Source organism: Pseudomonas sp. G2-4, from assembly GCF_030064125.1.
GTDB lineage: Bacteria > Pseudomonadota > Gammaproteobacteria > Pseudomonadales > Pseudomonadaceae > Aquipseudomonas.
In genome coordinates, this window is record NZ_CP125957.1 from 5090799 (window position 1) to 5205378 (window position 114580).

The window sequence follows — 114580 nt, forward strand, 5'->3', positions numbered from 1 at the left end:
GATAACGCTGGCGCACGGGAGGCTCCACTGGCTTTTATACAAAGATCGACACACGCTGAAGGTATGACGCCTGTCCGGGGCACTGCACGGATTCGTGGCACACCTGTAGGAGCTATCGGTAAGTTGCGGCAGAACTTGATAGCGGGTGCCTGAATCGGTCTTTTCCGGTAGCATTCCCCAGAGTTTGACCCGCCTGGAAGCCCCCCAATGTCCGACCGCCTGACCCTGCTGCGTCCCGACGACTGGCATATTCATCTTCGCGATGGTGCTGTGTTGACCCATACCGTCGCCGATGTCGCGCGCACCTTTGGGCGCGCAATCATCATGCCTAACCTGGTTCCGCCAGTGCGTAACGCCGCCGAAGCCGAAGGCTATCGCCAGCGCATCCTGGCCGCACGCCCGGCCGGCAGCCGCTTCGAGCCGCTGATGGTGCTGTACCTCACCGACCGCACCCAACCTGAAGAAATACGCGACGCCAAGGCCTGCGGCTTTGTCCATGCCGCCAAGCTGTACCCCGCTGGCGCGACTACCAACTCCGATTCCGGCGTCACCAGCATCGACAAGATCTTCCCGGCACTGGAGGCCATGGCCGAAGTCGGCATGCCTTTGTTGATCCACGGTGAAGTCACCCGGGGCGACGTCGACGTGTTCGACCGCGAGAAAATCTTCATCGACGAGCACATGCGCCGCGTCGTGGAGCGCTTCCCGACGCTCAAGGTGGTGTTCGAACACATCACCACCGGCGATGCCGTGCAGTTCGTCAACGAGGCTGCGGCCAACGTCGGCGCGACCATCACCGCGCATCACCTGCTGTACAACCGCAACCACATGCTGGTGGGCGGGATCCGGCCGCACTTCTATTGCCTGCCGATCCTCAAGCGCAACACCCATCAAGAGGCCCTGCTCGACGCCGCCACCAGTGGCAGCGCCAAGTTTTTCCTCGGCACGGACTCGGCGCCCCATGCCCGGCATGCCAAGGAAGCGGCCTGCGGTTGCGCCGGCTGCTACACCGCCTATGCCGCCATCGAGATGTATGCCGAGGCGTTCGAACAGCGCAACTCGCTGGACAAGCTCGAAGGTTTCGCCAGCCTGCACGGCCCGCGTTTCTATGGCCTGCCGGCGAACACCGATCGTATTACCCTGGTCCGCGACGAGTGGACCGCCCCCGCCAGCCTGCCCTTCGGCGAGCTGACTGTCATCCCGCTGCGCGCCGGTGAAAAACTGCGCTGGCGCCTGCTGGAGGAACACGTGTGAGTGAAGATCATTTCGACGACGAACAGGACGGCAATGGTGGTTCGGGCGGCGCCCGTCACCCGATGGCAGCCCGGTTTCGCGGCTACCTGCCGGTCGTCGTCGACGTCGAGACCGGCGGTTTCAACTCGGCTACCGATGCGCTGCTGGAAATCGCCGCGACCACCATCGGCATGGACGAAAAAGGCTTTGTGTTTCCTGACCACACCTACTTTTTCCGCGTCGAGCCGTTCGAAGGCGCCAACATCGAAGCGGCGGCCCTGGAGTTCACCGGGATCAAGCTCGATCACCCACTGCGCATGGCGGTGAGTGAAGAGACAGCCCTGACCGACATCTTCCGGGGCGTGCGCAAGGCGCTGAAGGCCAACGGTTGCAAGCGCGCGATCCTGGTGGGGCACAACAGCAGCTTCGACCTGGGCTTCCTCAACGCCGCCGTAGCGCGCATGGACATGAAGCGTAACCCGTTTCATCCGTTCTCCAGCTTCGACACGGCAACCCTGGCTGGCCTGGCGTATGGCCAGACCGTCCTGGCCAAAGCCTGCCAGGCGGCCGACATCGATTTTGATGGCCGTGAAGCCCACTCGGCCCGCTACGACACCGAGAAGACCGCCGAGCTGTTCTGCGGCATCGTCAATCGGTGGAAGCAGATGGGGGGTTGGCAGGATTTCGACGATTGACATCGGCCTCGCTTTTTGTGTGGCGAGGGAGCTTGCTCCCGCTTGAGTGCGCAGCGCTCACAAGATCTTGGGGCGGCTGCGCCACCCAGCGGGAGCAAGCTCCCTCGCCACAGGACTGTGTCCTGCTTTAGAACCCCATAAAAAAACCGGCCCTATCGAGGGCCGGTTTTTTTATGCCTGTTGCGCTTACAGCTTGTCGCTGTGCTCGCCCAGGTAAGCGGCAACGCCTTCAGGGGATGCAGTCATACCCTTGTCGCCTTTCTTCCAGTTGGCCGGGCAGACTTCGCCGTGCTCTTCGTGGAATTGCAGTGCGTCGACCAGACGGATCAGCTCTTCCATGTTACGGCCCAGCGGCAGGTCGTTGATGATCTGCGAACGGACAACGCCTTTGTCGTCGATCAGGAACGCGCCACGGAAGGCCACGCCGCCTTCGGACTCAACGTCATAGGCCTTGGCGATTTCGTGCTTCATGTCGGCAGCCATGGTGTATTTCACCTGGCCGATACCGCCATTGTTGATGGGGGTGTTGCGCCAGGCGTTGTGGGTGAAGTGCGAGTCGATCGAAACGGCAACCACTTCAACGTTACGGGCCTTGAAGTCGTCCATGCGGTGATCCAGTGCGATCAGCTCGGATGGGCAGACGAAGGTGAAGTCCAACGGATAGAAGAACACCAGGCCGTATTTGCCTTTGATGGCCGAGGACAGGGTGAAGCTGTCGACGATTTCGCCGTTGCCGAGGACGGCGGGTACGGTGAAGTCTGGGGCTTGTTTGCCTACGAGTACGCTCATTGGATATCTCCTGGTGTAGTAACGTGAAAAACAAGGTCCATGCCAGCCTGCCACCTCCAGGCGACAGCCCTGTGACACGAACCCGCTTCGCAAGGACCGACCATCATACACTGCGGGTTTGGACTGTCTTCAACGGTTTTTCGACGTCACTGAAAAATCGCCGCTTGCCTCTGTCGTGACAGATAAAAACCGTTCGTCAGCCAGACGACGCTCTGGCGCAAGGGTTGTAGAAACCACTTTGACAATCATTCTCGCTAACATTAAGATCCGTCTCAATTGAGTCACAACCAGCGACGGTTCTCACTTATGTATGTATGCCTCTGCACTGGCGTCACCGACGGGCAAATCCGCGAAGCGATCTATGAAGGTTGCTGCAGCTACCGCGAAGTCCGCCAGGCCACCGGCGTAGCCAGCCAATGCGGCAAATGTGCGTGCCTGGCCAAGGAAGTGGTTCGTGAAACCCTCGCCAAAGTGCAAACGGCCCAGGCCTCTATTCCCTATCCGGTAGAATTTACTGCCGCTTAAAACCAGATTTTTGAAGAACCGGACCTAATGTCCGGTTTTTTTATGCCTGTAAATCAAACGCTTAGCTTCCAGACGCGGAACACAAACATTCTTATTCCGATTAATTTTCATTTATTATTCAATAACTTAGGTTTGACACTCGGAATTACGCGGCTCAGACTCTGCCTTATACACAGCTATTACAGGGCAGGCCTCACCATGAAAGGCGACATTACAGTCATCCAGCATCTCAACAAGATCCTTGCCAATGAGCTGGTCGCGATCAATCAATACTTCCTGCATGCGCGCATGTACGAGGATTGGGGCCTGAACAAGCTGGGCAAGCACGAGTACCACGAATCCATCGACGAGATGAAGCACGCGGACAAGCTGATCAAGCGCATCCTGTTTCTCGAAGGCCTGCCGAACGTCCAGGACCTGGGCAAGCTGCACATCGGCGAACACACCCGGGAAATGCTCGAGTGTGACCTGCGTATCGAACGCACCGGCCATGCCGACCTGAAAGCCGCCATCGCCCATTGCGAGACCGTTGGCGACTTTGGCAGCCGTGAACTGCTGGAAGACATTCTCGAATCCGAAGAAGAGCACATCGACTGGCTGGAAACTCAATTGGGCCTGATCGACAAAGTGGGTCTTGAGAACTACCTGCAATCGCAGATGGGTGAAGAGTAACCTTCCCCGAAGGTGAGCCACTAAAAAGCCCCGCCCTCTTACGAGAGGCGGGGCTTTTTAATGCCTGTGTTCCAGGCATACCGCAATCCAGTGGGAGCGAGCTTGCTCGCGATAGCGGTGGGTCAGGTAAAGAAATGCTGACTGACACATCGCTATCGCGAGCAAGCTCGCTCCCACATGGGTTTGGGGTGAATCAGGCTTCAGCCTTGTTCGCCGCAGCTTTCTCGGCGGCATCCTTGATCAGCGCCTGCAAAGAACCGTCGGCAGACATCTCGGTCATGATGTCGCTACCGCCGACCAGCTCACCGGCCACCCACAGCTGCGGGAAAGTCGGCCAGTTGGCGTACTTGGGCAGGTTGGCGCGGATTTCCGGGTTCTGCAGGATGTCCACGTAGGCAAACTTCTCGCCACACGCCATCACAGCCTGAGCAGCCTTGGCCGAGAAGCCGCACTGTGGCGCGTTCGGCGAGCCTTTCATGTAAAGCAGGATGGTGTTGCTGGCAATCTGGTCTTTAATCGTTTCGATGATATCCATGGAGCACCTCGGCTTAAACTTTCGCGACTTAGTTTGTCGACACGGTGGCGCATTGTAACGGAAAGCCAAGCACGCTGCTCGGTCTGGCCGAGAGACAAATTCACGCAGCCGCCACCTTCACCGGTACGCCGTTAAGCGCCGCATTGCCGGACAACTCATCGAGCTGACAATCATCGGTCAGGTCATTGGCGCTGGAGCCAGGCTGGCCACTGGCAATGCTCATCTGCACACCTGGCCGGGCATGACCCCAACCGTGGGGCAAGCTGACCACGCCTTTCATCATGTCCAGACTGCCCTGCACCTCGACTTCGATCATGCCAACCCGCGAACTGACCTTCACCCGTTGTCCGTCGATAAGGCCGCGATTGGCGAGGTCATCCGGGTGCATCAGCAACTGATGACGCGGCTTGCCCTTCACCAGCCGATGGAAGTTGTGCATCCAGGAATTATTGCTGCGCACATGGCGCCGGCCAATCATCAGCAACTCATCGGGTGCTGGAGCCTGCAACGCGGCAAAACGCTCCAGGTCGGCGAGTATCACGGCCGGCGCGGCCTGTACCCGTTGGTTTTCGGTTTTCAAGCGCGGGGCCAGGTTGGGCTTCAGGGCGCCCAGGTCAATGCCGTGGGGATGGTCGAACAAGGTCGCCAGGGACAGTTTGTGGGGCGAGGCATCGCCGTAGGCCCCGTTGCGCAGGCCAAAATCGATCATTTGCGCTGGCGGCATGGTCGGCTTGAGTTCTTTGCCGGTTCGCGCCGCGAAGGCCTTGGCCAGACCGACAAAAATTTCCCAGTCGTGCAACGCCCCTTCGGGCTTGGGCAGGATCGCCCGGTTGAAACGGGTCACGTTGCGCACCGCGAACAGGTTGAACGTGGTGTCGTAGTGGTCGTTTTCCAGCGCCGAGGTCGAGGGCAGGATCAGGTCGGCGTAGCGCGTGGTTTCGTTGATGTACAAATCGATGCTGACCATGAACTCCAGCCCGTCCAGCGCCTGCTCCAGCTGTCGGCCGTTGGGTGTAGACAGCGCCGGGTTACCCGCCACGGTGACCAACGCACGAATCTGGCCCTCGCCTTCGGTGAGCATTTCTTCGGCCAGGGCCGACACCGGTAACTCCCCGGCGTACTCGGGACGCCCGGACACCCGGCTTTGCCAACGGTTGAAATGCCCGCCCGAGGTGGTGGCCACCAGATCCACCGCCGGTTCGGTGCACAGCGCCCCGCCCACCCGGTCGAGATTGCCGGTCACCAGGTTGATCACTTGGATCAGCCAGTGGCACAGCGTGCCAAACGCCTGGGTCGAGACGCCCATGCGTCCATAGCAAACGGCTGATGGCGCAGCGGCGAAGTCCCGGGCCAATTGACGGATCTGCGCTGCCGGCACCGCGCAGAGCGGGCTCATCGCTTCCGCCGTGAAGGATGCGACAGCCTCGCGCACCTTCTCCAGACCGTCCACCGGCAGGTGACTGTCACGGGTCAGGCCTTCGCTGAACAACGTATTGAGCAAGCCGAACAGCAGCGCGGCATCGCCACCGGGGCGCACGAAGACATGTTGGTCGGCAATGGCGGCCGTTTCGCTGCGACGCGGATCGACCACCACCACTTTGCCGCCACGGGCCTGGATTGCCTTGAGGCGTTTTTCCACATCCGGCACGGTCATGATGCTGCCATTGGACGCCAGCGGGTTACCGCCCAGGATTAGCATGAAGTCGGTGTGGTCGATGTCCGGAATCGGCAGCAGCAGGCCGTGGCCGTACATCAGGTGGCTGGTCAGGTGATGGGGCAGTTGATCCACCGAGGTTGCCGAGAAGCGGCTACGGGTTTTCAACAGACCCAGGAAATAGTTGCTGTGGGTCATCAACCCGTAATTATGCACGCTGGGGTTGCCTTGGTAGACCGCCACCGCGTTCTGACCGTGACGCGCCTGGATGTCCGCCAGGCGCTCGGCCACCAGTGCAAAGGCATCGCTCCAAGCGATGGGCTGCCACTCGTTGCCAATCCGCTGCATGGGCTGGCGCAGGCGGTCCGGATCGTTCTGGATATCTTGCAGGGCCACCGCTTTGGGGCAGATATGCCCCCGGCTGAAACTGTCCAGCGCATCGCCCTTGATTGAGGTGATCGCCAGGCCTTGGCCGTCGGTTTCGGTGGTTTCGAGGGTCAAGCCGCAGATGGCTTCACACAGATGGCACGCACGGTGGTGGAGAGTCTTGGTCATGGCCAGTCTCTGTTTTATTCGTAGCGGGCGCTTTCGGCCGCGGGAACAAAACTATGGCGCGTGACCGGCCCCTTTGCCAGCGACGTTCGTCCTGTGAATTGCCGGGCATCAGGCCCGCCGATGAAGTGGCGTCAAGGCTCCTCGGAAGGCGGCGCCAACAGCTGGATTTCTTCGACGGTTTCCACCTGTTCCTGGGCGATGGGCACGCCCGTCAGCTCACCGATCAGCCGCCAATGCTCGTCGAGCCCATTGCTGATCGTGGCCATGCGATCGATCATCCGGCGGCCGGCGGCCTTGGTCACCTCGTCGTCGCTGCGCAACAACTCGAATGACATGGACGTCACCGATGCGGTCAGATGAGTCAGGGAACGTGCCGTCAGCCCCAGTAGTTCCATCAATTGCTGCTCTTTCGAATCCATTTCGGGGGCTCCTGCGTCTGGAGGCTCATTTATAACCCAGGCCCTGGCAATAGGAAATGTTTCACACCTGGCAAGAGACAGTCGAAGCCCGGAATATCAGCTCACAAATGACCTTCAACCACGCCGCGCCCGCCTTGTTTGATTGCCAACCTGAGCAACGCCAGTGTACAAATGGGACGCTGCTGTCAGGAAACCGGCTTCATAAACGTCATCACAGACCTGTGATGACCTCGCTGAAATCCCCAAAAACCGTAGCCCTATTGGTAAGACGCGACATTTCCTTATAAGATCGCGCCTTCCCCTATTTCGTCGCCCCGTGCGGCTTTTGCCGCAGGTCTCGCCCGTTTTTTGAATAAACAAGGCTTTGAGTATCTGCGGTCAGTTACAAAAAGGTAGTCAATCATGAGCGCAAGGCACTTTCTCTCCCTGATGGATTTCACGCCCGATGAGTTGCTCGCCGTGATCCGTCGTGGCGTGGAGCTCAAGGACCTGCGTAACCGCGGCGTACTGTACGAGCCCTTGAAAAACCGTGTGCTGGGGATGATTTTCGAGAAGTCATCGACCCGCACCCGCATCTCTTTCGAAGCCGGCATGATCCAGTTGGGCGGCCAGGCGATCTTCCTGTCGCCGCGCGACACCCAACTGGGCCGCGGCGAACCCATCAGCGACTGCGCCATCGTCACGTCGAGCATGCTCGACGCCGTGATGATCCGTACCTTTGCCCACAGCACCCTGACCGAGTTCGCGGCCCATTCCCGCGTGCCGGTGATCAACGGCCTGTCCGATGACCTGCACCCGTGCCAACTGCTGGCCGACATGCAGACCTTCCTCGAACACCGTGGCTCGATCCAGGGCAAGACCGTGACCTGGATCGGTGATGGCAACAACATGTGCAATAGCTATATAGAAGCCTCGATGCAATTCGACTTCCACCTGCGCATCGCCTGCCCCGAAGGTTACGACCCAAACGCCGAATTGGTCGCCAGGGCTGGGGATCGGGTGACCATCGTGCGCGACCCGAAACAGGCCATGGCCGGCGCGCACCTGGTGAGCACCGACGTCTGGACCTCCATGGGCCAGGAAGAAGAAACCGCCAAGCGCCTCAAGCTGTTCGCGCCGTTCCAGGTCAATCGGGCCCTGCTCGACCTGGCGGATGCCGAAGTGCTGTTCATGCACTGCCTGCCGGCCCACCGTGGCGAGGAAATCAGCTTCGATTTGCTGGATGACCCGCGTTCGGTGGCATGGGACCAGGCAGAAAATCGTCTGCATGCCCAAAAGGCCCTGCTCGAGTTCCTGGTCGAGCCGGCGTACCGCCACGCATGAGTCATCCGCTGCTACTGAACTTGCACAACCTGGCCTGCGGTTACCAAAACCAGCGGGTCGTCCAGAACCTCAACCTGCACCTCAATGCCGGCGATATCGGCTGCCTGCTCGGTTCGTCCGGGTGCGGCAAGACCACGACGTTGCGCGCCATCGCCGGCTTCGAGCCGGTGCACGAGGGTGAGATCCAACTGGCCGGGGAAACCATCTCCCGCCCAGGCTTCACCCTCGCCCCGGAAAAACGCCGCATCGGCATGGTGTTCCAGGACTATGCGCTGTTCCCCCACCTGAGCGTGGCCGAGAACATCGCCTTCGGCATCCGCAAACATCCGAACAAGGACCGCGTCGTCGAAGAACTGCTGGATCTGGTCAATCTGAAAAACCTGGGCAAGCGCTTTCCCCATGAACTGTCCGGCGGCCAGCAACAGCGCGTGGCACTGGCCCGTGCACTGGCGCCAGAGCCGCAGTTGCTGCTGCTCGACGAGCCGTTCTCCAACCTCGACGGCGAGCTGCGACGCAAGCTCAGCCATGAAGTGCGGGACATTCTCAAGGTCCGCGGCACCAGTGCGATCCTGGTCACCCACGATCAGGAAGAAGCCTTCGCCGTGAGTGACCACGTCGGTGTGTTCAAGGAAGGTCGGCTGGAACAGTGGGACACGCCCTACAACCTGTACCACGAACCGCTGACGCCCTTCGTCGCCAGTTTCATAGGCCAGGGTTACTTCATTCGCGGCCAGCTGGACAGCCCGGAATCGGTGCAGACCGAGCTGGGCATCCTACGGGGCAACCGGGCATACACCTGGCCAATCGGCGGCGCAGTGGACGTGCTGCTGCGGCCGGACGATATTGTCTATGCGCCGGACAGCCCGCTCACAGCTCATATCGTCGGCAAGACGTTCCTGGGTGCTTCAACCTTGTATCGCCTGCAACTGCCGACGGGCGCGCAACTGGAATCGATCTTCCCAAGCCATGCCGACCATCAGGTCGGGGCTCAGGTCGGCATCCGGGTAGCGGCCGAACACCTGGTGCTGTTCCAGGCCTCGGGCAGCACGGCAGCGCATCTACCGCCTGTGGAGAGCGGCGTGCGGCGCCATAGCACCGCCAGCTAGCGCTTGGACACCCGCTTTTGTGGCGAGGGAGCTTGCTCCCGCTGGGCTGCGAAGCAGCCCTCAAAACAGTCACCTCAGTCTAACCACCTGATCCACCGAGTTGTCAGGGTTTAGGGCTGCTGCGCAGCCCAGCGGGAGCAAGCTCCCTCGCCACAGGGTACATACAGTGCATAGGGAGTGGTGTCATGTCAGCCCAGCATCAACGTCCCACTGGCCACCAACGTCGCATCCCCGCCGATTTTCACCCGCTCACCTTCCAACCGACAGAACAGCGCCCCGCCCCTGGCCGAGCACTGATAAGCCGTCAGCCCGTGTTTACCCAAGCGCTTGGACCAGTACGGAATCAGGCTGCAATGGGTCGAGCCGGTCACCGGGTCTTCGTTGATGCCAATCGCCGGGGCAAAATAGCGCGAGACAAAATCATGCTTGCTCCCCGGCGCGGTCACGATAGCGCCCTGCCACGGCAGTTTCGCCAGGGCCGTCATGTCGGGTTTGCAATCGAGCACCGCCTGCTCCGACTCCAGCACCACGAACAGTACGTTTGAACTCAGTACGTCCACCGCCTCGACCCCCAAGGCACTCTGCACGGCCAGGGACGCCCCCAGCTCGCTAGGCACCAGGGCGGGGAAATCCAGCCACAACCGATCGCCTTCGCGACTGACGCTCAAAGAACCGGACCGGCAAGTGAAATCCAGGCGCTCGGCGGTCTCGTGGTAGACCTCGAACAGCACATAGGCGCTGGCCAACGTGGCATGCCCACATAACGGGACTTCAGTGGTGGGAGTGAACCAGCGGATATGCCAATACGGGCCTTCGCGCACCAGAAAGGCGGTTTCAGCCAGGTTGTGCTCGGCAGCGATCTTTTGCATCAAGTCATCGGCAAGCCAGGCGTCGAGCCGATAGACCATCGCGGGGTTTCCGCCGAACGGACGGTCACTGAACGCATCGACCTGATGAAACGCGAGTTGCATGGCACTTCTCCTTTTTATCGATGTGCGAGCATGCGGCACCAGGACACTGATTTTCCAGTGACAGATCCACCGAATTTTCACCCGACAGCCCAAGGGTGAAAAACCGGATACTCACTAAAGCTCAGGCCCTGCGCCATTGTGGCGAGGGAGCTTGCTCCCGCTTGGCTGCGAAGCAGCCACCTCCTCTTTCAAGCACGCCCGATATCAGCAAACATCGCCCCGGTATGTTCCGCCAGAACCGAAGGCGCCAGCTCGACCTCCAACCCACGGCGCCCAGCACTGACAAACATGCTGGCAAGCGGCTGTGCGGAGTTGTCTATAAAAGTGCGCAGTCGCTTCTTCTGCCCCAGCGGACTGATACCGCCGAGCAGATAGCCGGTCGAGCGCTGCGCCGCGGCCGGATCGGCCATTTCGACCTTCTTCACGCCAGCCGCATGGGCCAGGCCTTTCAAGTCCAGGCTTCCGGCCACCGGCACCACCGCCACCAACAACTCACCTTTTTCGCTGGCCGCCAGCAACGTCTTGAATACCTGCGACGGATCCAGCCCAAGCTTTTCTGCCGCTTCCAGCCCGTAGGACGCGGCCTTGGGGTCGTGTTCGTAACTGTGAATGCGATGTTCGGCGCGCACTTTCTTAAGCAGATCCAACGCGGGGGTCATGACCGCTCCTGACAAGGAAATCAAAAAGAGTGGCTGGAATTCTAAGTCATCGCCAGATAAAAGGCTTCGGACGCGGTGGCCAGTATCGGTGAAGCGCTGCCGATGAAAGGGTCATTCACAGCACGAATAGTTGAAATGTGACCAGCGGTTCACTTTCGACCTTTGACACCAGCGTTTCTTGTCTATATTTTTTCGAAACTGAAAGCCATAACGCATGTCTCAAACAGCAACCCGAGACCAGGAGGGGGATCCTGTCTCGGTGGAAATAGCGCCATCGAGCTTTTTCGAATGCGCCGCAAAACAACAAAAAACCGAGGTTTGAATGACAACTGCTTTACAACAGCCCTCCCTTTCCAGCCAATGCCTGGCCGAATTCCTGGGCACTGCCCTGTTGATTTTTTTCGGTACTGGTTGCGTTGCAGCGCTCAAGGTCGCGGGTGCGAGTTTCGGCTTGTGGGAAATCAGCATCATCTGGGGCATCGGCGTCAGCATGGCAATTTATCTGAGCGCAGGCATTTCCGGCGCCCATCTGAACCCCGCCGTCAGCATCGCCCTGTGCATGTTCACCGACTTCGAAAAACGCAAACTGCCTTTCTATATGGTTTCCCAGGTGGCCGGCGCTTTCTGCGGCGCGCTGCTGGTCTACACGCTGTATAGCAACCTATTCTTCGATTTCGAACAATCCCGCCACATGATTCGTGGCACTGAAGCCAGCCTCGAACTGGCGTCGGTGTTCTCCACCTACCCCCACGCCGCTCTGTCCACCGGACAGGCGTTCCTCGTGGAGGTGATCATCACCGCCATTCTGATGGGGGTGATCATGTCCCTGACCGATGACAACAATGGCCTGCCTCGCGGCCCACTGGCGCCGCTGCTGATCGGCTTGCTGATTGCAGTGATCGGCAGCTCCATGGGTCCACTGACCGGCTTCGCGATGAACCCGGCACGGGACTTCGGACCTAAACTGATGACTTTCTTCGCCGGCTGGGGTGAAATTTCCCTCACGGGTGGACGCGACATTCCGTACTTCCTGGTTCCGATTTTTGCCCCTATCGTGGGTGCCTGCCTCGGTGCTGCCGCCTATCGCGGGCTGATTGCCCGTCATCTACCCAGCACCATAACGACTACAAAGGACGCAACACCTTCCATTGACGGCAAGCCCAGAACGTCCTGAAACAGTCGGCGCAGGCTTCTGCCATTAGAGCCTGCGTCGTGGCTTCTTCCCTTAGTTACGTCTCCCTTTATGAAAGACCCGAGGCAATCGACATGACCGACATCCAGAACAAGAACTACATCATTGCCCTCGACCAGGGTACGACCAGCTCGCGGGCGATCATCTTCGACCGTGACGCCAACGTGGTCTGCACGGCCCAGCGCGAATTCGCCCAACATTACCCACAGGCTGGCTGGGTCGAACACGACCCGATGGAAATCTTCGCCACCCAAAGCGCGGTCATGGTCGAAGCCCTGGCCCAGGCGGGCCTGCACCATGATCAGGTCGCCGCGATCGGCATCACCAACCAGCGTGAAACCACCGTGGTCTGGGACAAGACCACGGGCCGGCCAATCTACAACGCCATCGTCTGGCAATGCCGCCGCAGCACTGAGATCTGCCAGCAGCTCAAGCGCGACGGCCACGAACAATACATCAGCGAAACCACCGGCCTGGTCACCGACCCGTACTTCTCCGGCACCAAGCTCAAGTGGATCCTGGACAACGTCGAAGGCAGCCGTGAACGTGCGCGCAACGGCGAACTGCTGTTCGGCACCGTCGACAGCTGGCTGATCTGGAAATTTACCGGCGGCAAGGTCCATGTCACCGACTACACCAACGCCTCGCGCACCATGCTCTTCAACATCCACTCGCTGGAGTGGGACGCAAAAATGCTCGACATCCTCGATATCCCCCGGGAAATGTTGCCGGAAGTGAAGTCGTCTTCGGAAATCTATGGCCGGACCAAAAGCGGTATTGCCATCGGCGGCATCGCCGGCGACCAACAAGCCGCCCTTTTCGGCCAGATGTGCGTGGAGCCGGGCCAGGCGAAGAACACCTACGGCACCGGCTGCTTCCTGTTGATGAACACCGGCGACAAGGCCGTCAAATCCAACCACGGCATGCTCACCACCATCGCCTGCGGCCCGCGTGGCGAAGTGGCCTATGCCCTGGAAGGCGCGGTGTTCAATGGCGGTTCCACCGTCCAGTGGCTGCGCGATGAACTGAAAATCATCAACGACGCTTTGGATACCGAATACTTCGCCAACAAGGTCAAGGACAGCAACGGCGTCTACCTGGTGCCCGCCTTCACCGGCCTGGGTGCCCCGTACTGGGACCCCTACGCCCGTGGCGCACTGTTTGGCCTGACCCGCGGCGTACGGGTCGATCACATCATTCGTGCAGCGCTGGAGTCGATTGCCTACCAGACCCGCGACGTACTCGACGCCATGCAGCAGGATTCGGGCGAACGCCTCAAATCTCTGCGCGTCGACGGCGGCGCGGTGGCGAACAATTTCCTGATGCAGTTCCAGGCCGACATCCTGGGCACCCAGGTCGAACGCCCGAAAATGCGTGAAACCACGGCCTTGGGTGCCGCATACCTCGCCGGCCTGGCGTGCGGTTTCTGGGGCAGCCTGGAAGAACTGCGCGGCAAAGCAGTGATCGAGCGCGAATTCGAACCGCAACTGGACGAGCAGGCGAAGGAAAAACTCTACGCTGGCTGGAAAAAAGCCGTCAGCCGCACCCGTGACTGGGAGCCCCACGAAGACGCTGAATAAGACGCTACAAGGGTCTTGAACTGGTCGGGAGCGGATTCCTGCGGCATCATGGGCAAATTTTGTATGGCAGCCCAAAGGAAGCCCCATGAATCTGCCTCCCCGTCAGCAGCAAATCCTCGAGCTGGTCCGCGAACGCGGCTATGTCAGCATCGAGGAGATGGCGCAGTTGTTCGTCGTTACCCCGCAGACCATTCGCCGTGACATCAATCAGTTGGCAGAAGTGAACCTGCTGCGCCGCTACCATGGCGGCGCCGCCTATGATTCAAGCGTGGAAAACACCGCCTACGCCATGCGCGCCGATCAGATGCGCGACGAGAAGCAACGCATCGCCGAAGCCATCGCCGCCCAGATCCCCGATCACGCCTCGCTGTTCATCAACATCGGCACCACCACCGAATCCATCGCCCGGGCGCTGCTCAATCACAACCATCTCAAGGTCATCACCAATAACCTGCACGTGGCTTCGATCCTCAGCGCCAAGGACGACTTCGAAGTCCTGATCGCTGGCGGCAACGTACGCCGTGACGGCGGCGTGGTGGGCCAGGCCAGCGTCGATTTCATCAACCAGTTCAAGGTCGACTTCGCCCTGGTGGGCATCAGCGGTATCGATGAAGACGGCAGCCTGCTGGACTTCGATTACCAGGAAGTACGCGTCTCCCAGGCGATCATCGCCAACGCCCGGCAAGTGCTGCTGGCGGCGGACTCCAGCAAATTCGGGCGCAATGCCATGGTTCGCCTGGGGCCGATCAGCCTGATCGATTGCCTGGTGACCGACCAGCAACCAGTGCCGGCCCTGGCGCAACTGCTGAGCCAGCACAAGATTCGGCTGGAAGTGGTCTGACGGCATCCCGGCACCCTGTGGTGAGGGAGCTTGCTCCCGCTGGGTGGCGAAGCCGCCCCAAATGAGCTGGCGCGATCTTTCAGGCACACCGCGCCAGCCGGTTTTACGACTGCTTCGCAGCCGAGCGGGAGCAAGCTCCCTCGCCACAAAAGCACTTCGCCCAACTCCTTTTTGTTCGAAAATTTTCCTTTCAGCTTCCTTTGATCAGTATTTTCAATCGAAGTCAGCTGGCTGTTGCCGTGTTTATGGGCTAGTATTTTCGCAAATGAACATTAATGTTCGAATTCAAATATTACGAAAAGAGCCCGAGGCCAGCCGATGCCCACTTCTACCTTGCCTACGCCCCCTCTCGCCGAGATTTACGACATCGCCGTCATCGGTGGCGGGATCAACGGCGTGGGGATTGCCGCGGACGCTGCCGGTCGCGGTCTTTCGGTGTTCCTTTGCGAAAAGGACGACCTGGCCAGCCACACATCGTCGGCCAGCAGCAAACTGATCCACGGTGGCTTGCGTTACCTCGAACATTACGAATTCCGCCTGGTGCGCGAAGCGCTGGCCGAGCGTGAAGTGCTGCTGACCAAGGCCCCGCACATCGTCAAGCAAATGCGCTTCGTGCTGCCCCACCGCCCGCACCTGCGTCCGGCCTGGATGATTCGCGCCGGTCTGTTCCTCTACGATCACTTGGGCAAACGCGAGCAGCTCGCCGGCTCCAAAAGTTTGAAGTTCGGCGCCGACAGCGCGCTGAAAAGCGAGATCACCAAGGGCTTCGAATACTCCGACTGCTGGGTCGATGACGCGCGGCTGGTGGTGCTCAACGCCATGGCTGCCCGGGAAAAAGGCGCTCACGTCCACACCCGTACGCGCTGCGTGAACGCCCGCCGCAGCAAAGGCTTGTGGCATTTGCACCTGGAACGCGCCGACGGCAGCCTGTTTTCGATCCGCGCCAAAGCGCTGGTGAACGCCGCCGGCCCGTGGGTCGCCAAGTTCATTCGCGATGACCTTAAGATGGAGTCGCCTTACGGCATCCGCCTGATCCAGGGCAGCCACCTGATCGTGCCCAAACTCTACGAAGGCGAGCACGCGCACATTCTTCAGAATGAAGACCAGCGCATTGTGTTCACCATTCCCTACCTGAACCAGTTCACCCTGATCGGCACAACCGATCGGGAATACACCGGTGACCCGGCCAAGGTGGCGATTACCGAAAGTGAAACCGATTATCTGCTGAAGGTGGTCAACGAGCACTTCAAGAAGCAGATCAGCCGTGACGACATCCTGCACAGCTATTCCGGTGTGCGTCCGCTGTGCAACGACGAATCCGACAACCCGTCGGCCGTCACCCGGGACTACACCCTGGCGCTGTCGGGCGGCGGCGAAGAAGCCCCTTTGCTATCGGTGTTCGGCGGCAAGCTGACCACTTATCGCAAATTGGCCGAATCGGCGATGGCGCAATTGGCCCCCTATTTCACTCAGATGCAGCCGAGCTGGACCGCCGTCGCCACGCTCCCCGGCGGAGAGAACATGACCACCCCGCAGGCACTCTGCTCGGCGATCCGCGACAAGTTCGACTGGTTGCCAACCGACATCGCCCGCCGCTGGGCCACCACCTACGGCAGCCGCACCTGGCGCATGCTTGAAGGCGTGCACAACCTCGGCGACCTGGGCGAACACATCGGTGCAGGCCTGTACACCCGGGAAGTCGACTACCTGTGCAGCGACGAATGGGCCATCGACGCCCAGGACGTCCTGTGGCGCCGCAGCAAGCTGGGCCTGTTCACCACCCCGGCTGAACAGGAAAAGTTGCAGCAGTACCTGAACAAGGTCGAGCACAATCGTCGCAAGATCGAAGCGGCCTGACAGATATCCCACAAAACCCCAAAGCCCCTGAATCCAGCGATTCAGGGGCTTTTTGCTATCTGGCGTCCACCGATGCCCCCCTGTGGGAGCGAGCTTGCTCGCGATGAGGCCAGCACATTCACCCTCTGTGGGGACTGACACACCGCTATCGCGAGCAAGCTCGCTCCCACAATGGCTCGGGGCAGGTTCAAGCCATTCGGTTTTCCGAACACGACCCGCCAGTCAATTCGGCTAACCGGATAATCAGATCACCAAGAACTCGGATAAAAACATTAATTATCTTTAAAAACAATCAGTTAACCAGATAGCCCTGGCCTGGCACGAGTCATGCTCTACACTCCTGGAGACGAATGCCTGGACGCCAACACACAGGAGCTGCCAGGCATTTGAAGCACTCAAGGGCCGACGAACCGGCTAAATAAGAAAAACAATGTCGAGGAAATATCGATGCGCATCGTTCCCCATCTCCTGGGCGCAGCCATTGCTGCCGCTCTGATCAGCACTCCGGTTTTCGCAGCCGAACTGACCGGCACGCTGAAAAAGATCAAAGAGTCCGGCGTTATCACGCTTGGGCATCGCGACGCTTCCATTCCGTTTTCCTATATTGCAGACGCTTCCGGCAAACCAGTTGGCTACTCCCACGACATCCAGCTGAAAGTCGTCGAAGCGATCAAAAAAGACCTGGACCTGCCGAACCTGCAGGTCAAGTACAACCTGGTCACCTCGCAAACCCGTATCCCGCTGGTGCAGAACGGCACCGTGGACCTGGAATGCGGGTCCACCACCAACAACGTCGAGCGTCAGCAGCAAGTTGACTTCTCCGTTGGCATCTTCGAGATCGGTACCCGGCTGCTGACCAAGAAAGACTCCAAGTACAAGGACTTCGACGACCTCAAGGGCAAGAACGTCGTGACCACCGCCGGCACCACGTCCGAACGCCTCCTCAAGTCCATGAACGCCGACAAGCAAATGGGCATGAACGTCATCTCCGCCAAAGACCACGGCGAATCCTTCCAGATGCTCGAAGGCGGTCGTGCCGTTGCCTTCATGATGGACGACGCCCTGCTGGCCGGCGAAGCCGCCAAGGCCAAGAAAGCCGATGATTGGGCCGTGACCGGTACGCCACAGTCCTACGAAATCTACGGCTGCATGATGCGCAAGGGCGACGAGCCGTTCAAAAAGGCCGTGGATGACGCCATCAAGGCCACCTACGCTTCGGGCGAGATCAACAAGATCTACGAAAAATGGTTCATGCAGCCAATCCCGCCAAAAGGCCTGAACCTGAACTTCCCGATGAGCGAAGAACTCAAGGCACTGATCACCAAGCCGACCGATAAAGCGGCTGACGACAAGAAATCCTGATTTCTGACTAACCTTATCCCTTGGAAGAGCCCGGCTCTTTCAGGGGATGGTCACTCCCTGCTGGCAAATTTGGAAACACTCGAACCGGTGGCAGTCGAGCCGATCGTGTGTGCCTGACCCTCAAGTCAGGCGGGAACGGAGTTTCCCCAGGCGGGCATTTGCATATCGATCGATCTGAGGGGAGACCCTAATGAATTACAACTGGGACTGGGGCGTGTTCTTCAAGTCCACCGGCGTGGGCAGCGAGACTTATCTCGACTGGTACATCGCCGGCCTGGGCTGGACCATCGCCATCGCCGTCGTGGCCTGGATCATCGCCCTGTTGCTGGGCTCGATTCTGGGTGTAATGCGCACCGTGCCGAACCGGCTGGTGTCGGGTATCGCCACATGCTATGTGGAACTCTTCCGTAATGTGCCGCTGCTGGTTCAGCTGTTCATCTGGTACTTCCTGGTGCCCGATCTACTGCCTCCAGATTTGCAGGAATGGTACAAACAGGACCTGAACCCGACCACCTCCGCTTATCTGAGCGTCGTCGTGTGCCTGGGCCTGTTCACCGCCGCCCGGGTCTGCGAGCAGGTGCGCACCGGTATCCAGGCGCTGCCACGCGGCCAGGAATCCGCCGCCCGCGCCATGGGCTTCAAGCTGCCGCAGATCTACTGGAACGTGCTGCTGCCCCAAGCCTACCGGATCATTATTCCGCCGCTTACCTCGGAATTCCTCAACGTCTTCAAGAACTCCTCCGTGGCCTCGCTGATCGGCCTGATGGAACTGCTCGCGCAGACCAAACAGACCGCCGAGTTCTCCGCCAACCTGTTCGAAGCCTTCACCCTGGCGACGCTGATTTACTTCACCCTGAACATGAGCCTGATGCTGCTGATGCGCATGGTCGAGAAGAAAGTCGCAGTGCCCGGCCTGATCTCCGTGGGGGGTAAGTAATGGAATTCGATTTCACTGGCATCATCCCGGCCATTCCCGGCTTGTGGAACGGCATGGTGATGACCCTCAAGCTGATGGTGCTGGGCGTCGTCGGCGGGATCATCCTGGGGACGATCCTGGCGCTCATGCGCCTGTCCCATAACAAGCTGATCTCCAATATCGCCGGGGCCTACGTCAACTATTTCCGCTCGATCCCGCTGCTGCTGGTCATCACCTGGTTCTACCTGGCAGTGCCGTTCGTGTTGCGCTGGATCACCGGCGAGGACACCCCCATCGGTGCCTTCGGCTCTTGCGTCGTGGCGTTCATGATGTTCGAAGCGGCGTACTTCTGCGAAATCGTGCGGGCCGGCGTGCAGTCGATTGCCAAGGGCCAGATGGGCGCCGCCCAGGCACTGGGGATGAACTATGGCCAGACCATGCGCCTGATCATCCTGCCCCAGGCGTTTCGCAAGATGACCCCGCTGCTGCTGCAACAGAGCATCATCCTGTTTCAGGACACCTCGCTGGTCTACACCGTCGGCCTGGTGGACTTTCTCAATGCTTCGCGGGCCAATGGCGACATCATCGGCCGCTCCAATGAGTTCCTGATCATCGCAGGTCTCGTGTACTTCACAATCAGCTTTGCCGCCTCGCTGCTGGTCAAGCGTCTGCAAAAAAGGTTCGCCGTATGATCTCTATCAAGAATATCAACAAGTGGTATGGGGACTTCCAGGTACTGACCAATTGCAGCACCGAGGTCAGCAAGGGTGAGGTTGTGGTGGTGTGCGGTCCGTCGGGTTCGGGCAAGTCCACGCTGATCAAGTGCGTGAACGCCCTGGAGCCGTTCCAGAAAGGCGACGTGATCGTCGATGGCACATCCATCGCCGACCCGAAGACCAACCTGCCGAAACTGCGCTCGCGCGTGGGTATGGTGTTCCAGCATTTCGAGCTGTTCCCGCACCTGACCATCACCGAAAACCTGACCATCGCGCAGATCAAGGTGTTGGGCCGCAGCAAGGAAGAAGCCACCAAGAAAGGCCTGCAACTGCTTGAGCGCGTCGGTCTCTCGGCCCATGCCCACAAGCACCCTGGCCAACTCTCCGGCGGCCAGCAACAGCGCGTGGCGATTGCCCGTGCCCTGGCGATGGACCCGGTGGTGATGCTGTTCGACGAACCGACCTCGGCCCTTGATCCGGAAATGGTCAACGAAGTGCTCGATGTGATGGTGCAACTGGCCCACGAAGGCATGACCATGATGTGCGTGACCCACGAAATGGGCTTCGCCCGCAAAGTGGCGAACCGGGTGATCTTCATGGACCAGGGCCAGATCATCGAAGACTGCAAGAAGGAAGAGTTCTTCGGCGACATCAGCGCTCGTTCCGAACGTGCGCAGCATTTCCTTGAGAAAATCCTGCAGCACTAAGCGCCACTTCCTTTGGACCGGCTCCTGTGGCGAGGGAGCTTGCTCCCGCTGGGTCGCGCAGCGACCCCAAAACCGGCGAATGCGGTGTGTCTGGCACACCGCATCAACCCTATTGCGACTGCTGCGCAGCCGAGCGGGAGCAAGCTCCCTCGCCACGGGGCCGCGCTCGAAGGATGACGGCTGCCACACTGGTTGACCCAAGGCTTCTGTGATGAAATGCGACCCCACCCTCTATCGCGCCGCGCCGCCATCACTTGCCGTGAAGCCCCGTCTGATCCGCCATCTGTTCCTGCCGCCGCTGATCATTGCCCTGATGATCGGCCTGGGTTACCTCGGCTTCTGGATCAGCGAGCACTACGGCGTTCGTGGCCTCGCCGAAAACGGTGAGCGCCAGCTGGAGCTGCACGCCCGTGCGGTCGAGAGCGAGATCAGCAAGTACACCTACCTGCCCAGCCTGCTGGAGCTTGAATCCAGCGTCTCGCAATTGCTCGACGACCCGACGCCCGAGCATCGCCGGACCGTCAACGAATACCTCGAAGGCCTGAATCGGCGCAGCCGCAGCCGGGCGATCTATGTCATGGACACCACCGGCCGGGTCATGGCCACCAGCAACTGGCGCGACGTCGACAGTTACCTGGGCGAAGACCTGTCCTTTCGCGCCTATTTCCAGAACGCCGTACGCGGCCAGCCGGGACGCTTCTACGGCATCGGCAGCACCAACGGCGAACCCGGCTACTACCTGGCCCATGGCCTGGAGCAACAGGGCAAGATCATCGGCGTCGCCGTGGTCAAGGTGCGCCTCGAAGCCATGGAAGAACGCTGGCAGCGAGCACGCCTGGAGGCCTTCGTCAGCGATGAGAACGGCATCATCATTTTGTCCAGCGACCCGGCGCGACGGCTCAAATCCGTGCGCCCCCTGAGCGACGAAACCAAGGAACGCCTGGCCCGCAGCCTGCAGTATTACTGGTTCCCGCTGAACGAACTGGTGCCTCTGGCCCGGGAACACCTGGCCGAGGGCATGGAGAAGCTGACCTTCCCGGCCAACACCGAACTGATGTCCGACGAACGCGCCATCAGCTACTTGTCACAGTCCCGCCCCTTGAGCGACACACCCTGGAATTTTACCCTGCTGACTCCGCTTGAAGACCTGCGCCGCCAAGCGATCAACCAAGGCATCCTGGTGGCCGTGGCCTTCGCCCTGGTGGCGTTCCTGCTGATCGCCTGGAATGAGCGGCGCAAGGTCATCGCCACCCGCCTCGCCGCCCGCGAAGCCTTGCAACAAGCCAACAACCAGCTCGAGCGTCGGATTACCGAACGCACCACCGACCTGCGGGCCAGCAACGAACGACTCAAGGGCCAGATCCGCGAACGACGGCAGGCCGAAGAGACCTTGCGCCGGGCCCAGGACGAACTGGTACAGGCCGGTAAACTGGCGGCCATCGGCCAGATGTCCACCAGCATCGCCCATGAACTCAACCAGCCGCTGGCGGCGCTGCGCACCTTGTCCGGTAATACCGTGCGCTTCATGGAGCGCGGCCAGCTGGATATCGCCAGCACCAACCTCAAGACCATCAACGAATTGATCGACCGCATGGGCCGGATCACCGCCAGCCTGCGCTCCTTTGCCCGACGCGGGGACGACCATGGCCAAGCCAGCCTCGGCAAGGGCGTCGAGGCCGCGCTGCAACTGCTGGGCACTCGCCTTGAAAGCCTGAAGATCCAGGTTCATACCAATTTCACCGACGTCCAGGTGCAAATCGACCAGACGCGCCTGGAGCAGATCCTGGTGAACCTGATCGGCAACGCCCTGGACGCCATGCAGAGCCAACCCGAGCCTCAGCTATGGCTCGAAGGCCAGGCCGGCGACGGCAAATATCGCCTGCGCGTGCGGGATAACGGCCACGGCATTGATCCGGAAACACGCAAGCATCTGTTCGAACCCTTCTTCACCACCAAACCCGGCGAACAGGGCCTGGGCCTGGGCCTGACGCTCTCCGCCAGCCTGGCCGCCGCCACAGGCGGATACCTGGGCGTCGAGCACCCGGTTGAGGGCGGTGGGACCACATTTGTCCTCAGTTTACCGTTGGTAAGCCTTTTACCTGCCGAGCCGCTATGAACAACGACCTGAGTGTACTGATCGTCGAAGACGACCCCCATGTCCTGCTGGGCTGCCAGCAGGCCTTGAGCCTGGAAGACATTCCCAGCATCGGCGTGGGCAGTGCCGAAGAGGCCCTGGAGCGAATCGACGATAACTTTGCCGGCATCGTCATCAGCGACATTCGCCTGCCGGGCATCGATGGCCTGGAGCTACTGACACGCCTCAAGGCACGGGACCGCAGCCTGCCGGTGGTATTGATCACCGGACATGGCGACATCTCCATGGCCGTCGGCGCCATGCAGAAAGGTGCTTACGACTTCATGGAGAAACCCTTCTCCCCCGAACGCCTGGTGGACGTCGCCCGCCGCGCCCTGGAACAGCGCAGCCTGGCCCGAGAAGTTTCATCGCTGCGCCTGCAACTGGCCGCACGCGATTCCCTGGAAGGCCGGATCATTGGCCGATCACCCGCCATGCAGCACCTGCGTGCGCTGATCGCCAACGTCGCCGACACCTCGGCCAACGTGCTGATCGAAGGTGAAACCGGCACCGGCAAGGAATTGGTCGCCCGCTGCCTGCATGACTTCAGCCGACGCCACGACAAGCAATTCGTCGCGCTGAACTGCGGCGGCCTGCCGGAGAATCTGTTCGAAAGCGAGATCTTCGGCCACGAGGCCAATGCCTTTACCGGCGCCGGCAAACGCCGGATCGGCAAGATCGAGCACGCCGATGGCGGCACGCTGTTTCTCGATGAAGTGGAAAGCATGCCCCTGCCCTTGCAGATCAAGTTGCTGCGCGTGTTGCAGGAGCGCACCCTCGAACGCCTGGGCTCGAACCAGAGCGTGGCCGTGGATTGCCGGGTGATCGCCGCCACCAAATCCGACCTGGACGAAATGGGCCGAGCCGGGCAGTTCCGCAGCGACTTGTATTACCGACTCAACGTGGTGACCCTGGAACTGCCCCCCCTACGCGAACGCCGCGAAGACATCCTGCAGTTGTTCGAGCACTTCCTCCAGCAGTCGTCCCTGCGCTTCGACCGCACGGTGCCGGAGCTGGACAACCAGACCCTGTCGAACCTGATGAGCCACGACTGGCCGGGCAACGTGCGCGAACTGCGCAACGTCGCCGAACGCTATGCCCTGGGCCTGCCGGCCTTCAAGAAGTCCGGCGCCAGCAGTGGCAGCCAGGGCCTGGCCTTCGCCGAAGCAGTGGAGGCCTTCGAGCGCAACCTGCTGGTGGACGCCCTGCAACGCAGCGGTGGCAACCTGACCCAGGCCAGCCAGGAACTGGGGATGGCCAAGACCACGCTGTTCGACAAGGTCAAGAAGTATGGCCTGAGCCATTAATCGGGGCGCGGGCTTGCGCTGGGGCGACGCGGTTCACGGCTGAACCGGCCCGGCAGGAGCCTTCGCGGGCTCCTGCACGGTGAAGGGCGGATCAATACCCGACGGTGAACCGCGCCCGCGAAAACTGCGGCGTCTCCACCTCATCGATCATCGCGATGGCGTAATCGGCAAAGCTGATCCAGCTGCGCCCGGCGTCGTCGAACAACAGGTGTTCCTCGCCGATTCGGAACTGACCGGTGCGCTCGGTTTCGACGAACTCCGCCGAGGGCGAGAGGAAGGTCCAGTCCAGATCCTGTTCCTTGCGCAGTACATCAAGAAACAGCGCACCGGCACTGGCTTCGGCGAGGTACTCCTCGGGGAAACCCTCGCTGTCGATCACACGAGAGCCGTCCGGGAGCAACAACGATCCGGCCCCGCCCACTACCAGCAAGCGCTTGACCCCGGCGGCCTTCACCGGTGCGATGACCTTGTCGGCCGGCACGGTGGCGAAGTGGGCGGCGCTGATCACCACGTCATGCCCGGTGATGGCGACGATCAACGCTTCACTGTCCAATACATCCAGCTGCTTGCTGACCACCCCGGCCCTTTCGCCGATTTTTGCGGTGTTACGGGCAATGGCTGTGACGCTGTGACCACGACGCAGGGCCTCTTCCAACAATTGGCTGCCGGCCCGACCGGTGGCGCCGATGATTGCGATTTTGCTCATGGTGTTCTCCTGTGATTACACATAAATGCTATCGAAGGTGTGCTCGAAACGGACACGACAAATCTTTGTGGCGTTACATCGTTGTGGCGAGGGAGCTTGCTCCCGCTCGGCTGCGAAGCAGTCGCAAAACGGCTTATGCGGTGCGTCAGGTACACTCCACTTAATGAAATTGGGGCCACTGCGCAGCCCAGCGGGAGCAAGCTCCCTCGCCACAAAAGCTCGTCCGCCATAACATCAGCGATTCACCACTTCATCTCACCCTTGGCCACCTTGGCACTGAGCTCCAGGGAACTGTCTTCACCCAGGTTCGGGTAGCGCTTTTTCATCGCAGCAACCAGCGCAGCGGAGTCCTTGGCCCGGGCAGTTTCCTCGTCGAAAGCCTTGATGTAGTCGGCGGTGAATTTCACCGGCGCCAGGGACCGGGCACTTTCACCCAGGTAATGGCCCGGGATCACAGTGTCCGGTTGCAGCTTTTCAATACTTGCCAGCGTCCCCAGCCAATCCTGATGGGACTGCGGCGTCTGGGTATCGGCCATCCAGACGTGAATATTCTCGGCCACCACCACACCGCCGACCACCGCCTTGATCGACGGGATCCACACGAAACTGCGATCCGGCTGCGGGCCATCAAGGCCGACGACCTGCAAGCGCTTGCCTTCCAGGGTCAGGCTGTCGCCCTTGAGGACCTGGGGCACGATGGCTTTGGCCGGTGCGTCGGTCTTCAGGATCGGCCCCCAATATTTCAGCTTGCCGTCCATGGTGTGCTTGATGTGCTCGACCGTCGGCGCGGACGCCAGGATCTTGGCTCCGGGGAACGCGGCTGTCAGGGTTTCCAGACCAAAATAGTAGTCGGGATCGCCGTGGCTGATGTAAATCGTGGTCAGTTGTTTGCCGCTGGCGCGGATTTTTTCCACGACCTGTTCGGCCTGGGCCTTGCCGAACTGGGCGTCCACCAGGATCGCCTCCTTCTCGCCGCTGACCAATACCGAGGTCACCGGAAAAATGGCCGCCGCGCCCGGATTGTAGACATCCAGCGTCAGGTCGGCGGCCCAGGTGTGGGCGGCAAAAGCCATCGATGCGGTCGCCAGCAACAGGCGCTTGAGTGGGGTGAATACGGTCATGGTGTGCTCCGTTGTCCAAAAGCCCGAGAAGGGAATGAAACGGAGCTTAATGACCTGGTTGATTTCAAAAAATGCGATGATTGAACATAGTTTGTTTCTGAAATCGAGCAAATCATGGATCGTCTACAAGCAATGCGGGTGTTCGTCACGGTGGTGGACCTGGGCAGCCAGTCGGCCACGGCTGAGCACCTGGACCTGTCGCGGCCAGTGGTGTCGCGGTATCTGGCGGAGCTGGAAGACTGGGTCGGTGCGCGGTTGATGCACCGCACCACGCGCAAACTGAGCCTGACCGCCGCCGGCACGGAGATCCTGCCGCGCTGCCGGCAAATGCTGGAGCTGTCCGGCGACATGCAAGCGGCTGTCAGCGCGCCGGACGACGCGCCACGAGGCATGCTGCGTATCAGCGCCAGCACCTCGTTCGGCCAGGCCCAACTGGCAAGCGCCATGGCCGAATACGTCAAGCGATACCCAGGGGTGAGCGTCGACCTGCAAATGCTCGACCGCACCGTGAACCTGGTGGACGAGCGCATCGACCTGGCGATCCGCATGAGCAACGACCTGGACCCGAACCTGATTGCCCGGCGCCTCACGGTTTGCCGCTCGGTGATCTGTGCCTCGCCCGGTTACTTGCGCGAACACCCGACACCGCAGCGGGTTGCAGATTTAAGCCGGCACAATTGCTTGACCCATTCCTACGTTGGCAAGAGCCTGTGGCATTTCGAGCAGGACGGTGAACAGGTTTCGGTGCCCGTACAGGGCAATATCAGCGCCAACGAAGCCAGCACGCTGCTGCGGGCCACCATGGCCGGCGCCGGCGTGGCGATGCTGCCCAGCTATCAGGCCGGCGCCCACATCAAGAACGGCGAACTGATCCGCCTGCTGGCCCACGCCGAGCCCCGCCAGATGAACATGTACGCGGTGTACGCATCACGCAAGCACATGCCCTCGGCGCTGCGCAGCATGCTGGATTTCCTGGTGCTGAAATTTCCCGAGGTTCCGGAGTGGGATGTGGGGTTGTAGAAAAATATTCACCTCACCACCGTCCCCCTGTGGGAGCGAGCTTGCTCGCGATAACGGTGTGACAGCCAGCAGAGATGTTGACTGACATTCCGCTATCGCGAGCAAGCTCGCTCCCACAGGGGCCATGGTAGTTTTCTCAAGTACCGTCCCAGGATTTCACCAATAGCCCGCCCCAAGGCATACTTGCCACCCTTCGCACTCCAGAACCCAAAACGGCCCCATGCGTATCCACGTCAGCTTCATCGACCGCGTCGGCATTACCCAGGAAGTCCTGGCGTTGCTCGGTGGGCGCAATCTCAATCTGGATGCGGTGGAGATGGTGCCCCCCAACGTCTACATCGACGCGCCGACCCTCAGCCCGCAAGTGCTGGACGAATTGCGCGAAGCGCTGTTCAGCGTACAGGGCGTGCAGGCGGTGACCGTAGTGGACATCCTGCCGGGCCAGCGTCGGCACTTACAGCTCGATGCGCTGCTGGCCGCCATGACCGACCCGGTGCTGGCCCTGGACAGCGCCGGCAAGGTCTTGCTGGCCAACCCGGCACTGATCGCCCTGTACGGTCGTGAACCGGCCGGGGAAAGCGTCGCCGAGCTGTTCGGTGACGAAGCCCTGTTGGGCGCGCTGCTGGAAAATGGTTTCCGCCTGCCGCTGCGGGAAATCACCCTCAACGGCCAGACCTTGCTGCTGGACGCCACGCCCATCACCGATGCCGGCGCCCTGCTGACGCTGTACCAACCGAACCGCATCGGCGAACGCCTGTCGGCGCTGCACCACGATCACGCCGAAGGCTTCGATGCACTGCTGGGCGAATCCCCGGCGATCCGCACCCTCAAGGCCCGGGCCCAGCGGGTCGCGACCCTGGATGCACCGCTGCTGATCCAGGGCGAAACCGGCACCGGCAAGGAACTGGTGGCCCGTGCCTGCCACGCCATCAGCACCCGCCACAGTGCGCCGTTCCTGGCCCTTAACTGCGCCGCCTTGCCGGAGAACCTGGCTGAAAGCGAGCTGTTCGGCTACGCCCCCGGTGCCTTCACCGGGGCGCAACGGGGCGGCAAGCCAGGGCTCATGGAGCTGGCGAACCAGGGCACGGTGTTTCTCGATGAAATCGGCGAAATGTCGCCGTATCTGCAAGCCAAGCTGCTGCGCTTCCTGAACGACGGCAGCTTTCGCCGGGTCGGCGGCGACCGGGAAATCAAGGTCAACGTGCGGATCCTCAGCGCCACTCACCGCAACCTGGAGAAAATGGTCAGCGAAGGCTCGTTCCGCGAAGACCTGTTCTATCGCCTGAACGTACTCAACGTCGAAGTCCCGCCATTGCGCGAGCGCGGCCAGGACATCCTGCTGCTGGCGCGCTACTTCATGCAGCAGGCCTGCGCACAGATCCAACGCCCGGTCTGCCGCCTCGCCCCTGGCACTTATCCGGCGCTGCTGGGTAATCGCTGGCCGGGCAACGTGCGGCAACTGCAAAACGTGATCTTCCGCGCCGCCGCCATTTGCGAAAGCAGCCTGGTGGACATCGGCGACCTGGACATCGCCGGCACCTCCGTCGCGCGTCAAGGCGACGTGGAAGTCGAAAGCCTCGAACAGGCCGTGGAAACCTTCGAGAAACACCTGCTCGAAAGCCTCTACGTCAATTACCCTTCCACCCGCCAGCTGGCCAGCCGCCTGCAAACCTCCCACACAGCGATTGCCCATCGGTTGCGCAAGTATGGGATTTCCGGGAAGCCGTAGGTCCCTGTGGGAGCGAGCTTGCTCGCGATTGGGGGCTGCCAATCACCTCAGTGCAAACTGAACCACCGCTATCGCGAGCAAGCTCGCTCCCACAAGGGGCCGGCGGCGTGTTCAGAATCAAGCCAAAACCGACCTCCACCTGTACTGAAAGCGCTACAGTGGAACGATATCGATACACTTACCGCTAGCCGGCACTGTACAAGGCTTTGATCCCACAACGATTTTTTCCAGGCTTACGACTGTAGCGATTTCGCTACAGTCGAATTGAATCGCGCTTTGAAAAAATCAATCAAGCCATTGATTTATAAGCACTTATAAACATTGGCCGTATTCTTGCTATGGGTATAGCCATTCGGCCGAGCCAAGCCTCGCGCCTTTCTTCGCGTCCACCAGACGAATCTGGCCCCAGGAGTTTCCATGAGCGAGTTGCGTTTCACTGAAGATCACGAATGGCTGCGCACCGAAGCCGACGGCAGCATTACAGTCGGCATCACCGCGTTTGCCCAGAATGCCTTGGGCGACGTGGTCTACGTTCAGTTACCGGAACTGCAAAGCTACGACAAGGGCGCCGAAGCCTCCACCGTGGAATCAGTGAAAGCCGCCAGCGGTGTCTACATGCCACTGGACGGTGAAGTGCTCGAAACCAACCCGGCCCTGGAAAGCAATCCGGAACTGGTGAACGAAGACCCGATGGGCGAAGGCTGGTTCTTCCGCTTTAAACCGACCGATGCCGACGCAGTGGCTAAGCTGTTGGATCAGGATGCGTACGACCGTCTGATCAAAGCCAACGCCGAAGCCTGAGGAGCGCCACATGACCGTTAATCTCGGCACCGCCAACGAATTCATCGCCCGCCATATCGGCCCGCGTTCCAGCGACGAGCACGCCATGCTCGAGCGCCTGGGCTACGACTCCCTGGAAGCATTGAGCGCCAGCGTCATCCCGGAAAGCATCAAGGGCACCAGCGTGCTGGACATGGGCGACGGCCAGAGCGAAGCCGATGCCCTGGCCTCGATCAAGGCCATCGCCGCCAAGAATCAGCTGTTCAAGACCTACATCGGCCAGGGCTACTACAACTGCCACACGCCGGCGCCGATCCTGCGCAACCTGCTGGAGAACCCGGCCTGGTACACCGCCTACACGCCGTACCAGCCAGAGATCTCCCAGGGCCGTCTCGAAGCGCTGCTGAACTTCCAGACCCTGATCAGCGACCTCACTGGCCTGCCGATCGCCAACGCATCGTTGCTCGACGAGGCCACCGCCGCCGCCGAAGCCATGACCTTCTGCAAGCGCCTGAGCAAGAACAAGGGCAGCAATGCCTTCTTCGCCTCCGTGCACAGCCACCCGCAAACCCTCGACGTGCTGCGCACCCGTGCCGAGCCCCTGGGCATCGACGTGGTGGTGGGCGATGAGCGCGAGCTGAGCGATGTCAGCCGCTTCTTCGGCGCGCTGCTGCAATACCCGGCCAGCAACGGCGACCTGTTCGACTACCGCGAGCTGACCGAACGCTTCCACGCCGCCAACGCCCTGGTGGCGGTCGCGGCCGATCTGCTGGCCTTGACCCTGCTGACCCCGCCAGGTGAATTCGGCGCCGACGTGGCCATCGGCAGCGCCCAGCGCTTTGGCGTGCCGCTGGGCTTCGGCGGTCCGCACGCGGCGTATTTCTCCACCAAGGATGCCTTCAAGCGCGACATGCCGGGCCGTCTGGTCGGTGTTTCCGTGGACCGTTTCGGCAAGCCGGCCCTGCGCCTGGCGATGCAGACCCGCGAGCAACACATCCGCCGCGAGAAAGCCACGAGCAACATCTGCACCGCCCAAGTGCTGCTGGCCAATATCGCCAGCATGTACGCCGTGTATCACGGTCCCAAGGGCCTGGTGCAAATCGCCAACCGCATCCATCACCTGACCGCGATCCTCGCCAAGGGCCTGGACGCGTTGGGCCTGAGCGTCGAACAAGACAGCTTCTTCGACACCCTGACCCTGCACACCGGCGCACAAACGGCCGCCCTGCACGACAAGGCTCGCACCCTGCGCATCAACCTGCGTGTGGTGGATGCGCAACGCCTGGGCCTGTCCCTGGACGAAACCACCAGCCAGGCAGACGTCGAAGCCTTGTGGAACCTGTTCGCCGAGGGCAAGGCCCTGCCGGACTTCGCGGCGCTGGCCGCCACCGTGCAAAGCCGCATCCCGGCCGAGCTGGTGCGCCAATCGGAGATCCTCAGCCACCCGGTGTTCAACCGCTACCATTCCGAAACCGAGCTGATGCGCTACCTGCGCAAACTCGCCGACAAGGACCTGGCCCTGGATCGCACCATGATCCCGCTGGGCTCCTGCACCATGAAACTCAACGCCGCCAGCGAAATGATCCCGGTGACCTGGGCCGAATTCGGCGCCCTGCACCCGTTCGCCCCGGCCGAGCAAAGCGCCGGCTACCAGCAACTCACCGACGAGCTGGAGGCCATGCTCTGCGCCGCCACCGGTTATGACGCGGTGTCACTGCAACCCAACGCCGGCTCCCAGGGTGAATACGCGGGCCTGCTGGCGATCCGCGCCTATCACCAGAGCCGTGGCGAAGAACGTCGCGACATCTGCCTGATCCCGTCCTCGGCCCACGGCACCAACCCGGCCACCGCGAACATGGCCGGTATGCGTGTGGTCGTGACCGCGTGCGATGCCCGCGGCAACGTCGACATCGAGGATCTGCGGGCCAAGGCCATCGAGCACCGCGAACACCTCGCCGCGCTGATGATCACCTACCCGTCCACCCACGGCGTGTTCGAAGAAGGCATCCGCGAAATCTGCGGCATCATTCATGACAACGGCGGCCAGGTGTACATCGACGGCGCCAACATGAACGCCATGGTCGGCCTCTGCGCCCCGGGCAAGTTCGGCGGCGACGTCTCGCACCTGAACCTGCACAAGACCTTCTGCATCCCCCACGGCGGTGGCGGCCCGGGTGTCGGCCCGATTGGCGTCAAGTCGCACCTGGCGCCGTTCCTCCCCGGCCATGCCAACATGGAACGCAAGGAAGGCGCAGTGTGCGCGGCGCCGTTCGGCAGCGCGAGCATCCTGCCAATCACCTGGATGTACATCCGCATGATGGGTGGCGCTGGCCTCAAGCGTGCCTCACAGCTGGCGATCCTCAACGCCAACTACATCGCCCGTCGCCTGGAAGAGCATTACCCGGTGCTCTACTCCGGCAGCAACGGCCTGGTGGCCCACGAGTGCATCCTCGACCTGCGCCCACTCAAGGACAGCAGCGGCATCAGCGTCGATGACGTGGCCAAGCGCCTGATCGACTTCGGCTTCCACGCCCCGACCATGTCGTTCCCGGTGGCCGGCACGTTGATGATCGAGCCGACCGAAAGCGAATCCAAGGAAGAACTGGACCGCTTCTGCGACGCCATGATCTGCATCCGCGAAGAAATCCGTGCAGTGGAAAACGGCAGCCTGGACAAAGACGACAACCCGCTGAAAAACGCCCCGCACACCGCCGCGGAAATCGTCGGCGAGTGGACCCACCCCTACAGCCGCGAACAGGCGGTGTACCCGGTGGCGTCGTTGATCGACGGTAAATACTGGCCGCCGGTGGGCCGAGTCGACAACGTGTTCGGCGACCGCAACCTGGTCTGCGCCTGCCCGTCGATCGAAAGCTACGCTTGATCTGTGAGGGGCGGGCTTGCTCGCCCCTCTCAACAACACCGCGAACCTTGTGGAAGGTCACCTTCTCAAGGAAACCACATCTCCCTGTGGGAGCGAGCTTGCTCGCGATAGCGGTGTGACAGCTGACAGAAATGTTGACTGACACTCCGCTATCGCGAGCAAGCTCGCTCCCACAAAGGAGCCTGTGCCCCATTTCATAACCGTCGATCCTCATAAAAAGAAACCGGAGAAACACCATGTCGTTAAGCGTGTTCGACCTGTTCAAGATCGGCATCGGCCCTTCCAGCTCCCATACGGTCGGTCCGATGCGTGCCGCTGCCCGTTTCGCTGAAGGGCTGCGTCGTGATGACCTGCTTGAAACCATCACCAGCGTCAAGGTCGAGCTCTACGGCTCGCTTGGCGCCACCGGCAAAGGCCATGGCAGCGACAAGGCCGTGCTGTTGGGCCTGGAAGGTGAACACCCCGATACCGTCGACACCGAAGCGGTCGATACCCGCCTGCAACAGATCCGCAGCAACGGTCGCCTGAACCTGCTCGGCCAACACCCCATCGAATTCAACGAAAAACTGCACCTGGCAATGATCCGCAAACCGTTGGCCTTTCACCCCAACGGCATGATTTTCCGCGCCTTCGATGCCGCGGGCCTGCAAGTGCGCAGCCGCGAGTACTACTCGGTGGGTGGTGGTTTTGTCGTCGACGAAGGCGCGGCCGGCGCTGACCGTATCGTCGAAGATGTCACGCCCCTGACCTTCCCGTTCAAAAGCGCCAAGGACCTGCTGGGCCAGTGCACCACCTATGGCTTGTCCATCAGCCAGGTCATGTTGACTAACGAAAGTGCCTGGCGCCCCGAGGCCGAGACCCGCGCCGGCCTGCTGAAGATCTGGCAGGTGATGCAGGATTGCGTGGCGGCCGGGTGCCGTAACGAAGGAATCCTGCCGGGCGGACTGAAGGTCAAGCGCCGGGCCGCAGCGCTGCACCGTCAATTGTGCAAGAACCCCGAAGCCGCCCTGCGCGATCCATTGTCGGTGCTGGACTGGGTCAACCTGTACGCCTTGGCGGTCAACGAAGAGAACGCCTACGGCGGGCGCGTCGTCACCGCTCCAACGAACGGTGCGGCGGGGATCGTCCCGGCCGTGCTGCATTACTACATGCGTTTCATCCCCGGCGCCAACGAGGATGGCGTGGTGCGGTTCCTGCTGACCGCCGCTGCCATTGGCATCCTGTACAAGGAAAACGCCTCCATCTCCGGTGCCGAGGTCGGCTGCCAGGGTGAAGTCGGCGTGGCCTGCTCCATGGCCGCCGGCGCCCTGTGCGAAGTGCTCGGCGGTACCGTGCAACAAGTGGAAAACGCCGCCGAAATCGGCATGGAACACAACCTCGGCCTGACCTGCGACCCCATCGGCGGCCTGGTCCAGGTGCCGTGCATCGAACGCAACGCCATGGGTTCGGTGAAAGCCATCAACGCGGTGCGCATGGCCATGCGCGGCGACGGGCATCACTTCGTCTCCCTCGACAAGGTCATTCGCACCATGCGCCAGACCGGCGCCGACATGAAAAGCAAATACAAGGAGACCGCCCGCGGCGGTCTGGCGGTCAACATCATCGAATGCTGATGCGCTCGCCTTACTTCCACATTTTTTCCAGGAGCTGATATGTCCACCGAACAACTGCTGAAGACCCCGCTGCACGCCCTGCACCTCGAACTCGGCGCCCGCATGGTGCCGTTCGCCAGCTACGACATGCCGGTGCAATACCCATTGGGCGTGATGAAAGAACACCAGCACACCCGCGATCAGGCCGGGTTGTTCGACGTGTCCCACATGGGCCAGATCCGCCTGAGCGGCGCAGGCGCCGCCAAGGCCCTGGAAACCCTCGTGCCGGTGGACATCATCGACCTGCCGGTGGGCATGCAGCGCTACGCCATGTTCACCAACGACAACGGCGGCATTCTCGATGACCTGATGGTCGCCAACCTGGGTAACGACGAGCTGTTCCTGGTGGTTAACGCGGCGTGCAAGGACCAGGACCTGGCCCACCTGCGTGGGCACATTGGCGACCAGTGCAGCATCGAGCCGCTGTTCGAGGCCCGCGCCCTGCTCGCCCTGCAAGGCCCGGCCGCCGTCACCGTACTCGCGCGCCTGGCGCCAACGGTGGCGAAGATGACCTTCATGCAGTTCCAGCGCGTCACGCTGCTGGGCGTGGACTGCTTTGTCAGCCGCTCGGGCTACACCGGTGAAGACGGTTTCGAAATCTCCGTGCCCGCCACCGACGCGGAAAAACTGGCCCGCGCGCTGCTGGCCGAGCCGGAAGTCGCCGCCATCGGCCTTGGCGCCCGTGACTCCCTGCGCCTGGAAGCCGGCCTGTGCCTTTACGGCCACGACATGAACACCGAGACGACACCGATAGAAGCCAGCCTGCTGTGGGCCATTTCCAAAGTACGACGTGCCGATGGCGCCCGTGCCGGTGGTTTCCCTGGCGCTGAAACGGTGTTCGCCCAACAACAGGGCGGCGTGAAGCGCAAACGCGTGGGTTTGCTGCCCCAGGAACGTACACCGGTGCGTGAAGGCGCAGAGATCGTCAACGACGCGGGCGAGACCATCGGTGCGGTATGCAGCGGCGGTTTCGGCCCGACCCTGGGCGGACCGTTGGCGATGGGTTACCTGGACACCGCCTATGTCGCGCTGGATACGCCCGTCTGGGCCATTGTTCGTGGGAAAAAGGTGCCTTTACTTGTAAGCAAATTGCCATTCGTCCCGCAGCGCTACTACCGCGGCTGATTGACTGTTTCTATAAGTAACGCAGTTGCGTTATACGTGCACTAATGTGTAACGCAACTGCCATAAAAAGGTGCATCTTTCTGCCATTGAACTGCGCTTATAACGTTCAAAACAAATTGAACTAGACTATCGAACAAGCCCAGCCCAGCCCAGCGTCTAATTGCCAGCAAGCTGAGTAAATACGGGCTCTTCAGGGGGGTTGTTTTTTCGCTCATAGTTGGCGTAGAGTTTGGTCACTGTGTTTGCATGGGTCGCTTGGAATCGTGACCTGGGCAGTAGCTTATGAAGTTCGCTACATCCCGTTCGACGTCTCTTACTTTCCTGCAACCCAGCCCCAGTACTCTTTCATGTGAAAGAGGCTGTCATCAATTTTAGCGTCAAAGGAAATAAGAAAATGTCTCAACGTCAGAGCGGTACCGTCAAGTGGTTCAATGACGAAAAGGGTTTTGGTTTTATCACCCCAGAAAGCGGTCCGGATCTATTCGTGCATTTCCGCGCCATTCAGGGCAACGGCTTCAAGAGCCTGAAAGAAGGCCAGAAAGTCACTTTCGTTGCTGTGCAGGGCCAGAAAGGCATGCAGGCTGACGAGGTTCAAGCCGAAGCCTAAGGCTTTCGCGCACTAAAAAGCCCCTGATTGATATCAGGGGCTTTTTTATGGGCGTAAATCCGTAAAATGGCTTCTTTTTCGTCCGAGGCCGTCATGCCGAAACACCTGCTCACCCCCCAGGGCGACTTCCCCCCCGTCGGCCTGGGCCGTCGCCTCGCGGCGATGTTCTATGACTTTCTTCTGTGCACGGCACTGCTGATCGTCACCAGCGGTGCCTACAAGATGATCCAGCTGGCGATCATCGGCGAAGAAAAAATGCGCGCACTCACCGAAGCCGGCGCCCTGGACGGCGATCCATTGCTGTCCACCGTGTTGCTGTTCGTCCTGTTCGGCTTCTTCGCCAAATTCTGGACCCACAACGGCCAGACCCTGGGCATGCAGGTGTGGTGCATCCGCGTACAGAACGCCGACGGCACAGCCATCAGCCTGTGGCAGGCGCTGCTGCGCTTTGTGGTATCGATTGCGTCATTGCTGCTGGTGGGGCTGGGCTTTATCTGGGCGCTGTTCGACAAGCGCAAGCGCACCTGGCATGACATCTACTCGGATACGCAGTTGGTGCGGATTCCCAAGAAGGCCAAGTAAAGCCGACTGCAAAATAGCTCTTGTGGCGAGGGAGATCCCGCCGCGTCGGCTGCGCAGCAGTCGTGGATGGCTTGTGTGGCTTATGAAGGTATCGGCGCTGGCAAGAGGGGCTGCTTCGCAGCCCAGCGGGAGCAAGCTCCCTCGCCACAGAAAGCCCCACAAGTCTCAAGACCTCAACAATCAAGCATTCCCCGCCAACTTCATCCGCGCCGCCTGGGTGAAGTCCAGCATGCGTTTGAGCGGGCGAATGGCCTGGGGGATCAACGCCGGGTCGACGAATATCTCGTTGGTGCCTTCCTGCAGGCTCTTGAGCGTACGCTCCAGGGTGTTCATCGCCATCCATGGGCAGTGTGCGCAACTGCGGCACGCCGCGCCGTTACCAGCGGTAGGGGCTTCGATGAAGACCTTGTCCGGGCACAGCTGCTGCATCTTGTAGAAAATGCCGCGGTCGGTGGCGACGATCAGGGTCTTGTTCGGCAGGCTTTGGGCCGCGGCGATCAACTGGCTGGTGGAGCCCACGGCGTCCGCCAGTTCGATGACCGAAGTCGGCGACTCCGGATGCACCAGGATTGCGGCGTCCGGGTACAGCGCCTTCATGTCCTCCAACTGCTTGGACTTGAACTCTTCGTGGACGATACAGGCACCGTCCCAGAGCAGCATGTCGGCGCCGGTCTTGCGCTGGATATAGGTCCCCAGGTGCTTGTCCGGGCCCCAGATGATGGTCTCGCCGTTGTCCATCAGGCTCTCGACGATCTCCAGCGCACAGCTGGACGTCACCACCCAGTCAGCCCGGGCTTTGACCGCCGCCGAGGTGTTGGCGTACACCACCACGGTGCGCTCTGGATGCTGGTCGCAGAACGCCGAGAACTCGTCCACCGGGCACCCCAGGTCCAGGGAACAGGTGGCTTCCAGGGTCGGCATCAACACGCGTTTTTCGGGATTGAGGATCTTGGCGGTCTCGCCCATGAACTTGACCCCGGCCACCACCACGGTCTTGGCCGGATGGGCATTGCCGAAGCGGGCCATCTCGAGGGAGTCGGATACACAGCCACCGGTCTCTTCGGCCAGGGCCTGGATGATCGGGTCGCAGTAGAAGTGCGCGACCAGCACCGCGTCCTGAGCCTTGAGCTCGGCGGCGATGGCGGCGCGGTACCAGGCTTCCTGCTCGGCGGTCAGCGGCTTGGGCTGCTTGGCGTCGAGGTGGGCCTGGACCAGAAGACGTTCGGAAATTTGCGTCATGTTCGCAAGACCTGCAAGCGCGTTTAGCGCGAAAGTCGAGTATACACCCGGCTCCGGACCACTCGGGTACCGCCGGGAAAGTGGGTATCAATCAGGCACGGGACTGCGTGAAGCCGGCAAGGCTACAGAATATCCCGCTGTTGCAAAAGATCATTCTGACCTGTGCCCTGCCCCAGCACCGAACACGGTCCACCGTGGCGAGGGAGCTTGCTCCCGCTGGGTTGCGAAGCAGCCCTCAAAAGGCTGGGTACAACGCACCTTGCACGGCAAAATGATGGATTTTGGGGCCGCTACGCGCCCCAGCGGGAGCAAGTTCCCTCGCCACAAAAGCGTGTTCACGCCAGTGGATAAGCGCCTGCCTCAAGCTGACTGAAATGTAATCACTCGTCGCCTCGGCTTATGTCATCTTCTTTTCAAAGCGACACCAGGGCCCGTCCCTGGCGTTCGCTGCGAATCGACTGACGGACTTCCATCGCATGCAAACTAAAACCTCCCGGCGAACCTTCGTCAAAGGCCTGACCGCCGCCAGTCTCCTCGGCGGGCTGGGGTTGTGGCGCCCGCCCGTCTGGGCAGTTACCAGCCCTGGCCAGCCTAACGTGCTGACGGGCACCGAGTTCGACCTGTTCATCGGCGAAAGCCCGGTCAACTTCACCGGCCATCCGCGCACGGCCCAGACCATCAACGGCGGCATCCCCGGGCCACTGTTGCGCTGGCGCGAAGGCGACACCGTGACCCTGCGGGTGCGCAATCGCTTGAAAGACAGCACCTCCATCCACTGGCACGGCATCTTGCTGCCGGCCAACATGGACGGCGTCCCGGGGTTGAGCTTCAAAGGCATCGAGCCCGATGGCATGTACGTCTACCAATTCAAGGTTCGGCAGAACGGCACCTACTGGTACCACAGCCACTCAGGCTTCCAGGAGCAATCCGGGGTCTACGGCCCGTTGGTGATCGACGCCAAGGAACCCGAGCCCTTCCAGTACGAGCGGGACTACGTGGTGATGCTCACCGACTGGACCGACGAAGACCCCGGCGACATCATCCGCAAACTCAAGAAACAGTCGGACTACTACAACTACCACAAGCGCACCGTCGGCGACTTTATCGACGATGTGAGCAAGAACGGTTGGGCCGCCACCGTGGCGGATCGCAAGATGTGGGCCGAGATGAAGATGAACCCCACGGACCTGGCCGACGTCAGCGGCGCGACCTATACCTACCTGATGAACGGCCAGGCCCCCGACATGAACTGGACCGGCCTGTTCAAGCCTGGTGAACGCCTGCGCCTGCGCTTGATCAACGGTTCGTCCATGACCTACTTCGATGTGCGCATTCCCGGTTTGAAGATGACCGTCGTCGCGGCCGACGGCCAATACGTCAGCCCCGTAAGCGTTGATGAATTGCGCATCGCCGTGGCCGAAACCTACGACGTCATCATCGAGCCCACCGCTGAGGCCTACACCGTGTTTGCCCAGTCAATGGACCGCACCGGATACGCCCGTGGCACGCTCGCGACACGGGCCGGCCTCTCGGCACCAGTGCCGCCACTGGACCCACGGCCGCTGGTGACCATGGACGACATGGGCATGGGCGGCATGGACCATGGGGCGATGCAGGGCATGGACGACGACCCGATGCCAGGCATGGATCACAGCCAAATGCAGGGTATGGACCACAGCCAAATGCAAGGCATGGGCGCCATGCAATCCCATCCAGACACCGAGAACAACAACCCCTTGGTGGACATGCAAGCCATGAGCGTCAAGCCCAAGCTCGACGACCCGGGCATGGGCCTGCGCAACAACGGGCGCAAGGTGCTGGCCTACGCCGATCTGCGCAGCACCTTCGCCGACCCTGACGGCCGCGAGCCGGGCCGTACCATTGAGCTGCACCTGACCGGGCACATGGAGAAATTCGCCTGGTCGTTCAACGGCGTGAAATTCTCCGATGCCGCGCCGCTGCTGCTCAAGTACGGCGAGCGACTGCGCATCGTGCTGATCAACGACACCATGATGACCCACCCCATTCACCTGCACGGCATGTGGAGCGACCTGGAGGACGAGAACGGCCAGTTCATGGTGCGCAAGCACACCATCGACGTGCCGCCGGGCTCCCGGCGCAGTTACCGGGTCACCGCCGATGCCCTCGGGCGTTGGGCGTATCACTGTCACCTGCTGTTCCATATGGAGATGGGGATGTTCCGTGAAGTTCGGGTGCAGGAATGAGGAGTCGGATCATGACCACTGTTTTTCAATACCCCATGGCCGTCATCGCCAGCCTTACTCTCGGCGCCACGGCTTCGGCCTGGGCGGCCGGCAACGACATGCAAGGCATGGATCACAGCCAGATGCCGGGCATGGACCACAGCCAGATGCAAGGCATGGATTCGATGCAGGGCATGGAACCCATGCAGTCGACGCCGACCGCCAGCCGCACGCCGATCCCCGAGCTGACTGCCGCCGACCGCGCCGCCGTTTACGACGATCATGGCGGACACGCGGTGCATGACAGCGCCCTTAACTCATTCTTCCTGATCGACCAACTGGAGTGGCAAGACGCCGACGACGGCAGCGCCCTGAGCTGGGACGCTTCGGGCTGGATCGGCGGCGATATCGACCGTTTGTGGTTGCGCTCCGAAGGTGAACGCCTCAACGGCAAGACCGAAGAAGCCGAAGCTCAGGCCCTATGGGGTCACGCCATCAGCCCGTGGTGGGACGTCGTGGCCGGCGTGCGCCAGGACTTCAAGCCAGGCGATTCGCAAACCTGGGCTGCCTTCGGGTTGCAAGGGATGGCGCTGTACAACTTCGAAGCCGAGGCCACCGCGTTCGTCGGTGAAGGTGGCCAAAGCGCGGTGCGCCTGGAAGGCGACTACGACATCCTGCTGACTAACCGGTTGATCCTGCAGCCCACCGCCGAAGCCAATTTCCATGGCAAGGACGATCCCGCCCGCGGCGTCGGCTCAGGACTGTCGGACACCGAACTCGGCCTGCGGCTGCGTTATGAAATCCGCCGCGAATTCGCCCCATACATCGGCGTCACCTGGAACCGGGCCTATGGCAACACCGCCGACTACGCCCGTGAAGAAGGTGAAGATCGCAGCGAAGCACGCCTGGTATTGGGCCTGCGCATGTGGTTCTGACCCGCTGAGCTGTTTCACTAAAACTAAAAACCAGAGCTGTAGGAGTCCTTGCATGTCATTCATCAAAACCGCTGTCATTACCGTCGCGCTGTCCACAGGTCTATTGATCAGTGGCCTGGCCCAGGCGCACCCGAAGCTGCTGTCCTCCACCCCCGCTGAAGGCGCGCAAGGTGCGGCACCGACGAAAATCGAGCTGCATTTTTCCGAGAACCTGATGACCAAATTCTCCGGTGCCAAGCTGATGATGACCGAGATGCCCGGCATGACGGCCCACTCGCCGATGCCCATGCCGGCCAAGGTATCGGGCAGCGACGATCCCAAGACCATGGTCATCATCCCTAATGCCCCGCTCACCGCTGGTACTTACCAGGTCCAGTGGCGCGCGGTGTCATCCGACACTCACCCGATCACCGGCAACGTCACGTTCAAGGTGAAGTGATTCGATGAGCGACTCCATCAACATCGCCCTGCGCTTTGCCCTGTACCTGGATTTGATGTTGCTGTTCGGCCTGGCAGCTTTTGGTCTCTATAGCCTGCGAGGCCAGGAACGACAGTCAGGCGTGGTGTTGAACTTCAAGGCGTTGCTGCTGAGCACGGCGTTGCTTGGCGTGCTGCTGTCCGCAGCCTCCATGCTGTGCATGGCCCGCGCCATGAGCGGTGTTTCGGACTGGGCCGAGCTGTGGCCACACATTGAAATGATGATGTTCGAGACCGATGTGGGTTTGAGCTGGGACCTGCGGATCGCCGCGCTGGGGCTGGCCGGTTTCGCCGTGATGCTCGATAAACGTTGGCCGACCGCAAGCTTGGGGCTGGTCATGCTGGGCGGCGCCGTGGCGTTGGCGACGCTGGCTTGGGCCGGGCACGGCGCCATGGACGAGGGAGAGCGGCGCAACTGGCACTTCTTCACCGATTTTTTGCATTTATGGGCCGCGGGCGGCTGGGTCGGCGCCTTGGCCGCATTTGCCCTGCTGCTACGCCAGGCCGAACCCCGGCTGCCGGTACTGGCGCGGACGCTGACCGGGTTTGAAACGGCCGGGACGGTGATGGTGCTGGTGGTCGGCGTGACAGGGGTGGTGAATTACCTGTTCATCGTCGGCCCGAGTGTCGAAGGGCTGTCCGCCAGCACCTATGGTCAGTTGCTGATGCTTAAACTGATCTTGTTCGCGGCCATGCTGGTGTTCGCCGCGCTGAATCGTTTTCATCTCAGCCCCCTGCTGGAACAAGCCCGGCAGACCGGTGAACACAGCGTTGCGGTGAATGCGCTACGACGCAGCATGGTGCTGGAGTTCTGTGTAGCGGTGGTCATTCTGGGATTGGTGGCGTGGTTGGGCACACTGAGCCCGGTGATGGAGTAAGAGGCTGTGACTACATTGTGGCGAGGGAGCTTGCTCCCGCTGGGGCGCGCAGCGGCCCCTTGCGGTGTGTCAGGCAAAACCAGGGGGCTGCTTCGCAACCCAGCGGGAGCAAGCTCCCTCGCCACAGAAGCCCTCCGAACCATCTGATGGGGCGGCGTATTTAATTATTCAATAACCCCCGCCAGTTTTCAGTTTGCCCATGACGGGTCGCCCCAGCCTAAATGACGCTTTGTTAAGCCAAGGCGCTGTTATGGAAAACGTTCGAACCTCAAGCACCCACGCCGTCTGGCTGATGGTCAGCATCGTGTTGGTGGCGCTGAACCTGCGGCCCTCGATGGCGGCGGTCGGCCCCTTGTTGTCGGCTATTCGCGGCGAGGTGCCGTTGAGCTTCAGCACCGCCTCGCTGCTGACCATGCTGCCCGTCATGGCGATGGGCCTGGCGATGTTCCTGGGCATGCGCATCGCCCTGCGCATCGGCGAACACCGCACCATTGTCCTGTCGCTGCTGATCATCGGCATCGCCACAGCCTCGCGCTTGTACTTGGACAGTGCCGTCGAGCTGATCATCAGCGCGGTGTTGGCCGGGCTTGGCATCGCGCTGATCCAGGCGGTGATGCCGGCACTGATCAAGTCGCGCTACGCCGACAACGTCTCGCTGTTCATGGGCCTGTATGTCACGTCGATCATGGGCGGGGCGGCGATTGCGGCGTCGTTTTCACCTTTCGTGCTGTCGCAGACCGGCAGCTGGCGCATCGGCCTGGCAATCTGGGCACTGTTGGCACTGGTCGCCCTGGGTTGCTGGTACGCCCAACGCTCGGCCGTTACACCATTACCCGAGGCCCCTGCCCGGCAGCAAGAGTCATTCTTTAGCAACTCACGGGCTTGGTTGCTGGCGATCTTCTTTGGCCTGGGCACCGCCTCCTACACCTGCGTGCTGGCCTGGCTGGCGCCGTACTACGTGGAAAAAGGCTGGAGTGAACAGCACGCAGGCCTGTTGCTGGGGTTCCTCACGGCAATGGAAGTGTTGTCCGGCCTCGTCACCCCGGCGATCGCCAACCGCAGCCAGGATAAACGCCTGGTTCTCGCTGTTTTGCTGGCCCTGATCATCGCCGGTTTCTGCGGCCTGATTCTCAGCCCGGAACGCTTCAGCCTGTTGTGGCCATGCCTGTTGGGGTTGGGCATCGGCGGCCTGTTCCCAATGAGCCTGATCGTGTCCCTCGACCACCTGGACAACCCACGCCGGGCCGGTGGCCTGACGGCGTTCGTGCAAGGCATTGGCTACCTGATCGCCGGGCTCTCGCCGTTGATTGCCGGGATGATTCGCGATCAGTTGGGCAGTTTCGAATGGGCCTGGTGGTCACTCGCTGCAGTCATGGCTTTGATGCTCCTGATGGTCCTGCGCTTCAATCCCAAGCAATACGCGCGGCATATCAGCTAGTCGCCGGAGACAGACCCGCAAGACCAAGGGCTGCACAAAGTGCAGCCCTTGTTTTGAAACACTCCCCATGACCGCAGACCGACTTGCCCATCACGGCGTTCCGGTATGCACACAGGAATAAAACCTTGATCAAACAAGTCGGTTTTGCAGCCGCTCACTGGGGCATGCTCATTTGGGCGATGCTGATCGCCTCATCTTTCCTGGCCGCGGCACAGGTCAGCCAGACCATCGATCCGATCTTGCTCACCGGTTTGCGACTGCTGTTTTCCGCACTGATGTTCCTGCCGCTGCTGCTCCTGAAAAACACCTCGCCCATCTCAATCAGAGGCCTTCTGGCCCATGCCGTGCTTGGCCTGCTGTTGGCGACCTACTTTGGTTCATTGTTCGAAGCGCTGCGCTACACCTCGGCCGTCAACACCGCGACGCTGTACACACTGGTGCCCTTGATGACCTTGTTTTTCGAGGTATTCCTGCTGCCCAACCCGAGCCTCAAGACCCGTTTGGTGCCCATGCTGGTCGCGGCAGTCGGCGCGATATTACTGACCCTCAAAGGCTCGGCCCCGGGACAATTGCCCGCGCTCTATCCGGTGCTGGTCTTCGGCGCCGGTTGCCTGGCGATGGCGCTGTATTCGCCCCTCAGCCAACGTTTCAAAAACTCGGTTTTGCAGGGACGGGATCCAGTGGCGATGACCTTCTGGAACATGTTGTTCGGTGCGCTGTTCCTGCTGGTGTTCTGCCTGTTCAGCGGCGGGTGGCGCAGCGGTCTGCAGCTGTCGACGCTGGACATCGGCTGGCTGGTGTACCTGGCCTTGTTCGGTACCCTCGCCACGTTCTGGCTGCTGCACCGGGCCATTGGGGTGATCGCGCCGTCCACGGTGATTTCCTACGTTTACCTCAACACCCTGTTCGTGACGGTGCTCCATTGGTTCTGGCTCGGGCAGCAACCGATGATGATCGAGATTATCGGCGCCGCGCTGGTGGGAGGCGGCATGCTGGCACTGGTGGTCAGCAGCCGTAATGCCAGGACCGTCACGGCTTGAGCCCCCTCAGTACGTCGATACCGGGCGAGGCGAAACCGGACTCCACCGCTCCAGTTCCCGTTCAAGGAAAGCCGCTACCGCCAACAACCGTTCCTCTTGCCAGTGAGGCCCGACAATCTGAATGCCGATGGGCATCCCAGTGGACGGGTCGACGCCAGCGCGGATCACCACTGCGGGCGAGCCGCTGAGACTGAACGGGAACACAAAGGCATACTGATCGCGGTCCTCCAGGGATTCCCCATGGCGGAACGCGACATCCGGGAAGACCGGACAGATGAACAGATCGTGCTGCTTGAAGAACTTCGCCAACTGATAGCGGAAGGTATCGATCATGATCCAGTCGCGCTTGACTTCATCAACGCTCAATTCCACGGCCTCGCTCATGTCCAGCAACTGAGCGATGGCCGGGGTAAAGCTGTGCTTGTTCATGGAGTCGAACAAACGTCGCCAGCCGCGTCCGGCGTCAGCACCCGTGATGAACACCCGCCACAGGACATCACAGGCTTCGTCGAGCATCGGCGGCGCGACCTCGCTCACCTGCGACACCACCGGGCTCAAGCACCGTTCGACCTGCTGCAACACCTGGCTCACCGCCGCGCTGACGGGAGTTCGGCTCGACGCCGAGAACAGCGCGATACGCAAGTCGGCCAGGGGCTCGCTGGCAGCGAACGGCACATCGACGGTGTCTGGATCATGGCCGTCGGCACCGCTGATCAGCGGACCGAGCAGCGCCAAGTCATCGACATAACGCCCCATCACGCCAAAGGCCGAGGTCAGGTGAAACAGCCCGGAACGGTCATTGGGAAACTGGCCGGTCAACGGCACCCGTCCCTGGGTCAGTTTCAGGCCGCAGATGCCATTGAAGTGCGCCGGAATCCGCACACTGCCGCAGGCATCGGACGCCAGCCCCGCTGGCGAGCACCCGGCGGCGATGGCTGCCGCTTCACCGCCACTGCTGCCTCCCGCCGAGCGAAGCAGATCGTGGGGGTTGAGGGTGCGCCCGTAGATCAGGTTCTCGGTCTCGAAGGCCATGCACAGTTCCGGCACATTGCTGATGCCCATAATGATCGCGCCGGCCTGCCGAAGTCGGGCGACAGCCGTCGCGTCCTCCTGACTGACATCCCCCATCAACTCACCCACGCCGCGGGACATCTTGAATCCGCGAACATGCAGGACGTCTTTGACAGTGATGGGGATGCCGTGCAGCGGACCGCTGATCTGGCCGAGGCGCGCCATCTCATCAGCCTCACGGGCCTGGCGGCGCAGTTCTTCGACCGGCGCCAGCTGGATCAAGGCGTTGATCTGCTGGTTACGCTCAGCGATGCGTTGCAGGTAGAACTCCAGCAAGGTAACGCTGGTCAGCGCGCCACGGCGCAGCAGACCAGCCATTTCCCGCAGGGTCAGCGTGTCAGGATTGAACATGCTCATGAGGCCCTCTTGCTGCGTAGCCATCTGTTGGGTAACTGGTACATATTGCGCACCACCAGGGAAAACGCCTTCACCGCCAGCGCCGGACGCCGGTCGATGGCCTCCAGGGCCTCTTCGATCATCGTCAGGACATGGCGCAACGCTTCAGGCGTGATGTTCAGCGGCGGATAGAAGCGCAGCACTGGGCGCGTGGCCTTTTCATTCATCGAATGCCCGGCATGCACGCCACGCTTGCCCAGCTCCATGCTCATCAAGGCCTCATAGACCGAGCCGCGCAGGCGCAAGCCCGTCATCAAGCCAACGCCCGGTACGTCCTCGACAATGTGCGGATAGCGCAGGGCCAGCCGTTGCAGGCCGTGACGCAACAACCCGCCGTTGACCCGCGACTGCTCCACCAGATTGTGTTGCTCGATGTAATCGATGGCCGCGAGCGCCGACGCGCAGGCCACCGGATGCCCGCCGTTGGTTCGGGTGTCAGGCTCGATTTCACTGAGGGGGTACTGGGTGGCCAGGCGCTGGCTGTACAGGGCGCAGGCAAACGAGGTATAGCCGCCGGTCAGGCCCTTGGAGAGGATCATGATGTCGGGAACCACTTCGTCATATTGCACGGCGAACCATTTGCCGCAACGGCCGAAACCGGTCTGGATTTCATCGGCCACCAACAGGGTGCCGGTGGCATCGCACAAGGCCCGGATGTTGGCCATGTAGCCCACTGGGGGCACCTGCAAATGAGCACCGCCCAGAATCGGTTCGACGTACACCGCACACACGCCCTCGCCCACGGCGTTTTGCAGGGCGGCGAAATCGCCGTAGGGCACGCAGGTCACTTCGGGAGGATCAATACCGTAACTGCCGTGGTTCTGTTGCTGGCCCAAAATGCTCATCGCCGCCAGGGTCTTGCCATGGTAGGAGCCGCTCATCACCACGATGCCGCGCCGTTGGGGCTGGATCCGCAGCACATAGCGCAGGCTCTGTTCGACCGCTTCGGCGCCCGAGACCATGAACTGCACATCGCCCCACTCCCCCGGCACCAATTGGCACAGCCGCTCGGACAGCGAGTCCTGAAGCGGGTGGCGCCGGCCTTCCGGCACCCAGGCCATCTGGTTCAATTGCGCCTGCACCCGCTCACGCACCGTCGGATTACGATGCCCGACGATGAACACCCCATAGCTACACGCGCAGTCAATGAAGCGCTTGCCAGTGTGATCGGTGACGTGGATGCCATCGGCCTGTTGCTCGACGCTGGTCTTGCCCAGGCGATACAACTTGGCCGCCGAGGCGCTCCAGTGCCGCTGGCAGTCATCCAGCAGTTGTTCATGCGGCCTGAGTAAGGACATGGCTTAACGTTTCCTTGATGAGTTGGGCGGCACGTTGAATGTATTCGGGACGCGCGGTGATCGGGCAGCGCAAAATCAATTCGCGGCCACGGGGTACGCTGACGTAGACACCTTGCCGGTAAAGCGCCTCGCACAGCACCGCCGGCTGCAGCCCGTCGGCCAGCGGCAGGCTGACCCAGGCGCCCACGGCCACCGCGCCGAAGCCAGCCAGGGCTTGCGCCAGGCGCTGGCCGTTTTCCTGGCATTGGCGGGGCGAGTCGTGGGCTTGCACGTAATCCAGCGCGGCCAGGGCCGCCACGCAGGCCATTGGGTTACCGGCGGTGGTGCTGCCGTGTTTGGCCGGGCTGCTGCGCCCATAGACCTGCCAGGCCATGCGCTCGCTGCAGGTATAGGTGCCGATGGGAATCGCACTGCCGCCCAGGGGGCCGCCGAGCACGACAATGTCCGGAACGGGGCGATACCGCTGGAAACCGAACAGCGAACCCAGGCTGCCGAGGCAACTGTGGGTATCGACGGCGATGACCGGTGCCGACGCCTGTGCCGCACGAGCATGCAACTGCTCGATCAAGGCCGGTTCAAGCAATTGCAGTCGGCCGTTTGCATCCGTGCGGGTGTTGCTGTGGCACACCGCAAAGCAATCGCCCCAGTCCACCGCATCCAGGTCCGCGAGATGACGAATCGCCGCGCGCTTGAACCCCAGGAAACTCTGCAGGCCGAGATCGTCTTGCGCCGCATTGAGGCAACGCCCGTAGGTCAGCGAGCCGTAATCGCCGCCTTGGACAAACACGATGGTGTTGCCCTTGGGCTTGAGCCCCTTGCACAACTTCAAGGCCCCCTCAAAAGCCTCGTCGCCGGAGCTGCAGACATAAGAGCTGGCCAGCGGCGCAGGCAGCAACTCGGCCAAGCGTCGGCACAAGGCAATCAACGGCTCGGACATCAGTACCCGATTGGACAGGCCCATGATCTCTGCCTGGCGACTGACCGCCTCGATCACGGGTGGCACCTGAAAGCCGAACCCGCCGGTCAGGTCGATGATCTGCCGACCATCGCCGTCGGAGTAGCTCTCGTACTGCCCTGCGAGAATATAGTTGTCGTGCTTCATGGGATCTCTCATCGATAGCTCAAGGCGTTGAAAATGCGCCGACGCTCATCGACGATGGTTTCCCGACCGTGCATGACCCGACGGTTGTCGATCATCACCATGTCGTGGTCGCGCCAGCCAACCGGGCAGGTGTGTTGGGCAGACACCTCGGCGATCTCAGCCAGATACTCGGCGGGAATCGGCTGCCCGGCCAGCGTGTCGATCACCGGTGCCTCGTAATTGAAGGATGGCCCCAGGATGCTGTTGGCAAAGGCCGGACGCTGGCTGAAGGCGGACGTCAGGATCGCTGACGTGCTGAAGGCGTAATGGATCGAATCATCGGCCGGGTTGAAAGAGATCAGGGTTTGCGGATCATCACCGATGATCTGCAACAGATCCTCGATAGCGACAGCTGCCGGATCCGACAACGTCGGCGAGTAGTGACACACCAGCCGGCGCCATTTTTCCCCTGCCACCGTGCGGCTGTAGCGAATGGGGTTTTCTTCGAAGAAACTGCGGCAGCCCGGGGAGAGCTTCGCTAGCACCCGTTCGCCGTCGCACAACGTCGTTTGCGAACCCTTGCGCGGCGCTTCCTGGCAATAGAACCAGGTCATGTCCGGCCAGAACGGCGAGTTACCATTTTCGCAATGCAGGCCCACCGCCTGGCGCCCGGCATCCACCAACTGTGCCGCGCCACCGACCATGATCCGCGCCGGATCCAGGCTCAGTCGCGAACTGTTTTGCTTCACGTATGCACTGAAGTCTTCGGCAGTGTGAATGCAGTTGCGAAACAGCACGACACCGTAGTGCCCCAGCAGCTCATACAGCTCGGCCTTGCCCAGGCTGGCGAAGTGGTGCGACTCGACGATGGAAACGTCAGGGTTCTCAAAGTGAAAGGCAGGTGTGCTCATTGGATGCATTCCTTTGCAGAGTGGAAAAAACATGGGCGATGTCGGCGCGTTTCGGCCGGCCGGTGACGGTATAAAGCTGCTCGATCAGCGGGTCGTCGCGGGTCAACAACCAGAGTCGGTTCGGTCGTTCGATGTCGGAGAAACGTCCCGCCGACCAGGCAAGCAGCTCCTCGCGCGCGGGGGTCGACTCCACGCACAACAACGCCACCAGACCGTCGCGATCATCGAAAAACACGGCGGCGTCGTTCACGCCCGGGTATTTGCGATACTCCAACTCAACCTGCTCGGGGCTGACGTTGCGGCCGTTGGGCAGGCAAATCACGTTCTTCTTGCGCCCGTGCACGTAGAGATAGCCATCGGCATCCAGCGACCCCAGGTCACCGGTGTCCATCCAGCCGTCGCCGGACATGGAGCAGGCGCTGGGGTCGGTGCCCGAATAGCCGCTGAACAGCGAGCTGCTCTTGACCTCGATGGTCTGGTCGGCGCCGATACGCACCTGGACATGGGGCAACGGCTGGCCGACGCTGCCAAGGCGTTGCTGCTCAGCAGTGTTCATGCTGACCACCGACGCGTTCTCCGAAAGCCCGTAGCCCTGGTACACCGCGATGCCTTGCTCAGCCAGGCCGCGTAGCACATCGATACTCACCGCCGCACCGCCGCAGGTGATGTGCGCGCCCGACTTCAGGTAACGCGCCAGCCGTTCGCCCGGCTCGCTCCCTTCGTTCATCTGCTCCAGGAAGCGATTGACCATGACCGGTGGGACCGTCAGGGCCGTTGGTTGGACTTGCAGGATCCAATCCACCAGGCGCTGCGGCGAAGCGCCGGGCTCGCCGAGCAAGGGTTCGTCCGGCGGCAAAAAATGCACGGTCCCGCCAGCCAGCAGCGGCAGATACGCGGCGGTCACTTGTTCCAGCAACAGACTCAAGGGCACCAAAGACAAATAACGACGATGGGCATTGGCGGGCATGCGTTGGCGCAACGACGCCAATACCGCGCCGACCGCCTGGGTACTCAGCCGCACCCCTTTCGGCCGGCTGGTGGTGCCCGAGGTGTGGATGACTTTGCAGATCCAGTCGCCCTCACTTTCCGGCGTATAGAGCAGCGGCTGCTCGAGCACCGGCTCGTTGATGCGTTGCAAACGGCTGTCGGGAAAATCCAACTTCCAGCGTTGTGCCAGGGTTCCCTGCCCTGCGGCATCGACCAGAAACCCATCGCAACTCCCAGCCAGGTGCTCAGCCTGGGATTGGCTGAACGCCAGCGGCAACGGCAGCGCAGTGATTCCGGCGAACAGGCAGGCCAGGTCGGCCACCAGCCAGTCACTGCTGTTGCGCGTCGCAATCCCCAATACCACTTGATCGCCTTGGGCCCGGCTTGCAAAACGCCGCTGCAGTGTTGCCGCCAGATTGAGCGAGCGATGTTCCAGCTCGCCATAAGTCAACGCCACCGGTTCATTGCCTGCTGGCGACCAGTCAACCGCACAGATGGCCTGGCGATTGTCTTGTAACGCACGTTGCAACTGGCTGATAAATCCACTGCTCATGGCTGCGCCCTCGCCAGAGAATCGCTGGGCAATTGAGTGAATGAGGTATTGAGGGTCATGGCGGCGAAACGTGAACGTTGTGGGTCCACCCGGATAAAGCCCGTGACGGGCAACTTGGCGTAATAGCTCCCCCATTTCTTGCTGCCGTCATCGGCCAGGCGCGTGGGGTCTGCGGTCAACAGCGGCTCGAAATCGATCTGGCAACTTTCCATCATTTGCCGAACCCGAGGTGTCACCGTGCACAACAGGTAATGCCCACCCATGCACCAGGACAACAAGGGAATCATGTTGACCAGAATCATTCCGGCCGTCAGGTGATGGGAAATCAGGTTACCGATCTCGACAATGTTCGAGCGATCAATGGTTTTCTCGAAGCGCCGGGACAATATCTCGTTTATCGGGTGTGTCAGGTATTGCTCGGAAAACAGTGTGCGATGGTCCGCAAACGTAATACCGGCGCACGCAAGAATACGATCTGCCGGATCCTGAGTAACCGCAAAGTATTGCGGGTTCGGTTCAACCGAAGCGGAATAAGAACTGCGAAATTTTTCCTTCACTACTTCTGTGGCTTGCACCCATAACGGCGTCTTAGTTTCAGCGACACGTATTTGCATTTTGTCCTCCTCCGTCCTTGTGCAGGATTCCTGTAAAAAGCGAGGCGAGCATATTGGGGAAAACTCCTACAGACCATTTAAAAAGTAAATTGCATCCGCTAATATGTAAATAAACGTCTTTGTCATAAAAACATAGGACGCTAGTCCATGGATTACGCCAAGAAGGATCTTATGCTCAATAGTAATTTGCTTAGAAAGCTGGACATGCAGGACTTGATGGTGTTTGTCGCGGTGTACGAGCAGAGCAGCGTCACCGAGGTATCCGAGGCCCTTTGCGTCAGCCAGTCGACCGTGAGCTATTGCTTGAAGAAGCTGCGCACGAGCTTCGAAGATGAACTTTTTGTTAATACCCGTAGTGGCATGCTGCCTACCGGCAAGGCCACCGCCATGTACAGCCACATACTGAAGATTCTCAAAACAATCAATATATGCCATTCCGGAATTCAGACTTTTGACCCAACCCAGAAAGAAATAACATTCAATATTTGCGCACCTGAGTACTTTGAGCTTCTTATACTGCCAACATTAGTCAAATCTTTTATCGGCAGTCGCTTTCCCGTCATCATTAACATAACGAAATTTCACCGAGATATTCCAGCCGAAGAACTGATGGATGGCCGCTTCGACCTGGTCATTTGTTTCGGCCCCAACTTCCATCGTGGAACCAAAGGTTTGCGCTCGCAAGTATTGCTGGAAGATGAGTTGATTTGCGTGGTCGACAAGAAATTCACAGGGCCCGAGGAGGCATTCAATCTGGAGACGTTTGCCGCGTGCCAGCATGTCTTTCCAACGCCCTGGACATCGGACACCAACATGATAGATGGATGGCTCGGTCGGCAAGGCTACAACCGACAGATTGTCGCCCGGGCCAACAGCTACGTGGCGGCACTCAATATGGTCACCGGGACCGACTTCATCCTGACCCTGCCTCGACGTATTCAGGCGCTGACCTGCGACGAAGACAAGTACGGCCTGCGCCAGCCACCGCCGGGCCTGCCGAACTTCACGCTGGATATGATGTGGAGCGAGAAACCGAGCCAGGACAGCGCCAACACCTGGTTTCGCGAGCAGATCGTAAAAGTATGTGCCGAGGACGGCCTGCTTTAATCAGCCCGGGAACCACTCGACTCATCGAGTGGTTCTGGCTTCGACCGTCGACTTTATTCCAGGCAAAAAAAAATCCGGAAATCCTCACTTTCGTGGGCCTTCCAGACTTTTAAAACTGCTAAAAATGGTGGGTCGTGTGGGATTCGAACCTACGACCAATTGGTTAAAAGCCAACTGCTCTACCAACTGAGCTAACGACCCGCTGTGTGGTGGCGCGTATAATACTGATTTCTAAGGACTATTCAACACTTAATTTGAAATAAATCAAAAATAAAGGGTTGGATCGCTCACGCCCGCGGTTGCGAAGCCTTCTGCACGCAAGCGGCAGCTGTCGCATTTGCCGCAGGCACGGCCCTGATCATCGGCCTGGTAGCAGGAAACGGTCAGCCCATAGTTCACGCCAAGCTTCACACCCGCCCTGACGATGTCGGCCTTGCTGAGATTCTGCAGCGGCGCCTGGATGCGGAAACCCTGCCCTTCTACACCGGCCTTGGTCGCCAGATTGGCCATGCGCTCAAAGGCTTCGACAAACTCCGGACGGCAATCCGGATAGCCGGAGTAATCCACGGCGTTGACGCCAATGAAAATGTCACGAGCACCCAGCACTTCGGCCCAACCCAGCGCCAGGGACAGGAACACGGTGTTACGTGCCGGCACATACGTCACCGGAATGCCTTCACTCGGCGCCTCGGGTACGTCGATGGAGCTATCGGTCAAAGCCGAACCGCCAATGCCGTTGAGGTTAAGGCCGATCACCTTGTGTTCTACCACGCCCAAATCCCGGGCAACCCGTTCAGCGGCGTGCAGTTCGACGCGATGGCGCTGGCCGTAGTCGAAACTCATGGTGTAGCAACGGTAGCCTTCGGCGCGGGCCATGGCCACGACCGTCGCCGAGTCCAGCCCCCCGGACAACAGGATGACCGCACGTTTTTCAGCAATGTTCGAGTGTTCCGTCATATCAGCGCCCCGGCTCGTCGTTCCAAAGATATTTATGCAGCTGCAATTGCAGGCGCACCGGCAGATTATCCGCCACCACCCAGTCCGCCAGATCCCGAGCGTTCAGGTCGTGATGGCTCGGCGACAACAATACCTCGCCGGCCCGTTGGTCGAGCCCGTATTGAATCAGCTTGGACACGGCCCAGTCGTAGTCTTCCCGCGAACAGATCACGAACTTGACCTGGTCGTTGGGCGTCAGCAGCTCAATATTCTCATAACGGTTGCGGTGCGCTTCCTTGGAACCTGGGGTTTTCAGGTCCACTACACGACTGACGCGCGGGTCGACGGCCGAGATGTCCAAGGCGCCGCTGGTTTCCAGGGAAACCTCATAGCCGGCATCGCACAACTGCTTGAGCAAAGGAATGGCGTTGGGTTGCGCCAGTGGCTCGCCGCCCGTGACGCAGACGTAGCGCGGGCGATAGCCGGCCACTTGCTCAAGGATATCGTCGAGGGTTCGCAAGGTGCCGCCGCTGAACGCGTAGGCACTGTCGCAGTATTGGCAACGCAACGGGCAACCGGTGAGGCGCACAAAAACCGTGGGCAGCCCAGCCGTTCGCGTTTCACCCTGCAACGAGTAAAAAACTTCGGTGATTCTCAATGTGTCTTGCATAGTCGCCACGGGCGTAACAGCTAAACAGGCTGTCCGCCTCCGTCAGGCACTTCAAGGAACCCCGCCAACGCGCAGATCCCAAAAAGCGTGTTTCATAAAAAGGGCGTGAATTCTAACGAAAAAACCCGCGACAAGCGCGGGTTTCTTCAAAGCAGGTCAAACCAGCTTACATGCGTTGCAGATCACGCTGGGCCAACTGAGCGGCGGATGTACCCGGGTATTGGGCCACCACCTGCTGCAGAATGCCTTTTACCTTGTCAGTGTGACCGAGGCGGCGCTCTACGTCAGCGAGCTTGTACAGTGAATCCGGCACCTTGGCGTGCTTGGGATACAGCTGCGAAACCTTGGCGAACGCCTGGCCGGCGCCTTGCAGGTCGCCCTTGGCCAGGTTCACTTCGCCCAACCAGTACTGGGCGTTGCCCGAATACTGGCTGTTTGGGTATTTGCGCAGGAAAGCGGCAAAGGCTTGGCTGGCTTTGTCGAAATCCTTGGCCTTGATCAGGTCGAAGGCAGCATCGTAATAGAGCTTTTCCTTCGCCGGATCAGCCGGTTCGCCACCGGCGGCCGGTGCTGGAGCAGTTGCCCCAGCGCCTGCGGCTGCACCGGGGGCGTTCAAATCGCCACCGGCAGGAGAATTCTCAGGAGTCGCGGCAGGTGCAACACCGGTTCCTATGCGCCGATCAAGATCCTGGTATCGCTCCAGGTTTTCCTGCTTCATGCGCGAAACATCATTTTGCAGTTCTTCGATCACACCCTGTTGGCGCGAGATCTGATCCTGCATTTGCTGCAGTTGGTTGAACAGCTGGCCCTGTGCCGAGACAGGGGCCGAAACCCCTCCCCCGGCATAGGCGCCGTTCGTACCGTAACCTGCAGGCGGATAACTGCTCCCGCTATTGTCATAGCCGGTTTGGTTATCGACCACAGGAACCGCAGCCCACGCCGCAAGCGGCGCGAGGCTGAGAGCCAGAACAGTTACAGCACGACGGCACGTTCGCATGACGAATTACTTACGCAGTTCGACGCGACGGTTTTGAGCCCAGGACTGCTCGTCGTTGCCGGTAGCAACTGGACGCTCTTCGCCGTAGGAAACCAGTTCCAGCTGAGCTGGGGAAACGCCTTGCAGTACCAGGTAGCGTTGAACGGCTTTCGCACGACGCTCGCCCAGTGCCATGTTGTACTCACGAGTACCACGTTCGTCGGTGTTGCCTTCCAGAACAACGCGAGCGCCGTTTGCTTTCAGGTCTTTGGCGTGAACGTCCAGAGCGCGCATGGCTTCTGGCTTCAGGTCCGAGCTGTCGTATTCGAAGTAGAAGGTGGTGATTGCGCGCAGAGCAGCTTCTTCGCTCAGGGAGCCATCAACAGCACCAGTGTTAGCGCCGTAACCAGCGTTTGGATCAACAGCGCCTTCACCGGCGTTGTCGCCGCCTTTGGACGAGCAACCTACAGCTACAGCCATGGCCAGAGCCAGCGCAGCAAATTTACCAAACTTCAGCATTTCCATCGTGAAACTCCTAATGAACCCCAGTGTGTTAAGTAAAACGTATTGCGCCGCGTCAGTTCAGGTAAGGGGACCAGGACGGTTCTCTGACTTCGCCTTGTGCGGTAGGAAGCGGGAGCCTCACGCGTCCATTAATGGACACGAGCATCAAGACTCCCCGGCCCTGCTGGCGGGTGGCGTAGATTACCATGGTGCCGTTGGGCGCAACAGTAGGTGACTCGTCCAGAGTGCTATCAGTGAGGATTTTTACACTTCCGCGCTGCAAATCCTGGGCCGCCACCTTGAAATTAGTGAAACCGTCCTGGCGATGGATCATCACCAGGGTCTTTTCGTCCGCCGACAGCTTCGGGTTGGCGTTGTAGTTACCGACGAACGTCACGCGCTCTGCACCGCCACCGCCAGCACTGGTCTTGTAGATCTGCGGCTTGCCGCCACGGTCGGAGGTGAAGTAGATGGTCGAGCCATCCTTGCCCCAGAACGGTTCGGTGTTGATGCCCGGACCGTTGGTCACGCGGGAGATCGAACGCGAAGCCAGGTTCATCACGTAGATGTCCGGGTTACCGTCCTTGGACAGCACGAACGCCAGGCGAGTACCGTCCGGCGACCAGGCTGGCGCGCCGTTGAGGCCTTCGAAGTTGGTGATCTGCTCGCGGCGACCGGTGTCGATGTGCTGCATGAAGATGCGCGGACGCTTCTGCTCGAAAGAGACATAGGCGATGCGCTTGCCATCAGGAGCGAAACGCGGCGACAGGATCGGCTCGCGCGATTGCAGCAGGGTCACTGCACGGGCGCCGTCATAGTCCGAGCGCTGCAGGGTGTAGCGGGTGTTGTTCTCGGAGAAGCGCTCTGCCGTCACGTAGAGCATGCGAGTGGAGAACGCGCCCTTGATGCCGGTGAGTTTCTCGAACGACTGGTCGGCGATGTAGTGCGACATGTCACGCAGTTGATCGACGCTGCCCGACACGCTGCCGGTCAGCACTTGCTGCTCGGTGGCGACGTTGAACAGGGCGTATTGGACCTGCAGGCGACCGCCGGCCGGAACGATGCTGCCGACCATGATGTACTGGGCGCCCAAGGCCTTCCAGTCACGGTAGATGACTTCGCTGGCCTGGGTCGGCAGGCTGATCATGTTCTGTTTCGGAATCGGCGCGTAGTAACCCGAGTTGCGCAGGTCATTGCCGATGATCTCTGCCATGTCGTCCGGCAGGACGCTACCGCCCTGCCAGCCGAACGGTACGACGGCGATCGGGGTAGCCCGGTCGCTGCCGCTGGTGACCAGAATGTTCTTTTCCTCTGCTACCGCTATCCCTGCCAGGCAGCAGATAACGACAAGCATTCCTCGAAGAAGGTTTCTCACAAGGCTAGATCCTCAGGTGTGAATGTCATCTTGAATGAACGATAGGGAGCAAAGTCGCTCGGTTTCATTCCTTGCATTTCCGTCAATCGTCCAATGTTCTTGACCGCTGCGACCGCCGAGGCGTCGAACGGACCGTCACCGCTGGACTTGGCGACGCTGACCGAGGTAACCGTACCGTCGGGCAACATGCCGATTTGCAATACTACCGTCATGCCTTTACGTGCCGAAGGTGGACGAGCCCAGCCTTCTGCTGCACGAATCCGGATCAGGTCGTCATAATCGCCTGCCACTTGATCGCCGACCTCATCCGCCTTGGTCGCCTCACGCTCAGTCGTGTCCGAAAGCAGGTCTGCCAAGGCCTGGGCCTTCTTGTCTTCGGCAGATTTACGCGCTGCATCCTGGGCCTTTTTCTTGGCGGCGTCAGCGGCGGCTTTCTTCTTCGCGTCCTCGGCGACTTTCTTTTTCGCCTCGTCAGCTTCAGCTTTTTTCTTGGCGTCTTCGGCCGCTTTCTTCTTGGCGTCCTCGACGATCTTTTTCTTCGCTGCTTCAGCGGCCGCTTTCTTGGCCTCTTCTTCAGCGGCTTTCTTGGCTTCTTCTTCGGACTTCTTCTTGGCTATATCAGCCAATTGTTTCTCTTCGGCCTTTTTCGCCTCGGCGGTTTTCTTCGCTTCGTCGGCTTTCTTGGCTTCGTCAGCCTTTTTCGCCTCGTCCGCTTTCTTCGCCTCGTCGGCCTTCTTGGCTTCCTCGGCCTTTTGAGCCGCGTCCTCTTTCTTTTGTTCCGCAGCCTTTATCGCTTCCTGCTCGACCTTCTTCTGTTCCAACTGCTCGACTTCAGTCTGGCGCGCGGCGGTTTTCTTCGCCTCACCCGCAATCTTCTGATTGGTCTGGGTGGTGGCCGGACTTTTCGATTTAAGCTGGTAAAGGGTCGCCTGCACGATCGGCTTGGCCGGCGGCAGCTCCGGGGTCATGGCGAAACTGACGAACAGCATGCCGAACACCAGCACATGCAGGCCGATTGCCAGGACACTAGGCCAGAAGAAGCTTTCCGAGGCGGACGGCTCTCGCTGTTGCTGCATCAGGGCGCCTCGGTGATCAAGCCAACGTTACCGACCCCGGCTTTCTGCAGACCGCCCATGGCGCCCATCACGGCACCGTAGTCGACGGTCTTGTCGCCGCGAATGAAGACCTGGGTGCGCTTGCCGTTACCGTTGCCGGCATTGATGATCTTGGTCACCGCGTCGGTCATCTGCGGCAAGGTCATGGCCCGGTCCTGCTGCTTCTCGGTGTCGACTTCGCTGCCAAGGTTCCAGTAATAGGTCTTGTCAGCCTTGATCGAAATGGTCAGGACCTGGGTGTTATTGTCCTGCGGCAAGGCTTCGCTGGAAACCTTGGGCAGATCGACCTTCACGCCCTGATTGAGCATGGGCGCGGTCACCATGAAGATGACCAGCAGCACCAACATCACGTCGATGTAGGGCACCACGTTCATCTCGGCGACCGGCTTGCGCTTTTTTCGGGCTCGAGCGATTAAAGCCATTGGGAAATACCTGCTTATTCTTCGCTGGTGTGCACTTTGCGGTGCAGGATCGCCTGGAATTCATCGGCGAAGGTGTAGTAACGGCCAGTCAGCGTTTCGCTGCGGGCGGCGAAGCGGTTGTAGGCAATAACAGCCGGGATGGCCGCGAACAGACCGATAGCGGTGGCGATCAGTGCCTCGGCGATACCCGGGGCCACGGTGGCCAGGGTCGCTTGCTGGGCGGAAGCCAGGCCACGGAAGGAGTTCATGATCCCCCACACGGTGCCGAACAGACCGATGTACGGGCTGACCGAACCGACAGTAGCCAGGAACGACAGGCCTTGTTCGAGTTTTTCTTCCTCGCGGGAAATGGCGACGCGCATGGCACGGGCCACGCCTTCCATCACCGCTTCCGGGTCAACACCGGGCTGCTGGCGCAGACGGGAGAACTCCTTGAAGCCGGCACGGAAGATCTGCTCCACGCCCGAATCCGGGTCCGGGTTGCTGCCGGCCTGGCGGTAGAGTTTGGACAGGTCGATGCCGGACCAGAAGCGCTCTTCGAAGCTCTCCAGGGCACGGCGACCGGCACGCAGCATGTTGCTGCGCTGAAAGATCATGATCCATGAGGTCACCGATGCGGCTACCAGGATCAGCATTACCAGTTGCACCACGACGCTGGCATTGCTGACCAGGCTCCACATGGAGGAATGGTCGACGACGTTAGCTTCCACGCTTTATCTCCTGCTCTGAGTGTGTACCCGCGCCGCTCACGCCGGCAAAGGCCGCACGTAGAGTTTCGGGAATGGCCCGGGGTTTCAAACTATGGGTGCGCACACAGGCCACCAAAAACTGCCCTTCGCAGAGCAGCACATTATCCGTAGCCCGCCTGACCTGCTGCTTGAAACGCAGGCTGACACGGTTCAATTCGATGACATCGGCACTTACCAGAAGCTCGTCGTCCAGTCGCGCCGGCGCGTGATAGCGCGCTTCGCTGGAATGCACGACGAATAACAGGTCCTCCCCTGCCAGCGCGGATTGGGCAAAACCCAGTTCCCGCAGCCGTTCGGTTCGAGCCCGTTCCATAAACTTGAGGTAATTGACGTAGTAAACGATGCCGCCGGCATCGGTGTCCTCGTAATAAACGCGACAGCGATGTGCGAACGACTCCAGCCCGTTTTGCGCGCGCATACTCTAGTGCTTACTCCTCAGGTTGCCAATCGGCCAGGCAACTGTTTTTTCATTCTCGAATGCATTGACGCTCCGGGTGTCGTCTGGGACAGCACGAACCCGGAAAAAGTCGCTGCACGGAGCTCGTTCAATCGTCCACGGCATCGAGGAATTCGTCTACCACCGGCATCTCACCCATTCGTGTCGGGATGTTTAAGCCGAAATGCAAATAAGCATGGCGGGTCACCACGCGTCCACGGGGGGTGCGCATGATGTAGCCCTGCTGAATCAGGTACGGTTCCAGCACATCTTCAATGGTGTGGCGCTCTTCGCTGATGGCCGCGGCCAGGCTGTCCACGCCCACCGGGCCACCGTCGAATTTCTCGATCATGGTCAACAGCAGGCGCCGGTCCTGATGGTCGAAGCCGCGCTCATCGATGTCCAGCAGGTTCAACGCCAGGTCGGCGATCGGCTTGGTGATGTGCCCTTTGGCCCGGACCTCGGCGAAATCGCGAACCCTGCGCAGCAGCCGGTTGGCGATCCGCGGCGTGCCCCGGGCCCGACGGGCGATTTCATAAGCGCCGTCCGGATCCAGCGGCAAGCCAAGGATGCTCGCCGAACGACTGACAATCGTCGCCAGGTCCGCGTTGTTGTAGAACTCCAGCCGCTGGACGATACCGAAACGGTCGCGCAGCGGGTTGGTCAGCATGCCGGCGCGGGTAGTGGCGCCCACCAGGGTGAAGGGCGGCAGGTCCAACTTGATGGAGCGCGCCGCCGGCCCTTCGCCGATCATGATGTCGAGCTGGAAATCCTCCATGGCCGGGTACAGCACTTCCTCGACGATCGGCGACAAGCGATGGATTTCGTCGATGAACAGCACGTCATGAGGCTCAAGATTGGTCAGCAGCGCCGCCAGGTCGCCCGGCCGCTCGAGGACCGGCCCGGACGTGCTCTTGATCGACACGCCCATTTCCTGGGCAATGATGTTGGCCAGGGTGGTCTTGCCCAGTCCCGGCGGCCCGAAAATCAAGGTGTGGTCCAATGACTCGCTGCGCCCACGGGCCGCCTGGATGAACAGCTCCATCTGCTCGCGCACGGTCGGTTGACCGATGTAGTCGGCCAGGCTGACGGGACGAATCGCCCGGTCCTGGATTTCCTCGCGGTCACGGGGCGCGCCCGTGGCGGCGATCAGACGGTCAGCTTCAATCACTTAAATCATTCCCTTCAGGGCACGACGAATCATATCTTCAGTGCTCAAGCCTTTTTCCTTGATAGCGGAAATCGCCTTGCTGGCTTCCTGCGGCTTGTAGCCCAGGGAGATCAGCGCGGTCACCGCATCGTTTTCGGCGCTGGCCGCTGACAGAGACGCGTCCGGCTGGTTAGGCTGATTCGGTACTAGGGCGAACATCGCCGGCACGGCTTCCCAGGCCTTGAAGCGGTCCTTGAGCTCGACCAACAGGCGCTCGGCGGTTTTCTTGCCGACACCCGGCACCTTGGTCAGGGCCGAGGTGTCCTGGGACTGCACGCATCGCACCAGCTCGTCGACTTCCAGGCTCGACATCAAGGCCAGGGCCAGTTTCGGGCCGACACCGTTGAGGCGGATCAACTCGCGGAAGAAATCCCGCTCGCGCTTGCCGACGAAGCCATAGAGTAACTGCGCATCCTCGCGCACGACCAAATGGGTGTGCAGCGTCAGCGGCTCACCGACCGACGGCAAGCGATACAGCGTGGTCATGGGCACTTCCAGCTCATAGCCGAGCCCGTTTACATCCAGAATCAGGTGCGGCGGCTGTTTCTCAGCCAGGGTGCCGCGCAAGCGTCCAATCACGTTTCAGATCCTTGGGCGTAGGCCAGCCGCTGGCTGGCGAGTAACAGCCGGAGCAGAAACGCCGACAACACAGGCGAAAAATGCTCGGGCTCACGAAAGATTGCGCTGATGCTATCAGAGACGCAGGCGCCCGCCACGACTGCGTGCAGCTCCCAGACCGTGAGGCAACAAACTGGAACGGGTATGGGCATGGCAAATGGCGATGGCCAGGGCGTCGGAGGCGTCGATCTGCGGCTTGCTGACCAGCTTCAACAGATGCATCACCATCATCTGCACCTGCTCCTTGTTGGCCGCCCCCGTTCCGACGACCGCCTGCTTGACCTGGGTTGCCGTGTATTCGGCGATCTCCAGGCTTTCCTCGGCACCGGCGACGATCGCCGCGCCCCGGGCCTGCCCCAGTTTCAGGGCAGAATCGGCGTTGCGCGCCATGAACACCTTTTCGATGCCCATGGTGACCGGGCCATAGGTCTGGATGACCTCGCGCACGCCGCGATAAACGATCTGCAGGCGCTCGTGCAGCTCGCCGGCCCCCGTGCGGATGCAGCCGGACGCAACGTACACGCAGCCGCGCCCGGTATCACGAACCACGCCGTAGCCGGTGATGCGCGAACCGGGGTCGATGCCAAGGATTAAAGTCATAGCGCCTGCGGTTTGAAGAGGATTTGACCAGAGCTGTGGGAGCGAGCTTGCTCGCGATGGCGTCGGGTCAGCAAGCACAGTGTTGACTGAAATATCGCTATCGCGAGCAAGCTCGCTCCCACATTGGCATTCGTGCAGTTAAATGGAAGCCATCAGCCGAGTTGTTCGGCCACCGACTCCGGAATATCGGCATTGGAATAGACGTTCTGCACGTCATCCAAATCTTCAAGCATGTCGATCAGCTTGAGCACCTTCTCCGCGCCGTCCAGGTCCAGTTCGGCGCTGGTGGTCGGTTGCATGACGATTTCCGCGTCGACCGGCTTGAAACCCGCCGCCTCCAACGCGTTACGCACGGCATAGAAGCTGGCGAACGAGGTGAACACGTCAAATGAGCCATCTTCATGGCTGACCACGTCGTCGGCGTCGGCTTCCAGGGCCGCTTCCGTCAAGGCATCTTCATCGAGGCCCGGTGCGAAGCTGATTTGCCCCTTGCGCTCGAACAGGTAGGCCACCGAACCGTCGGTACCCAGGTTCCCGCCGCATTTGCTGAAGGCGTGGCGCACGGCAGCGGCGGTACGGTTGCGGTTGTCGGTCATGCACTCGACCATCACCGCCACGCCGCCCGGCCCATAACCCTCGTAGGTCAGCTCTTCAACGTTGTCGGCCTCGGTCGCACCCGCGCCACGGGCGATGGCCCGGTCGATGATGTCGCGGCTCATGTTCGCACTCAGCGCCTTGTCCAGGGCCAGGCGCAAACGCGGGTTGGAACCCGGCTCACCGCCACCCTGGCGAGCCGCGACCGTCAGCTCGCGGATCCACTTGGTGAAAATCTTGCCCCTCTTGGCATCCTGACGTTCTTTGCGGTGCTTGATGTTCGCCCACTTGGAATGACCTGCCATAACTCGCTCCGGTTTTGCCTTGGAACATTGCCCGCCCCGCGCTTACGCAGCAGCCGGCAACCAGAAATATCGACCCCAATGAAAAGGCGCATCCGAAGATGCGCCCTCAAGGGTCAGCCTTACTCAGCCTTAGGCTGTTCACGCAGACGGATGTGCAGCTCGCGCAACGCCTTGGCATCCACCAGGCCTGGTGCCTGGGTCATGACACAGGCCGCGCTCTGGGTTTTCGGGAACGCGATCACTTCACGGATCGACTGGGCACCGGTCATCAGCATCACCAGGCGATCCAGGCCGAAGGCCAGGCCACCGTGGGGCGGTGCACCGTACTTCAGCGCATCGAGCAGGAAGCCGAACTTCTCTTCCTGTTCCGCTTCGCTGATGCCCAGCAGACGGAAGACCGACTGTTGCATTTCCTTGCGGTGGATACGAATCGAACCGCCGCCCAGTTCGGTGCCGTTCAGCACCATGTCATAGGCACGGGACAGCGCGGTCGCCGGGTTGGCTTCCAGCTCCTGCGGTGTGCACTTGGGTGCTGTGAACGGGTGGTGCAGCGCGGTGAAGCTGCCGTCGTCGTTCTCTTCGAACATCGGGAAGTCGACAACCCACAACGGCGCCCACTCGGAGGTGAGCAGCTCCAGGTCGTGACCGACCTTGATCCGCAGCGCACCCAGGGCTTCGCTGACGATCTTGGCCTTGTCGGCACCGAAGAACACGATGTCGCCATCGACCGCGCCAACGCGATCAAGGATCACGTTCAGGTTGGCCTCAGGGATGTTCTTGACGATCGGCGATTGCAGGCCTTCGACGCCCTTGGCGCGCTCGTTGACCTTGATGTACGCCAAGCCACGGGCACCGTAGATGCCGACAAACTTGGTGTAGTCGTCGATCTTGCTGCGCGGCATGCTCGCCCCGCCCGGTACGCGCAGGGCGGCAACGCGACTTTTCGGATCGTTGGCCGGGCCGCTGAAGACCTTGAATTCGACTTCCTTGAGCTGGTCGGCCACGTCCACCAGTTCCAGCGGGATACGCAGGTCCGGCTTGTCGGAACCGTAGCGGCGCATGGCCTCGTCCCAGGTCATGTGCGGGAATTCGCCGAATTCCAGACCCAGCACTTCCTTGAACAGGTTGCGGATCATGCCTTCGGTCAGGCCCATGATGTCTTTTTCGTCGAGGAAACTGGTCTCGATGTCGATCTGAGTGAACTCAGGCTGACGGTCGGCACGCAGGTCTTCGTCGCGGAAGCACTTGGCGATCTGGTAGTAACGGTCGAAGCCGGCCACCATCAGCAGCTGCTTGAACAACTGCGGCGACTGCGGCAAGGCGAAGAAGCTGCCGGGGTGGGTACGGCTTGGCACCAGGTAGTCGCGGGCGCCTTCCGGGGTGGCGCGGGTCAGGATCGGCGTCTCGACGTCGAGGAAACCGTTCTCGTCCAGGTAACGACGGATGCTGGTGGTCATGCGCGAGCGCAGACGCAGCTTCTCGGCCATTTCAGGACGACGCAGGTCGATGAAGCGATAGCGCAGGCGGGTTTCTTCGCCCACGTCGGAGTATTCGTTGAGTGGGAACGGCGGGGTTTCCGCTTCGTTCAGCACTTCCAGCTCATAGCCCAGCACTTCGATCATGCCGGATGCCATGTTGGCATTGCCGGCGCCGGCCGGACGCAGGCGCACCTTGCCGGTGATCTTGACCACGTATTCGCTGCGCACGCGGTCGGCGGCGGCGAAGGTTTCAGCGCGGTCCGGATCGAACACCACCTGGGCCAGGCCTTCACGATCACGGATATCGAGGAAAATCACCCCGCCATGGTCACGGCGACGATGGACCCATCCGCAAAGAGTAACTTCCTGACCTTCCAGGCTTTCGTTCAGTTGGCCGCAATAATGGCTGCGCATCATGGTAGTGGTTTCACTTCTCGTAATTCGAAATTCGGTTGGAGGCCCTGCCCGTGCAAGAACTCGCGCGTGTTCAACTCAATCAGCTTTGTCGCCACCGGCCAGGTTCTTCTTGGCGCCGGTCTTGAAGTCGGTTTCATACCAGCCAGTGCCGCCGAGGCGGAAACCTGGCATGGACAGCATCTTTTTCAGTTCCGGCGCCTGGCAGGCAGGGCAGTCGACCAGCGGTGCCGCGCTGATCTTTTGAATGGCTTCCATCTGATGACCACAGGAAGCACATTGATAGTCGTACATCGGCATGGGGGTTGTCTCGGCGATCAGGTTACTCGCGCAAAGGCTGGGCTTTGCGGCAAAGAGCGGGATTATATCCATTAAATGCGGCCTGTGCAGCCGTAAGCGCACAGGCCGTTACCGGTCCGGCTCAGGCACCGACAGGGCCACGCCCCATCAATGACGGTCCGCGACCTCCAGTGCGGCGCCCTTCAAACCGTGTACCACGCAGACCACACGCACCAGCCCACTGAAATTGCGCACCCCACCATGACGCAGATGCACCTCCCGATCCACGTGGGACAGCAAGGAACTGATGGAGCAATTGTTGAGCTGGGCCATGTCGCCGAGGATATCCCAATAGACTTGCTCCAACCGCAGACAGGTGGCGAACCCATTCAGACGGATGGATCGGGCCAGGGGCTGGACCAGTCGCATATCGAACCCCCTGACGAACGGGTCGACGTGTATGGGTTGAAAACGCCCACGCACACTCTCCCCGGGTTCTTTTCCTTGAATCATACCGTTGACACTCCTTTGCCATACGAACCTCTCAGTTGGAACAACCCATCTGTGGCCCTTATGGAAGCTCAACGGCATCGCCAGATCCAGACGACTTTATGACCATCCCCCGTAGGACAAGCCAACAGCAGGCAGGCGATGAGTTACACCGTCCTACACAAGGAGGCGCGGGCAATATCGCGCCTTATTGGTTTTCCAGCAGCGAACGCAGCATCCACGCAGTCTTTTCGTGGACCTGCATGCGCTGGGTCAACAGATCGGCGGTCGGCTCGTCACTGACCTTGTCCAATAAAGGAAAGATGCCACGGGCCGTACGCGTCACCGCCTCCTGGCCCTCGACCAATTGCCGGATCATGTCTTCGGCGCCCGGCACGCCCTCTTCTTCCTTAATAGAAGACAGACACGCATACACCGAGTAGGCGCCCGGGGCCGGGAAGCCGAGGGCGCGAATGCGCTCGGCGATCAGGTCCACTGCCAGCGCCAGCTCGTTGTATTGTTCCTCGAACATCAGGTGCAGGGTCCGAAACATCGGGCCCGTGACGTTCCAGTGGAAATTGTGGGTCTTGAGGTACAGCACATAGGTGTCCGACAGCAATCGTGACAATCCGTCGACGATGGACTTGCGATCCTCTTCACTGATACCGATATCAATAGCCATATGGGTTAATCTCCTGACGGTGATGATTTTGGCAGCGGCCACTCCACTCTAGTGGCTTTTGCCGCCTACAGCCTGCGACAGATCGCCAGCCTTCCTGAACCGACAAGCCCGGACACCGGACGGTTCCGGCAAACAGGGCATTCAACGCCCTTTGCCAGACACTTTTAAGAACCGGTGGCCTTTTTCCAGCCGACGAACAGCGCGGCGCACCTCCGTAACGAGTTTGAGAAGGCCGGGGCTTTGCTGTTAAATAGGCAGTGTGTCGCTACGCCTATTTTTCCAGGCGTGACGCATAGGCTGATTCGGGTACGTGTCCAACGCCTCTCATTGTTCCGAAGCGAACCGACCCCGACCAGCTCTTCCTTGTGATCCGTCTTAACCGTGAGCCAATCAAAATGTTGAAAATCGTCCACTTGCTAATGGGCGCAGCTGCCCTGCTGCTGTCCTTCATCCCTAGCCTGGGTTCCGAAGCCACACCTTACCTGCAACACCCCGACGCACTGTACCTGGCCTTTTTCGGCCTGCTCAACCTGACCCTCGCACCGGTTATCCCTTACTGGAACAAAGGTCCACGTCACCAACTGCAAAACCTTGTCAGCGCCCTGCTGGTGCTGGCCGTCGCCCTGCAAACCCTGGCCCTGCTGGCGCCCATGCCGGAAATCGGTGGTCAACCGGCCATTGTATTCAGCCTGGCCGCGGCACTGTTCGCAGTAGCACTGCACCTGGCTGTCAGCTTCTACAAAAAATCGTCGCCGGCCGCCGCGCCTCAGAACTACGACATGTCCAACCGTGATACCGGTACCGTGAAGTGGTTCAACACGTCCAAGGGGTTCGGCTTCATCTCCCGCGACTCCGGCGATGACATCTTCGTGCATTTCCGGGCCATTCGTGGCGAAGGCCACCGCGTCCTGGTAGAAGGCCAGCGCGTGGAGTTCTCCGTCATGAATCGCGACAAGGGCCTGCAGGCCGAAGACGTGATCGCCGCGCTCCCGCGCCGCTGATCCAGACGTAAAAAAACCGCGATGCAGCCAGGCTGCTCGCGGTTTTTTAACGCCTGCCGCTCAGCGACAGATCAGTAATGAGGGGGCGGCGCCTCTTCTTCGAAGGTCTCGAATTGCCCGGCCATTTCTTCCTGGCGCTTGAGCAGCGCCGCCATCTGCAGCTGCAGGCGCTCGACAACCCGCTGCTGCGCCACCAACACATCATTCAATGCCTGGATGGTGTCATCCTGAAACGCCAGGCGGCTTTCCAGGTCGGTTACACGCTCTTCAAGGTTCATGGTTTCAGCCCTCCAGAAACTTGAAATCATCGGACAAGGCCCCGCGCAATCGCTCGCGGATAGCCGAGACCTGTTCTGCATTATACGGCTTGGCCGGATGCTTGCCCCAGACCGGCGCCGGCCAGGCGGCATCATCACGCTTACGCACGATGACATGCATATGCAATTGACTGACGACGTTACCTAAGGTTGCAACGTTCAACTTGTCGGCGTCGAAGGAGTCCTTGAGCGTTTCGGCCAGCGCCGTGGTTTCTTTCCACAGCTGCTGTTGATCGGCGTCATCCAATTGAAATAATTCGCTGATATCTTCCCGCCGCGGTACGAGGATGAACCACGGGTAGTTCGAGTCATTGGACAAGAGCAACCGGCACAGCGGGAAATCGCCGATAGGCAATGTGTCTTGTTGCAGTCGTGGATCTAAAGCAAACACCGCGCGTACTCCTCGCTCGTTATCGGTCATGTCCAGCTTGGCGGCCTGCAGGCCTGGGCCGGGCACAGACAGGCAGCATACCTGCGAACGCCGACTCGTTCACGGGGTACTGCCCATACCCTGGCCCGAGGTTGATATTCGCGATAAATTTTTTGGGCCTGGCATGAACAAGTGCAGCCGCGCGCACCAATACAGCGCAATGCTTGTGCAAGGGCCTGAAACGTCCCCCGCCAAGGGTTGGGCATCACGCTGGACCTGTATGATTTTCGTACAGCTTGAAAATTTTTTGCACCAAAACGGCACAGTGAGGCTACGCTCAGTGCACGAAGCATCCGGGATTTACTCACTTGGAGGGTGAACCGGTAACGTTTTTGGTTGTCTGGCGACGTTTATGGACGCCAAACATGATAGCTGCATGGCAGTCAACCCTATTTAAAACAAGGCCTTTGGAGCCCGGTTTCATGAGGTTTCACCGCGACCCCAGGCAGAATGTGAAAAAAATGTGAAGGAAACTCGGGTTTGTGCATGCTTGTTGCATTCATCCCCACATCGTCTACAGGGCGTCGCCGGAAGCGGGAACCTGCAGACCTATAAATTAAAGTGGCAAGGCTGCCCTCAGGAGCTTCAAGCGTGGTAACTACGGACTCTTTACACCGATGCCAGAGAAAAACAACAACGTCAAAGTTGTGAGCCTGAGTGCGTCGGGACAGCTGAAATACGACATGGATCGAGCCATTGGCGACATGGTCGTAAAGAAGCTGAAAGGTTGGATGGGCAAGTATCGCCAAGTAATGTCGTCGTGATATAAGTTTGCGCCGACACAAAAAGAAAGAGCCGCCCAGATAAAAAAACAGGTGGGACGGCAGTACTCTTCTAAAAACCAAAGGAGCAAATCACGATGCGCGTGATGAAGTGGAGCATGATCGCACTGGCTGTATCGGCCAGTACCTCGCAGTTCGCAATGGCCTCTTCCCAGGAAGAATCCAAGGGCTTTTTTGAAGATCAAAGTCTGAATGTACTTAGCCGTGCGCTGTACATGAACCGTGATTTCAAACAACACGGCGCCCCACAAAGCTACCGTGAAGAATCCGGCCTTGGTGTACGCGCCATGTACGAGTCGGGCTTCACTCAAGGCACCGTTGGCGTAGGCGTTGACGCCTTTGCATTCGGCACTGTGCGATTCGACGGTGGCACTGGCCGTGCCGGTAACGGTCTGTTCGCCCAGGACAGCGACGGCAATCTGGAAGATACTCAATCGAAGGCTGGTGGCGCGGTTAAATTCCGTCTCTCCGACACTGTCCTGAAGTACGGTAATCAAATCGTTGCCAGCCCAGTTTTCTCTACTGACGACAGCCGTCTGCTGCCGGAAGTTGCCACTGGCACCTTGATCACCAGCAAGGAAATCAAGGGCCTGGAGCTGACCGCAGGTCGCTTCACTTCCCTGAGCGGGCAGACTGGCATGGGCCGTGACACCGTCAACGGCACCGGCCTGAAATCCGCCAACATTGCGGGTGCAACCTACCAATTCACTGACAATTTTGTAGCCGGCGTAGCTGCTTCGGATATCGAAGACCACTACAAAAAGAAATACATCAACCTGAACTACACCCTGCCGATCAACGAAGATCAGTCCCTGAACTTCGACTTCAACGGCTACGACACCAAAGGTGAGGGTCAGGAGCTCAGCGGTGAGGCCGACAACCGCATCTGGTCTCTCGCAGCAGCTTACAGCCTTGGCGCCCACAAATTCACCGTCGCGCATCAACGTGCCACCGGTGACGCTGGCTACAAGTATGGCGCAGATGGTAACGGCACTATCTTCCTCGCCAACTCCATCCAATACTCCGACTTCAACAACGAAGACGAACGCTCCTGGCAGGCTCGTTACGACCTGAACATGAAGACCTACGGCGTTCCTGGCCTGAGCTTCATGACTCGTTATGTTCGTGGTGACAACATCACCACTGCTACTGAAGAAGGCAAGGAACGCGAGCTGGACTTCGAAACCAAGTACGTCCTGCAAAGCGGTCCAGCCAAAGACCTGTCTTTCCGCGTACGTACCGCGTTCTATCGTTCGAATACCGCGCTTAGTGGCGGCGATAACAACGATACCCGTCTGATCATCGAATACCCACTGAGCATCTTGTAATTCAGTGCTAATTCGATAGCTACACCCGCAACAAACAAAAACCGCTCACATGTTTCCATGTGAGCGGTTTTTTTGTGCGTGCAATTAACTTAAATAGCAAGCTAACTAAACATAACCTGACTCCAGCGCCAGGTTATATTCAAACCATTATTGCGCCACCCCTTCCTGAACCACTCGAATCACTCGCTGGGGAAACGGAATATCAATACCCGCGTCTTTCAAACGATCCCGAGCCTGTTCATTGAACATGAACATCACGTTCCAATAATCCGCCGTCTTCACCCATACCCGCAACGACACCGTGATGGAACTGTCGCCCAAGGTGGAAATCACCGCTTCAGGCGCGGGCTCGGCCAGTACACGCTCGTCCTTTGCCAACTCCAGCAACACTTCCCGGGCCTTTTGCAGATCGGCCTGGTAATCCACACCCACATCGAACACCACCTTGCGGGTCGGCTGGCGATTGGTGTTGGTGATGATGCCGTTCGACAGGTTGCCGTTGGGCACGATGACGGTTTTGTTGTCACCGGTGCGAATCACCGTGTGGAAGATCTGGATGCTGTCGACCGTACCGGCCACGCCCTGGGCTTCGATCCAGTCGCCGATGCGGAACGGACGGAACAACAGAATCAGCACGCCGCCGGCGAAGTTCGCCAGGCTGCCCTGCAACGCCAGGCCGATCGCCAAGCCTGCCGCACCAATGGCGGCGACGAATGAGGTGGTTTCCACACCGATCATCGACGCGACGCTGACGATCAGCAATATTTTCAGGATGATGTTCGCCAGGGTACTGATAAACCCCTGCAACGCCAGGTCGGCGTTACGCAGGGCCAGCAAAGCACCCAGTTTTTGCGTGACCATGTTGATCAGCCACCAGCCGATGGCCAGGGTGATGATCGCCAGCAGCACCCGGCTGCCGTATTCCATGATCATGGGGATCCAGGTCTGGGAAGCCTTGACCAGGTTGTCCACTTCAGCGTTCAAATCCATCGTTCTTTCCTTATTGCTGTTGCCACTAAAAGACCTGCAGAGGCACATTGTGGCGAGGGAGCTTGCTCCCGCTGGCTGCGTAGCAGCCCCTTATAGGTGGGCGCTTCGCACCCAAGCGGGAGCAAGCTCCCTCGCCACAGGATCTCCATACAACTGAAGTATCAGTCGCGGAAGTTATTGAACTGCAGCGGCATGCCGAATTCCTTGCCGCGAAGTGCCGCGATGGCTTCCTGCAAGTCGTCACGCTTCTTGCCGGTGACACGCACCTGCTCGCCTTGGATCGCCGCTTGTACCTTGAGCTTGGCGTCCTTGATATGAGCGACGATTTTCTTCGCCAGTTCCTTGTCGATGCCTTCCTTGAGCACGGCTTCCTGCTTCATCAGCTTGCCCGAGGCATAGGCGTCCTTGACCTCGAGGCACTGCACGTCGATCTTGCGCTTGACCAGGGCCAGCTTGAGGATTTCGATCATCGCCTCGAGCTGGAACTCGGCCTCGGCGGTCAGGTTGACGGTCAGCTCCTTGAACTCGAAACTGCCCTTGCCCTTGAGGTCATAACGACGGTCGAGTTCCTTGACGGCGTTTTCAACGGCGTTGGTGACTTCGTGTTTGTCCAGTTCGGATACCACGTCGAATGACGGCATGTAGTGTTCTCCAAATAAAAAGGCGCGCCAGTAACAAGGCGCGCGCTTGGCTTGTGGTTAAAATCGGGCTCATTATAACGGGTCTTTTCTTGCCGATACCGCGAGCCCCTCAGATGCCTGCGCCAAACCGAGTAAAAAACTGATGTCCACGCCCTGGCATGTCCTCGGGGCCGGCAGCCTCGGCACGTTGTGGGCTACGCGCCTGGCCCGGGCCGGCCTGCCGGTACGGCTGGTGCTGCGCAATGAAGCCCGATTGCTGGCGTATCGGGCGGTCGGAGGCCTGACGCTGGTGGAACAGGGCCAAACCCAGAGCTATCCGGTGCCCGGCGAAACCGCAGACAACCCCGAGCCGATCAAACGCCTGCTATTGGCCTGCAAAGCCTATGACGCGGAGGCGGCCGTGGCCTCGGTGGCCCATCGCCTGAGCGCCAAGTCGGAACTGATCCTTCTGCAGAACGGCCTCGGCAGCCAGGACGCGGTGGCCAATTGCGTTCCCCAGGCCCGTTGCATCAGCGCCTCCAGTACCGAAGGCGCGTTCCGCGACGGTGACTGGCGCGTCGTGTTCGCCGGCCACGGCTACACCTGGCTCGGCGACCCCGCCCACCCGGTGGCGCCGTTCTGGCTGGACGACCTGAGCGCTGCCGGCATTCCCCACGAATGGAGCGCCGACATCCTCACCCGGCTCTGGCGCAAACTGGCGCTCAACTGCGCGATCAATCCGCTGACCGTGCTGCATCACTGCAAGAATGGCGGTTTGCAGGCCCATCACTGCGAGGTGGCGACCCTGTGCGCCGAGCTCACGGATGTGCTGGAACGCTGCGGTCAGCCCGCGGCTGCCGAAGACTTGCCGACGGAGGTCGAACGGGTGATCCAGGCCACCGCCGCCAATTACTCCTCGATGTACCAGGACGTCGCCAACGGACGTCGCACCGAAATCAGCTACTTGCTCGGCTACGCCTGCAAAGTTGCCCAGCGCCATGGGCTGGCAGTGCCGCACCTGGAACAGCTGCGCCAGCGACTGATTGTCCACCTGGACAAGCTCGGATTGCCCGCCGACTGAGCAGCGGCTACGCTGGCCCTCGTATCCCTTTTTAGCGACGAGTCTGATGCCATTGCGCCAGCGCCTTGAAAACCTCCCGGTCGGCCAGAAACTGCTGGCGGCCCTGTTGGTGTTGTTGACCACTGTCCTGTTGGTGGCCAACCTGACCTTTATCAGCGCCGCCTATTACATTTCCCAGGAAAGCATGGCGCCCCAGGCCCTGCAGACCATCGGCCGGCTGATAGCCAATCCGAGCCTGATCGCCGACGCACTGCAATCGCCACAAAGTGCCAAACGCCTGCTCGATGAACTCAACAGCTATGCGCCGCTACGGGCGGCGGCACTGTATGACGGCCAGGGTGAGCGCCTGGCGCAACTGCAACATGCCGAAAAACTCAAGCTTCCAGACCATTATCGCCATATGCAGGCCTGGCAGGCCGGTGAATTCCGCAGCAACCAGGTCATCACCCTGCCCCGTCCCGGCACGGAACCGGGCCACCTGCTGCTGGTGGCCAGCAGCGAACTGCCAACGGCGTTCTACACCGGCACCCTGACCGCCAGCCTGGGCATCCTGATTTTCAGCGTGTTGCTGTGGCTGATCATTGCCCAGCAGATCAAACGCCTGATCACCCAGCCGATCCATCAGCTCGAAGAACTGTCACGCCAGGTGACCCGCGAAGAGAACTATTCCCTGCGCGCCGCCCGTGGCAACCACGACGAGATCGGCAGCCTGGCCGAAGCGTTCAACACCATGCTGTCGCGGATCGAAGCCCGCGAGCAACAGCTCAAGCGTGCCCGGGACGACTCCCAGGCCGCCTATGACCAAGCCCAGGGCCTGGCCGAAGAAACCCGCCACACCAACCGCAAGCTGGAGCTGGAGGTCCAGGTGCGCAGCAAGATCGAGAAAAAACTCACCGGTTTCCAGAACTACCTCAACAGCATCATCGACTCCATGCCCTCGGCGCTGATCGCCCTCGACGAGCAGCTCTACGTCACCCAATGGAACCAGGAGGCCAGCGCGCTCTCCGGTACGCGGCTGGACGAGGCGCTGAACCAGCCGATCTTCCTCGCCTTCGAACCGCTCAAGCCCTACCTGCCGCAGCTCAAGCAAACGGTCGAGCAGCACACGGTGGCCAAGATCGAGCGCGTCACCTGGACCAAGGACGATGAGGCCCGGCACTACGCCCTCACCTTCTACCCGCTGATGGGCGGCGCCGGGCGCGGGGTGGTGATCCGCATCGATGACATCACCCAGCGCCTGTCGCTGGAGGAAATGATGGTGCAATCGGAAAAAATGCTCTCGGTCGGCGGCCTCGCGGCAGGCATGGCCCATGAGATCAACAACCCGCTGGGGGCCATCCTGCACAACGTGCAGAACATCCGCCGACGCCTGTCGCCGGAATTGCCCAAGAACCTCGAACAGGCCGAGCAACTGGGGATCGAGTTGCCGGTGGTCAATCGTTACCTGCAGAGCCGGGAGATCCCGCAGTTGCTCGACGGCATCCAGCAGGCTGGCGCGCGGGCGGCGAAAATCGTCACCCACATGCTCAGCTTCAGCCGTCGCAGCACACGGCAGATGGCACCGTGCGACCTGCCGGCACTGATCGACCAGGCGGTGGAAATCGCCGGCAACGACTTCGACCTGGCAATCGGTTTCGACTTCAAGGGCCAGGCCATCACCCGTCAGTTCGACCCGAGCCTGGGCCCGGTGCCCGGCACGGCCAACGAACTCGAACAGGTGCTACTCAACCTGCTGAAAAACGCGGCCCAGGCGATCCACCAACGCCAGGACGACAGCGAACCCGGGCGCATTATCCTGCGCACGCGCTTGAATCCACCGTGGGCGGAAATCCAGGTCGAGGACAACGGCATCGGCATGAGCGAGAACGTACGCAAGCGGACCTTCGAGCCGTTTTTCACCACCAAGGAGATCGGCCAGGGCACAGGCCTCGGGCTGTCGGTGTCGTATTTCATCATCACCAATAACCACAAGGGCCAGATGGAAGTGCAGTCGGCACCGGGCCAGGGCACCTGCTTTACCTTGCGCCTGCCCCTGGCGGGCACTTCGATGGTGGCCCAGGAACACAAGCAACTGGAGCGTTGAACATGGGTTTTCGCCTGTCGAAAATTTACACCCGCACCGGCGACAAAGGTGAAACCGGGCTAGGCGATGGTCGTCGCGTGGCGAAGGACCACCCGCGGGTCGAGGCGATTGGCGAGGTGGATACACTGAACAGTCAGCTGGGATTGTTGCTGGCCGGCCTCGCGGTCGAATCAGCTCAGTATCCGGCATTGAAGGAGATCAGCGATGTGTTGGCGCCGTGTCAGCATCGGCTGTTCGACCTGGGCGGGGAACTGGCGATGCCGGCTTATCAAGCGCTGACCGTCGCGGAAGTCGAACGACTGGAAGCCGCGATCGATGTGTGGAACGAGGAAGTGGGGCCGCTGGAGAACTTCATCCTGCCCGGTGGCTCGCCCCTGATTGCCCAGGCCCACGTCTGCCGCAGCCTCGCCCGCGGGGCCGAGCGGCGTTGCCAACAGTTGAACGCGGTGGAACCCCTGGAAGGCCCGGGACTGGCCTACATCAATCGCTTGTCGGACCTGCTGTTCGTGGCGGCGCGGGTCATTGCCCGGCGACAAGGGGTGGCGGAGGTGCTTTGGGAGGCGGCGGCCAAGCCCGGGGGTTGATCAGAGAAGTGTATGGCCTGTCAGGCCGCTATCGCGAGCAAGCTCGCTCCCACAGGGATCCGTTTCGTACACAAAGTCTGTGCTCTCTGAAGATCTCCTGTGGGAGCGAGCTTGCTCGCGATGGCGTCAGTGGCCGCGGCACAGCATCAAGCCCCAGGCCAAAACGCCCGAATCCCCGCCACACCCTGCGCCCCGGCCTCCCAGGCTTGTTGCCGTTCGCCAGGCCCTACCCCGCCCAACAGATAAACCGGCCGGTTGAAGCCCTCGATCAACCGCGTCGCCTCTGCCCAACCCAATGGCTGGGCCTCGGGATGGGTCTGGGTCGGTTGAACAGGCGAAAGCGTCACGAAATCCACATCCATCTGCTGCGCCAGGGACAACTCCTCGGCGTTATGGCAGGAGGCCGCCAACCAGCGGTCTTTGCCGAACGGTCGACCGGCCGCCGCATGCTTGCGCAATTGCGCGGCAGTGATGTGCCAGCCCGCAGAAGGGAAATCCCCCAGCCATTCGAACGGCCCCTTGAGCATCAGTTGGGCCTTGCCGGCGCACAGGCCCGCCGCATCTACCGCCAGGTCGCGGTATTGCGGGTCGTAGCCATTGGGCGCGCGTAGCTGGAGCAATTTGATCCCGCCAGCGATCGCCTTCTGCATGCCGCGCAGCAAGGCCGGTGTTTCGAGGCCTTCAGGGGTAATCAGGTACTCGCCCGGCAACCGGGCCGCCGCGACGATCGGCTGATTGGCCGCCGGAAACGCGTAGTTCGCCAGATCGCGGGCCGCCACCCAGGCCAGCGGTTGTCCTTCGGCGCCATGGGGCTCGCCGGTGAATGCCGAGACTTCCCAGACATCCAGCAACACCTGTTTGTCCGGGTAATCGTGGCGCACCTTGATCAACGGCCGGGCGGAGTCGACGACAATGCCCAACTCTTCATGAAGCTCCCGGGCCAGGGCGGTTTCGACGGACTCATCCGCCTCGACCTTGCCGCCGGGAAACTCCCAAAGGCCGCCCTGGTGCTGAGTGTCGGCCCGTCGGGCGATCAGGATCTTGCCGGCGGCGTCACGAATGACCGCCGCCGCTACGTGTACTCGTTTCACCGCTCAGTTTCCTCCAGGCCGGCCTGTTCGGTTTAAGTCCGATACTCAGCGTTGATCTTGACGTACTCGTGGGACAGGTCGGTGGTCCAGATGGTTTCGCTGCAATCACCTCTCCCCAACTCGATACGGATGGTGATTTCTTCCTGTTGCATCACCGCCGCGCCCTGGGCTTCGGTGTAGGTAGCCGCGCGTGCACCTTCGCTCGCAATACAGACTTCACCGAGGAACACGTCGATCTTGCTCACGTCCAGGTCCGGCACGCCGGCACGGCCGACGGCGGCAAGGATCCGGCCCCAGTTCGGATCGGAGGCGAACAGCGCGGTCTTGATCAGCGGCGAGTGCGCCACGGTGTAGCCGACGTCCAGGCATTCCTGATGATTGCCACCGCCGTTGACCTGCACAGTCACGAACTTGGTCGCGCCTTCGCCGTCACGGACGATGGCCTGAGCCACTTCCATGCACACCTCAAACACAGCCCGCTTCAAAGCCTCGAACAGCGCACCGCTGGCTTCGGTGATTTCCGGCAGGTTGGCCTTGCCGGTGGCGATCAGCATGCAGCAGTCGTTGGTGGAGGTGTCGCCGTCGATGGTGATGCGGTTGAATGACTTGTTCGCGCCGTCGAGCATCAGGTCTTGCAGCACCTGACGGGACACCTTGGCGTCGGTGGCGATGTAGCCGAGCATGGTCGCCATGTTCGGGCGGATCATGCCGGCGCCTTTGCTGATACCCGTAACGGTGACGGTCACGCCGTCGTGCTGGAACTGGCGGCTCGCGCCCTTGGGCAGGGTGTCGGTGGTCATGATGCCGGCGGCGGCGGCGGCCCAGTTGTTTTCCGACAGGTCATCGAGCGCGGCCTGCAGCGCACCCTCGATCTTCTCGACCGGCAGCGGTTCGCCAATCACCCCAGTGGAATACGGCAGCACCTGGCTGGCGTCGACACCGGTCAGCTCGGCCAGCTTGGCGCAGGTACGTTCGGCGGCAGCCAGGCCGGGCGCGCCGGTGCCGGCGTTGGCATTACCGGTGTTGGTCAGCAGATAGCGCACCGGCCCCTGCACACGTTGCTTGGCCAGGATGACCGGCGCGGCGCAAAAAGCGTTGAGGGTGAACACGCCGGCCACCGTCGAACCTTCGGCGCAACGCATCACCACGACATCCTTGCGCCCAGGGCGCTTGATGCCCGCCGAGGCAATACCGAGTTCAAAACCGGCAACCGGGTGCAACGTTGGCAACGGACCAAGACCAACAGCCATGAATGCGCTCCTTAATAGATGTATATCGGCACCGTCTTTTCGGGACGATGGATCAAATGGCAAAACGCCGCGACGGCTGGGAGCCGGTCGCGGCGCGGGTGGTTCAGCGTTGAAACGGGGTTACTGGATCTGCCCGTGGCAATGCTTGTATTTCTTGCCCGAACCGCAATAACACAGTTCGTTACGGCCCAGCTTCTGCTCGTTGCGCACCGGCGCGGTGGCCAGGGCGACGTCCACATCGACGCCCTCTTCGGCGACCACTTCCAGACCAGGGGCCTGGGCGTGTTCGAACTGCATGCGCGCGGCCAGGGCTTCGGCTTCCTGGCGCAGGCGGGCTTCTTCTTCGACCGGGTCTTCGCGACGAACCTGAACGTGGGACAACACACGGATCGAGTCGCGCTTGATCGAATCCAGCAGCTCGGAGAACAGCGTAAAGGACTCGCGCTTGTACTCCTGCTTCGGGTTCTTCTGGGCGTAACCGCGCAAATGGATACCGTGACGCAGGTGGTCCATGGTCGACAGGTGGTCTTTCCACAGGTCGTCCAGGACGCGCAGCACGATTTGCTTCTCGAAGGAGCGCAGCGCTTCGGCGCCGGCCTGATCTTCTTTCTCGTTATAAGCGGCGATCAGTTCGGCCAGCAGCTTCTCGCGCAGGGTTTCTTCGTACAGGTGGTCGTCTTCGTCGAGCCATTGCTGGATCGGCAAGGCCACGCCGAAGTCGCTCTGCAAGGCGGCTTCCAGGCCAGCGACATCCCACTGCTCCGGCAGCGATTGCGGCGGAATGTGGGCGCTGACGGTGGCGTTGAGCACGTCCTGGCGGAAGTCGGCGATGGTTTCGCCAATGTTGTCGGCGGCCAACAAACTGTTACGCATGTGATAGATCACTTTACGTTGTTCGTTGTTGACGTCGTCGAACTCAAGCAGTTGCTTACGAATATCGAAGTTGCGACCTTCGACCTTGCGCTGGGCCTTCTCGATGGCGTTGGTCACCATGCGGTGCTCGATCGCCTCGCCCGGCTGCATGCCCAGGGCCTTCATGAAGTTCTTCACCCGGTCAGAGGCGAAGATGCGCATCAGGCTGTCTTCCAGGGACAGGTAGAAGCGGCTGGAACCGGCGTCGCCCTGGCGACCGGCACGGCCACGCAGTTGGTTGTCGATACGGCGCGATTCGTGACGTTCGGACGCAATCACCTGCAAACCGCCAGACTCGAGCACCTGCTGGTGACGCTTCTGCCAATCGGCCTTGATCTGCGCGATCTGCTCGGGGGTCGGGTTCTCCAGGCTGGCGACTTCCACTTCCCAGTTGCCGCCCAGCAGGATGTCGGTACCACGGCCGGCCATGTTGGTGGCGATGGTCAGCGCACCCGGACGACCGGCCTGGGCGATGATCTCGGCTTCCTTCTCGTGGAACTTGGCGTTGAGGACCTTGTGCTCGATGCCTTCCTTGTTGAGCAAGGCGGACATGTGCTCGGAGGTCTCGATGGTGGCAGTACCCACCAGGATCGGACGGCCCTGGGCCATGCACTCCTTGATGTCGGCGATGATCGCCGCGTATTTCTCTTCGGCGGTCAGGAACACCAGGTCGTTGTAGTCTTTACGGGCCAACGGTTTGTTCGGCGGAATCACCATCACTTGCAGACCGTAGATCTGATGGAATTCGAACGCTTCGGTGTCGGCGGTACCGGTCATGCCGGACAGTTTGTTGTACAGGCGGAAGTAGTTCTGGAAGGTGGTCGAGGCCAGGGTCTGGCTCTCGGCCTGGATGTTCAGGTTTTCCTTGGCCTCGATGGCCTGGTGCAGGCCTTCGGACAGACGACGACCCGGCATGGTACGGCCGGTGTGTTCGTCCACCAGCACGACCTGGCCGTCCTGCACGATGTATTCGACGTTGCGATGGAACAGCTTGTGGGCACGCAGGCCGGCATAAACGTGGGTCAACAGGCCCAGGTTGTGGGCCGAGTACAGGCTCTCGCCTTCAGCCAGCAAGCCGACGCGGGTGAGCATTTCCTCGACGAACTGGTGACCGGCTTCGTTGAGCTCGACCTGACGGGTCTTCTCGTCAACGGTGTAGTGCCCGGGCTGGGTCACTTCGCCTTCGACTTCCTCGACGTGCAACGTGAGCTGCGGGATCAGTTTGTTGATCTCGATGTACAGCTTGGAGCTGTCCTCGGCCTGACCGGAAATGATCAGCGGGGTACGGGCTTCATCGATGAGGATGGAGTCGACTTCGTCGATCACGGCAAAGTTGAGTTCACGCTGGAATTTTTCTTCCATGCTGAACGCCATGTTGTCGCGCAGGTAGTCGAAACCGAATTCGTTGTTGGTGCCGTAGGTAATGTCGGAGGCGTAGGCGGCGCGCTTCTCTTCCGGCGGCTGGAACGGCGTGACAACGCCAACAGTCAGGCCGAGGAATTCGTAGAGCGGGCGCATCCAGTTGGCGTCGCGGCGGGCGAGGTAGTCGTTGACCGTCACCACGTGCACGCCCTTGCCGGACAGTGCGTTGAGGTAGACGCCCAGGGTCGCCACGAGGGTCTTGCCCTCACCGGTGCGCATTTCGGCGATCTTACCTTCGTGCAGGGTCATGCCGCCGATCAACTGAACGTCGAAGTGGCGCATGCCCATGACCCGCTTACCGGCTTCACGAGCGACCGCAAAGGCTTCGGGCAGGAGCTGGTCAAGGGTTTCCCCCTTGGCGATGCGGTCCTTGAATTCGGCAGTCTTGGCGCGTAACTGATCGTCCGAAAGGGCCACCATTTGCTCTTCGAAGGCATTGACAGTCTGTACCGTCTTGAGCATGCGTTTGACTTCACGCTCGTTCTTGCTTCCAAAAAGTTTCTTTAACAAAGGCGCAAACATATCGGCAGGATCTTCCACACTAAAGGGATGGAGGGCGGCCCCGTGAGTCGCCCGTGCAGCCCTCATGGCCGCATGCGAACGAGCATTCTACCCGGAAACGATGGAGAGGAAAGTGGCGTTATTCCACGATGCTGGCACAGCGCTGTGACGGGGCCTCCCTAAAATAAGGGCTTTTGCGCGAACTTCAACCCACCAGGCGCAGAAGTTACTCTTTTGATTGCGCAGGAAAAAACCGCCGGGCGCCAGGGTCGAGGCGCGCCCGGCGCTTTCTGCTACCATGGCGCCTCTGTCACTTGCGGTATTCGTTCATGGCCTTTCGCCCCCTTCCAGCCAAGGCTCCCGCCGTTCTGCTGCGCGAAGCCAAACCGCTAAAAGCCATCTTCGGCCACGCCAAACGCCTGGGTCATCTGCAGCGCTTGCTGGACAGCCAGTTGCAGCCTGCCGCCCGCGAGCATTGCCACGTGGCGTCCTGGCGCGAAGGCAGTTTGTTGCTGATCGTCACCGACGGGCATTGGGCCACGCGTTTGCGCTATCAGCAAAAGCGTCTGCTGCGGCAACTGCAGGTGTTCGAAGAGTTTGCCAGCCTGACGCGGATTTTGTTCAAGGTGCAGCCGCCTACGGTGCAGGTTGGCGTCAAGGGGCATACCTTGGACCTGTCTATTGATGCGGCCGCGACTATCCAGGCTACGGCGGATGGTATTAGCGATCCTAATCTGCGGGCGGCGTTGGAGCGGTTGGCGGCGCATGCTCGGCCCAAGGATTGACCTGGGTTTCTTGGTTGGGTGTAGGACCGCTATGGGTGGGGGGTTTGTAGTTTGTGTGTATATCCGTTTTTTTTGTAACGGCTACTGACGGTTCCGCTCTTACAGCGGCTCACTTTTGAGAAGCGCAAAAGTAAGCAAAACGCTACATGCCCCACCACTTGGTGCCTCGCCTAGGCTCGGCATGCCCTCACTCCGGCATTGCTCCGTGGGCCCGCTGCGAAGGGCCATCCATGGCCCAGCGCAGCTATCCCGGCATCCATGCCGGGATGCCCACTGCGCAATGCCTGCGTTCGGCCAGCGTGGTTAATGGGGCGCTGAGATCAACGTCCGTCGCGAGGCGGCCTGAGAGCCGACCTGGTTGGGAGTGAACGCGTTCCTCCTGTGGGAGCGAGCCTGCTCGCGAAGGCGGTGTCACTGTCAATGGAGATGTTGAATGGGCTGGCCTCATCGCGAGCAAGCTCGCTCCCACAGGTTTTTGTGTCGTGTGCAGATGCTATGAGCACCCACAAACCCATGTGGGAGCGAGCTTGCTCGCGATAGCGGTGGTTCAGCCACATAGATGCTGGAAGTGCCCTGCTCTTGCTCTTGCTCTTGCTCTTGCTCTGCTTTTGATCCGGGCGCCCCGTTAAACCACGCTGGCCGAACGCAGGCATTGCGCAGTGGGCACCTCGGCATGGATGCCGAGGTAGCCGCGCTGGACCATGGATGGTCCTTCGCGGCGGGCCCACGGAGCAATGCCGGAGTGAGGGCATGCCGAGCCTAGGCGAGGCACCGAGTGGTGGGGCAAGAGCGTTTTGCTTACTTTTCGCCGGGCCGCGCAGGCTTCTCAAAAGTGAGCCGCTGTAAGAGCGGAACCGCCAGCAGCCGTCACAAAAAAAACGGATATACACACAAAATACACCCCCCCCTGTGAACGCGATCTTGAAGGGGCTAACTCAGTCTTGCCTACCGACGCTTGCTCCCCCCCAACAACGACCCCATCAACCCCCGCACCAATTGCCGCCCCAACTGATTGGCCGCCTGGCGCATCGCCGATTTCAACGCCTGGCCAGCCGCCGTACCGAGGAACTCCCCAGCCTTTTCGGTAAAACTCGGCTCTTCACCCGCCGGTTTACCCGGAACCACTTCGGCCTGAGGCTCCAACCCCTTACGCCCCATCAACACTTCATAGGCCGACTCACGATCAATCGGCTTGTCATAACGCCCCCGCAACGGCGAACTGGCGATCAACCCGGCACGCTCAGCCTCGCTCAGCGGCCCGATGCGCGACTGCGGTGGCGCCACCAACACGCGCTGGACCATCTCCGGCGTGCCTTTTTCCTGCAAGGTGCCCACCAAGGCCTCACCAATGCCAAGTTCGGTCAGTACCGCCAGGGCATCGAATTGCGGATTGGGCCGAAAACCGTCCGCCACTGCCCGCAACGACTTCTGCTCCTTGGCAGTAAAGGCCCGCAGGCCATGCTGGATGCGCAACCCCAACTGCGCCAGCACGTCATCAGGCAAGTCCCCCGGCGACTGGGTCACGAAATACACCCCGACGCCCTTGGAACGAATCAGCCGCACCACTTGCTCCAAACGCTCCTGCAAAGCCTTGGGCGTGCCGGCAAATAACAGATGCGCCTCGTCGAAGAACAGCGCCAGCAACGGTTTGTCCGCATCGCCACGCTCGGGCAACTGCTCGAACAGCTCGGCCAGCAGCCACAGCAGGAACGTCGCGTAGACCTTCGGTGCTTCATGCACCAGACGGCTGGCGTCCAGCAAGTGAATGCGACCACGGCCATCGCCGGCCGGTTGCAGGATGTCTTCGAGCTGCAAGGCCGGCTCGCCAAACAACGCGTCCGCGCCCTGCTGTTCCAAGGTCGACAAGCGCCGCAACAAAGCCTGGCTGGAGCCGGTGGTCATCAAGGCCGCGTCGTCCCCCAGCAACTCGGGGTTGTCCTTGAGGTGATTGAGCAGCGCCTTCAGGTCCTTGAGATCCAGCAGCAGCAAGCCTTCACGGTCGGCAACCTTGAAAGCGGCATACAACGCCGATTGCTGGCTGTCCGTCAGTTCAAGCAGGCTGCCGATCAACAAGGGGCCCATTTCACTCAGCGTGGTGCGCAACGGATGACCCGACTGACCATGGATGTCCCACAACGTCACGGGATAAGCCTGAGGCTTGTGGCCCAGCCAAGGCATTCCGGCGATACGCTCGGCGATCTTGCCCTGGGGGTTGCCGGCGGCGCCGAGGCCGCACAGGTCACCCTTGATGTCGGCGGCGAACACCGCCACGCCGGCATCGCTGAACAGCTCGGCCAAGCGCTGCAAGGTGACGGTCTTGCCGGTACCGGTGGCGCCCGCCACCAAGCCATGACGATTGGCCAGGCGCATGGCCTGGGCGATGGGCTGGCCGGCAAGGTCGGCCCCGATAACGAGTTGCGATGAGTCAGGCATTTGGTCACCTGTGATAGTTGCGATATGACGCCATTTTGCACGCTTATATAAAAGCACGCCCGCAGCATTTAGACCCGGGCACCAGGAACAAAAGCCTGCGAGCCCGGGCTGGCCTCATCGCGAGCAAGCTCGCTCCCACATTGGATCTGTGTTCCAGCCGAGCCCTGTGGGAGCGAGCTTGCTCGCGATGAGGCCCTGTCAAACAAACCAATCCCCGCTGGCATCCCGCTGCCACACAACCCCAACCGAACATCTATTCTTACTAAAGGTCAACACAGGAGAACACAGACCGGAGGGACGTTCATCGTGCATATAGCGGACATAACCATGTTCTACGCCCCCGCCAGTGGAGGCGTGCGCACTTATCTGGATGCCAAGCACCGGCGCCTGGGCGATCGGCCCGGTATTCGCCACAGCCTGTTGATCCCCGGCGCGCATTTGAGCGAGCACGATGGAATCTACAAGGTTCCGGCCCCCGCCCTGCCATTCGGCAAAGGCTATCGTTTTCCACTTCGCCTGGCGCCCTGGCGTAATGTCCTGCGTGATCTACAGCCGGATCTGATTGAGGTCGGCGATCCCTACCTCACCGCGTGGGCCGCCCTGGATGCCCGGCGTCAGCTCGACGTGCCCGTGATCGGTTTTTATCATTCCGACCTGCCGTTGCTGGTGAGCAACCGCATGGGCAACTGGTTCACGCCCAACATCGAAGCCTACGTCAGCAAGCTGTACGGCAATTTCGATCGGGTCCTGGCGCCGAGCCAAGTCATGGCTGACAAACTGACCGGGCTGGGCGTCAAGAACGTCTACGTGCAGCCTTTGGGCGTGGACTTGCAAACCTTCAATCCCGCTGCTCGCGACCCGGAGTTGCGCGCCGAACTGGGTATCGCCGAAGACACGCGCCTGCTGATTTTTGCCGGCCGCGGTTCCAAGGAAAAAAACCTGCCGGTGCTGCTCAAGTGCATGAAACGCCTGGGCGAGCGTTACCACCTGCTGTTGGTGGGTTCGTCGATGCCCGCCGTGGTGCCGGACAACGTCACGGTGGTCGATGAGTTCTGCCCGGCGCCGCAAGTTGCCCGGCTCATGGCCAGTGCCGATGCCCTGCTGCACGCCGGAGACCAGGAGACCTTCGGCCTGGTGATCCTCGAAGCCATGGCCTGCGGTATTCCCGTGGTGGCGGTGGCCGCCGGGGCCTTCACTGAAATCGTCCACGAAGACTGCGGCTTGCTGTGCACACCCGACAACCCACAGGCCATGGCCAACGCCGTGCGGCAACTCTTTGCCGAGGGCTGCCAGCGCCGTGGCGCGATGGCGCGGCGTCATGTGGAGCGCTATTACGCTTGGGATTCAGTGGTCAACAGCTTGCTGGGGCATTATTACGCCGTGCTCGGCGAACAGATGCCGCTGCTGGCCAATGGTTGAGACGAGGCCCTGTCGATGACTCATTCACCCAGCGTGTTACTGGTGCTGCACGACGTGGCACCGCAAACCTGGCCCGACTACCAGCCCTTTGTCGAAGCCGTCGATGCCCTCGGCCAGGTGCCGATGACTTGGTTGGTAGTGCCTGACTTTCACCGCAACAATGCCCTGGAGGCTCACCCGGGTTTTCGGCGTCTGCTCGACAGTCGGGTCGAGCGCGGCGACGAACTGGTGTTGCATGGTTATTACCACTGCGACGACGGTCCTGCGGCCCGGCACCCCAAGGACTGGTTCATGCGCCGGGTCTATACCCATGAAGGTGAGTTCTACAACCTGTCCGAGCAAGCCGCCCTCGCCCGCCTGCGCGCTGGTATCGAGATCTTTGAGCGTTACCACTGGCCGCTGGAAGGTTTCGTCGCCCCGGCCTGGCTGATGAGCGAAGGTACCCGCCAGGCCTTGCGCCAGTTGCCCCTGAGCTACACCAGCGATACCCAACACCTTTATCGCCTGCCCGACTTCACCGCCATCGACGCCCCGGGGTTGGTCTGGAGCGCCCGCAGTGCCTGGCGCCGCGGCCTGTCGAAAGTCCTCAGCGACCAAAGGGAAACGCGCTGGCGCCAGGCCCCGGTGATTCGCCTGGGCCTGCACCCAGTGGACATGCGCCACGGGTTTTCCCGGGATTACTGGCTGCGCACCCTCGAACGCCTGCTCAATGACGGTCGCATGCCGATGACCAAGGCCGGCTGGCTGGCGACTCAGGGCCTGCGGGTCAGCAGCGCCGCATGAAACGGCTGATCTGGCTGGCCGCCGCGCTGCTCACGGCGCTTCTGGTTCCGCTGCTGGTGGGCGGCGGGGAGATGTGGACGCGGGTACAACGTTTTCCCTTATCGCTGCTGCTGATCATGCTCGGCATGATCGTGCTGTGCTGGGGTTTGAACTCCATGCGCCTGCGTTTGCTGCTGGGTGAACACCGCGGGCGTATCGGCGGACTGAAAAGCATGGGCGTGGTGATGTCCACCGAGTTCGCCATGTGCGCAACGCCCGGCGGCAGTGGTGGGCCGCTGACACTGATGGCCCTGCTGGCGCGCAATGGCGTGCGCCCGGCCCATGGCAGTGCGGTATTTGCCATGGATCAGTTGAGCGACCTGCTGTTCTTCCTCTGCGCCTTGGTGGGCATCCTGTTTTATGCGCTGTTCCAGAATCTCAGCCAACGCATGGAATGGATGCTGGGATTGAGTGCAGTTTCAATGTTTGGCGGGTTGTTCGCCTGTGCGCTGGTGGCCCGCTACCACCGCCGGCTGATTCTGCTGGGCGCTCGGCTACTGTGTCATTTGCGGGTAAAGAGCAGCACCCGTCGACGCTGGGCACGCAAGATCCTGCACTTTCTCGCGGCGTTTACTGACACCTTGAAATTGCCACGGCAAACCCTGTTCCAAGTCTTCGGCCTGACGTGTCTCCATTGGGTATTGCGCTACAGCGTGCTGTACCTGGCGTTGAAAGGGCTGGGGGCGGATTTGCAGTGGGCCTGGAGTTTCCTGATCCAGATGCTGTCCCTGAGCGCCGGGCAATTCAGCCTGCTGCCGGGCGGTGCCGGGGCTGCGGAACTGACCTCGGCGGCGCTGTTGGCACCCATGGTGGGTAAATCCACTGCCGCGGCGGCGATTCTGATCTGGCGAGCAGTGACTTATTACTTTTACCTGGTGGCGGGCGGGCCGGTGTTCTTCTTGATGGTCGGGCGACCGTTGATCAAGAAGCTGATAAAGCTCAGGCAGGCCTGATCGATCAGCGTTTCTGTTCGGGCTCATCCTGGGGATGCGTCTGTTTCCAGAGTTCGGCGGCGTCAGGAAACTCAGTGCCGTCCTCTGGTCCCAACGCATCCGGGTCGTAGCGACTCAGGCAGCCTTCGCCCAATGTGGCCGGTGCACGGGAGGTGGCTTTGTCCAATGGATCGGTCATGGTGCAACGCTGTCCCTGAGGGTTTCATGAATCATTGTGGCGAGGGAGCTTGCTCCCTTGCCACGGGTCATCTTTTTCCTTGAGTGTAGTCAGAACACCACAGTCTTGTTGCCGTGCACCAACACCCGGTCTTCCAGGTGATAGCGCAGGCCCCGCGCCAACACCATCTTCTCTACGTCACGGCCGAAACGCACCATGTCTTCGATGCTGTCGCTGTGGCTGACGCGCACCACGTCCTGCTCGATGATCGGGCCGGCGTCCAGCTCTTCGGTCACGTAATGGCAGGTGGCGCCAATCAGTTTCACGCCGCGCAGGGAAGCCTGGTGGTACGGCTTGGCGCCGACGAACGACGGCAGGAAACTGTGATGGATGTTGATGACCTGGTGGGCGTATTCGCGGCACAAGGCCGGCGGCAGGATTTGCATGTAGCGGGCCAGCACCACCACTTCGGCCTCGTGCTGCTTGACCAGCCTCGAGACTTCGGCGAACGCCGGCTGCTTGTCCTGCGGGTCGACCGGTACATGGTAGTACGGGATGCCGTGCCACTCCACCATGCTGCGCAAGTCGTCATGGTTGGAAATGACACAGGCAATGTCGCAATCGAGCTCATCGCTGTGCCAGCGGTGCAGCAAGTCAGCCAGGCAGTGAGACTCGCGACTGGCCATCAGCACGACGCGTTTTTTCTGCGCGGTGTCGGTGATGCGCCAGTCCATCGAGAACTCTTCGGCAATCGGTGCAAAAGCCTCGCGAAAGGCTTCGATGCCGAAGGGCAGCGAGTCGGCACGAATCTCGTGACGCATGAAGAACCAGCCACTGTGATTGTCCGAGTGATGGCTCGCTTCAGTGATCCAGCCGTTATGGGACGCCAGAAAGTTACTGACTTTAGCAACGATACCGACGCGGTCCGGGCAAGCAATCACCAGCCGAAAAGTGCGCATTAGGGGAACTCCAGAACTTCGCAAAGGCGGCCATTCTAGCCATTGCGCAGGAAAACTGCAGTATCGATGACGCACCGTACCCTCGCGATGGCCCTGGATCGCGAAAGGCGTGGCGTGTGGCACCAGGCTATATGCGCAAACAGATGTGAGACCGCTCACAGTATTTAACTGCAATGCCCGTTTTTTCTGGCGTTGCACTAATTAATTAAATAAAACACGGCTTAAATGTTTACTTGATGAAACTGTCTGATTACTATTGCCGCACTGTCTCCTTGTCACCCGCACCCTACATAAGGTAGTCCAAATGTCCTTGATCAATGAATACCGCGCCACTGAAGAAGCCATCAAAGAACTGCAAGCGCGCCTGAAAAACCTGTCCCAAGACGACAAACTGCAAACCGAACTGGAATTCGAAGGCAAACTGCGCACGCTGATGGGCGAGTACTCCAAGTCCCTGCGCGACATCATTGCCCTGCTGGATCCAGAAGCCAAGTCGAGCAAAGCACCACGTGGCGCGGTAAAAACTACCGGCACCAAACGCGCTCGCAAAGTTAAGCAATACAAAAACCCGCACAACGGTGAAGTCATCGAAACCAAAGGTGGCAACCACAAGACCCTGAAAGAGTGGAAAGCCAAGTGGGGCGGTGACGTGGTTGAAGGCTGGGCAACCCTGCTGGGTTAAGCCTCACCGGTTCGCGCCGTTCTTTGCGAACACAATAACGCCAGCGATTGCTGGCGTTTTTTTATGCCTGTCTTTTTTACTTCTGGACACCGCTCATAGGCTTAAACGTTTACGCAATTGCTGGCTGTAGCCCTGCCATTGCATGAGGACCTCTTGCTGCAATGGCGTAGAGAGCGCCATCCATTCTCCCATTGCCTCATCAAAACTTTTCAAGGTATTAGGCGCTCCCAATTCCGGGGATGACAGACGTTGTTGACAGAAAAGTCTCCAACGCCCCTGCTCTTCGGGATTCAGCGTGTCTGGAAAGTTGCGCGCGCGATATCGAAACAATAATTCCGGCAAGCGCTCGTCATCGAATGGCCAGCGTTGTTGAGCCAATTGCACCGGGTCCGCCAAGCGGACTTGTTCACATAAACGACGATCACGGTCGCCGATGAAGCCCGCGTATAACTGTTGTTCGGGATCCTCACTGGCGGTGAAATCCTCGCGGCCATAAATAGCTTGAAGTTTATCCTGCCAAACTTCCTGTGCGTCAGTTAGTCGCAATGCCCGCTGCTGATAGCCGTCCATGTCCAGTTGCAGCCGCTGTTGATCCTCGGCGCGCAGCACCGACAACGGCGCGACCACCGGACACTTGTTGATATGGATGAGCTTGAGCGGCACCGGCAATTCACCATCGAGCAGTTCTTCACGGCGCGTGTACAAACCCTGGCGCAACCGGTCGGCATCGTGGTCGAGCAGCCCCTGGGGATCCAGGTGCAGGTCGCAGACAATCAGGGCGTTGCGGTTTTTCGGGTGCCAGGCCAGCGGCAGGACGACGCCGATGTAATTGCGTGCCGCCGAGAAGCGTCCGGAGATGTGCACCATCGGCTGCAGCAGGCGGATCTGGTCCATCACCTTCTGTTTGCTGCGCAGCTGGAACAGCCAGTCGTAGAGCCGGGGCTGCTGCTGGCGAATCAGGCGGGCCAGGGCGATGGTCGCGCGCACGTCCGACAACGCATCGTGCGCCTGGCCATGGTCGATGCCATTGGCGGCGGTCAGGCGCTCGAGCTTGAGGGTGACGCGACCCTCCTCCTGCGGCCAGACGATGCCTTGCGGGCGTAGGGCATAGGCGGCGCGCACCAGGTCGATCAGGTCCCAGCGACTGTTGCCGCCCTGCCATTCCCGCGCATAGGGGTCGAAAAAATTCCGATAAAGGCTGTAGCGGGTCATTTCATCGTCGAAGCGCAGGGTGTTATAACCAGCGCCACACGTACCGGGAGCGGCCAGTTGGGCGTGGACACGGGTCATGAAATCGGCTTCGCTCAAGCCTTTTTCGGCCAGGCACGCCGGAGTGATGCCGGTGATCGCACAGGCCGCCGGATGGGGCAGGATGTCATCGCTGGGCTGGCAATACAGGTTCACCGGTTCGTCGATTTCATTGAGCTCGAAATCGGTACGGATACCCGCCACTTGCAAGGGCCGGTCGCAACGCGGGTTGATGCCGGTGGTTTCGTAGTCGTACCAGAAGATGGAAGTCACGGGCTGTTCCTGAACTGAAGACTGGCGAAGTCTAGGCGCTCGAACCCGCCCCAGGCCAGCGGTCCTGTAACTTTTGAAACATCCAATGTGGGAGCGAGCTTGCTCGCGATAGCGGTGGGTCAGCCTGCGGTGATGCTGGCTGTGCAGCCGCCATCGCGAGCAAGCTCGCACACACGGGACCTGCTGGATGGCCCAGATCGTGTTCGCACCCTCAGTCACGTTGCGATCCATGAAATGAAATGACTGGCATCGACATATCGTTTGCCCGCACGAAGGCTGCTAGCATCGCCGACATTGAATGTTCGACCCGGCCCATCACTCAGGTAGCCCATGCTCGACACACCAGCACTGCAAAGGAACGCGACGCTGCCGGCGCCCCTGGACACGCGCTATCAGGTCGAAACGCCCGAAGGCATCGACCTGCCACTGCGTCCGGCGGGGTTGATGCCCCGTTCACTGGCCTTTGCCATCGACCTGGGCATACGCGGGCTGGTCCTGGGGCTGCTCTTTCTGATCCTGGCGTTTTTCGGTGAGCTGGGCATCGGCCTGGGGTCCATCCTGCTGTTCATTATCAGCTGGTGGTACATGGTGCTGTTCGAAGTGCTGAACCAGGGCCGCTCCCCCGGCAAGCAGATCATGGGGTTGCGCGTGGTGCAGGACGACGGTCGCCCCATTGGCTGGTCCGCCTCACTGATCCGCAACCTGTTGCGCTTCGTCGACATGCTGCCCTTCGCCTATGCCTTCGGGGCAATCAGTTGCCTGCAGCATCCGGCCTTCAAACGCCTGGGCGACCTCGCGGCCGGCACACTGGTGGTATATCGCGAACAACCGGTCAAACGCCCCACCCTGCCATTGGTACAACCGATACGCCCGCCGTTTGCCCTGAGCCTGAACGAGCAACGCGCCGTGCTGAGTTTCGCCGAGCGCCAGGCCGAACTGTCCCCGGCGCGGGTCAACGAACTGGCGAGCATCCTGGCCGCACCCTTGAACGTCCAGGCGCCCAGCGCCGTGGCCGAACTCAATGGCATTGCCCGCGGCCTGTTGGGGCCAACATGAAGCAAAGCCTGTTTGAAAGCCGCCATCAAGAAGAATGGGCACATCTGTCGGGCCTGCTCGATCAATTGGAACGCAGTCGCAACGCGCCCCAGAGCAGCGATTTCCCACCCGCCTATCGGCGACTTTGCCATCACCTGGCACTGGCCCAGGCGCGGGGCTACAGCAGCTTGCTGATCGACACGCTGCAACAACTGGCCCTGCGCGGTCACCAGCAGCTCTACCGGGACCGCAGCCGACCCTCGGCCAGTCTCTCGGCCTTTATCCTCGCCGGGTTTCCTCGACTGGTCCGCGAACAATGGCGCTTCGTGCTGGTCGCCAGCCTGATGTTCCTGGGCAGCCTGGCGGGCATCGGGCTGTTGGTCTATCTGTTTCCGGAACTGGTCTACAGCGTGTTGGGCGCCGACGAAATCAGCCAGATACGCAGCATGTACGACCCGGCCGCCGGGCACCTGGGGCGCTCGATCGAACGGGCCGCCAGCGAGGATTGGGTCATGTTCGGCTACTACATCATGCACAACATCGGCATTGCCTTTCAGACGTTCGCCAGTGGCCTGATGTTTGGCCTGGGCAGCGCGTTCTTCCTGTTTTTCAATGGCCTGACCATTGGCGCGGTGGCCGGACACCTGACCCAGATCGGTTCGGGAAGCACATTCTGGTCGTTCGTGATCGGCCATGGCGCCTTCGAACTCACCGCCATCGCCCTGGCCGGCGCCGCCGGACTGCAACTGGGTTGGGCCTTGATCGCGCCGGGGCGCCTGACCCGGGGCGAGGCCTTGCGGCTCGCCGCGGGCAAAAGCGTGCTGATGATCGGCGGGGTGATGCTGTTGCTGCTCATCGCCGCGTTCATCGAGGCCTACTGGTCCTCCAGCGCCGTATCGCCCGCCATCAAATACACGGTGGGCGCATTGTTATGGCTGCTGGTGCTCAGTTATCTGTTGTTTGCCGGACGGGACCGCCATGCGCCTGAGTGACGCCACCGTAGTCATCCGCCCGCGAACCGCCTGGGAAGCCATGGACCTGGGTGTGCTGATGAGCCAGCGGCATCGACGGTTGCTGATGACCAGTTGGGCCATCGTCACACTGCCGGTGTATGTGCTGCTGACCCTGTTGCTGTGGGATTCGCCGTCCCTGGTCGTGCTGGTGTTCTGGTGGTTGAAACCGGCCTTTGACCGACTGCCGCTGTTCATTCTTTCCAAGGCGCTGTTTGGCGAAACGCCCACGTTGAAACAGGCCTTGCGCGCGTGGCCCGCGCTGCTCAAGCCCCAGTTGTTGGCGAGCCTGAGCTGGCGACGGTTGAGCCTGAGCCGCAGCTTCCTGATGCCCGTGGTGCAACTTGAGGGGCTTGCCGGCGATGCGCGCGAGCAGCGCTTGCGGGTCCTGCTGCAACGCAATGGCGGCGCGGCGCAATGGCTGACCCTTATCGGCGTGCACCTGGAAACCGCCTTGTGGTTCGGCCTGATGGCCCTGTTCTATCTATTCGTGCCGCAACAAGTCGAATTGGAATGGGACTGGCAGATGCTGGTGGCAGCGGCCGAACACGACTGGTTGTGGTTCGAACACCTGGTCAACTTCCTGTATCCCCTGCTGCTGATCGTCTGGGAGCCGATCTATGTCGCCTGCGGCTTCAGCCTCTACTTGAACCGGCGCACGATTCTCGAGGGCTGGGACATCGAACTGGCCTTCCGCCGCCTGCGCCAACGCCAACGCCTGAGCAGTACAGTTCCCGTGCTGATGCTGCTGGCACTGTTGCTGCTACCCCCGGCCCCCCCGGCCTGGGCCGCCGAAGACAGCAGCGCACCCGACAGCCCCCGCCTGCTCCATCAACCCCTCACCAGCGAAGGGGCCCGGGACAGCATCAAGGCGATCCTCGAAGCCCCACCGTTCAAGACCCCGGAAACGGTCACCCGTTATCGTTTCGGCGAAGAAGCCACCGAGGCTCCCGAGAAGGGCGAAACCCCGGGTTGGCTCAAGGCATTGTTCAAATGGATGGGCAGCCAACGCTTCGACATCATCGCCACGTTGATCCAGATCGCCCTGTGGGCCTGCCTGGTGGGCGCGATTGTCTGGCTGGCCTGGCACTACCGGGAAAGACTCAAGGCCTTGGTGAATCTCCGGCCGACGCAACGGGTAACCCTTGAACGACCGGCACCGACCCAAATGTTCGGCCTGGATATCCGCCAAGAGAGCCTGCCAGTCGACGTGGCCACCAGCGTCGAGCAGTTATGGTCCGCCAATCCCCGCGAGGCGCTGGGCCTGCTTTACCGCGCCCTGCTCAGTCGGCTGCATCATGACTTCCAGGTCCCATTGACGCCGGCCGACACCGAAGGCCAAGTGCTGCAACGCATCGAACAGCTTCAACAGGCCAACCTGCTGGGCTTCAGCGAAAGCCTGACCCGGCACTGGCAGAACATCGCCTATGGGCACCGTACACCGCCGCCCCACCTTCAACAGGAACTGTGTGACGGCTGGCGCGGGCTGTTCGGTCCGGGAGCGTCTCGATGAGCCGGCGTACAGGGTTGCTGACCGGCGCACTGGTGGTCGCGCTGGTGGGTGCGTTGGGCGTCTATCTCTACGTGAAGGCCGTGCCCTATCAGGAAACCCTCGATCACGGCCCCTCCCCCGAAGCCCGGGCCAACCCGTACCTGGCCGCCGAACATTTCCTGCGCCAGCAGGGCATCAATGTCGAACATGCCAATGACCTGAGCGTGCTTCCCAGCCTGGAGCCTCGCCAGCACAGCCTGCTGTTGCTGGGTGAGCGCACCCACATGACGCCACGGGAAGTCGACCAATTGATGAACTGGACCCGCGCCGGCGGGCGCTTGCTGTTTGTCGCCGAGGCCTTGTGGGATGACAACACCAAGAGCAGCGGCGACTTGCTGCTGGACCGCGTGCACCTGCGCCAACTCCTGAGCGAAGACCTCAAGGAGCCGGCCCCCGAGCTCATCAAGGATCGCTACCCGGAGCTGACCAAGCTGTACCTGGAAGACGAAGAGGCGCCTGCGTATATCGGCTTCGACACCGACTTCCACCTCGAAGACCCGCAGAACCTCGCCCAGGCCTGGGCCAACAGCGCCCTGGCGACCCACATGATGCAACTGACCCTCGGCCTGGGCTCGATCACGGTGATCACCGACGCCGAGCTGTGGAAGAACGAGCACATCGACCAGTACGACAACGCCTGGCTGCTCTGGTATTTGGGCGCCGATACCGACGTCACGCTGCTGTTCAACACCGATCACGACGACCTGCTGACCCTGCTGCTGCGCTATTTCCCCCAGGCATTGGTGGCGCTGCTGGCCTTGGTGGCCCTGTGGCTCTGGCGCTCGGCGGTACGCCATGGCCCGCTGCAGCAACCGGCACCCAAGGCACGGCGCCAACTGGAGGAACACTTGCAGGCCAGCGCCGGTTTCCACCTGCGCCACAACGGCCAACAGCAGTTGTTGCAGACCTTGCAGCAGGACATCCTGCGCCGCGCCCGCCATCTTCATCCCGGTTTCGAACAACTGGCCGTCGCCGAACAATGGCAAGTACTCGCCCGCCTGACCCGCCAACCCACGCGAGCCATCAGCCAAGCCTTGAGCCCACGGCCGAAACAGCGGATGTCCAGCGCAGAGTTCTGCCGCCAGGTCGCCCATTTGCAAACCCTTAGGAATGCCTTATGAGTTTTCCGCAGATAAATCCGCAAGAATGCTCGAAATCATCTATCGTACGGCGTTACCAAACCTAGTAATAACGGGCGTTATAGCCGATTTTGTTTTCCGCATAAATTTCCGCAGGAATCACCGAGTAAGTAGCCGTTTAAGGGCGCCGGAATCAAACGATGATCACCTCGAAAACGTACCTTGACCCAGTACTGCCAGAAAGTCTGCCCGACTCGATCATTCAGGCTGCGGATCAGTTGCCCCGCAAGGCAGAATTTCTTGCCGGAAGGCTTGCCGATGAGACCTCGAAGCAGCTGGCGGGCCTGCTGCGCATCACCAATACCTACTACTCGAACCTGATCGAAGGGCATCGAACCGAGATCGCTGACCTCCAGACTGCTCGCACGACACCGAAACGGGAAAGAAAGGCGCTCAAAGAGCTCGCAGTGCAACACATGACCCAGCAGGAGGTGATGGAGCGGCTGCTGCGCATGCGGCCAGCGGACAGCTTCTCTGCCATGTTCGATCCCAAGTTGATCGCGACGATCCATCGTCGACTTTTCAAGGACGCGTCTACGCAGGAACTGACCCTGGGCGATGGTCGCATGATGGAACCGGGCAGACTGCGGGCCGAACAGAATGAACAGGTCCAGGTTGGCGCACATGTCGCTCCAGCGGCTGCAGCGGTATTGCCCATGCTTGAGCATTTGCAGTTGCACTACGGACGAATAAAAGACCCGCGGCGCCAATTGATCGCCGCCCTGGCAGGCCATCACCGAGTGGCGCTTGTTCACCCCTTCCTGGATGGCAATGGTCGAGTGATTCGGATGCTCACCCACCTGCAACTTGTTCACCTCGGGCTAAAACCTTTCCTATGGTCACTGTCCCGTGGCCTGGCTCGCAGGCAAGATGAGTACTATCGCTTCCTGGCGTTGGCTGATCGTCCTCGTGAAGGTGACTATGACGGGCGCGGCCAACTCTCACAGCGTCACTACTTCAACTTCATCGAGTTCATGCTCGATGTTTGCCACGACCAGATTGATTACATGACCACCGCGCTAGACCCAGCCAAGCTGCGCGAGCAGGTTGTTCATGTGTTCTCAACGGATCCTGACCTTCGCCGTGCCGGCATCAGGCCCACCAGTGCAGCGGCTGTGTTAGCGCTGCTCACCCAAGGTGCGATGCCGCGTGCGGAGTTCAAGGTGTTCACAGGCTTGAAGGATCGGCTTGCAACGGAAGAACTGAGTCGCTTGATCGAAGCGGGGATAGTGGTCAGCAGTACCCCCAGGTCCCGAACGGTGGAAGCGGGTTTGCCCGCCCGCTTCGCCGGATCGATCTTTGCGAACCTGCATTTTCAAATGGGCTAATTGTGCCGGTGACTCGGGCCTCAGCTGCTTGAAGTGAGCGCACCATCATAGGATTTAACCGTTAGGAGAACGCCAGAACCCATGACTGAACAGAACGAACCTGCCGACGGCCAGACCCACGCCGCCCAACAGCGCCAGCGCGCCAGTCAGTTGGCCCAGGCCATTCGCACCGAGCTGCGCAAAGCGGTGGTCGGCCAGGATACGGTGATCGACGATGTGCTCACGGCGCTGATCGCCGGCGGTCACGTCCTGCTCGAAGGCGTCCCCGGGCTGGGCAAGACCTTGCTCGTACGCGCCCTGGCCCGCTGTTTTGGCGGCGAGTTCGCGCGCATCCAGTTCACCCCCGACCTGATGCCCAGCGACGTCACCGGGCACGCGGTGTATGACTTGCAGACCGAGCAATTCAAGCTGCGCAAGGGCCCGGTGTTCACCAACCTGCTGCTGGCCGACGAGATCAACCGCGCGCCGGCCAAGACCCAGGCCGCGCTGCTCGAGGCCATGCAGGAGCGCCAGGTCACCCTCGAGGGTCGCCCCTTGCCCATCGCCCAACCGTTCATGGTGCTCGCCACCCAGAACCCCATCGAACAGGAAGGCACCTACCCGCTGCCGGAAGCCGAGCTCGACCGCTTCATGCTCAAGGTGCGCATGGACTACCCCGACGCCGACCAGGAACTGAATATGGTGCGCCAGGTCAGCCGCTCGACCCGGGCCGACATGCTTGATGTGCAGCCGTTGCGCACGGTGTTGCAGGCCAAGGATGTGCAGGCGCTGCAACGCATCGCCAGCGATCTGCCGATGGACGACCAGGTGCTCGACTACGCCGTACGCCTGGCCCGCACCACCCGCAGTTGGCCGGGGTTGACCCTGGGCGCCGGGCCGCGCGCCTCGATCGCCCTGGTACGCTGCGCCCGGGCGCGAGCGTTGTTGCGCGGCGGCGAGTTCGTGGTGCCGGACGACATCAAGGGCTGCGCCCTGGCCGTGCTGCGCCATCGTGTGCGGCTGGCACCGGAGCTGGACATCGAAGGGCTGTCGGTGGATCAGGTGCTGGGGCAGCTGCTTGATCAAGTGCCGGCGCCGCGGTTGTGAATACAAACTTCATGATGGAGAAACTCATTGTGGCAAGAGCACTCTCTGTGGCCAGAGTGCTTTTTGTGGCGAAGGAGCTTGCTCCCGCTGGGCTGCGAAGCAGACCCCGGGGTTTGCCTGACACACCGCAAGGGGACGCTGCGCGTCCAGCGGGAGCAAGCTCCCTCGCCACGGGGAACCTCACCGCAGCACATTCCTTCGCCAAGGCTAATGCCCCCTGCGAGGGAATGCACTCATGAAACCCTCGCGCCTGCTATTGATCTGGCTCGCGGCACTGCTGGCCCTTGGCATCGTGCTAGGCGCATTGCGGGCGTTGGGCGTGGCGGTTCCATCGGCCCTGCTGTCCATCAACTGGGGCTTGCTGCTGGCCTTGCTGGCCCTGGCGCTGCTCGACGCCGTGCGGCTCAGGCGCTTGCCTTTGCCCCGAGTACAACGGCAGATGCCGGCAAGCCTGGCCCTCGGTCGATGGGGCGAGGTCCGCTTGGAGATCAGCCATGACTTCGAGCAGCCGCTGCAGGTTGAGCTCTTCGATCATGTCCCCGATGGCCTGGACTTCGAAAACCTCCCCCTGACGGTTGAGCTTCAACCCGGCCAGCTCAGCCAGATCGGCTACCGCCTACGCCCGCTCAAGCGCGGCCACTTCACCTTCGAACACTGCGAAGTCAACCTGCCGAGCCCGTTGGGCCTGTGGGCGCAAAAACGCCTGATGAACGAGGTCGAAGAGATCCGCGTCTACCCGGATTTCGCCAAGCTCTACGACGGCCAGCTACTGGCTGTGGATAACTGGCTCAGCCAACTCGGCATCCGCCAGCGTCAACGGCGTGGCCAGGGGCAGGAATTCCATCAACTGCGCGAATTTCGCGAGGGCGACAGCCTGCGCCAGATCGATTGGAAAGCCACCGCCCGCCACCGCACGCCGATTGCCCGGGAGTACGAAGACGAGCGTGACCAACAGATCATTTTCATGCTCGATTGCGGCCGGCGCATGCGCAGCCAGGATGGCGAACTGTCGCACTTCGATCACGCCCTCAACGCCTGCCTGCTGCTCAGCTACACCGCGCTGCGCCAGGGCGACGCTGTCGGCCTGAGCACCTTCGCCAGCGAGCAAACCCGCTACCTCGCCCCGGTCAAAGGCACGGGCCAGCTCAACGTGTTGCTCAACACCGTGTACGACCTCGACAGCAGCCAACGTCCCGCCGACTACCAGGCCGCCGTGACCCAACTGCTGGCCCGGCAAAAACGTCGGGCCCTGGTGGTGCTGGTGACCAACCTGCGGGATGAGGACGATGCGGAACTGCTGGCCGCCGTGAAACGGCTGGGCCAACAGCATCGGGTGCTGGTGGCCAGCCTGCGGGAAGAAGCCCTCGACCGCTTGCGCCAGTCGCCGGTGCAAACCCTGCCTGAAGCCTTGGCCTATTGCGGGACGGTGGACTACCTGAATGCCCGGGCCGAACTGCATCAGCAATTGAGCGCCCATGGCATCCCGGCCCTGGACTCACGCCCGAGTGAATTAGGGGCGCAATTGGTGACGCAATATCTCGCATGGAAAAAGGCGGGGACCGTATAGGTCCTACAGCGAGCAAGCAAAACTCCGGTTGACTACGGCGCCTTGCGCAACGGACTACAGATCCGCCAGAATCCGCCGGCTTGTGTGCCTTGGCCTTGCCCCGTAACTTGATTCGCGTCGCTGATATCCAGCGATCGGGTTTAGTCGCCCGGTGTTGAAGTGATGTGCACAAGCGTCATCCAGTCGGGTTCCCCTATCCCCGCACTTGATGGTGGCTGTGCGCAGGGCGCCCTCGGGCGCGCCGGTTTCACTTCTCACCGGTCGACTAACCTGCGTCCAGCCGCCACCCCTCGTTTAGTCGCGAGCCGGATGGCAGCGCCACCGAAGAGAAGTGAATATGATCAAGCCAACCCCCAATCCACCCCATACCGACCCGCTCTCCCCCAAGAAACCCTCGACCCCGAAAAGCTCGACCAAGCCGCCCAAGGAGCCCTGGACTACTACCTCAAGCCCAACAACGGCCAGCCCGAGCAGAAAACCGCCAAGCAAGTGGATTACTTCATCGTCGCCCCTGACGCCGATCCCGAAGGCATGCTCGCGCACACCTACGAAACCTTCTGCTCGGTGAGCACGCTGATCCTGGATTTATCGGAAGACCTGGAAGGCGCCCCGCGCAACCTGGCCCTGGCGATTCACCAGATGGGCGAGATGGGGGTGTTGTTGCTGGAGAGGATGCTGGATAACGAAGCGAAGGTTCAGCGCTAACGGTCAAACGAACTGTTGCAGCGAAACCTGTGGGAGCGAGCTTGCTCGCGATGACGGTGGGTCAGCTGACATCAATACTGAATGTGCCGACGCCTTCGCGAGCAAGCTCGCTCCCACAGTTGATTGAAGTACACCCGCAAGAGCCAGGCGTTACGCCCTGGCTCCCTCAGAGAGATAGCCTCAAGCCGATTCCGGCATCGGATAAAAACTGAAATATTGCCGCAACGAACTGATCAGTTGCCCGTATTCCGGCGGTGCCCATTTCAGGCTGAAACCGGCGTCGAAATGCATCGGCGTCACGTCTTCATGGCACCACAGGCAATTGGCTTTCAACTTGATGTTCTGCTGCGGTCCCTCATCGGAAGGGATTTTCAGATGCAGTTCAAAGTCCGCCCCCACCATCAATGGCAGATGACTGATCAGCATCAGGCCATCTTCAGAGACGTTACCCAAAAAGCCGATGGGCCTGTCATTGACGCCGTTGAACACCCGCAAAAAACACGGCAACTGATGCCGCTCGATTCGCCTTTTTTTGTACATGTCTTGTATCGCTTTTTCAACGACCCCGGACAGGGGCAAACGAATACTTCGGAACGAGCCCAAGCCTGCCCGCTCTCCCCGATCCCGGTGCCAGACACGTGAAGTGCTTGGCTAGACTTTCTGCCGGTCACAGGTGCTCTTCAACATTAGAGACCTGACTCTAATACGACTTGTACAAATATAGCTGAAGGTTGGGCAACAGCCAGTTTCGCCACGCACCTTTCATCTACCTCAACGGTACAAGAAGGAGATGACCAGGGGTCGCCCCTGGCCGTGGAACTGACGAGCGGTATCAGGACGCTGCAGGACGGATCGCCGCAGCGCTGCGGGTTGGATAATGACCCAGGCTCTGCAATGTTTCGAGGCGGGCACGGGCGCGGAACGCGTATTCGCTGTTAGGGTACTGCGTGATGATGAACTGGTAGGTTTGCGCTGCATCGATGAACAGCTTCTGCCGCTCCAGACACTGGCCGCGCAGCATCGAGACTTCCGGCTGCATGTAGCGGCGGGCCCGGCTGGCGCGGTCGACCTTCGACAGCTCGAGCATCACTTGCTCGCAATTGCCGCGGTCATAGGCCTTGTAGGCCAGGTTCATGTGGTGGTTCATCGACCAACGGGTGCAGCCCGTGACGCTCAGGGCCAGGGCAACAAAAAGCACGAATCGCATGGGAGGTTCTCCTGTCTTGAGCTCTGTATCGACCTGGCTGGAAAAATCTTCAGCCTGAAAAACACTGCTGCGGCACGCACCTATCCTGTGGCGAGGGAGCTTGCTCCCGCTGGGCTGCGCAGCAGCCCCAAAACCTGGCCCGTCGGTCTATCAGGCAGCCCGAGTTCAACTTGCTTGGGGTCGCTTCGCAACCCAGCGGGAGCAAGCTCCCTCGCCACAAGAGCCTGTGCAAGGATTTAAAGAGGCGCAAAAATTTTCAAGAATGTTCATTTCGAAAAACAAACGAAAAAGTAGTGCATATGAACAATGACTACACCCAAAGAGCATAGTAGCCTTCGCTGGCGCTTGAACCTGAGGAGTCATGCATGTCCGTCCGTCGCACCAAAATCGTCGCTACCCTTGGCCCGGCCAGTAATTCGCCGGAAGTTCTCGAACAGCTGATTCTGGCTGGCCTGGACGTTGCCCGCCTGAACTTTTCCCACGGCACCCCCGAAGAACACAAGGCGCGTGCCAAGCTGGTACGCGACCTCGCGGCCAAGCACGGCCGTTTCGTCGCCCTGCTGGGTGACCTGCAAGGCCCGAAGATCCGTATCGCCAAATTCGCCAACAAGCGCATTGAGCTGAAGATCGGTGACAAATTCACCTTCTCCACCAGCCATCCGCTGACCGAAGGCAACCAGCAGGTGGTGGGTATCGACTACCCGGACCTGGTCAAGGACTGCGGCGTGGGCGACGAGCTGCTGCTCGACGACGGCCGCGTGGTGATGCGCGTCGATACCGCGACCGCCACCGAACTGAACTGCACCGTGACCATCGGCGGCCCGCTGTCGGACCACAAAGGCATCAACCGCCGCGGCGGCGGCCTGACGGCACCGGCCCTGACCGAAAAAGACAAGGCCGACATCAAGCTGGCCGCGGAAATGGAAGTCGACTACCTCGCCGTGTCCTTCCCCCGTGACGCCGCCGACATGGAATACGCCCGCCAACTGCGTGACGAATCCGGCGGTACGGCCTGGCTGGTGGCCAAGATCGAACGCGCCGAAGCGGTGGCCGACGACGAAACCCTCGACGGCCTGATCAAGGCGTCCGACGCCGTGATGGTGGCCCGTGGCGACCTGGGCGTGGAAATCGGCGACGCCGAGCTGGTGGGTATCCAGAAGAAGATCATCCTGCACGCACGCCGCCACAACAAAGCGGTGATCGTTGCAACCCAGATGATGGAGTCGATGATCCAGAACCCGATGCCGACCCGCGCCGAAGTGTCCGACGTAGCCAACGCCGTGCTCGACTACACCGACGCCGTGATGCTCTCGGCCGAGAGCGCCGCCGGCCTCTACCCGCTCGAAGCGGTGCAAGCCATGGCGCGTATCTGCATCGGCGCGGAAAAGCACCCGACCAGCAAGACTTCCAGCCATCGCATCGGCAAGACCTTCGAGCGTTGCGACGAAAGCATCGCCCTGGCGACGATGTACACCGCCAACCACTTCCCGGGTGTGAAGGCGATCATCGCCCTGACCGAAAGTGGCTACACGCCGCTGATCATGTCGCGCATCCGCTCCTCGGTGCCGATCTACGCGTTCTCCCCGCACCGTGGAACCCAGGCCCGGGCTGCCATGTTCCGTGGCGTCTACACCGTGCCGTTCGACCCAGCCGCCCTGCAACCGGGCGAAGTCAGCCAGGCGGCGGTGGATGAACTGGTCAAGCGTGGCGTGGTGCAAACCGGTGATTGGGTCATCCTCACCAAGGGCGACAGCTACCACACCATCGGCGGCACCAACGGGATGAAAATCCTGCACGTTGGCGACCCCATGGTCTGAGTGACCGGTTGCTCGAAAAGCAAAAAGCCCCGCCGTGTGAATGGCGGGGCTTTTTGGTTTCTGCATTCTGGGAATGCAGTGCCTGAACTGGCGCCTTCGCGAGCAAGCTCGCTCCCACACTGGACCGACGGCAGTCCGCGATTTTCCGGCCAACCCAAATCCCCTGTGGGAGCGAGCTTGCTCGCGATAGCGGTGGGTCAGCTTGCGCTGCTCTCGCGGGGGAGAAAAACATCAGCCAGCAGTTGATTACGCGGCAGGCCGGCCAAGTACAAACGCTTGGCAAAGGCCTCTACCCGGTCGGGATGGCCGCAGAGCAAGGCTTGGGTTTGCCGGGAAACAAGCCGCAGTTGCGCCAGCGCGGCGGGCGCCTCGGCCGCGGTCAGCAGCTCGACGGTGAGGTTCTCGTGCTTGGCCGCCAGCGCCACCAGGGGTTTGGCCAAATAATGTCCCGTCGCATCATGGGCCACGTGAATAAGGCGAATAGTGCCCTGGTGGTGCTGGCGCAGGGCTTCGCGCAGCAGGCCGAACAATGGCGCCAGGCCGGTGCCAGCGGCGAGCAGCCAGAGGGGTTTGTCGTGCCAGTCGGGGTTGTAATGCAAGGCACCACCGCGCAGTTCGCCGAGGCGGATCGGATCGCCGCCTTTCAGTTTTCGAGCCGCATCGATGAAGCGGCCGGGTTCGCGGCAATCGAGGTGGAACTCCAGGAAACGGTCCTCCTCCGGCAAACTCGCCAGGGAATACGGCCGGGCCACGTCACCGGCCCACAGCACCAAATGCTGCCCGGCCTGGTAACGCAACGCCCGCTCAGGCGTCACTCGCAAGCGCAGCACATCGGCGCCCAGCCAATCCGCCGCCGTCACTTGGGCCGCCTGGCCGTCGCGCTGCGGGTCGAAGGTGTGGATCTGCACATCCTCGACCACCTGGCATTGGCAGGCCAGCCGCCAGCCTTGATCGCGTTGCGTCGGGCTCAGGGCATCGGGCCGGCTGTCACGCACATCGCCGCCCACGCATTGCACCAGGCACGCATGGCAACTGCCGGCGCGACAACTATAGGGCACCGGCACCCCGGACTGATTCAACGCGTCCAGCAGGTTACTGCCCGCCGCTACCGTCCAGTGCCGACCGGCGACTGTCAGCTCAGGCATCGGCGTTCTCCCAGGCGGCGGCACAACGATTGCGGCCGTCTCGCTTGGCCCGGTACAACGCCTGGTCGGCTCGTTGCAAGGCGTTGTCCAGGTCGTCCCCCATCTCCAACATGGTCAACCCCGCCGACAGACTGAGGGGCCCGACCCGCAGGCCGACCAATTCGACTTCCGTAAACGCCAGCCGCAACCGCTCAGTGCAGGCCGTCAGCCGCGACGGGTCGCAGGCCGGTAGCAGCATGACGAATTCTTCGCCACCGTAACGGGCCAGCACATCGCCCTCGCGCAGGCAGGCCGTGGCAACGCCGGCAAACGCCTGGAGCACCTGATCGCCAGCGGCGTGCCCGTGCAGGTCGTTGATGCGCTTGAAATGGTCGAGATCGATCAAGGCCAGGCCATGGGCGACGCCAGGCCTGAGGGTGTTGAGCTCACGGGAGGCCAGGCGCAGAAAGTGCCGGCGGTTGAACAGGCCCGTCAATTCGTCAGTGGCCACCAGGTCTTCGAGCTGGCGCATCATGCCGCGCAAGGTGTCCTGGTGGGCCTGCAGGGCAAACCGTCGCTGGCGCATGCGCTGGCGGGAGGTCTGGACGTAGCGGGCGTAAAACACTAGCCACACCAGCACGATAAACAGCACGCACACTTGCAACCCGGCCAGCGTGGGGTCAGGCAGTTGAAAGAAGTAGCCGTCCCACAGGGTAATACCGGTGAAGCTGATAAACACCAACGTCGCACAGCGCAAAAAGGCCCGTCGGGACAGGTGAAACAGCCCGAACAGCAGGATCAGCACATAGAACACCAGGAACACGCCCCGGGCCTGGTCCAGGTGCGCCATCATCCAGGTCTGCCAGCCGAGGCCGATCAGCACCTGTATTTCCGTGAGGCTGGGGTCGGCGAAGCGCAGATTGCGGCCGGAGATAAACAGCGCGAACAGCCCTGCCTGGCACAGCACCACCAACACACTGCCGATGATCACATCGCGCAAGGAATCGAGGTAATGACCACTGAAAAATGCCAGCCACAACAACACCAGTGCCAGCGCGTAAGTCGCGGCGGCCAAGGCGAAGCGTTTCAGCAAAAGACGTTGGATGGCGTTATGGGTCAATCGTTGACTCACCATGGGAAAGGAAACTGACAGGAGGCGTCCTACGCTACAGGCCAGACGCCACTTTAGTGGCGTGTAGGGCAAATGACCATTCAATTCTGGAGCAGAAAAATGGCGTCAAAGCAATGGCCCAAATTGACGCATTTGTTTGATGGCCCTGGCGAACGTTTACCTGTGGCGAGGGAGCTTGCTCCCGCTCGGTTGCGCAGCGACCGCAAAATCCTGGGGCCGCTACGCAGCCCAGCGGGATCAAGCTCCCTCGCCACAAGATTCCATATCCACCTCGCCTTTGCGTTGTGATCGCGAGCAAGCTCGCTCCCACAGGGTGCCTGCCTGCGATATACTGCCGCGCCTTTTTAGCGTCGCGCCAGCATGCCCGGCGTGCCTTAAGAGGTGCCGTCCGTCGACCGATGCACCCAAACGGGCGGCACCTTATTGAATGTTCCCGTCTTTAGAGAGGAGCGCGACTCATGACCGTGATCAAGCAAGACGACCTGATTCAGAGCGTTGCCGACGCCCTGCAGTTCATTTCCTATTACCACCCCGTGGATTTCATCCAGGCGATGCACGAGGCCTACCTGCGCGAAGAATCGCCGGCGGCCCGCGACTCCATGGCGCAGATCCTGATCAACTCGCGCATGTGCGCCACCGGCCACCGGCCGATCTGCCAGGACACCGGCATCGTGACCGTGTTCGTGCGCGTGGGCATGGACGTGCGTTGGGATGGCGCGACCATGGGCCTGGACGACATGATCAACGAGGGCGTGCGTCGCGCCTACAACCTGCCGGAAAACGTCCTGCGTGCGTCCATCCTCGCCGACCCGGCAGGCGCGCGGAAAAACACCAAGGACAACACCCCGGCGGTCATCCACTACTCCATCGTCCCGGGTAATACCGTGGAAGTGGACGTGGCGGCCAAGGGTGGCGGTTCCGAGAACAAGTCGAAGATGGCCATGCTCAACCCGTCCGACTCCATCGTCGACTGGGTGCTCAAGACCGTCCCGACCATGGGCGCCGGCTGGTGCCCACCGGGCATGCTGGGCATCGGCATCGGCGGCACCGCCGAGAAAGCCGCGGTCATGGCCAAGGAAGTGTTGATGGAATCCATCGACATCCACGAGCTCAAGGCCCGCGGCCCGCAGAACCGTATCGAAGAAATGCGCCTGGAGCTGTTCGAGAAGGTCAACCAGCTGGGCATCGGCGCCCAGGGCCTGGGTGGCCTGACCACCGTGCTCGACGTGAAGATCATGGACTACCCGACCCACGCCGCCTCCCTGCCGGTGTGCATGATCCCCAACTGCGCCGCCACCCGTCACGCCCACTTCGTGCTCGACGGCAGCGGCCCGGCGTCGCTGGAAGCGCCACCGCTGGACGCCTACCCGGAAATCGTCTGGGAAGCTGGCCCATCGGCTCGCCGCGTCAACCTCGACACCCTGACCCCGGAAGACGTGCAGAGCTGGAAACCGGGCGAAACCGTGCTGCTCAACGGCAAGATGCTCACCGGTCGCGATGCGGCACACAAGCGCATGGTGGAAATGCTGAACAAGGGTGAAACCTTGCCGGTGGACCTCAAGGGTCGCTTCATCTACTACGTCGGCCCAGTCGACCCGGTAGGTGACGAAGTCGTCGGCCCGGCCGGCCCGACCACGGCCACGCGGATGGACAAGTTCACCCGCCAGATCCTCGAGCAGACCGGCCTGTTGGGCATGATCGGCAAATCCGAGCGCGGCCCGACCGCCATCGAAGCGATCAAGGACAACAAGGCCGTCTACCTGATGGCCGTCGGCGGTGCCGCGTACCTGGTGGCTCAGGCGATCAAGAAATCCAAGGTCCTGGCGTTCGCCGAGCTGGGGATGGAAGCGATCTACGAGTTCGAGGTCAAGGACATGCCGGTGACCGTTGCGGTCGATAGCAAGGGCGAGTCGGTGCACATCACCGGCCCGGCCATCTGGCAGAAAAAGATCAGCGACAGCCTGGCGGTCGAAGTGCAGTAACAGGCACTTTGGTGTCATGACCAAGGCCGGTGGGCGACAAGCTCACCGGCCTTTTTTTGTGCGTTTAGCAAACCCTGTCCTCTCAAGGTTTATACCCATCATTCAGGTAACCTGAGCCTCCGCCATCGCGAGCAAGCTCGCTCCCACACGGGGTCTCAGGTGACCACAACACCTCAATCCACCACCCATCCCCTGTGGGAGCGAGCTTGCTCGCGATGGCGGTGGTGCAGACTCCAAGACGTTCCACCATGCTATCGTGCCCGCCCGACTTTCCACTGGTTTACGCCAGCATGCTGCCAACTACCCGTACCTTGCGCCTGTCGTTGTACACCCTGCTGATCCTCACCGGAGCGGCCGTAGCCGCCACCCTGGCCATGCGTCACGCCGAACGCCAGGCCTTGGAGGAAGACGCCAGCCGGGCAAGCCAGCAGCTGGCGCTGTACGCCAACTCGTTGCACACCCTGATCGAGCGCTACCGCGCCCTGCCCGCCGTACTGGCGCTGGACCCGGAGTTGCGCTCGGCCCTCACGGGCCCGGTCAGCGCGGCGCAGCAGGACGCGCTGAACCGCAAACTGGAACAGATCAACGGTGCTGCGCAATCGTCCACCTTGGAACTGCTCGACCACAGCGGCCTGGCAGTGGCGGCCAGCAACTGGCGGCTGCCCAGCAGTTATGTCGGGCACAACTATGGCTTTCGCCCCTATTTCCTCCAGACCCGCACCCAGGGCACCGGACGGTTTTATGCGGTGGGCGTGACCAGCGGTATTCCGGGGTACTTCCTCTCCAGTGCAGTGACCGGCGACAACGGTGAGTTCCTCGGCGCGATGGTGGTGAAGCTGGAGTTTCCCGAGCTTGAACGCGAATGGCGCCAGGGCAGCGACACCCTGCTGGTCAGCGATGCCAAGGGGATTATCTTCATCGCCAACCGACCCGGCTGGCGTTACCGGCACCTGCAGCCCTTGGCCGACAGCGACCGCGCCGAACTCAAGGCCACCCGCCAATACGACAAGCAACCGCTGCAACCCCTGGCCTTTGAGCCCCTGCGACACTTTGACGACAACAGTCGCCTGGTCCAGGTCGAAGCACCCGATGGCCCGGCGGACTACCTGTGGGAATCCTTGCCGTTGACCGCCGAAGGCTGGACGCTGCATTTGCTGCGCCGCCCGCAGATCGCATTCGAAGACCGCCGCAATGCCGGGCTCGCCGCCGCCGGCTTGTGGTTGGCGCTGGTGTTCCTGCTGTTGTTTCTCAACCAGCGCTGGCGCCTGGCAAAACTGCGCCAGCGCAGCCGCGAAGAGCTTGAACGCTTGGTGGAAGAGCGCACCCGGGATCTGCGCACGGCCCAGGACGGATTGGTGCAATCGGCCAAGCTGGCGGCTTTGGGGCAGATGTCGGCGGCCCTGGCCCATGAAATCAACCAGCCGCTGACCGCCCAGCGCATGCAACTGGCAACCTTGCGTCTGCTGTTGGATCACGGCCGGGTCGACGATGCCTACAAGGCCCTCAAGCCGGTAGACGAGATGCTGACCCGCATGGCTGCCCTCACCGGCCACCTGAAAACCTTCGCCCGCAAAAGCCCCAGCGGCCTGCGCGAACGCCTGGACCTGGCGACGGTGGTCGACCAGGCGCTGCAACTGCTGGACACGCGCCTGCGGGACGAGCAGGTCAGCACTGTGCTGCACCTGACCCGCCCGGCGTGGGTACGTGGCGATGCGATCCGCCTCGAACAGGTGTTGATCAACCTGCTGCGCAACGCCCTCGACGCCATGGCCGAGCAACCCCTCAAACGCCTGGAAGTGCGCCTGGAAGCGGATGACCAATTGTGGCGCCTGACCGTCAGTGACAGCGGTACCGGCATCGCGGAAGAACACCTAGCCCAGGTGTTCGACCCCTTCTTCACCACCAAGGCAGTGGGCGACGGCCTGGGCTTGGGACTGGCGGTTTCGTTTGCGATCATTCATGAATCCGGCGGGCGACTGACGGCGGACAACCATGAGAATGGCGCGGTGTTCTGCGTGACCTTGCCCATCGACCAGGAGGCGCAACTGCATGCTTAGCCACTCCACATTAAAAAAGGTCATGCTCGTCGACGACGAAGTCAGCATCCGTAGCGCCGTCGAGCAATGGTTGAGCCTGTCGGGGTTCGACGTGCAGTTGTTCAGCCGCGCCGAAGAATGCCTGGCGCAGTTGCCCGAGCATTTCCCCGGGGTGATCCTCAGCGACGTGCGCATGCCCGGGCTCAGTGGCCTGGAACTGTTGGCCGAAGTGCGCCGCCGCGATCCGGACCTGCCAGTGATTCTATTGACCGGCCATGGCGACGTGCCGATGGCTGTGGAAGCCATGCGCGACGGCGCCTACGACTTCCTGGAAAAACCCTTCAGCCCCGAAGCCCTGCTCGGCAGCCTGCGCCGAGCCTTGGACAAGCGCACGCTGGTGCTGGAGAACCGCCGCCTGCATGAGCAGGCCGACGCCAAGGCCCGGCTCGACGGGACGCTGCTGGGGGTATCGCGGGCGCTGCAAAACCTGCGGCGCCAGGTGCTGGACTTGGCAACCCTGCCGGTCAATGTGTTGATCCGTGGCGAAACCGGCAGCGGCAAGGAGCTCGTCGCCCGTTGCCTGCACGACTTCGGCCCGAGGGCCAGCAAGCCCTTCGTCGCGTTGAACTGCGCGGCCATTCCCGAACCTTTGTTCGAAGCGGAACTGTTCGGCCATGAAAGCGGTGCGTTCACCGGCGCCCAGGGCAAGCGCATCGGCAAGCTCGAATACGCCGATGGCGGCACGTTGTTCCTCGATGAAATCGAGAGCATGCCCCTGGCCCAGCAGGTCAAGTTGCTGCGGGTGTTGCAGGAGCAGAAGCTCGAACGCCTGGGCTCCAATCAGAGCATCAATGTGGACCTGCGCATCATCGCCGCCACCAAACCCGACCTGTTGGATGAAGCCCGGGCCGGGCGTTTTCGCGAAGACCTGGCCTATCGCCTGAACGTCGCCGAACTGCGCCTGCCGCCGCTTCGGGAACGGCGCGAAGACATCCCCTTGCTGTTCGAGCATTTCACCCACAGCGCCGCCGAACGCCTGGGCCGCGCTGCCGCGCCCCTGAGCGGTCCGCAATTGAGCCATCTGCTCAGCCACGACTGGCCGGGCAACGTCCGTGAACTGGCCAACGTTGCCGAGCGCCAGGTGCTGGGGCTGGATCAACCCCTTGCCTTGGAGAGCGAGCCCGGCCAGTCCCTCGCCGCCCAGCAGGAAGCCTTCGAAGCCCAATGCCTGCGCGCCGCCCTGACGCGGCACAAAGGCGATGTGAAAGCGGTGCTCGAAGAACTGCAACTGCCACGCCGCACCTTCAATGAAAAGATGCAGCGGCATGGGTTGAGTCGGGAGATGTTTTTGTAGGGGGAGCTGAATTTTCTGCGCCTGTTCCGGCCTCATCGCGAGCAAGCTCGCTCCCACACTTTATCCTGTGTACACATGACCCTGTGGGAGCGAGCTTGCTCGCGATGAGGCCAGCACAAACAACACAGTCCCCTTCAAGTAAGCGGATTCCCGCTCACGCCGAATCCAAAACAAGCGGATTTCCGCTCACTCAACGCCAAAAACCCCTCTAGACCGGCCCTCCACCCTGTGGCACGGCTCCTGCTATAGCTCTGGCAGGCTGCGTTCCTACGCGCTCCACAAAAACAATTAAACGAAGGATCCTTCAATGGATAACTCCAACGCCCTGCCCATTGGGTCGGCTGCCGTGCCCGCCCGTGAAAGAACCACCGCCAGCCGGATCAAATCGATTTTCAGCGGCTCGGTCGGCAACATGGTCGAGTGGTATGACTGGTACGTCTACGCCGCTTTCTCGTTGTACTTCGCCAAAGCCTTCTTCCCGAAAGGCGACACCACCGCCCAGTTGCTCAACACCGCCGCGATTTTCGCCGTGGGTTTCCTGATGCGCCCGATTGGCGGGTGGTTGATGGGCCTGTACGCTGACCGCGCCGGTCGCAAACGGGCGCTGATGGCCTCGGTGTACCTGATGTGCTTCGGCTCGCTGATCATCGCCCTGAGCCCCGGCTACGAAACCATCGGCGTCGGCGCGCCGATCCTGCTGGTATTCGCCCGTCTGCTACAGGGTCTGTCGGTGGGTGGCGAATACGGCACCTCGGCGACCTACCTGAGCGAGATGGCGACCAAGGAACGTCGCGGCTTCTTCTCCAGCTTCCAGTACGTGACCCTGATCTCCGGCCAGCTCATCGCCCTTGGCGTGTTGATCGTGTTGCAACGGTTCCTCACCACCGAAGAGCTGTACGCCTGGGGCTGGCGCATTCCATTCGCCATCGGCGCGTTGTGCGCGGTGGTGGCGCTGTACCTGCGTCGTGGCATGGAAGAAACCGAGTCGTTCACCAAAAAGGAAAAAGCCAAGGAAAGCGCCATGCGCACCTTGATGCGCCATCCCAAGGAACTGATGACTGTGGTCGGCCTGACCATGGGCGGTACGCTGGCGTTCTACACCTACACCACCTACATGCAGAAGTACCTGGTGAACACCGTCGGCATGAGCATCTCCGACTCCACCACCATTTCCGCCGCCACGCTGTTCCTGTTCATGTGCCTGCAACCGTTGATCGGCGGGCTGTCGGACAAGGTCGGGCGGCGGCCGATCCTGATCGCCTTCGGCATCCTGGGCACGCTGTTCACCGTGCCGATCCTCACCACTCTGCACACCATCCAGACCTGGTGGGGCGCGTTCTTCCTGATCATGGCCGCGCTGATCATCGTCAGCGGCTACACCTCGATCAACGCCGTGGTGAAAGCCGAGCTGTTCCCCACCGAAATCCGCGCCCTGGGCGTCGGCCTGCCCTACGCACTGACCGTGTCGATCTTCGGCGGCACCGCTGAATACATCGCGCTGTGGTTCAAGAGCATCGGCATGGAAACCGGCTATTACTGGTACGTCACGGCGTGCATCGCTGTATCGCTGCTGGTCTACATCACCATGAAAGACACCCGCAAGCATTCCCGGATCGTGACCGACTGACATCCTGATTGCAGCAAATGGAAGGGGCGCACCTGAACAGGTCCGCCCCTTCTTTTATTGCGCATGTATGAAGATTTATCTGACATTAATCTCTGGTTAATGCCTGCCCTCCATCCTCATTCTCAACAAAAGACAGTCCGCCATGGCGGTGAGGAGGATTCCCTTCCGTTCCGAGACGACCGCATACATATCTAATTAATCGATTTGTTTAAGCGTTTTTTTGCGCTTTTTAATCAAATTAACAAGCGTAATATGAATTCCACACCCAAGGCACTTAACGCCAACCACTCTGGAGCACGACCATGAAAACCAAACTGATCCTTGCCCTGACCCTGTCCGTACTGGCTGCCAACACCTTCGCCGCCGATGGCTTCGACCGCACCAGCTCGGCGATTGCCGCTGACGGATACGACCGCACTGGCACCGCCACTGTTGCTGCTGATGGTTACGACCGTACCGGTGGCGCTACCGTTGCTGAAGATGGTTTTGATCGCACTAACGGCGCTACCGTCGCTGAAGATGGTTTCGATCGCACTGGCGGCGCTACCGTCGCTGCTGATGGCTTCGACCGCACTAACGGCGCTACCGTCGCTGAAGATGGTTTCGACCGCACCAACGGCGCTACCGTTGCTGAAGATGGTTTCGATCGCACCAACGGCGCGACCGTCGCTGAAGATGGTTTCGATCGCACCAACGGCGCTACCGTTGCTGAAGATGGTTTTGACCGCACTAACGGCGCTACCGTTGCTGAAGATGGTTTCGATCGCACTAATACTGCTGCCATCAGCTAATCCGATAACGACACCCTTACAGCCCGGCCTCGGCCGGGCTTAGTTGTTTTTGGGGTATGGGAATTGCACAGCCTCAAGAAACGGATACAGTTTTTCTGATTCAAGAGATCAATGTGGGAGCGAGCTTGCTCGCGATAGCGTCGGATCAGCTTGCATCAATTGGTGAATGCCAGACCGCTATCGCGAGCAAGCTCGCTCCCACATTGGATCACCGGCAGCCAAAAAACCGCGTTCGGCGCGGCCAGTGCTGACAAAGTCCTTGCCCCGCTGCACTATTGCCGACATCTCCTTGAATTCGACTGGACCCGCAGCCCCATGCCCGACGACATCCACTACTACGAACCCGCCCAAGGCCACGGCCTGCCCCACGACCCGTTCAATGCCATCGTCGGCCCGCGTCCCATCGGCTGGATTTCCTCCCAGAATGCCGAGGGTCGCCTGAACCTGGCGCCCTACAGTTTCTTCAACGCCTTCAACTACATCCCGCCAATCATTGGTTTTTCCAGCGTCGGGCGCAAAGACAGCCTGAACAACATCGAACAGACCGGCGAGTTCGCCTGGAACCTGGCCACACGCCCGCTGGCCGAGCAGATGAACCAGAGCTGCGCGATGGTCGCGCCAGAGGTCAATGAGTTCGAACTGGCGGGTTTGACAGCGGCGGCGTCGCGGGTGATCCAGGTGCCGCGGGTGGCTGAAAGCCCGGTGTCCTTCGAATGCAAGGTCACGCAAATCATTCAGTTGCAACGGGCGGACAAGGGATTGGTGCCGAGCTGGCTGATCCTCGGCGAAGTGGTCGCCGTGCATATCGCCAAGTGGCTGTTGAAGGATGGGGTGTACGACACCGCCGCCGCCGAGCCGATTCTGCGCGGCGGCGGGCCGGCGGATTATTTCCAGGTGGGGCCTGAGGCGTTGTTCAGGATGCATCGCCCGAAGTAGAAGGTTGCCCATCGCACCCTTGTGGCGAGGGAGCTTGCTCCCTCGCCACAAAAGCACTCTCATCAAGGTGGATTTACCAAACCAACCCACCATCCTCGCTGACGCCCTGAAGATGGGTTAGCTGCACGGCAGCGGCGTCATCGGCTTCGGTCGCAGTCTTGAAGCCTTGGTCTTCAAGCACCTTGTTAAAGCGCGGTGCACCGGAACCACCGATGGCCTTGGTGGCAATGGCGGCATGGTAGCCGCCGCCTTCCTTGGGGATCACAGCAGAAACAGCTTCAAAGGTGTCAAAGGCTTTACGTGCCATGTTTGTGCATCCTGGCGGTGGAAAATAACCGCCATTAAACCTTCAACCAGCCAGTTTGTGTACCTGCGCCAGGCAGCCTTCGGTCGCTTGGGCGGCGGACACGTCCCTGAAGGTGTGAAAATCCAGGCTGCTCACCACCAGCGCCTGCACCAGCTCGGCAAAAATCGCCATGGCCGGGGAATTGAAGTAGGCATCCATCGCCGGCTGATTGACCCAGAGCCCGGACACCAGCCACAAATCGGCGTCGCACTGCGAATGTTGCAAGGCGAAGTGCAGGCAACCGGGCGCTTCGCGCGAAGGCGCGATCAGTGTACTCAGGCGTGCCCCCAACTGCTTCGAGCAACCGGCACGAGCACGGACAAAAGCCATGTGACTGACGGGGATCTGTGTAGACATGTTCAACCCTCCCAGGTCATCCGTTGTGCAGCCGGGGAGAGGCTGCGACAGGTTCAAAGGTTAAGCGCGCCGACGCCAGCTTCGTTAGTCGATTCCTGCCGACCCATTGCACAATCCTGCCCCCGCACAGGACAAAATCCGCCATTGATCCGGTTGGAACCCGGGAAGTTGAAACAAAAGGTTTCAAGCAAGTTTCGGCCACGTTGCACAGTCCTGGCCCCCAGCACCGTGCAGGATCAGGCAAGCTTTCGACAGGATGTGGCTACCGCTGGCCCTTGCACAAACATAAGCTCT

The 114580-nt window shown here is 60.9% G+C and carries 106 protein-coding genes and 1 tRNA gene (1 of these 107 running past the window's edge); 56 read left to right on the forward strand and 51 right to left on the reverse strand.

Translation table 11 applies throughout. From position 1 onward, the window contains the following. Positions 1 to 16, reverse strand: the start of a protein-coding gene (locus QNH97_RS22270) for a flagellar protein MotY (protein WP_283553935.1). It extends 959 nt beyond the left edge of the window; 16 of the gene's 975 nt are visible here — the first part of the coding sequence; it begins with the start codon at positions 14 to 16; its stop codon lies beyond the left edge, outside the window. A gap of 191 nt (positions 17 to 207) precedes the next feature. Between QNH97_RS22270 and pyrC the strand changes: the two genes are divergently transcribed. Both pyrC and rnt read left to right on the forward strand, forming a co-directional pair. After that, positions 208 to 1254, forward strand: coding sequence for a dihydroorotase (pyrC, locus tag QNH97_RS22275; RefSeq protein ID WP_283553936.1), 1047 nt, complete (start codon positions 208 to 210; stop codon positions 1252 to 1254). After that, positions 1251 to 1928 (forward strand): ribonuclease T, encoded by a 678-nt coding sequence (gene rnt / locus QNH97_RS22280; protein ID WP_123346475.1) that lies wholly within the window; start codon positions 1251 to 1253, stop codon positions 1926 to 1928. The genes pyrC and rnt overlap by 4 nt, the downstream gene beginning before the upstream one ends. Positions 1929 to 2114: 186 nt before the next feature. Here the strand turns inward: rnt and QNH97_RS22285 are convergent, their stop codons facing one another. Beyond that, on the reverse strand, positions 2115 to 2717 hold the full coding sequence (locus QNH97_RS22285; protein WP_003204949.1) for a peroxiredoxin: 603 nt from the start codon (positions 2715 to 2717) through the stop codon (positions 2115 to 2117). Positions 2718 to 3023: 306 nt separating this feature from the next. On the opposite strand from QNH97_RS22285, the gene QNH97_RS22290 reads away from it, so the two are divergent. Next, a complete protein-coding gene (locus tag QNH97_RS22290) occupies positions 3024 to 3242 on the forward strand; it encodes a bacterioferritin-associated ferredoxin (RefSeq protein WP_003178704.1) in 219 nt (72 codons plus the stop codon). Positions 3243 to 3440: 198 nt separating this feature from the next. Continuing rightward, entirely contained in the window at positions 3441 to 3914 is a 474-nt protein-coding gene (bfr, locus tag QNH97_RS22295) for a bacterioferritin (RefSeq protein WP_025215180.1), read from the forward strand. A 193-nt stretch (positions 3915 to 4107) separates the two neighbouring features. Here bfr and grxD read toward each other — a convergent pair whose 3' ends face one another. From grxD to plzR, 3 genes are all read right to left on the reverse strand, one after another. Beyond that, complete coding sequence (grxD, locus tag QNH97_RS22300) at positions 4108 to 4449, reverse strand: Grx4 family monothiol glutaredoxin (RefSeq protein ID WP_283553937.1); 342 nt, start codon at positions 4447 to 4449, stop codon at positions 4108 to 4110. Positions 4450 to 4549: 100 nt separating this feature from the next. Continuing rightward, positions 4550 to 6658 (reverse strand): molybdopterin oxidoreductase family protein, encoded by a 2109-nt coding sequence (locus tag QNH97_RS22305; protein ID WP_283553938.1) that lies wholly within the window; start codon positions 6656 to 6658, stop codon positions 4550 to 4552. Between the two features lie 131 nt (positions 6659 to 6789). Next, the gene (gene plzR / locus QNH97_RS22310; RefSeq protein WP_283553939.1) at positions 6790 to 7077 is read right to left on the reverse strand and encodes a PlzR type 4 pili assembly inhibitor; all 288 of its coding nucleotides are present in this window, start codon (positions 7075 to 7077) and stop codon (positions 6790 to 6792) included. Positions 7078 to 7479: 402 nt separating this feature from the next. Here plzR and argF point away from each other — a divergent pair, with 402 nt between their 5' ends. Both argF and QNH97_RS22320 read left to right on the forward strand, forming a co-directional pair. Further along, positions 7480 to 8400 carry an ornithine carbamoyltransferase gene (gene argF, locus QNH97_RS22315; RefSeq protein ID WP_283553940.1) on the forward strand — a complete coding sequence of 307 codons (921 nt, stop codon included), beginning with the start codon at positions 7480 to 7482 and terminating at the stop codon, positions 8398 to 8400. Beyond that, positions 8397 to 9506 carry an ABC transporter ATP-binding protein gene (locus QNH97_RS22320; RefSeq protein WP_283553941.1) on the forward strand — a complete coding sequence of 370 codons (1110 nt, stop codon included), beginning with the start codon at positions 8397 to 8399 and terminating at the stop codon, positions 9504 to 9506. Before argF ends, QNH97_RS22320 begins: the two co-directional genes overlap by 4 nt. Positions 9507 to 9694: 188 nt before the next feature. On the opposite strand, the gene QNH97_RS22325 is transcribed toward QNH97_RS22320, so the two are convergent. Next, positions 9695 to 10477, reverse strand: a complete 783-nt coding sequence (locus QNH97_RS22325) for a PhzF family phenazine biosynthesis protein (protein WP_283553942.1) — start codon at positions 10475 to 10477, stop codon at positions 9695 to 9697. A 188-nt stretch (positions 10478 to 10665) separates the two neighbouring features. Continuing rightward, positions 10666 to 11136, reverse strand: coding sequence for a Cys-tRNA(Pro) deacylase (gene ybaK, locus QNH97_RS22330; protein WP_283553943.1), 471 nt, complete (start codon positions 11134 to 11136; stop codon positions 10666 to 10668). Positions 11137 to 11458: 322 nt separating this feature from the next. Here ybaK and QNH97_RS22335 point away from each other — a divergent pair, with 322 nt between their 5' ends. The 10 genes from QNH97_RS22335 to aauR all read left to right on the forward strand — a co-directional run bounded on the left by QNH97_RS22335 (position 11459) and on the right by aauR (position 23748). Continuing rightward, positions 11459 to 12310 carry an MIP/aquaporin family protein gene (locus tag QNH97_RS22335; protein WP_283553944.1) on the forward strand — a complete coding sequence of 284 codons (852 nt, stop codon included), beginning with the start codon at positions 11459 to 11461 and terminating at the stop codon, positions 12308 to 12310. 92 nt (positions 12311 to 12402) lie between these two features. Beyond that, positions 12403 to 13908 carry a glycerol kinase GlpK gene (glpK, locus tag QNH97_RS22340; RefSeq protein ID WP_283553945.1) on the forward strand — a complete coding sequence of 502 codons (1506 nt, stop codon included), beginning with the start codon at positions 12403 to 12405 and terminating at the stop codon, positions 13906 to 13908. A gap of 85 nt (positions 13909 to 13993) precedes the next feature. Further along, complete coding sequence (locus QNH97_RS22345; RefSeq protein WP_003204973.1) at positions 13994 to 14749, forward strand: DeoR/GlpR family transcriptional regulator; 756 nt, start codon at positions 13994 to 13996, stop codon at positions 14747 to 14749. A gap of 318 nt (positions 14750 to 15067) precedes the next feature. Continuing rightward, the gene (gene glpD, locus QNH97_RS22350) at positions 15068 to 16606 is read left to right on the forward strand and encodes a glycerol-3-phosphate dehydrogenase (protein ID WP_283553946.1); all 1539 of its coding nucleotides are present in this window, start codon (positions 15068 to 15070) and stop codon (positions 16604 to 16606) included. A gap of 447 nt (positions 16607 to 17053) precedes the next feature. Further along, complete coding sequence (locus QNH97_RS22355) at positions 17054 to 17968, forward strand: glutamate/aspartate ABC transporter substrate-binding protein (RefSeq protein ID WP_283553947.1); 915 nt, start codon at positions 17054 to 17056, stop codon at positions 17966 to 17968. A gap of 190 nt (positions 17969 to 18158) precedes the next feature. Next, positions 18159 to 18905 carry an amino acid ABC transporter permease gene (locus QNH97_RS22360; protein WP_283553948.1) on the forward strand — a complete coding sequence of 249 codons (747 nt, stop codon included), beginning with the start codon at positions 18159 to 18161 and terminating at the stop codon, positions 18903 to 18905. After that, entirely contained in the window at positions 18905 to 19576 is a 672-nt protein-coding gene (locus tag QNH97_RS22365; RefSeq protein WP_283553949.1) for an amino acid ABC transporter permease, read from the forward strand. Before QNH97_RS22360 ends, QNH97_RS22365 begins: the two co-directional genes overlap by 1 nt. Further along, positions 19573 to 20307: an amino acid ABC transporter ATP-binding protein gene (locus tag QNH97_RS22370; protein WP_025215194.1), complete on the forward strand. Its 735-nt coding sequence runs from the start codon at positions 19573 to 19575 to the stop codon at positions 20305 to 20307. Before QNH97_RS22365 ends, QNH97_RS22370 begins: the two co-directional genes overlap by 4 nt. 211 nt (positions 20308 to 20518) lie before the next feature. Beyond that, the gene (gene aauS / locus QNH97_RS22375; protein ID WP_283553950.1) at positions 20519 to 22423 is read left to right on the forward strand and encodes a two-component sensor histidine kinase AauS; all 1905 of its coding nucleotides are present in this window, start codon (positions 20519 to 20521) and stop codon (positions 22421 to 22423) included. 44 nt (positions 22424 to 22467) lie between these two features. After that, positions 22468 to 23748 carry a two-component response regulator AauR gene (gene aauR, locus QNH97_RS22380; RefSeq protein ID WP_283557530.1) on the forward strand — a complete coding sequence of 427 codons (1281 nt, stop codon included), beginning with the start codon at positions 22468 to 22470 and terminating at the stop codon, positions 23746 to 23748. A gap of 91 nt (positions 23749 to 23839) precedes the next feature. On the opposite strand, the gene QNH97_RS22385 is transcribed toward aauR, so the two are convergent. Continuing rightward, a complete protein-coding gene (locus QNH97_RS22385) occupies positions 23840 to 24454 on the reverse strand; it encodes an NAD(P)-dependent oxidoreductase (protein WP_283553951.1) in 615 nt (204 codons plus the stop codon). A gap of 242 nt (positions 24455 to 24696) precedes the next feature. Next, complete coding sequence (locus tag QNH97_RS22390) at positions 24697 to 25575, reverse strand: MBL fold metallo-hydrolase (RefSeq protein ID WP_283553952.1); 879 nt, start codon at positions 25573 to 25575, stop codon at positions 24697 to 24699. A gap of 114 nt (positions 25576 to 25689) precedes the next feature. Here QNH97_RS22390 and QNH97_RS22395 point away from each other — a divergent pair, with 114 nt between their 5' ends. From QNH97_RS22395 to QNH97_RS22430, 8 genes are all read left to right on the forward strand, one after another. Further along, positions 25690 to 26595 (forward strand): LysR family transcriptional regulator, encoded by a 906-nt coding sequence (locus QNH97_RS22395; RefSeq protein ID WP_283553953.1) that lies wholly within the window; start codon positions 25690 to 25692, stop codon positions 26593 to 26595. Positions 26596 to 26815: 220 nt separating this feature from the next. Beyond that, positions 26816 to 28324: a transcriptional regulator GcsR gene (gene gcsR / locus QNH97_RS22400; RefSeq protein ID WP_283553954.1), complete on the forward strand. Its 1509-nt coding sequence runs from the start codon at positions 26816 to 26818 to the stop codon at positions 28322 to 28324. Between the two features lie 417 nt (positions 28325 to 28741). Next, positions 28742 to 29125 (forward strand): glycine cleavage system protein GcvH, encoded by a 384-nt coding sequence (gene gcvH, locus QNH97_RS22405; protein ID WP_283553955.1) that lies wholly within the window; start codon positions 28742 to 28744, stop codon positions 29123 to 29125. A gap of 10 nt (positions 29126 to 29135) precedes the next feature. Continuing rightward, a complete protein-coding gene (gene gcvP, locus QNH97_RS22410) occupies positions 29136 to 31985 on the forward strand; it encodes an aminomethyl-transferring glycine dehydrogenase (protein ID WP_283553956.1) in 2850 nt (949 codons plus the stop codon). Between the two features lie 236 nt (positions 31986 to 32221). Further along, the gene (locus tag QNH97_RS22415) at positions 32222 to 33598 is read left to right on the forward strand and encodes an L-serine ammonia-lyase (RefSeq protein ID WP_283553957.1); all 1377 of its coding nucleotides are present in this window, start codon (positions 32222 to 32224) and stop codon (positions 33596 to 33598) included. Between the two features lie 39 nt (positions 33599 to 33637). Continuing rightward, the gene (gene gcvT / locus QNH97_RS22420) at positions 33638 to 34762 is read left to right on the forward strand and encodes a glycine cleavage system aminomethyltransferase GcvT (protein ID WP_283553958.1); all 1125 of its coding nucleotides are present in this window, start codon (positions 33638 to 33640) and stop codon (positions 34760 to 34762) included. A gap of 394 nt (positions 34763 to 35156) precedes the next feature. Continuing rightward, positions 35157 to 35369, forward strand: coding sequence for a cold-shock protein (locus tag QNH97_RS22425; RefSeq protein ID WP_003175786.1), 213 nt, complete (start codon positions 35157 to 35159; stop codon positions 35367 to 35369). 93 nt (positions 35370 to 35462) lie between these two features. Beyond that, positions 35463 to 35951: an RDD family protein gene (locus tag QNH97_RS22430; protein WP_283553959.1), complete on the forward strand. Its 489-nt coding sequence runs from the start codon at positions 35463 to 35465 to the stop codon at positions 35949 to 35951. A 180-nt stretch (positions 35952 to 36131) separates the two neighbouring features. On the opposite strand, the gene nadA is transcribed toward QNH97_RS22430, so the two are convergent. Further along, the gene (gene nadA, locus QNH97_RS22435) at positions 36132 to 37190 is read right to left on the reverse strand and encodes a quinolinate synthase NadA (RefSeq protein ID WP_214915173.1); all 1059 of its coding nucleotides are present in this window, start codon (positions 37188 to 37190) and stop codon (positions 36132 to 36134) included. 476 nt (positions 37191 to 37666) lie between these two features. Between nadA and QNH97_RS22440 the strand changes: the two genes are divergently transcribed. The 6 genes from QNH97_RS22440 (at position 37667) to QNH97_RS22465 (ending at position 44162) form a co-directional block, all read left to right on the forward strand. Next, a complete protein-coding gene (locus tag QNH97_RS22440; protein ID WP_283553960.1) occupies positions 37667 to 39415 on the forward strand; it encodes a copper resistance system multicopper oxidase in 1749 nt (582 codons plus the stop codon). A gap of 11 nt (positions 39416 to 39426) precedes the next feature. Further along, entirely contained in the window at positions 39427 to 40329 is a 903-nt protein-coding gene (locus tag QNH97_RS22445) for a copper resistance protein B (RefSeq protein WP_283553961.1), read from the forward strand. A 52-nt stretch (positions 40330 to 40381) separates the two neighbouring features. Further along, positions 40382 to 40768, forward strand: coding sequence for a copper homeostasis periplasmic binding protein CopC (gene copC / locus QNH97_RS22450; protein WP_283553962.1), 387 nt, complete (start codon positions 40382 to 40384; stop codon positions 40766 to 40768). 4 nt (positions 40769 to 40772) lie between these two features. Beyond that, positions 40773 to 41684: a copper homeostasis membrane protein CopD gene (gene copD / locus QNH97_RS22455; RefSeq protein WP_283553963.1), complete on the forward strand. Its 912-nt coding sequence runs from the start codon at positions 40773 to 40775 to the stop codon at positions 41682 to 41684. Between the two features lie 250 nt (positions 41685 to 41934). Then, positions 41935 to 43122 carry a cyanate transporter gene (locus QNH97_RS22460; RefSeq protein ID WP_283553964.1) on the forward strand — a complete coding sequence of 396 codons (1188 nt, stop codon included), beginning with the start codon at positions 41935 to 41937 and terminating at the stop codon, positions 43120 to 43122. Positions 43123 to 43250: 128 nt separating this feature from the next. Beyond that, complete coding sequence (locus tag QNH97_RS22465; RefSeq protein ID WP_283557531.1) at positions 43251 to 44162, forward strand: DMT family transporter; 912 nt, start codon at positions 43251 to 43253, stop codon at positions 44160 to 44162. 6 nt (positions 44163 to 44168) lie between these two features. Here QNH97_RS22465 and QNH97_RS22470 read toward each other — a convergent pair whose 3' ends face one another. From QNH97_RS22470 to QNH97_RS22495, 6 genes are read right to left on the reverse strand one after another with little or no spacing between them, the layout of a single operon-like run. Beyond that, on the reverse strand, positions 44169 to 45584 hold the full coding sequence (locus tag QNH97_RS22470; protein WP_350356205.1) for an amidase: 1416 nt from the start codon (positions 45582 to 45584) through the stop codon (positions 44169 to 44171). 2 nt (positions 45585 to 45586) lie between these two features. Beyond that, positions 45587 to 46927: an aspartate aminotransferase family protein gene (locus QNH97_RS22475; protein ID WP_283553966.1), complete on the reverse strand. Its 1341-nt coding sequence runs from the start codon at positions 46925 to 46927 to the stop codon at positions 45587 to 45589. Beyond that, a complete protein-coding gene (locus QNH97_RS22480; RefSeq protein WP_283553967.1) occupies positions 46905 to 48029 on the reverse strand; it encodes an aminotransferase class III-fold pyridoxal phosphate-dependent enzyme in 1125 nt (374 codons plus the stop codon). Before QNH97_RS22480 ends, QNH97_RS22475 begins: the two co-directional genes overlap by 23 nt. 8 nt (positions 48030 to 48037) lie before the next feature. Beyond that, entirely contained in the window at positions 48038 to 48919 is an 882-nt protein-coding gene (locus QNH97_RS22485; RefSeq protein WP_283553968.1) for a TauD/TfdA family dioxygenase, read from the reverse strand. Next, the gene (locus QNH97_RS22490; protein WP_283553969.1) at positions 48894 to 50459 is read right to left on the reverse strand and encodes an AMP-binding protein; all 1566 of its coding nucleotides are present in this window, start codon (positions 50457 to 50459) and stop codon (positions 48894 to 48896) included. Before QNH97_RS22490 ends, QNH97_RS22485 begins: the two co-directional genes overlap by 26 nt. Then, positions 50456 to 51073, reverse strand: a complete 618-nt coding sequence (locus QNH97_RS22495; protein ID WP_283553970.1) for a thermostable hemolysin — start codon at positions 51071 to 51073, stop codon at positions 50456 to 50458. The genes QNH97_RS22490 and QNH97_RS22495 overlap by 4 nt, the downstream gene beginning before the upstream one ends. Positions 51074 to 51244: 171 nt before the next feature. On the opposite strand from QNH97_RS22495, the gene QNH97_RS22500 reads away from it, so the two are divergent. Further along, positions 51245 to 52180 carry a LysR family transcriptional regulator gene (locus QNH97_RS22500; protein ID WP_283557532.1) on the forward strand — a complete coding sequence of 312 codons (936 nt, stop codon included), beginning with the start codon at positions 51245 to 51247 and terminating at the stop codon, positions 52178 to 52180. A gap of 125 nt (positions 52181 to 52305) precedes the next feature. Here the strand turns inward: QNH97_RS22500 and QNH97_RS22505 are convergent. The 18 genes from QNH97_RS22505 to QNH97_RS22590 all read right to left on the reverse strand — a co-directional run bounded on the left by QNH97_RS22505 (position 52306) and on the right by QNH97_RS22590 (position 66032). Further along, positions 52306 to 52381, reverse strand: a tRNA-Lys gene (locus QNH97_RS22505). Between the two features lie 63 nt (positions 52382 to 52444). Beyond that, positions 52445 to 53119, reverse strand: a complete 675-nt coding sequence (gene queC / locus QNH97_RS22510) for a 7-cyano-7-deazaguanine synthase QueC (RefSeq protein ID WP_283557533.1) — start codon at positions 53117 to 53119, stop codon at positions 52445 to 52447. A gap of 19 nt (positions 53120 to 53138) precedes the next feature. Next, complete coding sequence (queE, locus tag QNH97_RS22515; protein WP_283553971.1) at positions 53139 to 53786, reverse strand: 7-carboxy-7-deazaguanine synthase QueE; 648 nt, start codon at positions 53784 to 53786, stop codon at positions 53139 to 53141. A gap of 166 nt (positions 53787 to 53952) precedes the next feature. Next, positions 53953 to 54783, reverse strand: coding sequence for a tol-pal system protein YbgF (gene ybgF, locus QNH97_RS22520; RefSeq protein ID WP_283553972.1), 831 nt, complete (start codon positions 54781 to 54783; stop codon positions 53953 to 53955). A gap of 6 nt (positions 54784 to 54789) precedes the next feature. Further along, entirely contained in the window at positions 54790 to 55287 is a 498-nt protein-coding gene (pal, locus tag QNH97_RS22525; protein ID WP_003178634.1) for a peptidoglycan-associated lipoprotein Pal, read from the reverse strand. A 52-nt stretch (positions 55288 to 55339) separates the two neighbouring features. Then, positions 55340 to 56641 (reverse strand): Tol-Pal system beta propeller repeat protein TolB, encoded by a 1302-nt coding sequence (gene tolB, locus QNH97_RS22530; RefSeq protein ID WP_025215223.1) that lies wholly within the window; start codon positions 56639 to 56641, stop codon positions 55340 to 55342. Then, entirely contained in the window at positions 56638 to 57717 is a 1080-nt protein-coding gene (gene tolA / locus QNH97_RS22535; RefSeq protein ID WP_283553973.1) for a cell envelope integrity protein TolA, read from the reverse strand. Before tolA ends, tolB begins: the two co-directional genes overlap by 4 nt. Continuing rightward, on the reverse strand, positions 57717 to 58169 hold the full coding sequence (gene tolR / locus QNH97_RS22540) for a protein TolR (protein WP_172681749.1): 453 nt from the start codon (positions 58167 to 58169) through the stop codon (positions 57717 to 57719). Before tolR ends, tolA begins: the two co-directional genes overlap by 1 nt. 23 nt (positions 58170 to 58192) lie before the next feature. Then, positions 58193 to 58888, reverse strand: a complete 696-nt coding sequence (gene tolQ / locus QNH97_RS22545; RefSeq protein WP_025215226.1) for a protein TolQ — start codon at positions 58886 to 58888, stop codon at positions 58193 to 58195. Next, the gene (ybgC, locus tag QNH97_RS22550) at positions 58878 to 59345 is read right to left on the reverse strand and encodes a tol-pal system-associated acyl-CoA thioesterase (protein WP_123415693.1); all 468 of its coding nucleotides are present in this window, start codon (positions 59343 to 59345) and stop codon (positions 58878 to 58880) included. The genes tolQ and ybgC overlap by 11 nt, the downstream gene beginning before the upstream one ends. A gap of 127 nt (positions 59346 to 59472) precedes the next feature. Continuing rightward, positions 59473 to 60534 carry a Holliday junction branch migration DNA helicase RuvB gene (gene ruvB / locus QNH97_RS22555; RefSeq protein ID WP_025215228.1) on the reverse strand — a complete coding sequence of 354 codons (1062 nt, stop codon included), beginning with the start codon at positions 60532 to 60534 and terminating at the stop codon, positions 59473 to 59475. Further along, complete coding sequence (gene ruvA / locus QNH97_RS22560) at positions 60535 to 61152, reverse strand: Holliday junction branch migration protein RuvA (protein ID WP_283553974.1); 618 nt, start codon at positions 61150 to 61152, stop codon at positions 60535 to 60537. A gap of 114 nt (positions 61153 to 61266) precedes the next feature. Continuing rightward, complete coding sequence (gene ruvC, locus QNH97_RS22565; protein WP_025215229.1) at positions 61267 to 61791, reverse strand: crossover junction endodeoxyribonuclease RuvC; 525 nt, start codon at positions 61789 to 61791, stop codon at positions 61267 to 61269. A gap of 152 nt (positions 61792 to 61943) precedes the next feature. Next, positions 61944 to 62690 (reverse strand): YebC/PmpR family DNA-binding transcriptional regulator, encoded by a 747-nt coding sequence (locus tag QNH97_RS22570; protein WP_283553975.1) that lies wholly within the window; start codon positions 62688 to 62690, stop codon positions 61944 to 61946. A gap of 119 nt (positions 62691 to 62809) precedes the next feature. After that, positions 62810 to 64585 carry an aspartate--tRNA ligase gene (gene aspS / locus QNH97_RS22575; protein ID WP_025215231.1) on the reverse strand — a complete coding sequence of 592 codons (1776 nt, stop codon included), beginning with the start codon at positions 64583 to 64585 and terminating at the stop codon, positions 62810 to 62812. A 75-nt stretch (positions 64586 to 64660) separates the two neighbouring features. Then, the gene (locus tag QNH97_RS22580) at positions 64661 to 64882 is read right to left on the reverse strand and encodes an FmdB family zinc ribbon protein (protein ID WP_003178589.1); all 222 of its coding nucleotides are present in this window, start codon (positions 64880 to 64882) and stop codon (positions 64661 to 64663) included. A 147-nt stretch (positions 64883 to 65029) separates the two neighbouring features. Further along, entirely contained in the window at positions 65030 to 65374 is a 345-nt protein-coding gene (locus tag QNH97_RS22585; RefSeq protein WP_283553976.1) for a ribbon-helix-helix domain-containing protein, read from the reverse strand. Between the two features lie 184 nt (positions 65375 to 65558). Further along, complete coding sequence (locus tag QNH97_RS22590) at positions 65559 to 66032, reverse strand: Dps family protein (protein WP_283553977.1); 474 nt, start codon at positions 66030 to 66032, stop codon at positions 65559 to 65561. A gap of 395 nt (positions 66033 to 66427) precedes the next feature. Here QNH97_RS22590 and QNH97_RS22595 point away from each other — a divergent pair, with 395 nt between their 5' ends. Continuing rightward, complete coding sequence (locus QNH97_RS22595) at positions 66428 to 67033, forward strand: cold-shock protein (protein WP_025215234.1); 606 nt, start codon at positions 66428 to 66430, stop codon at positions 67031 to 67033. Positions 67034 to 67104: 71 nt separating this feature from the next. Here the strand turns inward: QNH97_RS22595 and QNH97_RS22600 are convergent, their stop codons facing one another. After that, positions 67105 to 67311 carry a SlyX family protein gene (locus QNH97_RS22600; RefSeq protein WP_025215235.1) on the reverse strand — a complete coding sequence of 69 codons (207 nt, stop codon included), beginning with the start codon at positions 67309 to 67311 and terminating at the stop codon, positions 67105 to 67107. Between the two features lie 4 nt (positions 67312 to 67315). Further along, positions 67316 to 67741, reverse strand: a complete 426-nt coding sequence (locus tag QNH97_RS22605) for an HIT family protein (RefSeq protein ID WP_283557534.1) — start codon at positions 67739 to 67741, stop codon at positions 67316 to 67318. A gap of 898 nt (positions 67742 to 68639) precedes the next feature. Here QNH97_RS22605 and QNH97_RS22610 point away from each other — a divergent pair. Further along, on the forward strand, positions 68640 to 69890 hold the full coding sequence (locus QNH97_RS22610) for an OprD family porin (RefSeq protein WP_283553978.1): 1251 nt from the start codon (positions 68640 to 68642) through the stop codon (positions 69888 to 69890). A 147-nt stretch (positions 69891 to 70037) separates the two neighbouring features. On the opposite strand, the gene QNH97_RS22615 is transcribed toward QNH97_RS22610, so the two are convergent. Both QNH97_RS22615 and QNH97_RS22620 read right to left on the reverse strand, forming a co-directional pair. Further along, positions 70038 to 70880, reverse strand: a complete 843-nt coding sequence (locus QNH97_RS22615; RefSeq protein ID WP_283553979.1) for a mechanosensitive ion channel family protein — start codon at positions 70878 to 70880, stop codon at positions 70038 to 70040. Between the two features lie 161 nt (positions 70881 to 71041). Further along, positions 71042 to 71521, reverse strand: a complete 480-nt coding sequence (locus QNH97_RS22620) for a YajQ family cyclic di-GMP-binding protein (RefSeq protein WP_003178574.1) — start codon at positions 71519 to 71521, stop codon at positions 71042 to 71044. 142 nt (positions 71522 to 71663) lie between these two features. Here QNH97_RS22620 and QNH97_RS22625 point away from each other — a divergent pair, with 142 nt between their 5' ends. From QNH97_RS22625 to QNH97_RS22635, 3 genes are read left to right on the forward strand one after another with little or no spacing between them, the layout of a single operon-like run. Next, positions 71664 to 72581, forward strand: a complete 918-nt coding sequence (locus QNH97_RS22625; RefSeq protein ID WP_283553980.1) for a putative 2-dehydropantoate 2-reductase — start codon at positions 71664 to 71666, stop codon at positions 72579 to 72581. A 46-nt stretch (positions 72582 to 72627) separates the two neighbouring features. Next, on the forward strand, positions 72628 to 74664 hold the full coding sequence (locus QNH97_RS22630; RefSeq protein WP_283553981.1) for a sensor histidine kinase: 2037 nt from the start codon (positions 72628 to 72630) through the stop codon (positions 74662 to 74664). Between the two features lie 2 nt (positions 74665 to 74666). Continuing rightward, positions 74667 to 75248 (forward strand): cob(I)yrinic acid a,c-diamide adenosyltransferase, encoded by a 582-nt coding sequence (locus QNH97_RS22635; protein ID WP_283553982.1) that lies wholly within the window; start codon positions 74667 to 74669, stop codon positions 75246 to 75248. Between the two features lie 146 nt (positions 75249 to 75394). On the opposite strand, the gene QNH97_RS22640 is transcribed toward QNH97_RS22635, so the two are convergent. From QNH97_RS22640 to secA, 3 genes are all read right to left on the reverse strand, one after another. Further along, the gene (locus QNH97_RS22640; protein WP_283553983.1) at positions 75395 to 76339 is read right to left on the reverse strand and encodes a Nudix family hydrolase; all 945 of its coding nucleotides are present in this window, start codon (positions 76337 to 76339) and stop codon (positions 75395 to 75397) included. Between the two features lie 32 nt (positions 76340 to 76371). Continuing rightward, the gene (gene argJ / locus QNH97_RS22645) at positions 76372 to 77589 is read right to left on the reverse strand and encodes a bifunctional glutamate N-acetyltransferase/amino-acid acetyltransferase ArgJ (protein ID WP_283553984.1); all 1218 of its coding nucleotides are present in this window, start codon (positions 77587 to 77589) and stop codon (positions 76372 to 76374) included. Positions 77590 to 77709: 120 nt separating this feature from the next. Next, on the reverse strand, positions 77710 to 80445 hold the full coding sequence (gene secA, locus QNH97_RS22650; protein WP_283553985.1) for a preprotein translocase subunit SecA: 2736 nt from the start codon (positions 80443 to 80445) through the stop codon (positions 77710 to 77712). A gap of 308 nt (positions 80446 to 80753) precedes the next feature. On the opposite strand from secA, the gene QNH97_RS22655 reads away from it, so the two are divergent. Next, positions 80754 to 81209, forward strand: coding sequence for a DUF721 domain-containing protein (locus tag QNH97_RS22655; RefSeq protein ID WP_283553986.1), 456 nt, complete (start codon positions 80754 to 80756; stop codon positions 81207 to 81209). A gap of 945 nt (positions 81210 to 82154) precedes the next feature. Here QNH97_RS22655 and QNH97_RS22660 read toward each other — a convergent pair. Then, positions 82155 to 83642, reverse strand: a complete 1488-nt coding sequence (locus tag QNH97_RS22660) for a helicase HerA-like domain-containing protein (RefSeq protein WP_283553987.1) — start codon at positions 83640 to 83642, stop codon at positions 82155 to 82157. Between the two features lie 327 nt (positions 83643 to 83969). Here QNH97_RS22660 and gpgS point away from each other — a divergent pair, with 327 nt between their 5' ends. Genes gpgS through gpgF form a run of 3 tightly spaced genes read left to right on the forward strand, consistent with a single transcriptional unit; the run spans position 83970 to position 86836 of the window. Next, entirely contained in the window at positions 83970 to 85061 is a 1092-nt protein-coding gene (gene gpgS / locus QNH97_RS22665; protein WP_283553988.1) for an N-acetylglucosaminyl phosphatidylglycerol synthase, read from the forward strand. A gap of 15 nt (positions 85062 to 85076) precedes the next feature. Then, positions 85077 to 85844 (forward strand): N-acetylglucosaminyl phosphatidylglycerol deacetylase, encoded by a 768-nt coding sequence (gene gpgD, locus QNH97_RS22670; RefSeq protein WP_283553989.1) that lies wholly within the window; start codon positions 85077 to 85079, stop codon positions 85842 to 85844. After that, positions 85841 to 86836 (forward strand): glucosaminyl phosphatidylglycerol flippase, encoded by a 996-nt coding sequence (gpgF, locus tag QNH97_RS22675; RefSeq protein ID WP_283553990.1) that lies wholly within the window; start codon positions 85841 to 85843, stop codon positions 86834 to 86836. The genes gpgD and gpgF overlap by 4 nt, the downstream gene beginning before the upstream one ends. Positions 86837 to 86840: 4 nt before the next feature. On the opposite strand, the gene QNH97_RS22680 is transcribed toward gpgF, so the two are convergent. Beyond that, the gene (locus tag QNH97_RS22680) at positions 86841 to 87014 is read right to left on the reverse strand and encodes a hypothetical protein (protein WP_283553991.1); all 174 of its coding nucleotides are present in this window, start codon (positions 87012 to 87014) and stop codon (positions 86841 to 86843) included. 89 nt (positions 87015 to 87103) lie between these two features. Then, on the reverse strand, positions 87104 to 87952 hold the full coding sequence (gene purU, locus QNH97_RS22685; protein WP_283553992.1) for a formyltetrahydrofolate deformylase: 849 nt from the start codon (positions 87950 to 87952) through the stop codon (positions 87104 to 87106). Positions 87953 to 88256: 304 nt separating this feature from the next. Here purU and mvaT point away from each other — a divergent pair, with 304 nt between their 5' ends. Then, positions 88257 to 88634 carry a histone-like nucleoid-structuring protein MvaT gene (gene mvaT, locus QNH97_RS22690; RefSeq protein ID WP_003205091.1) on the forward strand — a complete coding sequence of 126 codons (378 nt, stop codon included), beginning with the start codon at positions 88257 to 88259 and terminating at the stop codon, positions 88632 to 88634. Positions 88635 to 88727: 93 nt separating this feature from the next. Here mvaT and sbcB read toward each other — a convergent pair whose 3' ends face one another. After that, complete coding sequence (sbcB, locus tag QNH97_RS22695; RefSeq protein ID WP_283553993.1) at positions 88728 to 90155, reverse strand: exodeoxyribonuclease I; 1428 nt, start codon at positions 90153 to 90155, stop codon at positions 88728 to 88730. 330 nt (positions 90156 to 90485) lie between these two features. Between sbcB and QNH97_RS22700 the strand changes: the two genes are divergently transcribed. The 8 genes from QNH97_RS22700 to QNH97_RS22735 all read left to right on the forward strand — a co-directional run bounded on the left by QNH97_RS22700 (position 90486) and on the right by QNH97_RS22735 (position 99577). After that, on the forward strand, positions 90486 to 91211 hold the full coding sequence (locus tag QNH97_RS22700; protein WP_283553994.1) for an RDD family protein: 726 nt from the start codon (positions 90486 to 90488) through the stop codon (positions 91209 to 91211). Beyond that, on the forward strand, positions 91208 to 92182 hold the full coding sequence (locus QNH97_RS22705) for a stage II sporulation protein M (RefSeq protein ID WP_283553995.1): 975 nt from the start codon (positions 91208 to 91210) through the stop codon (positions 92180 to 92182). Before QNH97_RS22700 ends, QNH97_RS22705 begins: the two co-directional genes overlap by 4 nt. After that, positions 92169 to 93713, forward strand: coding sequence for a DUF4129 domain-containing protein (locus QNH97_RS22710; RefSeq protein ID WP_283553996.1), 1545 nt, complete (start codon positions 92169 to 92171; stop codon positions 93711 to 93713). The genes QNH97_RS22705 and QNH97_RS22710 overlap by 14 nt, the downstream gene beginning before the upstream one ends. Then, on the forward strand, positions 93710 to 94873 hold the full coding sequence (locus tag QNH97_RS22715; RefSeq protein WP_283553997.1) for a DUF4350 domain-containing protein: 1164 nt from the start codon (positions 93710 to 93712) through the stop codon (positions 94871 to 94873). Before QNH97_RS22710 ends, QNH97_RS22715 begins: the two co-directional genes overlap by 4 nt. Positions 94874 to 95031: 158 nt before the next feature. Then, positions 95032 to 96219 (forward strand): Fic family protein, encoded by a 1188-nt coding sequence (locus QNH97_RS22720; RefSeq protein ID WP_283553998.1) that lies wholly within the window; start codon positions 95032 to 95034, stop codon positions 96217 to 96219. Positions 96220 to 96300: 81 nt separating this feature from the next. Beyond that, the gene (locus tag QNH97_RS22725) at positions 96301 to 97305 is read left to right on the forward strand and encodes an AAA family ATPase (protein WP_283553999.1); all 1005 of its coding nucleotides are present in this window, start codon (positions 96301 to 96303) and stop codon (positions 97303 to 97305) included. Between the two features lie 235 nt (positions 97306 to 97540). Next, the gene (locus QNH97_RS22730) at positions 97541 to 98872 is read left to right on the forward strand and encodes a DUF58 domain-containing protein (RefSeq protein ID WP_283554000.1); all 1332 of its coding nucleotides are present in this window, start codon (positions 97541 to 97543) and stop codon (positions 98870 to 98872) included. Positions 98873 to 99181: 309 nt separating this feature from the next. Next, entirely contained in the window at positions 99182 to 99577 is a 396-nt protein-coding gene (locus QNH97_RS22735) for a DUF6124 family protein (RefSeq protein ID WP_502944410.1), read from the forward strand. A gap of 180 nt (positions 99578 to 99757) precedes the next feature. Here QNH97_RS22735 and QNH97_RS22740 read toward each other — a convergent pair whose 3' ends face one another. Together QNH97_RS22740 and QNH97_RS22745 are read right to left on the reverse strand one after the other, a co-directional pair. Beyond that, positions 99758 to 100117 (reverse strand): PilZ domain-containing protein, encoded by a 360-nt coding sequence (locus QNH97_RS22740; RefSeq protein WP_283554001.1) that lies wholly within the window; start codon positions 100115 to 100117, stop codon positions 99758 to 99760. 292 nt (positions 100118 to 100409) lie between these two features. Continuing rightward, positions 100410 to 100784, reverse strand: a complete 375-nt coding sequence (locus tag QNH97_RS22745; RefSeq protein ID WP_283554002.1) for a tetratricopeptide repeat protein — start codon at positions 100782 to 100784, stop codon at positions 100410 to 100412. Between the two features lie 365 nt (positions 100785 to 101149). Here QNH97_RS22745 and pyk point away from each other — a divergent pair, with 365 nt between their 5' ends. After that, positions 101150 to 102601, forward strand: a complete 1452-nt coding sequence (gene pyk, locus QNH97_RS22750) for a pyruvate kinase (protein WP_283554003.1) — start codon at positions 101150 to 101152, stop codon at positions 102599 to 102601. Positions 102602 to 102798: 197 nt separating this feature from the next. Here pyk and QNH97_RS22755 read toward each other — a convergent pair whose 3' ends face one another. Together QNH97_RS22755 and QNH97_RS22760 are read right to left on the reverse strand one after the other, a co-directional pair. Next, positions 102799 to 103746: an iron-sulfur-binding ferredoxin reductase gene (locus tag QNH97_RS22755; RefSeq protein ID WP_283554004.1), complete on the reverse strand. Its 948-nt coding sequence runs from the start codon at positions 103744 to 103746 to the stop codon at positions 102799 to 102801. Beyond that, positions 103739 to 104845 carry a GGDEF domain-containing protein gene (locus QNH97_RS22760; RefSeq protein ID WP_283554005.1) on the reverse strand — a complete coding sequence of 369 codons (1107 nt, stop codon included), beginning with the start codon at positions 104843 to 104845 and terminating at the stop codon, positions 103739 to 103741. The genes QNH97_RS22755 and QNH97_RS22760 overlap by 8 nt, the downstream gene beginning before the upstream one ends. 470 nt (positions 104846 to 105315) lie before the next feature. Between QNH97_RS22760 and QNH97_RS22765 the strand changes: the two genes are divergently transcribed. From QNH97_RS22765 to QNH97_RS22790, 6 genes are all read left to right on the forward strand, one after another. Beyond that, positions 105316 to 106839 carry a fumarate hydratase gene (locus QNH97_RS22765; RefSeq protein WP_025215267.1) on the forward strand — a complete coding sequence of 508 codons (1524 nt, stop codon included), beginning with the start codon at positions 105316 to 105318 and terminating at the stop codon, positions 106837 to 106839. Between the two features lie 290 nt (positions 106840 to 107129). Continuing rightward, the gene (locus tag QNH97_RS22770) at positions 107130 to 108896 is read left to right on the forward strand and encodes a sensor histidine kinase (RefSeq protein ID WP_283554006.1); all 1767 of its coding nucleotides are present in this window, start codon (positions 107130 to 107132) and stop codon (positions 108894 to 108896) included. Next, positions 108889 to 110229, forward strand: a complete 1341-nt coding sequence (gene mifR / locus QNH97_RS22775) for a two-component system response regulator MifR (protein WP_283554007.1) — start codon at positions 108889 to 108891, stop codon at positions 110227 to 110229. Before QNH97_RS22770 ends, mifR begins: the two co-directional genes overlap by 8 nt. Before the next feature lie 307 nt (positions 110230 to 110536). Then, a complete protein-coding gene (locus QNH97_RS22780) occupies positions 110537 to 111856 on the forward strand; it encodes an MFS transporter (protein WP_283554008.1) in 1320 nt (439 codons plus the stop codon). Positions 111857 to 112158: 302 nt separating this feature from the next. Continuing rightward, a complete protein-coding gene (locus QNH97_RS22785) occupies positions 112159 to 112647 on the forward strand; it encodes a heme utilization protein (RefSeq protein ID WP_283554009.1) in 489 nt (162 codons plus the stop codon). A gap of 315 nt (positions 112648 to 112962) precedes the next feature. Beyond that, positions 112963 to 113583, forward strand: a complete 621-nt coding sequence (locus QNH97_RS22790; RefSeq protein ID WP_283554010.1) for a flavin reductase family protein — start codon at positions 112963 to 112965, stop codon at positions 113581 to 113583. 73 nt (positions 113584 to 113656) lie between these two features. Here the strand turns inward: QNH97_RS22790 and QNH97_RS22795 are convergent, their stop codons facing one another. Further along, positions 113657 to 113890 carry a hypothetical protein gene (locus QNH97_RS22795; RefSeq protein ID WP_283554011.1) on the reverse strand — a complete coding sequence of 78 codons (234 nt, stop codon included), beginning with the start codon at positions 113888 to 113890 and terminating at the stop codon, positions 113657 to 113659. Positions 113891 to 113932: 42 nt separating this feature from the next. Continuing rightward, complete coding sequence (locus QNH97_RS22800) at positions 113933 to 114286, reverse strand: putative quinol monooxygenase (RefSeq protein WP_283554012.1); 354 nt, start codon at positions 114284 to 114286, stop codon at positions 113933 to 113935. Between the last annotated feature and the right edge of the window lie 294 nt (positions 114287 to 114580).

What these genes read in the sequence shown, in the direction of transcription:
- pyk (WP_283554003.1), top strand. Translation starts at nt 101,150, where the DNA reads ATGTCCGTCCGTCGCACCAAAATCGTCGCTACCCTTGGCCCGGCCAGT.
- QNH97_RS22725 (WP_283553999.1), top strand. Translation starts at nt 96,301, where the DNA reads ATGACTGAACAGAACGAACCTGCCGACGGCCAGACCCACGCCGCCCAA.
- QNH97_RS22795 (WP_283554011.1), bottom strand. Translation starts at nt 113,890, where the DNA reads ATGGCACGTAAAGCCTTTGACACCTTTGAAGCTGTTTCTGCTGTGATC.
- QNH97_RS22430 (WP_283553959.1), top strand. Translation starts at nt 35,463, where the DNA reads ATGCCGAAACACCTGCTCACCCCCCAGGGCGACTTCCCCCCCGTCGGC.
- QNH97_RS22655 (WP_283553986.1), top strand. Translation starts at nt 80,754, where the DNA reads ATGGCCTTTCGCCCCCTTCCAGCCAAGGCTCCCGCCGTTCTGCTGCGC.
- QNH97_RS22770 (WP_283554006.1), top strand. Translation starts at nt 107,130, where the DNA reads ATGCTGCCAACTACCCGTACCTTGCGCCTGTCGTTGTACACCCTGCTG.
- QNH97_RS22585 (WP_283553976.1), bottom strand. Translation starts at nt 65,374, where the DNA reads ATGATTCAAGGAAAAGAACCCGGGGAGAGTGTGCGTGGGCGTTTTCAA.
- argF (WP_283553940.1), top strand. Translation starts at nt 7,480, where the DNA reads ATGAGCGCAAGGCACTTTCTCTCCCTGATGGATTTCACGCCCGATGAG.
- gcvP (WP_283553956.1), top strand. Translation starts at nt 29,136, where the DNA reads ATGACCGTTAATCTCGGCACCGCCAACGAATTCATCGCCCGCCATATC.
- QNH97_RS22355 (WP_283553947.1), top strand. Translation starts at nt 17,054, where the DNA reads ATGCGCATCGTTCCCCATCTCCTGGGCGCAGCCATTGCTGCCGCTCTG.
- QNH97_RS22490 (WP_283553969.1), bottom strand. Translation starts at nt 50,459, where the DNA reads ATGAGCAGTGGATTTATCAGCCAGTTGCAACGTGCGTTACAAGACAAT.
- QNH97_RS22720 (WP_283553998.1), top strand. Translation starts at nt 95,032, where the DNA reads ATGATCACCTCGAAAACGTACCTTGACCCAGTACTGCCAGAAAGTCTG.
- pyrC (WP_283553936.1), top strand. Translation starts at nt 208, where the DNA reads ATGTCCGACCGCCTGACCCTGCTGCGTCCCGACGACTGGCATATTCAT.
- QNH97_RS22285 (WP_003204949.1), bottom strand. Translation starts at nt 2,717, where the DNA reads ATGAGCGTACTCGTAGGCAAACAAGCCCCAGACTTCACCGTACCCGCC.
- QNH97_RS22570 (WP_283553975.1), bottom strand. Translation starts at nt 62,690, where the DNA reads ATGGCAGGTCATTCCAAGTGGGCGAACATCAAGCACCGCAAAGAACGT.
- QNH97_RS22790 (WP_283554010.1), top strand. Translation starts at nt 112,963, where the DNA reads ATGCCCGACGACATCCACTACTACGAACCCGCCCAAGGCCACGGCCTG.
- QNH97_RS22625 (WP_283553980.1), top strand. Translation starts at nt 71,664, where the DNA reads ATGTCCACGCCCTGGCATGTCCTCGGGGCCGGCAGCCTCGGCACGTTG.
- tolA (WP_283553973.1), bottom strand. Translation starts at nt 57,717, where the DNA reads ATGCAGCAACAGCGAGAGCCGTCCGCCTCGGAAAGCTTCTTCTGGCCT.
- gcvT (WP_283553958.1), top strand. Translation starts at nt 33,638, where the DNA reads ATGTCCACCGAACAACTGCTGAAGACCCCGCTGCACGCCCTGCACCTC.
- QNH97_RS22615 (WP_283553979.1), bottom strand. Translation starts at nt 70,880, where the DNA reads ATGGATTTGAACGCTGAAGTGGACAACCTGGTCAAGGCTTCCCAGACC.
- grxD (WP_283553937.1), bottom strand. Translation starts at nt 4,449, where the DNA reads ATGGATATCATCGAAACGATTAAAGACCAGATTGCCAGCAACACCATC.
- ybgC (WP_123415693.1), bottom strand. Translation starts at nt 59,345, where the DNA reads ATGCGCGCGCAAAACGGGCTGGAGTCGTTCGCACATCGCTGTCGCGTT.
- QNH97_RS22485 (WP_283553968.1), bottom strand. Translation starts at nt 48,919, where the DNA reads ATGAGCACACCTGCCTTTCACTTTGAGAACCCTGACGTTTCCATCGTC.
- QNH97_RS22765 (WP_025215267.1), top strand. Translation starts at nt 105,316, where the DNA reads ATGACCGTGATCAAGCAAGACGACCTGATTCAGAGCGTTGCCGACGCC.
- QNH97_RS22715 (WP_283553997.1), top strand. Translation starts at nt 93,710, where the DNA reads ATGAGCCGGCGTACAGGGTTGCTGACCGGCGCACTGGTGGTCGCGCTG.
- QNH97_RS22500 (WP_283557532.1), top strand. Translation starts at nt 51,245, where the DNA reads ATGCTCAATAGTAATTTGCTTAGAAAGCTGGACATGCAGGACTTGATG.
- QNH97_RS22385 (WP_283553951.1), bottom strand. Translation starts at nt 24,454, where the DNA reads ATGAGCAAAATCGCAATCATCGGCGCCACCGGTCGGGCCGGCAGCCAA.
- QNH97_RS22600 (WP_025215235.1), bottom strand. Translation starts at nt 67,311, where the DNA reads ATGAACCTTGAAGAGCGTGTAACCGACCTGGAAAGCCGCCTGGCGTTT.
- QNH97_RS22620 (WP_003178574.1), bottom strand. Translation starts at nt 71,521, where the DNA reads ATGCCGTCATTCGACGTGGTATCCGAACTGGACAAACACGAAGTCACC.
- purU (WP_283553992.1), bottom strand. Translation starts at nt 87,952, where the DNA reads ATGCGCACTTTTCGGCTGGTGATTGCTTGCCCGGACCGCGTCGGTATC.
- QNH97_RS22345 (WP_003204973.1), top strand. Translation starts at nt 13,994, where the DNA reads ATGAATCTGCCTCCCCGTCAGCAGCAAATCCTCGAGCTGGTCCGCGAA.
- QNH97_RS22470 (WP_350356205.1), bottom strand. Translation starts at nt 45,584, where the DNA reads ATGTTCAATCCTGACACGCTGACCCTGCGGGAAATGGCTGGTCTGCTG.
- QNH97_RS22580 (WP_003178589.1), bottom strand. Translation starts at nt 64,882, where the DNA reads ATGCCGATGTACGACTATCAATGTGCTTCCTGTGGTCATCAGATGGAA.
- ybgF (WP_283553972.1), bottom strand. Translation starts at nt 54,783, where the DNA reads ATGCGAACGTGCCGTCGTGCTGTAACTGTTCTGGCTCTCAGCCTCGCG.
- QNH97_RS22780 (WP_283554008.1), top strand. Translation starts at nt 110,537, where the DNA reads ATGGATAACTCCAACGCCCTGCCCATTGGGTCGGCTGCCGTGCCCGCC.
- copD (WP_283553963.1), top strand. Translation starts at nt 40,773, where the DNA reads ATGAGCGACTCCATCAACATCGCCCTGCGCTTTGCCCTGTACCTGGAT.
- gcvH (WP_283553955.1), top strand. Translation starts at nt 28,742, where the DNA reads ATGAGCGAGTTGCGTTTCACTGAAGATCACGAATGGCTGCGCACCGAA.
- gpgD (WP_283553989.1), top strand. Translation starts at nt 85,077, where the DNA reads ATGACTCATTCACCCAGCGTGTTACTGGTGCTGCACGACGTGGCACCG.
- QNH97_RS22390 (WP_283553952.1), bottom strand. Translation starts at nt 25,575, where the DNA reads ATGACCGTATTCACCCCACTCAAGCGCCTGTTGCTGGCGACCGCATCG.
- bfr (WP_025215180.1), top strand. Translation starts at nt 3,441, where the DNA reads ATGAAAGGCGACATTACAGTCATCCAGCATCTCAACAAGATCCTTGCC.
- mvaT (WP_003205091.1), top strand. Translation starts at nt 88,257, where the DNA reads ATGTCCTTGATCAATGAATACCGCGCCACTGAAGAAGCCATCAAAGAA.
- QNH97_RS22660 (WP_283553987.1), bottom strand. Translation starts at nt 83,642, where the DNA reads ATGCCTGACTCATCGCAACTCGTTATCGGGGCCGACCTTGCCGGCCAG.
- QNH97_RS22370 (WP_025215194.1), top strand. Translation starts at nt 19,573, where the DNA reads ATGATCTCTATCAAGAATATCAACAAGTGGTATGGGGACTTCCAGGTA.
- gpgF (WP_283553990.1), top strand. Translation starts at nt 85,841, where the DNA reads ATGAAACGGCTGATCTGGCTGGCCGCCGCGCTGCTCACGGCGCTTCTG.
- QNH97_RS22590 (WP_283553977.1), bottom strand. Translation starts at nt 66,032, where the DNA reads ATGGCTATTGATATCGGTATCAGTGAAGAGGATCGCAAGTCCATCGTC.
- QNH97_RS22785 (WP_283554009.1), top strand. Translation starts at nt 112,159, where the DNA reads ATGAAAACCAAACTGATCCTTGCCCTGACCCTGTCCGTACTGGCTGCC.
- glpK (WP_283553945.1), top strand. Translation starts at nt 12,403, where the DNA reads ATGACCGACATCCAGAACAAGAACTACATCATTGCCCTCGACCAGGGT.
- secA (WP_283553985.1), bottom strand. Translation starts at nt 80,445, where the DNA reads ATGTTTGCGCCTTTGTTAAAGAAACTTTTTGGAAGCAAGAACGAGCGT.
- QNH97_RS22325 (WP_283553942.1), bottom strand. Translation starts at nt 10,477, where the DNA reads ATGCAACTCGCGTTTCATCAGGTCGATGCGTTCAGTGACCGTCCGTTC.
- QNH97_RS22740 (WP_283554001.1), bottom strand. Translation starts at nt 100,117, where the DNA reads ATGTACAAAAAAAGGCGAATCGAGCGGCATCAGTTGCCGTGTTTTTTG.
- QNH97_RS22595 (WP_025215234.1), top strand. Translation starts at nt 66,428, where the DNA reads ATGTTGAAAATCGTCCACTTGCTAATGGGCGCAGCTGCCCTGCTGCTG.
- gpgS (WP_283553988.1), top strand. Translation starts at nt 83,970, where the DNA reads ATGTTCTACGCCCCCGCCAGTGGAGGCGTGCGCACTTATCTGGATGCC.
- QNH97_RS22745 (WP_283554002.1), bottom strand. Translation starts at nt 100,784, where the DNA reads ATGCGATTCGTGCTTTTTGTTGCCCTGGCCCTGAGCGTCACGGGCTGC.
- QNH97_RS22365 (WP_283553949.1), top strand. Translation starts at nt 18,905, where the DNA reads ATGGAATTCGATTTCACTGGCATCATCCCGGCCATTCCCGGCTTGTGG.
- ruvC (WP_025215229.1), bottom strand. Translation starts at nt 61,791, where the DNA reads ATGACTTTAATCCTTGGCATCGACCCCGGTTCGCGCATCACCGGCTAC.
- gcsR (WP_283553954.1), top strand. Translation starts at nt 26,816, where the DNA reads ATGCGTATCCACGTCAGCTTCATCGACCGCGTCGGCATTACCCAGGAA.
- QNH97_RS22680 (WP_283553991.1), bottom strand. Translation starts at nt 87,014, where the DNA reads ATGACCGATCCATTGGACAAAGCCACCTCCCGTGCACCGGCCACATTG.
- argJ (WP_283553984.1), bottom strand. Translation starts at nt 77,589, where the DNA reads ATGGCTGTTGGTCTTGGTCCGTTGCCAACGTTGCACCCGGTTGCCGGT.
- ybaK (WP_283553943.1), bottom strand. Translation starts at nt 11,136, where the DNA reads ATGACCCCCGCGTTGGATCTGCTTAAGAAAGTGCGCGCCGAACATCGC.
- QNH97_RS22630 (WP_283553981.1), top strand. Translation starts at nt 72,628, where the DNA reads ATGCCATTGCGCCAGCGCCTTGAAAACCTCCCGGTCGGCCAGAAACTG.
- QNH97_RS22800 (WP_283554012.1), bottom strand. Translation starts at nt 114,286, where the DNA reads ATGTCTACACAGATCCCCGTCAGTCACATGGCTTTTGTCCGTGCTCGT.
- QNH97_RS22395 (WP_283553953.1), top strand. Translation starts at nt 25,690, where the DNA reads ATGGATCGTCTACAAGCAATGCGGGTGTTCGTCACGGTGGTGGACCTG.
- QNH97_RS22610 (WP_283553978.1), top strand. Translation starts at nt 68,640, where the DNA reads ATGCGCGTGATGAAGTGGAGCATGATCGCACTGGCTGTATCGGCCAGT.
- QNH97_RS22445 (WP_283553961.1), top strand. Translation starts at nt 39,427, where the DNA reads ATGACCACTGTTTTTCAATACCCCATGGCCGTCATCGCCAGCCTTACT.
- mifR (WP_283554007.1), top strand. Translation starts at nt 108,889, where the DNA reads ATGCTTAGCCACTCCACATTAAAAAAGGTCATGCTCGTCGACGACGAA.
- QNH97_RS22440 (WP_283553960.1), top strand. Translation starts at nt 37,667, where the DNA reads ATGCAAACTAAAACCTCCCGGCGAACCTTCGTCAAAGGCCTGACCGCC.
- QNH97_RS22320 (WP_283553941.1), top strand. Translation starts at nt 8,397, where the DNA reads ATGAGTCATCCGCTGCTACTGAACTTGCACAACCTGGCCTGCGGTTAC.
- QNH97_RS22705 (WP_283553995.1), top strand. Translation starts at nt 91,208, where the DNA reads ATGAAGCAAAGCCTGTTTGAAAGCCGCCATCAAGAAGAATGGGCACAT.
- plzR (WP_283553939.1), bottom strand. Translation starts at nt 7,077, where the DNA reads ATGGATTCGAAAGAGCAGCAATTGATGGAACTACTGGGGCTGACGGCA.
- QNH97_RS22635 (WP_283553982.1), top strand. Translation starts at nt 74,667, where the DNA reads ATGGGTTTTCGCCTGTCGAAAATTTACACCCGCACCGGCGACAAAGGT.
- QNH97_RS22460 (WP_283553964.1), top strand. Translation starts at nt 41,935, where the DNA reads ATGGAAAACGTTCGAACCTCAAGCACCCACGCCGTCTGGCTGATGGTC.
- QNH97_RS22305 (WP_283553938.1), bottom strand. Translation starts at nt 6,658, where the DNA reads ATGACCAAGACTCTCCACCACCGTGCGTGCCATCTGTGTGAAGCCATC.
- QNH97_RS22480 (WP_283553967.1), bottom strand. Translation starts at nt 48,029, where the DNA reads ATGAAGCACGACAACTATATTCTCGCAGGGCAGTACGAGAGCTACTCC.
- QNH97_RS22335 (WP_283553944.1), top strand. Translation starts at nt 11,459, where the DNA reads ATGACAACTGCTTTACAACAGCCCTCCCTTTCCAGCCAATGCCTGGCC.
- glpD (WP_283553946.1), top strand. Translation starts at nt 15,068, where the DNA reads ATGCCCACTTCTACCTTGCCTACGCCCCCTCTCGCCGAGATTTACGAC.
- QNH97_RS22710 (WP_283553996.1), top strand. Translation starts at nt 92,169, where the DNA reads ATGCGCCTGAGTGACGCCACCGTAGTCATCCGCCCGCGAACCGCCTGG.
- QNH97_RS22495 (WP_283553970.1), bottom strand. Translation starts at nt 51,073, where the DNA reads ATGCAAATACGTGTCGCTGAAACTAAGACGCCGTTATGGGTGCAAGCC.
- copC (WP_283553962.1), top strand. Translation starts at nt 40,382, where the DNA reads ATGTCATTCATCAAAACCGCTGTCATTACCGTCGCGCTGTCCACAGGT.
- QNH97_RS22735 (WP_502944410.1), top strand. Translation starts at nt 99,182, where the DNA reads ATGGCAGCGCCACCGAAGAGAAGTGAATATGATCAAGCCAACCCCCAA.
- nadA (WP_214915173.1), bottom strand. Translation starts at nt 37,190, where the DNA reads ATGACGCAAATTTCCGAACGTCTTCTGGTCCAGGCCCACCTCGACGCC.
- QNH97_RS22475 (WP_283553966.1), bottom strand. Translation starts at nt 46,927, where the DNA reads ATGTCCTTACTCAGGCCGCATGAACAACTGCTGGATGACTGCCAGCGG.
- QNH97_RS22360 (WP_283553948.1), top strand. Translation starts at nt 18,159, where the DNA reads ATGAATTACAACTGGGACTGGGGCGTGTTCTTCAAGTCCACCGGCGTG.
- QNH97_RS22730 (WP_283554000.1), top strand. Translation starts at nt 97,541, where the DNA reads ATGAAACCCTCGCGCCTGCTATTGATCTGGCTCGCGGCACTGCTGGCC.
- pal (WP_003178634.1), bottom strand. Translation starts at nt 55,287, where the DNA reads ATGGAAATGCTGAAGTTTGGTAAATTTGCTGCGCTGGCTCTGGCCATG.
- QNH97_RS22425 (WP_003175786.1), top strand. Translation starts at nt 35,157, where the DNA reads ATGTCTCAACGTCAGAGCGGTACCGTCAAGTGGTTCAATGACGAAAAG.
- QNH97_RS22415 (WP_283553957.1), top strand. Translation starts at nt 32,222, where the DNA reads ATGTCGTTAAGCGTGTTCGACCTGTTCAAGATCGGCATCGGCCCTTCC.
- QNH97_RS22700 (WP_283553994.1), top strand. Translation starts at nt 90,486, where the DNA reads ATGCTCGACACACCAGCACTGCAAAGGAACGCGACGCTGCCGGCGCCC.
- aspS (WP_025215231.1), bottom strand. Translation starts at nt 64,585, where the DNA reads ATGATGCGCAGCCATTATTGCGGCCAACTGAACGAAAGCCTGGAAGGT.
- QNH97_RS22755 (WP_283554004.1), bottom strand. Translation starts at nt 103,746, where the DNA reads ATGCCTGAGCTGACAGTCGCCGGTCGGCACTGGACGGTAGCGGCGGGC.
- QNH97_RS22290 (WP_003178704.1), top strand. Translation starts at nt 3,024, where the DNA reads ATGTATGTATGCCTCTGCACTGGCGTCACCGACGGGCAAATCCGCGAA.
- queE (WP_283553971.1), bottom strand. Translation starts at nt 53,786, where the DNA reads ATGCAAGACACATTGAGAATCACCGAAGTTTTTTACTCGTTGCAGGGT.
- aauS (WP_283553950.1), top strand. Translation starts at nt 20,519, where the DNA reads ATGAAATGCGACCCCACCCTCTATCGCGCCGCGCCGCCATCACTTGCC.